The sequence below is a fragment of the Pseudomonas sp. URMO17WK12:I6 genome (assembly GCF_003253625.1).
Taxonomy (GTDB): domain Bacteria; phylum Pseudomonadota; class Gammaproteobacteria; order Pseudomonadales; family Pseudomonadaceae; genus Aquipseudomonas.
On record NZ_QKYZ01000009.1, the window covers coordinates 56,560 to 171,902 of the forward strand.

Here is a 115,343-nt window from a genome sequence, read left to right on the forward strand (position 1 = left end):
GTTGAACTGGTTGGCCGCCATGGAGATGACACGGGCGGCTCGGGAAGCAAAGGCGTTACGCTCTTGCTCGGACACATGCCGCTCACCGATCATCGGTGCCGAACCCACGAGAATGGCCGCAAAGTTGTACTGACGCATGCACCAGCTGAACGTAAAGAACGCATAGACAAACACTAGCGCCAGGCACAACAACTTGATCTCCGACATGCCTTGGGAAGCCTGTTGCACCATCGGGATATCCGCAAGCAACGACACGGCTCTTTCGGATGCACCCAACACCGTGAGAATACCGGCCAGGATAATCAACGTGCTGGAAGCGAAGAACGAGGCGTTGCGCTCCAGGTTACCGATCACGCTGGCATCGGCGATGCGGTTGTCGCGCAACAGCATGCGGCGCATCCAGTCTTCGCGGTACAGGTGCAGCACACTGGCCAGGCATGCGGTGTCACGGCCCTTCCATGTCGCGTAACGGGTGTAGCCACCCCAGCAGACGACAAACCAGAGCGCGGCGAGGATGTGGATCAGATTGGCGTGGATGAACGACATGCAGTTCCTTGTGATGTGTAGACGATAATGAAACCTGCGGATAGTGCTTCGACGTTAACCCAAGGAAAAAGACACTGCATCACACGCATAAAAAATGCCCCGTATCGATTGATACGGGGCATTTCCATTTGTAGCTCAAGCCCGCTTGTGGCGGGTCATGAAGCGGCTTAAGCCAGCGCTTCTTCGCGCTTGCCCAGCAGACGGTCGCAAACCACGGCAACCACCAGGGTCATGAACGACGGCACCAGCCACGCCAGACCCTGCTCGCTCAGCGGCAGGTGAGCCAGTTGAGTCGGCATCCAGTCGGCGAGACCGGCGCCCTTGAGGGCGTCGATCATGCCGAAAATGAACGACACCAGCATCACCGGACCGACGATGCGACCCTGCTCATGCCAGAAGTCCTTGCAGAAGCTCAGAGCCACCAGGGCGATGCACGGCGGGTAGATGGCGGTCAGTACCGGAATCGAGAACGCAATCAGCTTGGTGAGGCCCAGGTTGGACACCAGCAGGGAGAACGCGGCCAGGATAATCACCAGCGTCTTGTAGGACAGTGGCAGCACACGGCTGAAGTATTCGGCACAGGCGCAGGTCAGACCGACCGCAGTCACCAGGCAGGCCAGGGAGATCAGCACCGCGAGGAAACCGCTGCCGAGCGAACCGAAGGTGTGCTGCACGTAGGCGTGCAATACCGCCGCGCCGTTGGTGGCACCGGCGGCCACTTCATGGCTGCCCGAGCCGAGACGGAACAGGCTGACGTAAACCAGCGCCAGACCTACACCGGCAATCAGCCCGGCGATGATCGCGTAACGGGTGATCAACACCGGCGATTCCACGCCACGGGAGCGGATCGCATTGACGATGACAATGCCGAATACCAGCGCACCCAGGGTATCCATGGTCAGGTAACCATTGATGAAGCCCTGGGAGAACGGTGCCGCCACATATTCAGGGGTAGCCACGCCAATGTTACCGGCCGGCAACGCGAACGCTGCGATGCCGAGAACGGCCAGGGCGATGATTTTCAGCGGTGCGAGGAACCGTCCTACGGTGTCCAGCAGACGGCCCGGATAGAGCGAGATGAAGAACACCAGCAGGAAGTACACCGAGCTATAGAGAAACAGCGCCAGCGGGCTCTCGCCGGTCAGCGGCGCCAGACCCACTTCGAACGACACGGTCGCGGTGCGTGGTGTCGCGAACAACGGGCCGACAGCGAGGTAGCACGCGGCTGCCAGCAGGCCCCCGGCGATTTTACCGATCGGGCTGCTCAAGGCATCCATTGCACCACCGACCTTGGCCAGGGCGACCACGGTGATCACCGGCAGACCGACTGCGGTGATCAGAAAACCCAGCGCCGCCATCCAGACATTAGGCCCGGACTGCAAACCGACGATAGGCGGGAAGATGATGTTGCCAGCCCCGACGAACAGGGCAAATGTCATGAAGCCCAGTGCCAGGATGTCCTGGCCTTTCAACACTTTCATTAAGGAAATACCACACTACTGAATCGGAATTTAGAGAGGGATTTCCCTTATGGGTGAGGGAAATGCTGTCGATCCGTATAGGACTGACCCGTTTAGCGCGCCGCAGCCTTGTGGGCCGCAAACGCAAAATGGCGGCTAGCCTACCGAATTTGCCCACCAAACGCACTATTACGGGGCGAACTATCCGATACGCGACATTTCAGTGTCGTGTTTACATATCTAATTTTCACAACCTCCCTCGCCACAGAAAGCGCTGCGAATATCTCAAACCCCGGAAATGACAAAGGCCACCCGAAGGTGGCCTTTGTTTGGTGGAGCGTCAGTTAAGCGCGAGGCTTACTTGACGGCCCAACCGGTCAGCTCGGCCAGGGCCTTGCCGATGTCTGCCAGCGAACGCACGGTTTTAACGCCTGCGTCTTGCAGAGCAGCGAATTTCTCGTCTGCAGTGCCTTTGCCGCCAGAGATGATTGCGCCAGCATGGCCCATGCGCTTGCCCGGAGGAGCAGTCACACCAGCGATGTAGGAAACAACCGGCTTGGTCACGTGTGCCTTGATGTAGGCAGCCGCTTCTTCTTCAGCCGAACCGCCGATCTCGCCGATCATCACGATCGCTTCGGTCTTCGGGTCTTCCTGGAACAGCTTCAGGATGTCGATGAAGTTCGAACCCGGGATCGGGTCACCACCGATGCCGACGCAAGTCGACTGACCGAAACCGGCGTCAGTAGTCTGCTTCACAGCTTCGTAGGTCAGGGTGCCGGAACGGGAAACGATACCGACCTTGCCTGGCAAGTGAATGTGACCTGGCATGATGCCGATCTTGCATTCGCCTGGAGTGATCACGCCTGGGCAGTTAGGACCGATCAGGACTACGCCCAGCTCGTCGCACTTGACCTTGGCATCCAGCATGTCCAGGGTAGGAATGCCTTCAGTGATGCAAACGATCAGCTTGATGCCGCCGAAGGCTGCTTCCAGGATGGAGTCCTTGCAGAAAGGAGCTGGAACGTAGATCACGCTGGCGGTGGCGCCAGTAGCAGCTACAGCGTCTTTCACGGTGTTGAATACTGGCAGGCCCAGGTGCTCGGTGCCGCCTTTGCCTGGAGTTACGCCGCCAACCATCTTGGTGCCGTACTCGATGGCTTGCTGGGTGTGGAAACTACCTTGCGAACCGGTAATACCCTGGCAGATAACTTTGGTGTCTTTATTGATCAGGACGCTCATTATTTGCCCTCCGCAGCTTTGACAACTTGTTGAGCAGCGTCGGTCAGGCTGGTAGCAGCGATGATGTTCAAACCGCTTTCTGCCAGTACTTTAGCGCCCAGCTCAGCGTTGTTGCCTTCAAGGCGAACAACAACCGGGATTTTCACGCCGACTTCTTTCACAGCGCCGATGATGCCTTCGGCAATCATGTCGCAACGAACGATGCCGCCGAAGATGTTGACCAGTACTGCAGCGACGTTAGTGTCGGACAGGATGATCTTGAACGCTTCGGTTACGCGTTCTTTGGTAGCACCGCCGCCCACGTCGAGGAAGTTGGCTGGTTTGCCGCCATGCAGGTTGACGATGTCCATGGTACCCATGGCCAGGCCAGCACCGTTGACCATGCAACCGATGTTGCCTTCCAGTGCTACGTAGTTCAGTTCGAACTTGGCAGCGTGCGCTTCGCGCGGATCGTCTTGCGACGGATCGTGGAAAGTCTTCAGCTTAGGCTGACGGTACATGGCGTTGGCGTCGATGTTGATCTTGGCATCGAGGCAGTGCAGATCGCCGTCAGCCTTGATCACCAGCGGGTTCACTTCCAGCAGAGCCAGGTCGTGATCCTTGAACAGCTTGGCCAGACCTACGAAGATCTTGGCGAACTGAGCAACTTGCTTGCCTTCCAGACCCAGCTGGAATGCCAGCTCGCGACCCTGGAATGGCTGAGCGCCAACCAGTGGATCGATAGTGGCTTTCAGAATTTTTTCTGGAGTGTCGTGAGCAATTTTCTCGATGTCCACGCCACCTTCGGTGGAAGCCATGAACACGATGCGACGGCTCGAACGGTCAACGACAGCGCCCAGGTACAGCTCTTTAGCGATATCAGTGCACGATTCAACCAGGATTTTGGTGACTGGCTGACCATTGGCGTCAGTCTGGTAAGTCACCAGACGCTTGCCCAGCCACTGCTGTGCGAATGCTTTAGCGTCTTCTTTGCTGCGAACCAGCTTTACGCCGCCCGCTTTACCGCGACCACCGGCGTGAACCTGGGCTTTGACAACCCATTCGCTGCCGCCGATTTTGTCGCAAGCTTCTGCTGCTGCTTCCGGGGTGTCTACCGCGTAACCGGTGGATACTGGCAGGCCGTACTCAGCGAACAGCTGCTTACCCTGATACTCGTGAAGATTCATGCTTATTACCGTCTTCGTTAGGTACTGCGCATTCGGTGCTGCACTCATTCAAGTGCCGCACCACCTGTGACTGCTGCTTGCGTAACCTTTCCGGGTACCCGGTGCAGCTACGCAAGACTGCGTCCAGCGGACATTCCGCGGTGAGTCTTGCTCGCAAGGCTCACGACGGGCCGTACCGCCGTGGTTTCTTATTATCCGCTTAGCGTTTCTTGCGGTTGGCGATGTGGATGGCGCCGCCATTCACTGCCAACGCTGCTTCGTGCAAGGCTTCAGACAGGGTCGGATGGGAGAAAACCATCATGCCCAGGTCTTCAGCGCTGGTGCCGAATTCCATGCCGATCGCGCCCTGCTGAACCAGTTCTGCGGCGCTCGGGCCAATCACGTGGACGCCCAATACGCGGTCAGTCTTGGCATCAGCGATGACCTTGACGAAACCACCGGTATCGTTGGCGGCCATGGCACGGCCAGAGGCTGCGAACGGGAAGGTGCCGACGTTAACTTCTACGCCTTCAGCTTTCAAGGCCTGCTCGGTTTTACCGACCCACGCGATTTCCGGGTGAGTATAAATAACCGAAGGGATCAGGTCATAGTTCATCTGGGCTTTATGGCCCTTGATGCGCTCGACAACCATGATGCCCTCTTCCGAGGCTTTGTGAGCCAGCATCATGCCGCGAACCACGTCACCGATGGCGTAAACGCCCGGTACGGTGGTGGCGCAGTGATCGTCAACGTGCACGAAACCGCGCTCGTCCAGGGTCACGCCGCAATCGGCAGCCAGCAGATCAGTGGTCACCGGACGGCGACCAACGGCTACGATCAGCTTGTCGAAAGTGATGTTCTGTTCGCCGTTGGCATCGGTGTAGTTCACAACGACTTCGTCGCCGTTCACTTTGGAACCGGTCACGCGAGCGCCCAGCTTGATGTCCAGACCCTGTTTGGTCAGGGTTTTCAGCGCTTCCTTGGAAACAGCGGTGTCCGCTGCCATCAGGAAGGTATCCAGTGCTTCGAGAACGGTGACTTCAGCGCCCAGACGGGACCATACCGAACCCAGTTCCAGACCGATAACACCAGCGCCGATTACACCCAGGCGTTTTGGTACGGATTGGAATTCCAGAGCGCCAGTCGAATCGACGATCACATTCTGGTCGACCGGAGCCGGTGGAATGTCGATCGGACGCGAGCCCGGAGCCAGGATGACGTTTTCGGCTTCGATGACTTCAACCGAACCGTCAGGCTTGGTGACTTCGACTTTCTTGCCAGCCAGCAGTTTGCCGTGGCCCTGGATCGAAGTGACGCCGTTAGCCTTGAACAGCGTTGCAACGCCGGAGGTCAGGCCTTTGACGATGTTGGCTTTACGGCCGACCATTGCTGGCACGTCCATGGTCACGCCAGCGTGGTTGATACCGTGGATCGCGAAGCCGTCTTGCGCTTCGTGAAACTTCCAGGAGCTGTCCAGCAGCGCCTTGGATGGAATGCAGCCGACGTTCAGGCAAGTACCGCCGAGGGCCAGTTTGCCTTCCTTGTCGGTGTATTTCTCGATGCAGGCAGTGGTGAGGCCCAGTTGCGCTGCTTTAATGGCAGCCACGTAGCCGCCAGGACCCGCGCCAATCACTACCACGTCGAATTTCTGAGTCATGTGTCATTCCTTCTCGAATCAAACCGGACGGCCCCTTTTGAGGACCGTCGTGGGACGAAGCTGGTCATTACAGAAGGGCCGTCCATCATTGAACGGCCCGTGCAACGAAATCAGATATCCAGCAGCAAACGAGCCGGGTCTTCCAGCAGGTTCTTGATGGTCACCAGGAAGGTCACAGCTTCTTTGCCATCGATCAGACGGTGATCGTAGGACAGCGCCAGGTACATCATCGGACGGATAACGACTTGACCGTTGATCGCCATAGGACGCTGGATGATGTTGTGCATACCCAGAATCGCAGCCTGCGGCGGGTTGACGATCGGAGTCGACATCATCGAACCGAAAGTACCGCCGTTGGTGATGGTGAACGTGCCGCCGGTCATTTCTTCCATCGACAGTTTGCCGTCACGGGCTTTCTTGCCGAAGGTAGCGATGCCGCCTTCGATTTCAGCCAGGCTCATCAGTTCGGCGTTACGCAGAACCGGTACAACCAGACCGCGGTCGCTGGAAACAGCCACACCAACGTCGGCGTAGCCGTGGTAAACGATGTCGGCACCGTCGATCGACGCGTTGACAGCCGGGAAGCGTTTCAGCGCTTCGGTAGCCGCTTTCACGAAGAACGACATGAAGCCCAGGCGTACGCCGTTGTGGGACTTCTCGAACAGGTCCTTGTACTTCGAACGCAGGGCCATGACTTCGGTCATGTCGACTTCGTTGAAAGTGGTCAGCATGGCCATGTTCGATTGAGCTTCAACCAGACGCTCGGCAACCTTGGCACGCAGACGGGTCATCGGAACGCGTTTTTCTACGCGGTCGCCAGCAGCGAATACCGGAGCCGAAGCAGCCGGTGCAGCAGCCTTGGCAGGTGCAGCAGCCGGAGCGGCTTTCTTGGCGGCAACAGCTGCTACCACGTCTTCCTTGGTCACACGACCGCCTTTGCCAGTACCGGCAACGGAAGCGATGTTGATGCCGTTTTCTTCAGCCAGCTTGCGAGCAGCCGGTGCAGCAACAGGATCGTCTTCGCCCGCTTCGGCAGGAGCAGCGGCAGCAGCGGCAGGTGCAGCAGCGGCTGGAGCGGCGGCAGCACCGCCCTCACCGATGGAGCCCAGAACTTCGTCGGACAGAACGGTGTCGCCTTCGTTCTTGACGATCGCGCCCAGCACGCCATCAGCAGTGGCCAGAACTTCCAGTACGACTTTGTCGGTTTCGATGTCGACGATCAGTTCGTCACGCTTGACGGCGTCGCCCGGTTTTTTGTGCCAGGTGGCAACGGTGCCATCGGCAACCGATTCCGGGAAAGTGGGGGCTTTGATTTCGATAGCCATTATCTGTGGGTCCTTAAATTCGGTTTCAGGTGCGCGAAGGCGTTAAACAGTGAAAGCATCTTGCAGCAGTTGTTCCTGCTGCTCGGCGTGCATCGAAGCGTAACCGCAAGCAGGTGCGGCAGACGCCTCACGACCAGCGTATTCCAGGACCAGGCCTTGTTTATGGTTGGTCAGGCTGCGACGCATGTGATGCTGGCTGCTGTACCAGGCGCCCTGGTTCATCGGCTCTTCCTGGCACCAAACCACGTTTTCGAGGTTGGTGTAAGGGGCGAGAGCCTCCATCAGGTCGTCCTCAGGGAACGGATACAGCTGCTCGATACGCACGATGGCGATGTCTTCACGACCTTCGGCACGGCGTTTTTCCAGCAGGTCATAGTAGACCTTGCCGCTGCACAGGATCATGCGAGTGACCTTTTTCGGGTCAAGCGCATCGATTTCCGGGATCACGGTCTGGAACGAACCTTCGGCCAGATCTTCCAGGGTCGAGATGGCCAGCTTGTGACGCAGCAACGACTTCGGAGTCAGGACTACCAATGGTTTGCGCAGCGGGCGAATCACCTGACGACGCAGCAAGTGGTAGATCTGGGCCGGCGTAGTCGGCACGGCTACCTGAATGTTGTGCTCGGCGCACAGCTGCAGGTAACGCTCCAGACGAGCCGAGGAGTGCTCCGGACCCTGACCTTCATAACCGTGCGGCAACAGCATGGTCAGACCGCAGAGACGGCCCCACTTGTGCTCGCCACTGGTGATGAACTGGTCGATAACCACCTGGGCACCGTTGGCGAAGTCGCCGAACTGGGCTTCCCAGATAACCAGAGCGTTTGGCTCGGTGGTCGAATAACCGTATTCGAACGCCAGAACCGCTTCTTCGGACAGGAACGAATCGTACAGGTCGAAACGTGGCTGACCCTTGTACAGGTTTTGCAGCGGGATATAGGTACCCGCGTCTTTCTGGTTGTGCAAGACAGCGTGACGGTGCGAGAACGTACCGCGACCGATGTCCTGACCCGTCATGCGAATCGGGTGACCTTCGAACGCCAGGGTCGCGTACGCCATGGTTTCGGCGTAACCCCAGTTGATCGGCAGGCCGCCGGCTTGCATCTTCTGACGGTCTTCGTAGATTTTCGAGACCTGGCGCTGAACCACGAAGCCTTCCGGAATCTCCAGCAGCTTGGCGGACAGTTCCTGCAAGGTTTTCAGATCGAAGCGAGTATCGTGACGCGCGGTCCAGGCGTGGCCCAGATACGGACGCCAGTCCACGAACAACTCTTTGTTCGGCTCTTTGACCAGGCTTTTTACTACGTGCAGACCGTTGTCCAGCGCGTTGCGGTATTCGTCGACTTTCGCCTGAACACGCTCAGCGTCCAGCACCCCACTCTGGGTCAGACGATCGGCATACAGCTCACGGGTGGTGCGCTGCTTGGTGATCTGCTGATACATCAGAGGCTGGGTACCGCTTGGCTCGTCAGCCTCGTTGTGGCCGCGACGACGGTAGCAGACCAGATCGATCACCACGTCACGCTTGAACTGCATGCGGTAGTCGATGGCCAACTGGGTCACGAACAACACGGCTTCCGGATCATCACCATTCACATGGAGGATCGGCGCCTGGATCATCTTCGCAACGTCGGTCGCGTACTCAGTGGAGCGCGAGTCCAGCGGGTTGCTGATGGTGAAGCCGACCTGGTTGTTGATCACGATGTGCACGGTGCCGCCGGTCTTGAAACCGCGGGTCTGCGACATCTGGAAGGTTTCCATGACCACGCCTTGACCGGCGAATGCCGCGTCACCGTGGATGGAGATCGGCAGAACCTTTTCACCGGTAGGATCGTTACGACGATCCTGACGGGCACGGACCGAACCCTCGACCACTGGAGAAACGATTTCCAGGTGAGACGGGTTGAAAGCCATGGCCAGGTGAACTTCACCGCCGGTGGTCATGACGTTGGACGAGAAGCCCTGGTGATATTTAACGTCACCGGAACCCAGCTCGACCTTCTTCTTGCCTTCGAACTCGTCGAACAACTCGCGCGGGTTCTTGCCAAAGGTGTTGACCAGCACGTTCAGACGACCACGGTGGGCCATGCCGATGACGATTTCCTTGGTGCCGTAGGAGCCGGAACGCTGGATCAGTTCATCGAGCATCGGAATCAGGCTCTCGCCGCCTTCCAGACCGAAACGCTTGGTACCCGGATACTTGGTCCCAAGGTATTTTTCAAGACCTTCGCCGGCAGTGACGCGCTCGAGCAGGTGACTCTTGATGTCGGCGGAGTACGTCGGACGGCCGCGCACGCTTTCCAGACGCTGCTGGAACCACTGGCGCTGCTCGGAATCGGTGATGTGCGTAAATTCAGCGCCGATGGTGCGGCAATATGTCTGCTGCAACGCTTCGTGAATTTCGCGTAGGCTCGCCTCCTCTTTGCCGATGAACAGGTCGCCGGCACGGAAGGTCGTATCAAGATCGGCATTGGTCAAGCCGTAATGATTGATTGACAGGTCTGCAGGTGCAGGACGCTGCCACAGCCCCAGCGGGTCAAGCTGGGCTGCCTGGTGGCCACGCATACGGTAGGCCTGGATCAATCGCAGCACTTCAACTTGCTTCTTCTCGTGCTCACTGCTCACGCTGCCGGCGGAAACCGGTTGGGCGCGGCGCTGGTTCTTTGCCAGCAAGACGAAATGATCGCGAATTGTGGAGTGCGAAACATCGGTGGCAGTGTTGCCATCAGCAGGCAACTTCTGGAAGTAGGTGCGCCACTCTTCTGGCACAGCGTTAGGGTCGTGCAGGTAGAGCTCGTAGAGCTCTTCCACATAGGCAGCGTTACTACCGGAAAGGTAGGCGCTGTTCCACATGCGCTGCATCACGCTTTCTTGCATGCTTGGTCACCCTCGGTTAGGGGAACACCACCGGCGTCGACACCGAGCAAACTTGCAGAAGTCCGAATGCAGCGACTAAAACAAGCCACTTAGGATCACGCTGATAGTCCGGGTACCAGCCCGGATGCCCCTGCTTGTCTCATTTCTTCAAAATAAGAGCCGCAGCCTTATGGGCTGCTGCTCAGGTTAAAACTACGGCGCCGGTTGAAGCCTGCGCCGTAGCATCTACGGGTACAGCGGTTCTACGGGTACAGCAGCTGAATCACACGCCGCTTTGCAGCAGCATGTTACGGATGTGACCGATGGCCTTAGTCGGGTTCAGGCCTTTCGGACAAACGTTGACGCAGTTCATGATGCCCCGGCAGCGGAATACGCTGAACGGGTCATCCAGCGAAGCCAGACGCTCGGACGTCTTGGTGTCGCGGCTGTCTGCCAGGAAGCGGTACGCTTGCAGCAGGGCAGCCGGGCCCAGGAACTTGTCCGGGTTCCACCAGAAGGACGGGCACGAAGTCGAGCAGCAAGCGCACAGGATGCACTCGTACAGACCGTCGAGTTTTTCACGCTCTTCAGGGGACTGCAGACGCTCGATGGCCGGAGCCGGCGTGTCGTTCTGCAGGTATGGCTTAACCTTTTCGTATTGCTTGTAGAAGATGCTCATATCGACGACCAAGTCACGGATAACCGGCAAACCTGGCAGAGGACGAACGATCAGCTTGTTACCTTTTACGACGGCAGACAGCGGCGTGATGCACGCCAGACCGTTTTTGCCGTTGATGTTCATGCCGTCGGAACCGCAAACACCTTCACGGCAAGAGCGACGATAGGAGAAACCCTCGTCCTGCTCTTTGATCAGGGCCAGCACGTCCAGCACCATCAGGTCTTTACCACCGGTATCAACCTGGAATTCCTGCATGAACGGCGCAGCGTCCTGATCAGGGTTGTAACGATAAACACTGACTTGCAACATGGCGGCCACCCTTAATAAGTCCGAATCTTAGGTTCAAAAGTCGGAACAGTCTTCGGCGAGAAGTTCACTGCACGCTTGGCAACGCGCTTCTCACCCGGGAAGTACAGGGTGTGGCACAGCCAGTTTTCGTCGTCACGGTCTTCAAAGTCTTCACGGGCGTGAGCACCGCGGGACTCTTTACGTACTTCTGCAGCGATGGCGGTAGCTTCGGCCACTTCCAGCAGGTTCTGCAGCTCCAGCGCTTCGATACGCGCGGTGTTGAACGCCTGGCTCTTGTCGTTGATCTTGACGTTGGCGATACGGCCACGCAGATCAGCCAGTTGAGCAATACCCTTCTGCATGTATTCGCCAGTACGGAATACACCGAAGTAGTTCTGCATGCAGCTTTGCAGCTCGCGACGCAGGGTTGCCACGTCTTCACCATCGGTACGCTCGTTCAGAGCGGACAGACGCGACAGGGCCGCATTGATGTCGGCGTCGGTGGCGTCGTCGTATTCGATACCGTCGGTCAGCGCTTTTTCCAGGTGCAGACCGGCCGCACGACCGAAAACCACCAGATCGAGCAACGAGTTGCCGCCCAGACGGTTGGCACCGTGAACCGATACGCAAGCCACTTCACCAACCGCGAACAGGCCAGGAATGATGGTGTCCTTGCCTTCGGCGTCCTGAGTGATCGCCTGGCCATGAATGTTGGTGGCAACGCCGCCCATCATATAGTGGCAAGTCGGAACAACCGGAACCGGAGCGACGACCGGATCAACGTGCGCGAAAGTCTTGGACAGTTCGCAGATGCCTGGCAGACGGCTGTGCAGCACTTCCTCGCCCAGGTGGTCGAGCTTGAGCATTACGTGGTCGCCATTCGGACCGCAACCGTTGCCGGCGATGATTTCCTTAACCATCGAACGGGCAACCACGTCACGACCGGCAAGGTCTTTGGCGTTCGGAGCATAACGCTCCATGAAACGCTCGCCGTGCTTGTTGATCAGGTAACCACCTTCACCACGGCAACCTTCGGTTACCAGTACACCGGCGCCGGCGATGCCGGTCGGGTGGAACTGCCACATTTCGATGTCTTGTACCGGTACGCCGGCACGCAGCGCCATGCCAACGCCGTCACCGGTGTTGATCAGGGCGTTGGTGGTCGAAGCGTAGATACGACCTGCACCGCCGGTGGCCAGTACGGTGGCCTTGGCACGGATGTAGGTGGTTTCACCGGTTTCGATGCAGATCGCGATCACACCGACGAACTCGCCTTGACCGTTCTTTACCAGATCGACAGCGTAGTATTCGTTCAGGAACGTGGTGCCGGCTTTCAGGTTGCCCTGATAAAGGGTGTGCAGCAGCGCGTGACCGGTACGGTCGGACGCCGCGCAAGTACGTGCAGCCTGGCCGCCCTTGCCGTAGTCCTTGGACTGACCGCCGAACGGACGCTGGTAGATGCGACCGGTTTCGGTACGGGAGAACGGCAGGCCCATGTGGTCCAGTTCGAAAACTGCAGCCGGACCTTCCTGACACATGTATTCGATAGCGTCCTGGTCACCGATGTAGTCGGAACCCTTGACGGTATCGTACATGTGCCAGCGCCAGTCATCGTTCGGGTCCGCAGATGCAATGGCGCAAGTGATGCCGCCCTGGGCCGATACGGTGTGCGAACGAGTCGGGAAAACCTTGGTGATCACGGCAGTCTTGTGACCGCCTTGTGCCAGTTGCAGCGCTGCGCGCATGCCGGCACCGCCGCCACCAATAATGATGGCGTCGAAAGAAATCGTTGGAATGTTAGCCATGGATCAGATACCCCAGAGAATCTGCACACCCCAGACGAAGTAAGCGAACATCGCAACGCCGCATACCGCCTGGAAAAGGAAACGTACTGCAGTCGCGGACTTGCCCAGCGCCATCGGCGTCAGGTAGTCGGTCGCGATGGTCCACATGCCGACCCAGGCGTGAGCGCCCAGGGCCACAAGGGCCAGCAGACTGAAGATACGCATCCCGTTGTGGGCGAACAGGCCATGCCATTGGGCGTAGCCAATGCCAGGATTCGCAGCGAGGTATCCGATCAGGAAAATGAAATAAGCCGCGAGAACAACCGCAGACACACGTTGCGCCATCCAGTCATAGAGGCCCGAACGCGAAAGGTTCGTAACGCTGGTTACCATATCCAAACTCCTGCCAGAACGATCAACACCACGGAAACGGCGATGATAATTTTCGAGCCCAGGCGGCCGCCTTCCAGCGTCTCACCGATGCCCATGTCCATGATCAAGTGGCGCACACCGGCTACCAGGTGATACAGAAGAGCGGACAGGAGGCCCCATGCTACGAACTTGGCCAGCGGGCTGGTCAAGCATGCCTTCACCTCGGCAAAACCTTCCTCGGAACCCAGAGACTTGCCCAATGCATAAAGCATGAAGCCAAGGCCCAGGAAGAGGATGATGCCGGAAACACGGTGAAGAAACGACGTAACGCCGGTGATGGGGAGTTTGATGGTCCTTAGGTCTAGGTTTACAGGTCGTTGGCTTTTCACGGCTTTTTTTTCACACTGAAGAGCCCCTAACAATCAGGGCAAAGTTGTTGGGGAGTGCACTGGTCAGGTAACCACCACCCAGGGATGCGACCCCCAATAAAGCAGGCCCAAAAGCCCCTGGCGGTCGGTGGCCGAGTATAGACAGTTAGGCTACTAATGACAACGCGTTCACCTTCCCCTAATAGCGGATTGCACAAGTGACATAAAAGGCGTAAACGGCAGACAATTTCGAGAAAAAAGTGCGGTTAAAGCCTTCTGGAGCAAGACTTTAGGCAAATTGACATTCGAATTTATCTCACTATAGTGGTGCGGGCCCTGCGTGGGGGGTCTGTCTGATGATTTCAAGCATAAATAGGAGGCCACATGGCTGACAAAAAAGCGCAGTTGATCATCGAGGGCGCAGCCCCCGTCGAGCTGCCCATTTTAACCGGCACCGTTGGTCCCGATGTTATCGACGTTCGGGGCCTGACGGCCACGGGCCGTTTCACCTTTGACCCTGGTTTCATGTCGACCGCCTCTTGCGAGTCGAAGATCACCTACATCGACGGCGACAACGGTATTCTGCTGCACCGCGGCTACCCGATCGAACAGCTGGCTGAAAAGTCGGACTACCTGGAAACCTGCTACCTGCTGCTCAACGGCGAGCTGCCGACCGCAGAACAGAAGGCCCAGTTCGTCGGCACCGTGAAGAACCACACCATGGTCCACGAGCAGTTGAAGACCTTCTTCAACGGCTTCCGTCGCGACGCCCACCCGATGGCCGTCATGTGCGGTGTAGTTGGCGCCCTCTCGGCGTTCTACCACGACTCCCTCGACATCAATAACCCGCAGCATCGCGAAATTTCCGCGATCCGCCTGGTTGCCAAGATGCCGACCCTGGCTGCAATGGTTTACAAGTACTCCATGGGCCAACCCATGATGTACCCGCGCAACGACCTGTCGTACGCGGAAAACTTCCTGCACATGATGTTCAACACCCCGTGCGAGATCAAACCGATCAGCCCGGTACTCGCCAAGGCCATGGACCGGATCTTCATCCTCCATGCCGACCACGAACAGAACGCATCGACCTCCACCGTACGTCTGGCAGGTTCCTCGGGTGCCAACCCGTTCGCCTGTATCGCCGCCGGTATCGCTGCACTGTGGGGCCCTGCCCACGGCGGTGCGAACGAAGCCGTGTTGACCATGCTCGATGAAATTGGCGATGTCTCGAACATCGACAAGTACATCGCCAAGGCCAAAGACAAGAACGATCCGTTCAAACTGATGGGCTTCGGTCACCGGGTTTACAAAAACCGCGACCCACGCGCTACCGTCATGAAGCAGACCTGCGACGAAGTATTGAAGGAACTGGGCATCACCAACGATCCGCAACTCGAACTGGCCATGCGCCTGGAAGAGATCGCCCTGACCGACCCGTACTTCATCGAACGCTCGCTGTACCCGAACGTCGACTTCTACTCGGGGATCATCCTCAAGGCGATCGGCATTCCAACCAGTATGTTCACCGTGATCTTCGCCCTGGCGCGGACTGTCGGCTGGATCTCCCACTGGAAAGAAATGCTCTCCAGCCCGTACAAGATCGGCCGTCCGCGCCAGCTGTACACCGGCTACGAGTCGCGTGACATCACCCCGCTTGAAGACCGCAAATAAGAGCTGTCTTGCGATAACGTCTTAAGTTGCACCGAGAACGGCCTCTATGTAGATAGAGGCCGTTTTTGTTTGTGCTCTTTGGTTGTGTATATATCCGTTTCTTCGGTAACGGCGGCTCGGCCTCCGGGAAACGAGCAGACAGATCAAAAGCCAAAGCAACGGCAAGATCAAAAGATCGCAGCTTTCGGCAGTTCCTACGGGAGGAATATATCCCCACGTCCGATCAGGCCGGCCGGTCGGCCGCCTCGCTTTGGCTTTTGCATATAGCCTTCGCGGGCAAGCCTCGCCCCTACAAAGGGCGATAACCGCCCATAAAAGCCCAATAAAAATGCCCCGATCTCTCGACCGGGGCATTCGTGTCAGCGCAGCTTATATATAAGAAGCCTTAGTGCGAAACCGCCCCACTCGCCCCCAACCCCGTCTGCGAACGGACAAACTGCGGGAAGAACAGCGCCCGCTCATTGTCAGCCGCAGCAGATTTGTCAGTGATCGAGAAGAACCAGATCCCGATAAAGGCGATGATCATCGAGAACAGCGCAGGGTATTCATACGGGAAGATCGCCTTCTCGTGACCCATGATCTGCACCCAGATGGTTGGCCCCAGCACCATCAAGCCAACCGCACTGACCAGCCCCAACCAACCGCCGATCATCGCACCGCGAGTCGTCAGTTTCTTCCAGTACATGGAAAGCAGCAGCACCGGGAAGTTACAGCTCGCCGCGATGGAGAATGCCAGGCCCACCATGAACGCGATGTTCTGCTTCTCGAACAGAATGCCCAGGCCGATCGCCAGCACCGCCAGGGCGATGGTGGTGATTTTCGAGACGCGGATTTCGTCCTTCTCGTTGGCCTTGCCCTTCTTGATCACGCTGGCATACAGGTCATGGGACACTGCCGAAGCACCGGCCAGGGTCAGGCCGGCCACCACCGCCAGAATGGTCGCGAACGCCACCGCCGAGATGAAGCCCAGGAACACACTGCCACCCACCGCGTTGGCCAAATGCACCGCCGCCATGTTGTTGCCGCCCAATAGCGCACCTGCCGCATCTTTAAAGGCCGGGTTGGTGCTGACCAGCAGGATCGCGCCGAAACCGATGATGAAGGTCAGGATGTAGAAGTAACCAATGAAGCCGGTCGCATACAGCACGCTTTTACGCGCTTCTTTCGCGTCACTCACGGTGAAGAAGCGCATCAGGATGTGCGGCAGGCCAGCGGTACCGAACATCAGTGCCAGGCCGAGGGAGAACGCCGAGATCGGGTCTTTCACCAGGCCGCCCGGGCTCATGATTGCTTCACCTTTGGCGTGAACCTTGATCGCCTCGGAGAACAGCGTGTTGAAGTCGAAGTTGACGTGCTTCATCACCATCAGCGCCATGAACGAGGCACCGGACAGCAACAGCACCGCCTTGATGATCTGCACCCAAGTAGTCGCCAGCATGCCGCCGAACAGCACGTACAGGCACATCAGGATACCGACCAGGATCACCGCAACGTGGTAGTCCAGGCCGAACAGCAGCTGAATCAGCTTGCCGGCACCGACCATTTGCGCGATCAGGTAGAACGCCACCACCACCAGCGAACCGCACGCCGACAGCGAGCGGATCTGGGTTTGCCCCAGGCGATAGGACGCCACGTCGGCAAAGGTGTACTTGCCCAGGTTACGCAGGCGTTCGGCGATCAGGAACAGAATGATCGGCCAGCCCACCAGGAAGCCGATCGAGTAGATCAGGCCGTCGTAGCCGGAGGTGAACACCAGGGCGGAGATACCCAGGAAGGACGCCGCGGACATGTAGTCACCGGCAATCGCCAGACCGTTCTGGAAACCGGTGATCTTGCCACCCGCCGCATAATAGTCGGCGGCCGATTTGTTGCGCTTGGACGCCCAATAGGTGATGCACAAGGTTGCCCCGACGAACACCACGAACATCATGATCGCGGATACGTTGAGCGGTTGTTTCTGCACGGCACCCGTCAGGACCTCAGCCGCCCAGGCGCCCGGTGCAAAGGCTGCGATGCTCAAGAGAGCGATTAGACGCCGGATCATTGCTGAGCCTCCTTGAGAATCGCATTGTTCAAGTCGTCGAATTCGCCGTTGGCGCGTCGTACGTAGATGCCAGTTAGGACAAAGGCCGAAACAATCAGCCCGACACCGATCGGAATGCCCCAGGTAATCGAAGACTCGGGGCTGATTTTTGCGCCCAGAATATGCGGCCCGTAAGCAATCAAAAGGATGAATCCTGAGTACAGCCCAAGCATGATCGCTGAAAGAATCCAGGCGAATCGTTCTCTCTTGCTAACCAGCTCCTTGAAGCGCGGGCTGTTTTGAATCGAGAGGTAAATGCTGTCGTTCATTGTTTTTATCCTCGCAGCACAGATTTTAGTTGGAACGTTATCCACTCTATGCGGCTGCCGGAGAGGTTCCAGACGACCTTAGTATTAGAACGACATGACGGTTTCTCCCCCGCCGAATTCCCACAGAAAGCAAAAAGCCCCTTGGCATTTAAGCCAAGGGGCCTTGGGAGGTGCTGACCAGACGCTTCAGCTCAAATCATTTGGTCCATTCGGCAACGCGATCCGGGTGTTTAGCCACCCAATCTTTCGCTGCCGCTTCAGGCTTGGCACCGTCCTGAATCGCCAACATGACCTGGCCGATTTCGTCTTTCGACGCCCACTGGAAGTTCTTCAGGAACTTCGCGACTTCAGGCGCTTTGGTTGCCAGTTCTTTGCTGCCGATGCTGTTCACGGTTTCAGCTGCGCCGTAAACGCCTTTCGGGTCTTCCAGGAAGCGCAGTTTCCACTTGGCGAACATCCAGTGCGGCACCCAACCGGTGACGGCAATGGATTCGTTTTTCTTCTCGGCACGGGTCAGCTCGGCAATCATGCCGGCGCCGGAACTGGCCTTGAGGGTGTAATTGTCCAGACCGTAATCCTTGATGGCCTGATCGGTCTTGAGCATCACGCCTGAACCGGCGTCGATGCCGACGATACGGCCCTTGAAGCTGTCGTCGGTTTTCAGGTCCGCAATCGACTTGGCCTTGACGTACTCCGGCACTATCAGACCGATTTTCGCATCCTTGAAGTTCGGGCCGTAGTCGACGACCTGATCCTTGTTCTTCGCCCAGTATTCGCCGTGAGTCACAGGCAGCCACGCCGACAGCATGGCGTCGAGTTTGCCGGTGGCCACACCTTGCCACATGATCCCGGTGGCAACCGCTTGCAGTTTCACGTCATAACCGAGTTTCTGTTTGATCACTTCAGCAGCCACGTTGGTCGTGGCGACGCTGTCCGACCAGCCGTCCACATAACCGATCGTTACTGCCTTGCCTTCAGCGCTGGCTACGGTAGAACTGATTGCCAGCACCAAAGCGGCACCTGCGCCCAAGAGTCGTCGCATCTTCATCGTTACTTCCCCGAAAGTGCTGCACTCGACGGATGCCGAGTCGCTCAACGTATTTTTATGGTGCACAGCGCCCCCATCACGCCGACCGCAAACTCGCTCGATTATCAGTGGAGTACTGACGTGTCGATCATCAACCTGACGCCAACAGTGACCTGCTCTGCCAGCGACCTCAAGGCATCGAGAAACGACATCAGAAGGCCATTAATCGCGACCGCTAAAAATGCACAGGCCATCCCGCCTGAACTTTGCATGTCAAAACCAAGCAGCCCACCAAGCGTAGGCCAAATGCAGGTAACATGCCCGGCTTTGCTCCCAGACGGCCTGAACATGCCCGCGACATCACGCTTTCCTTTTTTGGCTTATCTTTTCGCTTGCCTGCTGGGGCTGTTTGCCCTCGGCGGCTTCTGGTACGGCCTCGGCAAACCGGTGATCCTGCCGGACGTGGTCAGCGCAACGCACAAGCTGCAATGCGCCTCCTACACCCCGTTCGACAAGGACCAATCGCCATTCGACGTGCCGTTCAAACTGCGCCCCGAGCGCATGGACGCCGACCTCGCCCTGTTGGCGACCCGATTCGAATGCATCCGCACCTATTCCATGACCGGCCTCCAGGATCTGCCCGACCTGGCGCGCAAGCACGGCCTGAAGCTGATGATCGGCGCCTGGGTCAACAGCAACCCGGTGGACACCGCCAAGGAAGTCGACCTGCTGATCGCCTCGGCCAATGCCAATCCGGATGTGGTGACCTCGGTCATCGTCGGCAACGAAGCCCTGCTGCGCAAGGAAGTCACCGGCGCGCAACTGGCAACGCTGATCAATAAAGTCAAAAGCCGGATCAAGCAACCAGTGACCTACGCCGACGTCTGGGAGTTCTGGCTCAAACACCCGGAAGTCGCCCCGGCAGTGGATTTCCTGACCATCCATTTATTGCCGTACTGGGAAGACGATCCGTCGAACATCGATGCTGCGCTGCAACATGTGGCAGAAGTGCGCCAGGTGTTCGGCAACAAGTTCGCGCCCAAGGACGTGATGATTGGCGAAACCGGCTGGCCGAGCGAAGGTCGTCAGCGCGAAACGGCGCTGCCGAGCCGGGTCAATGAAGCCAAGTTCATCCGCAGCTTTGTGATCATGGCCGAGCAGCAAGGCTGGCATTACAACCTGATCGAGGCGTTCGACCAGCCCTGGAAACGCGCCAGCGAAGGTGCGGTGGGCGGTTATTGGGGACTGTTCGATGCCGATCGCCAGGACAAGGGCGTGCTCGCCGGGCCGGTCTCGAACGTGCCGTACTGGTCGCAATGGCTGGCGGTGGGTGGCCTGATCTTCATCGGCACGCTGATCCTCGGCGGTCGGGTTCGCAGCACCCGCGCAGCGTTGGTGCTGCCACTGCTCGGTGCCCTGGCGGCCTGCTCGATTGGCGCCTGGGGCGACCTGGCTCGCGTCACCACCCGCTTTGCCAGTGAATGGTTGTGGGTAGCGTTGCTGACGGGGTTGAACCTGTTGGTGCTGGCCCATGCCGCGCTGACCTTGAGCGCCCGCACCGGTTGGCGTGGACGCGCCTTCAATGCACTCGAACGTCGAGCCGGCTGGTGGCTGGCAGCGACAGGTTTTGCCGCGGCGGTGATGATGCTGGAACTGGTGTTTGACCCGCGTTATCGCAGCTTCCCGAGTGTCGCCTTCATCCTGCCGGCGCTGGTGTACCTGTGCCGGCCGGTGAGCGTGCCTCGTCGGGAAATCGCCGTGCTGACCTTCATCATCGGCGCCGGCATTGCGCCGCAGCTGTTTCGTGAAGGTCTGCAGAATCAGCAGGCTTGGGGCTGGGCGCTGGTGAGTGTGTTGATGGTCGCGGCGTTGTGGCGCAGCTTGCGGGTTCGCAAAGGGTAATCAACACAGCAAGATCAAAAGATCGCAGCCTGCGGCAGCTCCTACAGGGAAACGCATATCCCCGTGTAGGAGCTGCCGCAGGCTGCGATCTTTTTTATGCCCGAACCAGACGCAAAGCAGCAATCACCACCGCAAACACCGCCAACGTGGTGGTGTACAACGCCAGCGCCGGAAACCCGAGCACCAGCGCCAGTACCGCCAGCCACCACCCTGCCCGCCCCGGCAGCACAAAACCGGTCACGGCTGCCGCCACTGCCGCCCAGCCCAACACCTTGAAATGAATCATCAAACCCAGGTTCGAGCGCACCAGGCATTCCCAGCGACTGGCCTCGTCAACGCAGATGCCGACCCATTGAGCATCCTCCATGAAGCCATAACGCGCGCCATAACTGGCGGCCAGCCACAATGGCAGAAGAACGAGCAGCAGAATCACGGGCAGACGGCGGGACATGAAGCACTCCAATAAACGAAATCGGTCGCCAGCTTAATCCCCCGCCCGTGGTAAGCAAATAACATCAATTAACTGTTCATGAAATAACTGCAAAGTGTATCGTCCCGCTACCGTTGCTCCGAAATCAGGCCTGTTTGCGGCCGATGCATGGCACTTTGGCCCAAATCCGATGGTCATAGCCTGCGAACTTCATTTGGCACCTTCCTCTAAGGGATCTAGTCATGCTCCGTTCCTTGCGCTTCGTCGCCCTGTTTGGCGGCTTGCTTTTAAGTGCGTCCGTACTGGCGGCCGATATTGACGCCGCCAGTTATGGCTACCCCCTGACCAACCCGTTCGAGGCGACCATCGCCACGACACCGCCCGACTTGCGCCCGGAATTGCCGCTGGATGAAGACATCAATCAGTCGGACCGCAGTGTCACGATGCGCCCGGAGCGTGAGTTCAATCTACCGGACAACTTCTGGCCGGTGAAAAAACTCACCTATCGCATCGCCACGCAGGATCATGCCGCACCGTTGATCTTCCTGATCTCCGGCACCGGTGCACGCTATGACAGCACCCTCAACGAATACCTGAAAAAACTCTATTACAAGGCCGGCTATCACGTGGTGCAGCTGTCGTCGCCCACCAGCTTCGACTTCATGAGCGCCGCCTCGCGCTTCGCCACCCCGGGCGTAACCAAGGAAGATGCCGAAGACATGTATCGGGTGATGCAGGCCGTGCGGGCGCAAAACCCGAAGCTGCCGGTCACCGATTATTTCCTGACCGGTTATAGCCTCGGCGCCCTGGATGCGGCTTTTGTTGCACACCTGGATGAAACCCGTCGCAGCTTCAACTTCAAGAAAGTCTTGCTGCTCAACCCGCCGGTCAACCTTTACACCTCGGTCACCAACCTGGACAAGCTGGTACAGACGGAGGTCAAGGGCATCAACAACACCACCACTTTCTATGAGCTGGTGCTGGGGAAACTGACCCGCTACTTCCAGCAAAAGGGCTACATCGACCTCAACGACGCCCTGCTCTACGACTTCCAGCAGTCCAAGCAACACCTGAGCAACGAGCAGATGGCGATGCTGATCGGCACTTCGTTCCGTTTCTCGGCGGCGGACATCGCCTTTACCTCGGACCTGATCAACCGTCGCGGCCTGATCACGCCACCGAAATTCCCGATCACCGAAGGCACCACCCTCACGCCGTTCCTTAAGCGCGCGCTGCAGTGCGACTTCGACTGCTACATCACCGAGCAGGTCATCCCGATGTGGCGCGCCCGCACCGATGGTGGCAGCCTGCTGCAACTGATCGATCAGGTCAGCCTGTATGCACTGAAGGACTACCTGCACGACAGCCCGAAAATCGCCGTCATGCACAACGCCGACGACGTGATCCTCGGCCCTGGTGACCTGGGCTTTCTGCGCCGCACCTTTGGCGACCGTTTGACTGTTTATCCATTGGGCGGCCATTGCGGCAACCTCAACTATCGCGTCAACAGCGACGCCATGCTGGAGTTTTTCCGTGGCTAAATACTTCCTGCTGATCGCAGCGTTACTCTGTGCAGGCGTCGCCAATGCCGACAACAGCAAAGCCAACGCCCCAGTGGTGATCGATAAAGACGGCTTCAAGGAACCGCTGAGCAAACTCAAATTCAACCCGGGGCTGGATCAGCGCGAGTTCGAACGCTCATCGCTCAACGCACTGAACGTCTATGACCCGCTGGAAGAGTGGAACCGCCGCGTCTACCACTTCAACTACCGGTTCGACGAATGGGTGTTCCTGCCCGTGGTCAACGGCTATCGCTACGTCACCCCAAGTTTCCTGCGCACCGGCGTCAGCAACTTCTTCAACAACCTCGGTGATGTGCCGAACCTTTTGAACAGCCTGCTGCAATTCAAGGGGCAACGCTCGCTGGACACCACCGCTCGTCTGCTGCTCAACACCACCATCGGTGTCGCCGGCCTGTGGGATCCGGCCACCGCCATGGGCCTGCCGCGCCGCAATGAAGACTTCGGCCAGACCCTGGGCTTCTACGGCGTACCGGGCGGCGCCTACCTGGTGCTGCCAATCCTCGGCCCGTCGAACCTGCGCGACACCGCGGGCCTGGCGGTCGACTACACCGGCGAATCGGCGATCAATTTCCTGAATGTGTCCGAAGTCAGTTCCAACCACCCGGAAATCTGGGTACTGCGCGGCATCGACAAGCGCTATCAGAACGGCTTCCGCTACGGGCAGATGAACACACCGTTCGAGTATGAAAAAGTGCGTTACGTGTATACCGAGGCGCGCAAGCTGCAGATCGCCGAGTAACTTCGTCGGCAACAAAAAAGGCCATTCGATTTGCGTCGAATGGCCTTTTTCATGCGCGTGTATCAAACACCACCAATCACTGTAGGAGCGAGGCTTGCCCGCGAAGAACGATAACGCGGTCATTCAGTTCAACCGACGCGCTCCATTCGCGGGCAAGCCTCGCTCCTACGGGACTGACCAGGTTTCAGGCTTTCACTGTCTTCCAAACCTTGCTGACAGCCATTACCCCAATCAGCACCGCCGCCCCTGCCACAATCCCGGCCACTGCATTGAGCAACGTCGGCACGATAAACCCGGCCCCACCAGACGCTGCGGTGACACTCTCGATCCAGTGATGCACCACCGGCACGCCATGGGTCAGAATCCCGCCGCCGACCAGAAACATCGCCGCCGTGCCGATCACCGACAGACTTTTCATCATGTACGGCGCCGCGCGCAGAATCCCGTCGCCGATGCTTTTAGCCATCTGGCCCGGCTTCTGGGTCAGCCACAGGCCAAGGTCGTCGAGCTTGACGATGCCGGCCACCAGGCCATAGACGCCGATAGTCATGACGATGGCAATACCCGAGAGCACGATCACTTGCTGGGTCAGTGAAGCGTCAGCCACCGTGCCTAACGTGATGGCGATGATTTCTGCCGACAAAATGAAATCGGTACGAATCGCCCCTTTGATCTTGTCCTTCTCGAACGCCACCAGATCGACTGCCGGATTGGCCACGGCCTCGACCAGCTCTGCGTGCTCAGCCTGATCTTCGGCTTTGCTGTGCAGGAATTTGTGGGCGAGTTTTTCGAAGCCTTCGAAGCACAGGTAAGCGCCACCGACCATCAGCAACGGTGTGACCAGCCACGGAATGAACGCACTGATGGCCAACGCCGACGGTACCAGGATCAGCTTGTTGAGAAACGAGCCCTTGGCGACCGCCCATACCACCGGGATTTCCCGTTCGGCACGCACGCCGGAAACCTGCTGGGCGTTGAGCGCCAGATCGTCGCCCAGTACACCGGCGGTCTTCTTCGCGGCCATTTTGGTCATCAACGCTACATCGTCCAGTACGGTGGCGATGTCGTCGATCAGCACCAGCAAACTGCTTCCTGCCATGAATCGGGTTTCCTTCTTGAATGAATGGTGCGCAGCATAACGCGACCCGAGGCCACACGGGGCATTCTTGAGCGTCGCGCGAGGCCGGTGCTACCATGCGCAACCGCCAGAACAGGCAAGGAACCCCTTGGTTTATGAGCACTATCCGCGAGCGCAACAAAGAACTGATCCTGCGTGCCGCCAGTGAAGAATTTGCCGACAAGGGCTTCGCTGCGACCAAAACCAGTGACATCGCGGCCAAGGCCGGGCTGCCCAAGCCTAACGTCTACTACTACTTCAAATCCAAGGAAAACCTCTACCGCGAGGTCCTGGAAAGCATCATCGAGCCCATCCTGCAAGCCTCGACGCCGTTCAACGCCGACGGCGTGCCCAGCGAAGTGCTCAGTGGCTACATCCGCTCGAAAATCCGCATCTCCCGCGACCTGCCCTTCGCCTCCAAGGTGTTTGCCAGCGAAATCATGCACGGCGCCCCGCATTTGAGCCCCGACCTGGTCGAGCAGCTCAACGGCCAGGCCAGGCACAACATCGACTGCATCCAGACCTGGATCGACCGCGGCCAGATCGCCCCGATCGACCCCAACCACCTGATGTTCAGCATTTGGGCCGCGACCCAGACCTACGCCGATTTCGACTGGCAGATTTCTGCAGTGACCGGCAAGGCCAAGCTGGATGAGGCTGATTATGAGGCGGCGGCACAGACGATTATCCGGTTGGTGCTCAAGGGGTGTGAGCCGGACTGATAGCAGCCCAGGATCAATGCCGACTCGGCAGTCCATGAAAACTGCCGGTCGGGATTGCGTGTTTGCGCCCTCTAAACCTTCGGCAGCGGATTCAACACCACGGCTGCCTTGGGTTTTCTGAAGAAGATCCAGTAGACGATCGTGAGGATCAGCAGGAAAGGCACACCGAATACCAAGGTCATTTTGAAGGCATCGGTGAAGTAGGTGGTGATCATCACCGCGCCCATCAGCAGCAGCCCCAACAGCGTGGTGTACGGGAACAGGCGCATGCGAAAGGACAGTTTCCGTTCACCGTTGCGCTCGTGGTAGCGACGGAAACAGTAGTGGGTCAGGAAGATCATGAACCAGGTGAAGATCGCGCCGAACATCGAGATCGCCATCATCAAGGTGAAGGAGCTTTCCGGGTACAGCACATTGAGCAACGTTGCCAGGGCAATGCCGGAACTCGACAGCAACAAGGCATTCAGCGGGATTCCGGTCTTGCTCAACACCCCCATGGACTTGGGTGCATAACCACCGCGGGACAGGCTGAACATCATGCGGGTGGTGATGTAGAGCTGACTGTTCATCGCCGATAACGCCGCAATCAGGATCACGAAATTCATCACGCCGGTTGCGCCGGGAATGCCGATGGTCTGCATGACGGTGACGAACGGGCTCTGCGCTTGACCGGCCTGGACCCACGGCACAATCGCCAGCATCAGGGCCAGGGTCAGCAGGTAGAACACCACCAGCCGCACGATGGTCGCACGAAAAGCCTTCTTCACCGCCCGCTCCGGGTCCTGCGCCTCGCCGGCGGCCACTGCGATCATTTCCACGCTCAGATAGCTGAAGATCGAGACGATCACCGCAATCCACATGCCTTGCAGACCATTGGGAAAGAAGCCGCCGTGGGCGGTGTAATTGTGCACGCCGTAATCCGCGTTGCCGGATCCGAACACCACATACACCGCGAGGATGATGAAGCCGACAATCGCACCGATCTTGATGGTCGAGAACCAGTACTCGAAGGTGCCGAAGGTTTTCACGCTGATGGCGTTGAGCACGATCAGCATGCTCGAGAACGAAACAATCCAGATCCATTCCGGCACGTTGGCGAACCAGTACTTCATGTACATCGCCACCGCCGTCACTTCCGTACCCACTGCCAGCACAATCGCCGCCCAATAGGCATAGCGCACCAGGAACCCGGCCAATGGGCTGACATAGAATTCGGCATAGGCGCCGAACGAGCCGGAGGTCGAATGGGCCACCGTCATTTCCGCCAGACAGCCCATCAACAGCAGGGTGATGATCGCGCCAATCGCATAGCTGAGCAGCACGCTCGGCCCGGCATAACCAATGGCGTAGGCACTGCCCATGAACAGCCCGGTGCCAATCGCACCGCCAATGGCGATCATGCTCATCTGACCCGAGGTGAGTTGGCGCCTGAGGCCCTGCTCACGCTTGGAGATGTTTTCAAAACCGGCGTTATCGGTCATTTTTCTTTCCTCTGAATATTGTCTTTCTTGAAGAGAGCAAATCGTTTGGGTTGCCGGTGGGGATCAGCCACGGATCAGAAAATATTCAGCGGATACTCGACGATCACCCGGACTTCGTTGTTGTCGGTGGTGTCCGCCCGGGCCACCTGGGCGGTGGAACGTATACTGGCCTGGCGCACACGTATCGACAGGTCCTTGGCCTTGCCCTCCTGCACCACGTAGCGCGCTTCAAGGTCGCGTTCCCAGCGCTTGCCGCCACTGCCGTAACGTCCATAGGCACCATTGGGGCCGCCGTCGTAGTGACTGTCGTCGATATGGTCACCGCTCACATAGCGCGACATGAAGCTCAGGCCCGGCACGCCAAAGGGCGCCATGTCCAGGTCATAACGCAGCTGCCAGGAGCGTTCATTGGGCGCGTTGAAATCGAGGATCTGTACCGAGTTGGCAAGGTATATCGAGGTGCCCGGCTGCTGATCGAAGCCGAGATAATCGAACGGTTCATCGCCATCGACCCGTTGGTAGGCCAGGGTCAAGCGGTGCGCACCGACCTTGTAAGCGGCGGCCAGCGACCAAGTGGTGTTGTCGATCTTGCCGGCCAGGCGTTGGCCATAGTCGTTGGTGCGATAGAGGTTGAAATCCAGGTTCAGCGACTGGTTTCCGCTCAGGGCATAGCTGTAGTTGGCGTTGGCGTAGTACTGCCGCCAGATATCAGCGAACTGCGAACCGTACAGGCTGACGCTCAATTGATCGCTCAGGGCATAACTGCCGCCCAGATAATCGACGCTACGGGTTTCCACCCCGGCATACAGCGCCTTGAGGGCGCCATCGTCGTTGGTCGACGCACTGTCATTGCCCGAGGTGAAGTGCCCGGCATCGAGTTGCAGTCCTTTCAACTCGTTGCTGGTCAGCTGGAAACCATTGGCGTAGGTGGTGAACAGGCGCGCCGAGCCGGTGCCGAACACCGGGTTGAGCGGTGTCAGATTGCCGTATTTGAGTTCGGTCTTCGAGATCCGCGCCTTGAGCGCGCCACCCGCTTCGGAATACTCATCCTCGGCGCGTCCATCGGCATCGACCGGCAACAAACCGGTGCCGGTACGCCCCCTGCCGCTGTCGAGCTTGAGACCCAACTGCGCGTAGGCGTCGACTCCGAAACCCACTGTGCCCTGGGTATAGCCGGAACGATAATCGAGCATAAGTCCGTGGGCCCACTCCTGCCGATAGTTCTGGCCGCCCGGGTTGTTGAGGTTGTTGCGGTAGAAATAGAAATTGCGATGGGTCAGGGTCAGGCTGCTGTCTTCAACGAATCCATTGTCGGGTGCGGCATGGGCCACTTGGCCGAGACAGCTGGTAATGGCGAGCGGCAAGGCGGGCCAAAGGGACAATTTCATTCTGCGTGTTCCTTATTATTGTGCTTTCACAGAAGTGCTTATCGGAGGCGACCGAAGCCCTGCTGCCGGGAAATTCGCGGCAGCAAGACAAAGGCGTCGGGGGGTATCAGGTGACGCTGTGGCGGATCTGGAATTGCTCTTGCGACCAGGTTTTCTGATCAAGTATTTCGCCGAGGATCTGCACCGCATCCCAGACCTCGGTGAAGCGGGTGTACAGCGGGGTGAAGCCGAACCGCATGATCCGCGGCTCGCGGTAATCGCCGATCACGCCACGGGCGATCAAGGCCTGGATCACCGCATAACCCTGGGGATGTTCGAAGCTGACATGGCTGCCACGCTTGGCGTGTTCGCGTGGAGTGACCAGGGTCAGCTCGTGAGCGGCGCAGCGCTGCTCGACCAACTGGATGAACAGGTCCGTCAGCGCCAGGGACTTGCTGCGCAGGCTGGCCATGTCGGTCTGGGCGAAGACATCCAGACCACACTCGATCATCGCCAATGAAGTGATGGGCTGGGTGCCGCACAGATAGCGGGCGATTCCGCTGCTCGGCTGGTAATGCGACTCCATGGCGAACTGCCGCGAATGACCGAACCAGCCGGACAGCGGTTGCGCCACCAGATCGCACAACTCAGGGGAAACCCAGACGAAAGCTTGCGAGCCCGGACCGCCATTGAGGTACTTGTAGGTGCAACCGATGGCGTAGTCGGCGCGCGCCTGATGCAGATCGACCGGCACCGCCCCGGCGGAATGCGCCAGGTCCCAGATGGCCAGCGCGCCGCATTCATGGGTCAGCGCGGTCAGGGCCTGCATGTCGTGCATGTAGCCGGTCTTGTAGTTGACGTGGGTGAGCATGACCACCGCGGTGTCCTGGTCAATCGCTTGCGGCAGCTCTTGCGGGCTGTCGACCAGACGCAGGCTGTAGCCCTGCTGCAGCATGTCCGCCAGACCTTCGGCGATATACAGGTCAGTCGGAAAGTTGCTGGTCTCGCTGACGATCACCCGCCGCGTCGGCGCCCGCGTGGCCTGCACGCGCAGGGCGGCGCTGAGCACCTTGAACAGGTTGATCGAGGTGGTGTCGGTCACCACCACTTCGCCGTCACCGGCGCCAATCAGCCCCGCCAGTCGATTGCCCAGACGCTCAGGCAAATCGCGCCAGCCAGCGCTGTTCCAACTGCGGATCAGGCCATTGCCCCATTCATCGGCGATCACGGCCTGAGCACGCGCCAGCGCTGCGACCGGGCGCGCGCCCAAGGAGTTGCCGTCGAGATAGATCACGCCTTCGGGGAGCGCAAACTGCTGACGCAGAGGGGCCAGAGCGTCCTGCGCATCAAGCGTCAGACAATCGTTTCTTGTAGTCATTGGGTGTCCTGCTTTTTGAAAGAAGTGCCGTCCGGGCAGATCGCGATAGTCGGGTGTGAGTGTCGTGTTTCAGGCGTTATTTGCGCCTTCACGGTGAAGAAATAATGAACGAAGCTTTAGAGAATTTTCGTGCAAAGTAAGCGGCCATCTAGTATTTATCTCGAAGAAAATTCGAATCCAACTCCAAATATCGCGGATTTATTCTAGTCATGACTCTCGACCCCACAGACCTGCGGATCCTGCACCTCTTGCAACGAGACGGCCGTATCAGCAACCACGAAATGGCAGAGAAGGTCGCACTGTCGCCATCGGCCTGCTTGCGCCGTTTACGCCTGCTGGAAAGTGAAGGAATCATCACTGGCTATCGCGCGATGCTGAACGCAGAGAAGCTGGGAGTCGAACTGGAAGCCATCGTCCATGTGTCATTGCGACAGGACGTCGAGGACTGGCACGAGACCTTCATCAAGAAGGTCCAGTTGTGGCCGGAAGTGGTCACCGCCTACGTGATTACCGGGGCGAGCAACTATGTGCTGCGGGTCCAGGCGCGCAACGTCAAACACTTCTCCGACTTCATCGTCAACCAACTGAACCGTACGGCGGGAGTGACTGATATCCGCTCGGAAATCGTGTTGCAGAAAATCAAGGAGCGGGAGACGTTGCTTGATTTGGTGGTGCGTAAGTGAGCGCCAGTTAATGGATATCGATGATCAGGTGATCAATTGTGGCGAGGGAGCTTGCTCCCGCTGGAGCGCGAAGCGGTCCTGAAATTCGCAACCGAGGTTTGTCAGAGATCCCCCATCCGCAGGCTTTAGGGCTGCTTCGCAGCCCAGCGGGAGCAAGCTCCCTCGCCACAAATAGAGCTTCATCAGGCTGCTGTCGCAGATCTGATTCAATTCTGGACACCGGGATATTCAGACCCCGCGCATGCGCCGGGCTTCGTTACGCTGCAAGGTCGTGCTGGGGGATTCGTCGAACAACTTGCGGTATTCGGCGGAAAAACGTCCCAGATGCGTAAAGCCCCAGCCCATGGCAATCGCGGAAATATTGCGCGCCGAGCCGTGTTCGAGGATTTCCTGGCGCACAGCGTTCAACCGGTATTTTTTCAGGTAGACCATCGGCGACAGGGCGAAGTGCTTCTTGAACGCCTCGCACAGCTTGAAACGCGAGACCCCGGCCGCGACCTCGATATCCTCCAGGTGCAAGGCTTCGCGAGCATTGTCGTGAATGTATTGCTTGGCCCTGATCAGGTAGTGCGGCAGTTTCACGCCAAGCACGTTGCGCAACTCTTCGGAGTAGTTGTTCGGCTGGGCGAGGATCAAGCCTTTGATCAATGAGCTTTCGATGTCCCGAGTGAAGACCACCTGTTCGTACAGTTCATTGCTGCGTTCCAGCTCCGCGATGAAATAACGCGCCATGCGCCACCACGAGGCCGACGCGCCGTCCACCGCATCCATCACCGGCTCGAAACGCAGCGGCGTATCCAGCGGTCGCTGCAGCAGGCCCTCCAGCGACTCGCTCATGGCGACGCGGGTGATCACCACCTGAACTTTGCGGCAGTCGCCGGAGATCGCCAGCATCTGGTTCTCATTTGGGGAAATAATCACCCCTTGATCGCGGTTGGATTTCGACACGCTGCCATTCTTGCTCAGCTCCTGCTCGCCCACCAAAGGCAAACTCAGGCTGTAACTGCTGAAGTGCTCGGCGTCTTCGATATCGATGGTGACATCGGTGCCGTATGAGAGCGTGCCCAGGGTCGTGGCCATCGACTTGAACACATTGGCGCTGTGATGAAAGCGGATCCGCTCGGGCGTCGAAGTCTGGAGGCGGTGCGGCCCGCAGATACCAGACATCCAGCTCCTTGCACCCTCGAGGTCATAGTGATCGATACGAATGTCGCGAAACTGCGGATCAGCGTTGCTACTCATCACGGCGCACCCACGGCAAAGGCTATTGAACTATCGGCAAGGCCCGATCCTTGGCCATACGCATCCGGTAAAAACCAAAGATGATCAACACCCACACCGGTATGGCGAAGACTGAAGCGCGTATCCCTGGAATCATCAACATGACGCAGACGATCATGGCCATGAAGGCCAGGCACAGGTAATTGCTGTAAGGGAACCAGAATGCCTTGAAGCCCGGCACGATACCTCGCTGGCCCATGATTTTGCGAAATTTCAGGTGCGTCAGGCTGATCATCGCCCAGTTGATCATCAGCGATGCGACCACCAGTGCAAAGAGCAACTCAAGCGCTTCATGCGGGGCGAGGTAGTTAACCAGCACGGACAGCATGGTGATCAACGCAGATACGCCCAGCGCCAGTAGAGGCACGCCCTGCTTGTTCAGTTTCATCAGCGCCTTGGGTGCGTCGCCCTGTTCGGCCAGGCCATAGAGCATGCGGCTGTTGCAGTAGACGCCACTGTTATAGACAGAGAGCGCTGCGGTGAGCACCACGAAATTGAGGATGTGCGCTGCGGTGTCGCTGCCGATCAAGGAGAAGATCTGCACGAACGGGCTGCCGCTATAGGCATCGCCCGAAGCGCCCAGTGTCTGTAGCAGTTGATCCCACGGATACAGCGACAACAACACGGTGAGTGCGCCGACGTAGAAGATCAGCACGCGATAAACCACCTGGTTGATCGCCTTGGGAATCACCTTACCCGGCTCGCTGGCTTCAGCGGCGGTGATACCGACCAGTTCCAGGCCGCCGAAGGAGAACATGATGAACGCCATGGACATCAGCAACCCAGTGGTGCCGTTGGGAAAGAAGCCGCCGTGACTCCACAGATTGCTGACCGAGGCCTGCGGGCCGCCCGTTCCGCTGAACAACATGTAGCAGCCCAGGACGATCATGCCAATGATCGCGACGACCTTGATGATTGCGAACCAGAACTCCATTTCGCCGAAGACTTTGACGTTCATCATATTGATCAAATTGACCAGGACGAAGAACACCGCCGCGCTGACCCAGGAGGGGACTTCCGGCCACCAGAACTGCACGTACTTGCCGACAGCCGTCAACTCGGCCATGCCCACCAGCACATACAGCACCCAGTAGTTCCAGCCGGACAGAAAGCCGGCATAGCCGCCCCAGTACTTGTGGGCAAAATGACTGAAGGAACCGGCCACCGGTTCCTCGACAATCATCTCGCCCAGCTGGCGCATGATCAGAAAGGCGATGAAGCCGGCAATCGCATAGCCGAGGATCATCGACGGCCCGGCCGATTTGAGTACTCCGGCAGAGCCGAGAAACAACCCGGTCCCTATCGCTCCGCCCAATGCGATCAGCTGAATATGACGATTTTTCAGCCCTCGCTTGAGCTCGCCTTGCCTCAAGATTTCATCCGCCATCTGGTTACCTTTTAATTGTTATGGTCAGGCATGGTTTGAATGCGTCAATTTACTCAATTGCCGCTCGGTTTAAGCGTTCAAACATCATTCTCGGTAAATTAAAGAGTTGAGCGCACTCGCCACAACTCCGGGAACAACACGGTATCGAGCATCTTGCGCAGATAACCGACACCTTCTGTGCCACCGGTCCCTGGTTGAAAGCCGATGATCCGCTCGACCGTGGTCACATGCCGGAAGCGCCATTGACGGAACGAGTCCTCAAGGTCGATGAGTTTCTCCGCCAGCTGATAGAGATCCCAATAACGCGAAGGGTCAGTGTAGACCTCGCGCCAGGCGGCTTCGACCGACGCGTCATGCGTCGTCGGACTGCTCGGATCGCGCTCGAAACGCTGTGGGTCGATGGTCAAGCCTGCGCTGGCCATCAAGCGAATCGCCTCGTCATACAGCGACGGTGTGGCGATCGCCTTTTCAAGCGCCTGCAACAGTTCCGGCCGATGCGCATGGGGGCGCAACAGGGTCGCGCTTTTGTTGCCCAGAATGAATTCGATCTCGCGGTACTGGAACGACTGAAAGCCCGATGACTGCCCCAGAAACGGCCGTATCGCGTGGTACTCGGTGGGTGTCATGGTGGCCAGCACCGTCCAGGCATGCACCAGTTGATCAAAAATCCGCGAGACCCGCGCCAGCATCTTGAACGCGGGCGGCAACTCTCCCTGTCGAATGTGTTCACGAGCGGCTTTGAGCTCGTGCAGCATCAGCTTCATCCACAGCTCTGACGTCTGATGCTGGATGATGAACAGCATCTCATTATGGTCCGGAGATAACGGGTGCTGTGCGCTGAGAATGCGCCCCAGATCCAGGTAGTCGCCGTAGCTCATGGAGTCGGAAAAGTTCAGCTCGGCGTTATGCCATTCTTCCGTCTGGTTTGCAGGTGAATAGGGGCATTGGCTCATTGAGTCGGCTCCTCAAGTTGCGGTTTATTCAGTGGACGCAAAATTGCCCTGACCGGACTGGCGTCCAGATGGGCAAAACGCAGCGGCAGCGCGATCAATTCATAGTCCCCTTCCGGGACGTCATCGAGCACGATGCCCTCGAGGATGGCCATGCCATGTCGGGCTACGGCATTGTGCGAATCCATGGTTTTGGATTGCTGAGGGTCCAGCGAAGGCGTATCGATACCGATCAAGCGCACACCGAGGTTCGCCAGCAGGTCGACGGTTTCTTTGGCGACGGCGGTGAAATCCGGATCCCAGGCGCTCAATGGCGCTTGTTGCCAGGTGCGCAGCAGCACCCGTTCAGGCAGGTCTTGCAAGCGACCTTCAAGCTGCTCGGGGTGTACCAGCCGGCCGCTATTCAGGCAATGCAGCACACGGCAGGGCCCCATATAGACATCGAGCGACACATCGCCAATGGCCACTCCATCAGCGCTGTAATGCAGCGGCGCGTCGACATGGGCCCCCGTGTGAGGCGACAGGGTGATACGCCCGACATTCACCGGACACTCGGGTCCGAACGTCCAAACGCGCTCTTCCTGGAAAGGTGTGTCACCCGGCCAGGTAGGTGTAGCGGTGCTCAGAGGCGGGCTGATATCCCACCACGACAGTGTTGTTTTCATTGTAAAGCTCTCGGCCTGTTCCGAGAGAATGATACGAGTGATACCTATGAATTTTCTTGCGAAAATATTCGGCAACAGCCAAATGTTTCGCACAAAATTCTAAAAAATCGGAATTTACCGGATGGAAATTTCAACGGAGAAAGCAGGCAGCTAAAAAGCTGTTTTCGTCCGCAAGACGCTTTCGCGAGCAAGCTCGCGAAAGCGGTAAATCAGGCTCCGAAGATCAACCAGCCACCCCCGCATCCGCCTTCAACCCCTGCCCCTCGATCGCGCGGATTGCACATTGCTCATCGACATCTGACAGATCCCCGCTGATGCCCACCGCTCCCAACACAGTCCCGTCCTGATCCCGAACCAACACGCCGCCCGGCACCGGGACGACGCTGCCCTGCCCCAGGCTATTCAGCGCGGCGAAGAAGGCCGGGCGTTGTTGGGCGTCCTGTGCCAGCAGGCGTGAGCCCTTGCCCAGGGCAATCGCGCCCCAGGCCTTGCCGATGGCGATCTGCGGACGCAGCAGGCTGGCGCCGTCTTCACGTTGCAGCGTAATCAGGTGCCCGCCGGCATCCAGTACTGCAACGGTCAATGGCGCGGCAGAGATCGCCCGCCCCGCGGTGATGGCCTGATCGGCCAGGTTGACTGCGACTTTCAAGGTTAAAGCGCTCATGGTGCCGTCCTCATTTTGTTATAGGGAAAGCCGTTGGACTGCTTTGTGTTGCGCAATCCGATGCAACAAATAGAACACAATGAATTATTTTTTTGTATACAATAATTTTCTAAAAGCGCGACATGCGACGAAAAGCCACAGTTATTTGGGCTTCCGACGAATGAAACAGCCGCTTGAGAAAATGGATTGACCTGCGCCGTCCGCCGTGAATACACTCTGCGCAAAGCCACTTGTATACAATTACAAAACGTAAGAGGCACAAAACCATGAGCAAAATGAGAGCAATCGAAGCCGCCGTTCTGGTGATGCGCCGCGAAGGGGTCGATACCGCTTTTGGCATCCCGGGCGCCGCGATCAACCCGCTGTACTCCGCCTTGCAGAAGGTCGGTGGCATCGATCACGTCCTCGCTCGCCACGTTGAAGGCGCCTCGCACATGGCCGAGGGTTACACCCGCACCAAGGCCGGCAACATCGGCGTGTGCATCGGCACATCGGGACCTGCCGGTACCGACATGGTCACCGGGCTCTACAGCGCCTCGGCCGACTCGATCCCGATCCTGTGCATCACCGGGCAAGCACCGCGGGCCCGTATGCACAAGGAAGACTTCCAGGCCGTCGACATCACCAGCATCGTCAAGCCGGTCACCAAGTGGGCGACCACGGTTCTGGAGCCGGGCCAGGTGCCTTACGCCTTCCAGAAAGCCTTCTATGAGATGCGCTCCGGCCGTCCGGGCCCAGTGCTGATCGACCTGCCGTTCGACGTGCAGATGGCCGAAATCGAATTCGACATCGACGCCTACCAGCCGCTGCCATTGGCCAAACCGAGCGCGACCCGCGTGCAGGTGGAAAAAGCCCTGGCCATGCTCGACCAGGCTGAACGCCCATTGCTGGTGGCCGGTGGCGGCATCATCAATGCCGACGCCAGCGAGTTGCTGGTGGAGTTCGCCGAGCTGACCGGTATTCCGGTCATCCCGACGCTGATGGGCTGGGGCACCATCCCGGACGATCACCCGCTGATGGTCGGCATGGTCGGCCTGCAAACCTCGCACCGTTATGGCAACGCCACGATGCTGAAGTCCGACGTGGTGCTGGGCGTCGGTAACCGTTGGGCCAACCGTCACACCGGGTCGGTCGATGTTTACACCGAAGGCCGCAAATTCATTCACGTCGACATCGAACCGACCCAGATCGGCCGCGTGTTCACCCCGGACCTGGGCATCGTGTCCGACGCCGCTGCCGCGTTGACCGTGTTCATCGAAGTCGCTCGCGAGTGGCAAGCCGCTGGCAAGCTGAAAAACCGCAGCGCCTGGCTGCAAGACTGTCAGCAGCGCAAAGCCAGCCTGCAGCGCAAGACTCACTTCGACAACGTGCCGGTCAAGCCGCAGCGCGTTTACGAAGAGATGAACCAGGTGTTCGGCAAGGACACCTGCTACGTCAGCACCATCGGTCTGTCGCAGATTGCCGGCGCGCAGTTCCTGCACGTCTACAAACCGCGTCACTGGATCAACTGCGGCCAGGCCGGCCCGTTGGGCTGGACCATTCCGGCCGCGCTCGGCGTGGTCAAGGCGGATCCGACCCGCAAGGTGGTGGCGCTCTCGGGCGACTACGACTTCCAGTTCATGATCGAAGAACTGGCGGTGGGCGCGCAGTTCAAGCTGCCGTACATCCACGTCGTGGTGAACAACTCGTACCTGGGGCTGATCCGTCAGGCGCAGCGCGGTTTCGACATGGACTACTGCGTGCAGCTGTCCTTCGACAACCTCAACGCTCCGGAACTCAACGGCTACGGTGTCGACCATGTCGCGGTCGCCGAAGGCCTGGGTTGCAAGGCCCTGCGAGTATTCGAACCGGGTCAGATCCAGCCTGCCCTGCGCAAGGCTCAGGAGATGATCGAGGAGTTCAAGGTGCCGGTAATCGTCGAGATCATTCTGGAGCGCGTGACCAACATTTCCATGGGCACCGAGATCAACGCCGTCAACGAATTCGAAGACCTGGCGCTGGTCGGCAACGATGCGCCAACGGCGATTTCGTTGCTCGATTAAGAATGACCTGACACCTGTAGCAGCTGCCGAGGCACGAGGCTGCGTTGCGTGTCCGCAGGACCGCCGTCGGGGGGCCGCTTCGCAGCCCAACGCAGCCTCGTGCCTCGGCAGCTGCTACAGGCACATATTTTTACAGGAGACCACCATGCCGCGTTTCGCAGCCAACCTGTCCATGTTGTTCACCGAGCAGGATTTTCTTGCCCGTTTCGACGCTGCCGCCAAGGCCGGCTTCAGTGGTGTCGAATACCTGTTCCCCTATGACTTCAGCTCTGCCGAAATCAAGGCCAGGCTCGATGCCAACGGTCTGACCCAGGTGCTGTTCAACCTGCCGGCCGGTGACTGGGCCAAGGGCGAACGCGGCATCGCGTGCCGGCCGGACCGGGTCGAAGAGTTCCGCGCCGGTGTCGATCTGGCCATTGCCTACGCCCAAGTGCTGGGCAACACCCAGGTCAACTGCCTGGCCGGTATTCGTCCACAAGGCGTCGACGAGGCCACCGTGGAAAAAACCTTCGTCGCCAACCTCAAGTACGCGGCCGACAAGCTGCAAGCGGCGGGCATCAAACTGGTGATGGAAGCGATCAACACCCGCGACATTCCGGGCTTCTACCTGAACAACACGGCGCAAGCCCTGTCAATTCGCGAACAGGTCGGCAGTGCCAACCTGTTCCTGCAATACGACATCTATCACATGCAAATCATGGAAGGCGACCTGGCCCGCACCATGGCCGCGCACCTGGACGAAATCAACCACGTGCAATTGGCGGACAACCCAGGGCGCAACGAACCGGGCACCGGTGAGATCAACTACCGCTTCCTGTTCGAACACCTGGACCGCATCGGTTATCAGGGCTGGGTCGGCTGTGAATACAAGCCGCTGACCACGACTGAAGCGGGTCTGGGCTGGTTGAAAACCCATAACGCTGTTTGATCCGGCATCGTGTCATCGTTCTTCGCGGGCAAGTCGGATCGCCGCACCGCTCGCTCCTACAGGGGCCTGGGTTGTCTGTAGGAGCGAGGCTTGCCCGCGAAGGCGTCCTCGCTGCCACCCCACGAATTTTGCGAATAGAGCAATAAAAACAAGAGGATTTTCTCATGGCTAAAATCGGATTTATCGGCACCGGCATCATGGGCCACCCAATGGCGTTGAACCTGCAGAAAGCCGGTCACAGCCTGTTCCTGTCGGCGCACCACGACGCCGCCCCTGCCGATCTGCTGGCTGCTGGCGCCGTTGCGCTGGCCAACCCGAAAGAAGTCGCCCAGGAAGCCGAATTCATCATCGTCATGGTGCCGGATACCCCGCAGGTCGATGACGTGCTGTTCCGCGCCGACGGTGTTGCGGCGGGTGTCAGCAAGGGCAAAGTCGTGATCGACATGAGCTCGATCTCGCCGACCGCCACCAAAACCTTCGCTGCCAAAATCAACGAGAAAGGCGCGCAATACCTCGACGCACCAGTTTCCGGCGGTGAAGTCGGCGCCAAGGCTGCGACCCTGAGCATCATGGTCGGTGGTGAGGCCGATGCCTTCGAACGCGCCCTTCCGCTGTTCCAGGCCATGGGCAAGAACATTACCCTGGTCGGTGGCAACGGCGATGGGCAAACCGCGAAAGTGGCGAACCAGATCATCGTCGCGCTGAACATCCAGGCCGTGGCCGAAGCGCTGCTGTTCGCCTCGAAAAACGGTGCCGACCCAGCGAAAGTGCGTGAAGCGCTGATGGGTGGTTTCGCCTCGTCGAAGATCCTTGAAGTTCACGGCGAGCGCATGATCAAGGGCACCTTCGACCCGGGCTTCCGCATCAGCCTGCACCAGAAGGACCTGAACCTGGCCCTGGCCGGTGCGCGCGAGCTGAACATCAACCTGCCGAACACCGCCAATACCCAACAGGTGTTCAGCACCTGTGCGGCCATCGGTGGCAGCAACTGGGATCACTCGGCGCTGATCAAAGGCTTGGAACACATGGCGAACTTCTCGATTCGCGACAAGAAGTAAGCCCTGCCCCAAACCGCATCAAACCTGCAGGAGCGAGCCTGTGGCGAGGGGGCTTGCCCCCGTTTGAGTGCGCAGCACTCACAAGATCTTCAGTGCATCACAGATTTTGGGGCTGCTTCGCAACCCAACGGGGGCAAGCCCCCTCGCCACAGAGTCGCTCCCACAGGGTCCGCGACAAACCCAATAACAAGAATTCCGGGAGCCCGCCATGTCGGTCAATCCGCAACAATTGCTGCGCGAGCTGTTTGCCACAGCCATCGACGCGGCCCATCCGCAGCATGTCCTTGAAGCCCATTTGCCAACCGACCGCAGCGGTCGGGTGATCGTCATCGGCGCCGGTAAAGCCGCCGCAGCCATGGCCCAGGTGGTCGAACGCTGCTGGCAGGGTGAAGTGTCTGGCCTGGTGGTGACCCGCTACGGCCACGGCGCCCCGTGCGAAAAAATCGAAGTGGTCGAAGCCGCGCACCCTGTGCCGGACGCTGCCGGTCTGGCCGTCGCGAAACGGGTTCTGGAACTGGTCAGCAACCTGAGCGAAGACGACCGTGTGATCTTCCTGCTCTCGGGCGGTGGCTCTGCCCTGCTCGCCTTGCCCGCCGCCGGCATCACCCTCGCCGACAAGCAATCGATCAACAAAGCGCTGCTCAAATCCGGCGCGACCATCGGCGAGATGAACTGCGTGCGCAAGCACCTCTCGGCGATCAAGGGTGGGCGTCTGGGCAAAGCCTGCTGGCCCGCCACGGTTTACACCTATGCGATTTCCGATGTGCCAGGCGATCTCGCCACCGTCATCGCCTCCGGCCCCACCGTGGCCGACCCGAGCACCTCGGCTGAAGCGTTGGCGATCCTCAAGCGTTATGCCATCGAAGTCCCGGCCTCGGTGCGCACCTGGCTGCAAAGTCCCGAGTCGGAGACGGTCAAACCCGGCGATCCGAGCCTGGCCCGCAGTCATTTCCAATTGATCGCCCGCCCACAGCAGTCACTGGAAGCGGCGGCGGTGAAAGCCCGTCAGGCGGGTTTCAGCCCGTTGATTCTCGGCGACCTGGAAGGTGAATCCCGGGAAGTGGCGAAGGTCCACGCCGGCATTGCGCGGCAGATCGTCCAGCACGGCCAGCCGCTGGCGGCGCCGTGCGTGATTCTGTCCGGCGGCGAAACCACCGTCACCGTGCGCGGCAATGGCCGTGGCGGGCGCAACGCCGAATTCCTGCTGAGCCTGACCGACAGCCTCAAAGGCCTGCCCGGCGTCTACGCCCTGGCCGGTGACACCGACGGCATCGACGGCTCCGAAGACAACGCCGGCGCCATCATGACTCCGGACAGCTATGCCCGTGCCGCCGCCCTCGGCCTCACTGCCTGCGATGAGCTGGACAATAACAATGGCTATGGCTACTTCGCGGCGCTCGATGCACTGATCGTCACCGAGCCGACCCGTACCAACGTCAACGACTTCCGCGCCATTCTGATTCTCGAGAGCCCTAATCATGACGCCTGACAAGAAGGTCAAAATCCTCGCCACCCTCGGCCCGGCCACCGACGGGATCGACGATATCCGTGAACTGGTGCGCGCCGGGGTCAATATCTTTCGCCTGAACTTCAGCCACGGCGATCACGCCGACCACGCGCAGCGCTATCAGTGGATTCGTGAAGTCGAGCGCCAGCTGAATTATCCGCTGGGGATTCTGATGGACCTGCAAGGCCCGAAACTGCGGGTCGGCAAATTCGCCCAGGGCAAAGTGCAGCTGTATCGCGGCCAGGCGCTGCGCCTGGATCTGGATGCAACGCCGGGGGACGAGCGCCGGGTCAACCTGCCCCACCCGGAAATCATCGCCGCGCTGGAGCCCGGCATGGACCTGCTGCTGGATGACGGTAAGTTGCGTCTGCGAGTGGTGACCAAGTACGCCGACGCCATCGACACCACGGTGCTCAACGGCGGCGAGCTGTCGGACCGCAAAGGCGTCAACGTGCCGCAAGCGGTGCTCGACCTGAGCCCGCTGACCGCCAAGGACCGCCGTGATTTGAACTTCGGTCTGGAGCTGGGGGTGGACTGGGTCGCGCTGTCGTTCGTGCAACGCCCGGAAGACATCCGCGAAGCCCGCGCGCTGATTGGCGACAAGGCGTTCTTGATGGCGAAGATCGAGAAGCCATCGGCCGTGACTCAGCTGCAGGAAATCGCTGAATTGAGCGATGCGATCATGGTCGCTCGCGGTGATTTGGGCGTGGAAGTGCCGGCCGAAAGCGTGCCGCAGATTCAGAAAAACATCATCGGCACCTGCCGCCAACTCGGCAAACCGGTGGTGGTGGCGACGCAGATGCTGGAGTCGATGCGCTTCTCCCCGGCCCCGACCCGTGCCGAAGTCACCGACGTCGCCAATGCGGTGGCCGAAGGCGCGGACGCGGTGATGCTGTCGGCAGAAACCGCGTCTGGCGAGTACCCGCTGGAAGCCGTGCAGATGATGAGCAAGATCATCCGTCAGGTGGAAAACGGCCCGGACTATCAAACCCAACTGGACGTGAGCCGGCCAAAAGCCGAGGCCACGGTGTCGGACGCGATCAGCTGCGCGATCCGCCGCATCAGCAACGTGCTGCCGGTGGCGGTGCTGGTGAACTACAGCGAGTCCGGCACCTCGAGCCTGCGGGCGGCGCGGGAACGGCCGACGGTGCCGATCCTCAACCTGACGCCAAACCTGCAAACCGCCCGGCGATTGACGGTGGCGTGGGGCGTGCACTCGGTGGTCAACGATCGACTGCGACAGGTGGATGAAGTGTGCTCGACGGCGCTGGAAATCGCCCAGGCTCAGGGGATGGCTCAGCGCGGGGATACGCTGCTGATTACCGCGGGCGTGCCCTTTGGGCAGCCGGGGTCAACCAATTCGTTGCGCATCGAGACATTGCTCTAAAGAACTCCCCCTGTAAGAGCTACCCCGGTAAGAACTACCCCTGTGGCGAGGGAGCTCGCTCCCGCTCGGCTGCGAAGCAGTCGTCGCTTTGGCATGACGGTTTCAACAGAAAGACCGCATTGCTGATTTCAGGGCTGCTCCGCAGCCCAGCGGGAGCAAGCTCCCTCGCCACAGGTTTGTGCAAGACCCTGGATTTTCCTCTGCCCTAGACCCCACCCATGCCTGCCAACCACTTCAACACCCACTGCCCCGACTGGGCGACCGCCCTGCTTAACGGCTTCAGCCAGATCTTTCTCCAGCGCCATCCGCTGAGCGGGCTGTTGTGTCTGTTAGCGATTCTTTTCACCGCGCCCGCTCTGCTCGGCGGTGCGCTGCTGGGCGGTGTCGCCGGGTTGCTTACCGCGCAACGTCGCGGGTATGCCAAGGCGGATCGTCAGGCCGGGCTGTTCAGTTACAACGGTATTTTGCTCGGCCTGCTGCTGAGCCTGTATTTCCCATGGTCAGCACTGTTGCCACCGCTGATCATCGCCTGCGGCGGCCTGAGTGCGATGCTCACTCAGCAATGGCTCAAAGGTGCTCGCGATCATCAATGTCTACCGGCGTACACCGCACCCTTCGTTGGGTTGAGCTGGTTATTGCTCGGCTTTGCCGCACCACAGCAACCCGCGCCGCTGATCGAACTGAACACCCTCAACCTGCTCGCTGCCGAATTGAAAGGCCTGGGGCAAGTCATGTTTCTCGGCCATCCACTGGCCGGCGCGCTGATTGCCGCCGGATTACTGATCGCCGATCGCCACGCCTTTGTCTGGGCGCTGCTGGGCTCCGCTGCCGGCCTCGGATTTGCCCTTCTGCATGGCGAAACTTCAAATGCCTTGCAGGGTTTGAGCGGTTACAACGCGGTACTCGCCGCCCTCGCCTTCAGCCCGCAACGCCGCCAACCCTGGCTGCCGCTGCTCGGCATTCTGCTCGCGGTATTGCTCACGCCGGGGTTCGCCGCACTGGGCCTGGCAACGCTGACCGCGCCGTTCATTCTTGCCTGCTGGCTGATTCGCGCTGGCATTCGGGTGTTGCGTCAGTCCGCCATGGACAGCGCACCTTGCGCTAGCGGGGAGAATCACCCTAGGCTGCGCTGATTCTCGATTCAGGCGTTATCCATGGACAGCAGCAAAAACTGGCGTGAAGAGCTTTACGTCATGATCTTCCAGACCGACACCCGGGCCGGTCGGCGCTTCGACAGCATCTTGCTGTTGATCATCCTCGCCAGCCTGGTGATCGTGGTTCTGGACAGTATCGACAGCGTTCACCAGAACTACGCCGACGTGCTGGCGTACATCGAATGGGGCTTCACCGTCATTTTCGTCATCGAATACGGCCTGCGCCTGTATTGCTCGCCCAAGCCGCTGCGCTACGCGTTCAGCTTCTATGGACTGGTGGATTTGCTCGCGATCGTGCCGGGTATCCTCGCGCTGTATTACAGCGATGCGCAGTACCTGCTGATCATCCGGATCATACGAATGCTGCGGATTTTCCGCGTGCTCAAGCTCAGCCCGTATCTGAAACAAGCCAACTATTTGATGTCGGCGTTGCGCGGCAGCAAGCAGAAAATCGTCGTATTTCTGCTCAGCGTCAGCACCCTGGTGACGGTGTTCGGCACCTTGATGTACGTGATCGAAGGCCCGGAGCACGGCTTCACCAGCATCCCCAAAGGGATCTATTGGGCTATCGTGACGCTGACCACCGTGGGTTTTGGCGACATCGTGCCCAAGACGCCGCTGGGCCAGGTGATTTCATCCCTGGTGATGATCACCGGTTACTCGATCATCGCTGTGCCGACGGGGATCTTTACCGCGGAACTGGCCAACGCCATGCGCGGTGATCAACTGCAACACGATTGCCCGGTCTGCAAGAAAAACAGCCACGAGCACAGCGCGGCGTTCTGCTCTCGTTGTGGCAATGCGTTGTTCAAGAAAATGGAATAAGCAAAGTGTTTTTTAATCTTTAAGCGACTATGCGAGTCCGGCTATAGTCGCTGGCAAATTGCCAATAATCTCCATCGAACACGTTTGATAAAACAAGGAATGCGCAGTGAAAAAACTCTTTGGCGCCTCACTTCTGGCCGCTGGCCTGGCCTTGAGCGGCCTGGCTCAGGCCGCACCGACCCTGCTTAACGTTTCCTACGACGTGATGCGAGATTTCTACAAGGACTACAACGCTGCCTTCCAGAAACACTGGCAAGCCGAGCACAACGAAAACATCACGCTGCAGATGTCCTTCGGCGGCTCCAGCAAACAGGCGCGCTCGGTGATCGATGGCCTGCCGGCTGACGTCATCACCATGAACATGGCCACCGACATCAACGCCCTGGCGGACAACGGCAAACTGGTTCCGGACAACTGGGTTACACGCCTGCCGAACAACAGCGCGCCGTTCACTTCGGCCACCGTATTCATCGTGCGCAAAGGCAACCCGAAAGCCCTGAAAGACTGGCCGGACCTGCTCAAGGACGGCGTGCAGGTGATCGTCCCCAACCCGAAAACCTCGGGCAACGGCCGCTACACCTACCTCTCGGCCTGGGGCTATGTGCTGAAAAATGGCGGTGACGAAAACAAGGCAAAAGCCTTCGTCGGCAAACTGTTCAAACAAGCGCCGGTGCTGGATACCGGTGGCCGCGCGGCCACGACTACGTTCATGACCAACCAGATCGGCGACGTGCTGGTGACCTTCGAAAACGAAGCGGAAATGATTGCTCGCGAGTTTGGTCGTGATCAGTTCGAAGTGATTTACCCGAGTGTTTCCGCCGAAGCCGAGCCGCCGGTGTCGGTGGTCGACAGAACCGTCGACAAGAAAGGCACTCGCGCGGTTGCCGAGGAATATCTGAAGTACCTGTGGTCGCCGGAAGGTCAGGAAATTGCGGCTGCCAACTACCTGCGTCCGCGTGACCCGGCGGTGTTGGCGAAATACACCGATCGCTTCCCGAAAGTGGATTTCCTGTCGGTGGAGAAGACCTTTGGTGACTGGCGCACCGTGCAGAAGACTCACTTCAACGATGGTGGGGTTTTCGACCAGATTTACAACGGCCAGTAATCACTGAGCTCAATGAAATAGGCGACCTGTGAAGGTCGCCTTTTTTGTGGGATACCGTTACATCGGCGGCGTCACACCGTCCTTGCCGGCCGAGATGGATTGAGCGGTCAATGTCCCGTCGGCACTCTGGGTCACAAACGTCACGATCTTCACGCCCACCTTCAGCAAGCTGCGATCCCCCGGCACCAGATTGACGATCGGCACATCCTCCGGCACCAGAATCGTCTGTTGGCCGCCCTTGTAATTGACGGTCAGAACCCGGCCGTTGCTGACCACCAGATCACCCACGCTGCCGTTGGTCATGCTGCTGCCCTTGACCAGATCAAAAGGCCGATGGCCGTCGCCGCTGCCGGCCAGTTCCGGCGGGAAGACGTGGACTTCCAGCGCCTTGAGCGTGCCATCCTCCTGCGGCACGGCAGCCGAGCCGATGTAGCTGCCGGGCTTGATGTCTTCGATATTGGCCAGGGTGACAGCGCGGATTTTGGTGTCCTTGGTCAGGTTGATCACCACGTTTTCGCCGCTGTTGACATGGACCTTCATGACGTCGGCGCTGATGCCGGTGATCTCGCCGCGCACGCCAATGCGCATTCCCGGCGCCACATCGGCGGCCTGGGCAAGACCTGCCGTGAACAAACTGATCAAGGTAACAACGCAAGCGCCGCGAATCAGGTGACGGAACATCGCATTCATATCGAAGTACCTTCCGGTTTATGGAGCGCAGGACAACATAAGCACGCTATCGAAGAGGATGTCAGTGAATGTATCATCGGATCCCACTGTTCGGACGCATGGTTCATCGGCAGACAGCGCATACCGGCGTCAATCATTCCGCAAAGGAATGATTACTATCAATCCAAACCCTCTTCCGCCGCTCTAGCCAGCCGCTTAGCCTCTGCGCATTCCTTCTTGTTCAGCGAGCCATGTTATGAATCCAGCGACTCAGGCGCCCCACGGTGCCGCGACAATGACCCGGGGCATGGTGCTGCTTTTCGCCTTCTGCTGCGGCGCGATCGTCGCCAACATCTACTACGCCCAGCCGATCATCGGCCTGATCGCGCCGGACATCGGCCTGACCGACACCATGGCCAGCCTGATCGTTTCGCTGACGCAGATTGGTTATGCGCTGGGCCTGTTCTTCCTGGTACCGCTGGGTGATCTGCTGGAGAACCGTCGCTTGATGATCATCACCACCGTGGTGGCGATTGCCAGTTTGCTGGGCGCGGCGTTCACCGATCAGCCGAACGTGTTTCTGCTGATTTCGTTGCTGGTGGGTTTCAGCTCGGTGTCGGTACAGATCCTGATTCCGCTGGCCGCCCACCTGACGCCGGAAGCGTCGCGCGGCCGTGTGGTTGGCGGGATCATGGGCGGTCTGCTGTTGGGGATTCTGCTGGCACGGCCGGTGTCCAGCGTAGTGGCTGACCACTTCGGCTGGCGCGCGATGTTCGTCATTGCCGCAGTTTTGATGGCTGCAATCAGCATCGTACTGGCCCTGACGGTGCCCAAGCGCCAGCCTGATCACAGCGCCTCTTATGGCCAGTTACTGGGCTCGCTCTGGACGCTGCTGCGCCAGCAACCGGTGTTGCGTCAACGGGCGTTTTATCAGGGTTGCATGTTCGCTACGTTCAGCCTGTTCTGGACCGCCGTGCCGCTGGAACTGGCGCGCAATCACGGTCTGTCGCAAACCCAGATCGCGATCTTCGCCCTGGTCGGAGCCATCGGCGCGATTGCCGCGCCCATCGCCGGTCGACTGGCCGATGCCGGCCACTCCCGCCTCGCCTCGCTGCTGGCGATGCTGTTCGCCAGCCTGAGCTTCCTGCCGGCCTTCATCCACCCGGCCTACAGCGTCATCGGCCTGGCCGTGACCGGCGTGGTGCTGGATTTCTGTGTGCAGATGAACATGGTCCTCGGCCAGCGCGCGGTCTACACCCTCGACGCCAAGAGCCGCGGCCGTCTGAATGCGCTGTACATGACCAGCATCTTCATCGGCGGCGCGTTCGGCTCATCGGTGGCCAGTGCGGTGTACGAACACGGTGGTTGGTTGTGGATCGTGATTGTCGGCAGCGTGTTTCCGCTGCTGGCGTTGTTGCGGTTTTTGAGTGCTTCGGAGAAGCCGGCACTGGCGACGGCGTAACAACGTTAGAAGCATCGTGAAAAAAAGCTCAACCAAGATCAAAAGATCGCCAAAAAGCAAAACGGCGATCCTCAGATCGCCGTTTCCATTTACTGCCCGAACTGTCTGCCCAACCCACCCGGCACTCCATGGATATCCGTCTCTTCCCACGGCCCGTTCGGGCTGATCGAGCGGCTCCAGCCGTTGTCCCAGCGGTAGTAGGTGCGCTGGCGATAGAAGGTGTTGGTTTGATTGTCGAGGACGTAAACACCGAGTTTCGCATCCCAATGGCTGTTGCCCCCCGGTGGCGGGGCGAAGCTGGCGGAGGTGCGTGGCACCGGCTTCGATGGTTTGCTCGGCGTGACCGGTTTGCTCGGTGTGGTCGGTTTGGTGCTCGGCTGCGAGGGCGGAATCGGCGGCAGCCGTTCGGGCTCCTGCTCCTGGACCGCACAAGCGCTTAGCCCCAAAACCATCATGCTGAGGAGAGTGATACGAGCGAAGGCGGTCATGGTGGCGTTTCCTGTTATTTATCCGGGCTGTCGATGGTCAGTTTTTGTGGCGCGGTGGTGCTGGTGGCCAAAGGTTGGCTACGACCGATCCATTCGCCGGCAGTCGGTTGGCCGGCGCGGGAGATGCGCGCAACCAGTTGGACTTCGGGGAAGTTCGACAGTTTCAACTGGGGCATCATTGCATCCGCATCGCCCAGCTCGACGGTCGCTGGCAGGTCGGCAACGGTCAGACGCTTGGCCGCCAATGGTGCGGGCGGGCCTGCGGTGGCGCGGGCGAAGATGAACACGCTGTCGCCGGGCTGGACCTTGGCTTTCAAGTCCGGTGCAAGATCGACACGCACCTTGAGCAGTGCTGCAACCTTCACTGCCGGAGCCTGAACCTGAGCCACCTTGCCACCGCTGGCTTCAAGCTTCTCGGCGGCCTTGGCGATGCCGCCTTGCAGCGCGACACGGGACTGGTCATCCGGCGGCAGTTGCACCAACAGACGATTCCAGTAGTCGATGGCTTCCTGGTAACGCTCGCCTTCGAAGGCCGCGATGCCCAGCAGACCGAGGCTGGTGACCTCCTTCGGATCCGCTTTCAGTGCTTCGTCAGTCAGGGCCTGGACCTTGTCCGACCACTTCTTGCCATCGGCGAAGTATTGGGCCTGAGCCCACTGCCCGAGCAGTTCCGGCTGGCGACCGGCCAGGTTCACGGTACGCTCGAAGATCTTCGCCGCATCGCCGGGGCGGTCCTGAGCCATGTAAGTGCGGCCGAGGAAGTACAGGCCTTCGGCCGAATCCGGTTGCGCCGCAACCGCACGCTCCAGGCGACGGGTCATGTCTTCCATCGACTGCGGCGCCTGGGCGAACTCGCGGGTCAGCTCGACTTTGTCGCTGGCACCGAAATGCAGGTACAGCCCAAGGCCCAGCACAGGCACCAGAATTGCCGCCAGCAATGGCCATGGCTTGCCCAGGCGCGACACTCGCGGTGCCTCGACGCCTTCGGTATCGGCAAGCAGTTCACGGGCGGCTTCGGCGCGGCCGGCATTCATTTGCTCGGCGTTGAGTACGCCTTCTTCTTGCTGAGTCTGCAACTCAGCCACGCGCTCCTGATACAGCGCGACGTTAAGCGCCGTACGATCCTCTTCAAGCTGGGCGCGACGACCGCGCAGAACGGGGATCAGCAAAAAACTCAGGGCTACCAGAAGCAGCAGGCCTGCAGCGAGCCAGAAATCAATCATGCTTGGTTTTATCCAACAGGTGGTCGAGGCGCTCGCGCTCATCAAAAGAAAGCGTGTCCGGGCTGTCAGCGCGTTGCACGCGACGACGGCGGACGATCACGGCGATGATCACAAAACCGCCCAGCAGCAGGCCGGCCGGGCCGAACCAGAGCAATGCGGTCTTGGCATTCAGAGCAGGTTTATAACGGACGAAATCACCGTAGCGGTCGACCATGAAGTCGATGATCTGCTGATTGTCCTTGCCCTCGCCGAGCATGCGGAAAATCTCTTTGCGCAGGTCGGCGGCGATCGGTGCGTTGGAATCGGCAATGTCCTGATTCTGGCACTTGGGGCAACGCAGCTCTTTGGTCAGCTCGCGAAAACGCTCGCGATCGCCTTCTTTGGCGAACTCATAGGTATCGATGGCGGCATGGGCCACGCCGGCCATGCTCAACCCCAGAACGGCGGCGGCAATCCAGCGTTTCATGGCTTGGCCTCGTCGACCAGCGCCTGATACTTGGCCGCCAGTTTTTCGCGCCAGACCTGTTCGTCGATCACCCCGACGAATTTGTCGCGGATGATGCCCTTGGCGTCGATGAAGAAGGTTTCCGGTGCGCCATACACACCGAGGTTCAGGCCCAGGGTGCCTTCATCGTCACGGACGTCCAGTTGATACGGGTTGTGGAACTCGGCCAGCCACTTCAAGGCGTCTGCATTGGTGTCCTTGTAGTTGATGCCGTAGATCGCCACGCCCTTCTCGGCCAGTTTGTTCAACACCGGGTGCTCGACCCGGCAGGAAATGCACCAAGTGCCCCAGACGTTAACCAGCGCCGGTTTACCCAGAATGTCCGCTTTGGTCAGGGTTTTGTCGCCCTGCACCGAGAGCAGGGAAAACTCCGGGAACGGCTTGCCGATCATCGCCGAGGGCAACTCGGCCGGGTTCAGGTACAGCCCCCGATACAGAAAAACAGCAACCACCAGAAAAATCGCCAGCGGCAACAGCATCAACCAACGTCTCATGCGGTGGCTCCCGTCATGCCGAGCGCTTCACGCACGCGGCTTTTTACCTTGACTCGATAACGGCGATCCAGCGCCGCCAGCAACCCGCCTACACCTGTGAGCAGCCCACCGAACCAGATCCAGCGCACGAACGGTTTGACGTGCACGCGAACCGCCCAGGCGCCCTCGCCCAACGGCTCGCCCAGTGCGACGTACAGGTCACGGGTGAAACCGGCGTCGATCCCGGCCTCGGTCATCATCGAGTTCTGCACCGTGTACAGGCGTTTTTCCGGGTGCAGCACGCTGACTTCCTTACCGTCGCGGATCACCCGTACGGTGCCCTTGTCGGACGTGAAGTTCGGGCCTTCGAAGTGCTTGGCGCCTTCGAACACAAACTGGTAACCGGCCAGGCTCATGGACTCACCCGGTGCCAGGCGCAGATCACGCTCGGCGCTGTTCTGGCTCGACAACACGACACCCAGCGCGCACACGGCGATACCCAAATGCGCGAGTTGCATGCCCCAATAACTGCGGGTCAGGGTCGGCAGTCCTTTGATCAAGCCTTTGTGGCGAGTCTTGTCGAAAATGTCCCGCACACCGGCCAGCAACACCCACGCAGCCAACATGAAGGTTGCCAGCACCGCCCAGTTGAAATCGCCGTAAGCAACACCCGCCACGACGGCCAGCGCGGCGCTGCCGAGTAATACCGGGGTCAGCATGCTCACCAGCCATTTGACCGGGGTGTCTTTCCAGCGCACCACCACGCCGACCGCCATCACTATCATCAGGATCGCCATCAACGGAATGAACAGCGCGTTGAAGTACGGCGGGCCGACCGACAGCTTGGCACCGGTCATCGCGTCAAGGATCAGCGGATACAGGGTGCCCAGCAGAATCATCGAAGCAGCCACCACCAGCACCAGGTTGTTGCCCAGAAGCAGGGTTTCCCGGGACCAGAGGTTGAAGCCGACATGGCTCTTGACCACCGGCGCGCGCAGGGCGAACAGCGTCAATGAACCACCGACCACAAACAGCAGGAAGACCAGAATGAACACGCCACGCTCAGGGTCGGAGGCAAAGGCGTGAACCGAGGTCAGCACGCCGGAACGCACCAGGAAGGTCCCGAGCAGACTCAACGAGAATGCGGCAATGGCCAACAGCACGGTCCAGCTCTTGAACACACCACGTTTTTCCGTGACCGCCAACGAGTGAATCAGCGCCGTGCCCACCAGCCAAGGCATGAAGGACGCGTTTTCCACCGGGTCCCAGAACCACCAGCCGCCCCAGCCGAGTTCGTAGTAGGCCCACCAGGAACCCAACGTGATACCGATGCCAAGGAAGGCCCAGGCGACGATGGTCCACGGACGGGACCAGCGCGCCCACGCCGCATCGAGACGACCGCCCAACAGCGCGGCGATGGCGAAGGCGAAGGCCACGGAGAAACCGACATACCCCATGTACAGCATCGGCGGATGAACAATCAGGCCGATGTCTTGCAGCAGAGGATTAAGATCGCGCCCGTCCGCCGGCATCTGCGGCAAGATCCGGGCGAACGGGTTGGACGTCAGGATCAGGAACAGCAGGAAACCCGTGCTGATCATGCCCATCACCGCCAGCACCCGGGCCAGCATCACTTGCGGCAACTGTCGGGAGAACACCGACACCGCGAAGGTCCAGCCGCCGAGAATCAACGCCCACAGCAGCAACGACCCTTCGTGAGCGCCCCACACGGCGCTGAACTTGTAGTACCACGGCAGCGCGCTGTTGGAGTTGCTGGCCACGTAGGCGACGGAGAAGTCGTCCGTCATGAACGCATAGGTCAGGCAACCGAAGGCGAACAGCAAAAACGCGAACTGCCCCCACGCGGCCGGCTGGGCCAGGCTCATCCACAAACGGTCGCCGCGCCAGGCACCGAGCAACGGCACCACGGCCTGCACCAACGCAAAACACAACGCCAGGATCATGGCCAGATGGCCGAGTTCGGGGATGAACAGCCCCGAGCTGTAAAGTGCGGAAGTCATCCGTTAGCCCTCCTTGGCTGGCGTAGGTGCCGATTGACCACTGTCTTTCAACGCCTTGGTCACTTCCGGCGGCATGTACTTCTCGTCGTGCTTGGCCAGCACTTCGTCGGCCACCACCACGCCATCAGCGTTGAGCTTGCCGAGGGCAACGATGCCCTGCCCTTCGCGGAACAGGTCCGGGAGGATGCCGCGATAGCTGATGGTCACGGATTTGTTGAAGTCGGTGACGATGAATTTCACGTCCAGGGAATCGCCGGAACGTTGCAGCGAGCCTTTTTCGACCATGCCGCCCGCACGGATGCGCGTGTCTTGCGGCGCTTCGCCATTGGCGATCTGGGTCGGGGTGTAAAACAGATTGATGTTCTGCTGCAGGGCGCTCAGGGCCAGGCCGACGGCAGCGCCGACACCGACCAGGATCGCGAGAATGATGACAAGACGCTTTTTACGCAGCGGATTCACTGGCCGTTCTCCCGGCGCAAACGACGCGCCTCTTGTTGCAGATACCGCTTGCGGGCCAGGATCGGCGCCGCCACGTTGAGGGCCAGCACCGCCAGGCAAATGCCATAGGCTGACCAGACATACAGGCCGTGATGGCCCATGGCGAGAAAGTCGCCGAATGAAGCGAAACTCATCGAGCGGCCTCCAGACTGTTCTGCACTTCGGATTTCACCCAGCTCGCCCGGGCTTCGCGCTTGAGCACTTCAAGGCGCATGCGCAGCAACAGCACCGCGCCGAAGAAACAGTAGAACCCCAGCACCGTCAGCAGCAGTGGCAGCCACATCTCGGCAGGCATCGCCGGTTTTTCGGTGAGGGTGAACGTCGCGCCCTGGTGCAGGGTGTTCCACCACTCCACCGAGTATTTGATGATCGGGATGTTGATCACGCCGACAATCGCCAGCACCGCGCAGGCCTTGGCCGCGCTGTCACGATTGCTGATGGCGTTGCCCAGCGCAATAAGACCGAAGTACAGAAACAGCAGAATCAACATGGACGTAAGTCGCGCATCCCAGACCCACCACGAACCCCAGGTCGGTTTGCCCCAGATCGCTCCGGTAACCAGCGCCACGGCGGTCATCCAGGCACCGATCGGGGCGGCGCATTGCAGGGCGACGTCGGCCAGTTTCATTTTCCACACCAGCCCGACAACGCCGCACACGGCCAGCATCACGTAGATCGACTGCGCCAGCATGGCGGCGGGAACGTGGATATAGATGATTCGAAAGCTGTTGCCTTGCTGGTAGTCCGGCGGTGCGAAGGCCAGGCCCCAGACCACGCCGACGCTAATCAGCAGCAACGCCGCGACGCTCAGCCAGGGCAGCAATTTGCCACTGATGCCGTAAAACCATTTGGGCGAGCCGAGCTTATGAAACCAGGTCCAGTTCATTGCTGTTTCCATCACGGTTGCTGTTCGTTATCACGAAACAGCCAAAGGGTCTTTACTGGTTAAATTTTAACCAGACCTCATTATTCGCCGACACTGATCTTCAGGCCAGCAGCTATTGCAAAAGGTGCCAGGGTTATCGCCAGGGCGGTCAGGCTACCAAGCCACAAGAGATAACCAGTCGCCGGCATGCCCTGCAATGCCGCCTGCAAGGCGCCACTGCCGAGAATCAACACCGGGATATACAGCGGTAGAATTAGCAGCGCCAGCAACAGGCCACCACGCTTCAATCCTACCGTCAGCGCCGCGCCCACCGCACCGAGCAGGCTCAACACCGGTGTACCGAGCAATAAAGAAAGCAGCAACACCGGCAGACAAGCGGCAGGCAAACCGAGCATCAGCGCCAGCAATGGCGCGAGCAAAACCAGTGCCAGGCCGGAAAAGGCCCAGTGTGCCAGCACCTTGGCCAGCACCAGAAGAGGCAGGGGGTGCGACGAAAGGACCCACTGTTCAAGGGATCCGTCTTCGAAATCACTGCGGAAGAGCCCGTCCAGCGAGAGTAAAACCGATAAAAGCGCCGCCACCCAGACCAGCCCCGGAGACAAGGTTTGCAACAATTGAGTCTCGGGACCAACCGCCAGCGGGAACAAGGAGACGACGATGGCGAAAAATACCAACGGGTTCGCCAATTCGGCGGGACGGCGGAACAGCAAACGAGCCTCACGGGCGACCAACAGGCCGAAAACACTCATACGGCCCAATTCCCCAAATCAATGTCGCGATAACCGGCCGGCATCCGGCTCAGCGTGTGGTGAGTGGTCAGCACCACCATGCCGCCGCGCTCGCAGTGCGCGGCCAGGTGTTCTTCGAGTTGCGCCACGCCTTGTTTGTCGAGCGCGGTGAATGGCTCGTCGAGGATCCACAGCGGCGGGCTGTCCAGGTACAACCGCGCCAACGCCACACGACGTTGCTGGCCGGCAGACAGGGTGTGACAGGGAACATCCTCGAAACCGCGCAGCCCCACCGCCGCCAGTGCTTGCCAGATCGCCTCATGGGAGGCCGGTTGATGCAAGGCGCAGAGCCAGCTGAGGTTTTCTTCGGGGGTCAGCAGGTCCTTGATGCCGGCGGCATGGCCGATCCACAGCAGGTTGCGCGCCAGTTCGCTGCGTTGTTCGTTCAGTGGCTGGCCGTTGAGCAATACTTGACCGGCGGTCGGGTGCATCAAGCCACAAAGCAGACGTAACAGGCTGGTCTTGCCACTGCCGTTGGGGCCGCTGATCTGTAACATTTCGCCACTGGCCAGTCGCAATTCGAGATTTTCGAAAAGCAGCCGAAGGTCTCGCTCACAGGCAAGGGCAACGGTTTGCAGGACAGGACTGGTCAAGGGTTCACGGGCCTTATGCGGTTCAAGTCGGCTCTGGCGCGGCCGTTAAAGAGATGCAGCATAGATGCTATGACGGCTTGTTCTAGAGAGCTGCGTCAATCAATTGCAATGTTTTCGCCACTCAGCGAAAGACGGGCGGCATTATACATGGCGTTCCCTACTCTCAAGAGTGCAATTTCCTCAGGTTGTGTCCGCGTATGACAGGCGAAATGAACATCCTCCCGCTCCCGCCAACCAACCCGGCGACTTCGCGTCCATTGGTGATCAGCGGCGAGTTGCTCAAGCTGCTGACGCCGATGGAGGGCCTGATCACGGCCGGTCAGACCGCCAAGGCTGAAGTGCTGTCGCTCAAGCAGGCGGATCAGACCTTTCAACTGTTGCTCAAGGTCACCCTCGACAGCGGTCGCCAGACCACTGTCCAGGCCACCAGCACTCAGCCATTGCCCCAGGGTACCAGCCTGTCGATCACCCAGCCGTCGGCGGGCAATCTGGCAGTCACGGTGCAACAGGCCATCGCCTCCAGCGTCGCCACCCTTACCCGTATCGACACGGCGCAACTGCCGGTCGGCACCCTGCTGCAAGGCAAAGTGCTGACCTCTCAGGTGATGCCGCAGGTGCCGGGCCAGCCGACGGTGTTTCGCTCGATGGTGAGCCTGCTTAACACCGCGCTGAGCGGCAGCACGCTGAGCATCGACAGCCCGACGCCGCTGCGCATCGGCAGCTTGCTGAGCGCCTTGGTGCAGGACACCCAGACACTCAAATTCGTGCCGCTGAGCAGCCGTCAGGAACAGTTGGCGGTGACGCAACAATTGGTCAGCCAGCAAAGTCGCCAGGGTTCTCTGGATGGCTTGATCAAGGTCCTGCAAAACCTGCCGCCGTCGGATCAAACCTCCAGCGACCTGCGCGCTGCCGTGGACAAATTGCTCGCCGGCCTGCCGGACGTCCAACAATTGAGTACGCCCAAAGGCCTGGCCCAGGCGCTGGCCAACAGTGGCCTGTTCCTCGAAGCCAAATTGCTGACCGGACAAAACCCGACGCTGGTGCCAGACATGAAAGGCGACCTGCTCAAGCTGATCGCCCAACTGACGCCGGGCCTGCCGGCCAACACCAATCTCAACGCAATCATCGCCGCCAACACCCTGGCCCAGGCCATGCCGAGTTTTGTGCGCAATGCCCTCGGCATGCTCGGGCAAGTCAGTGCCAAACCGTCGCCAACCAGCTTCCCACTGCCCGAGCGCCTGTTGCAAAGCGCGGAAGGCGAAGATGATCTCGAGCACCTGCTGCGCCTGGCTGCGGCGGCGGTTTCACGTTTGCAAAGTCATCAGCTGTCGAGCCTTGAGCAGACTGGCGTCACCAGTGACGGGCGGTTGATGAGCACCTGGCAACTGGAAATCCCCATGCGCAACCTGCAGGACATCGTGCCGTTGCAGGTCAAATTCCAGCGCGAAGAAGCCCCCGAAAAAGAACAACCGCGCGAACGCCGCGACGAACGCGAACCCAAGCAACCGCTATGGCGCGTCGAGCTGGCATTCGACATGGAACCGTTGGGGCCGTTGCAGATTCAGGCCCAACTGATCAAAGGCAGCCTCTCCAGTCAGCTGTGGGCCGAACGGCCGTACACCGCGAGCCTGATCGAAAGCAATCTGGCCGCGCTGCGCCAGCGCCTGCTGGATTCCGGGCTGAACGTCGGCGATCTGGATTGCCACCTCGGCACACCGCCACAAGGCCCTCAAACCCGTCTCGAACAACGCTGGGTCGACGAAACCGCATGAACGAATCCACCGCACCGCGCCAGGCCATCGCCCTCAAATACGACGGCAGCCACGCCCCTACCCTTACGGCCAAAGGTGACGAAGAACTGGCTGAAGAAATTCTACGGATTGCCCGTGACTACGAAGTGCCGATTTACGAGAACGCCGAACTGGTGAAACTGCTGGCGCGGATGGAATTGGGCGAGAGTATTCCCGAGGAGTTGTACCGCACGATTGCCGAGATCATTGCGTTTGCCTGGAATCTGAAAGGCAAGTTTCCGGCGGGGCATGATCCGCATGCGGTGACGGTGGAGAAGGACGTCACCGAACGCGGGGATGATTATTGAATCTTTGTTGAATGTAAAAAGATCGCAGCGCCGTTTCACTCGACAGCTCCTACAGGGCTTACACCATCCCAATGCAGGAGCTGTCGAGTGAAACGAGGCTGCGATCTTTTGCTCTTCTCAGTTTCTGTGCAACTTGCTCATCAACTCCGCCTCAGCCTGGGTCAAGCCGCAAGACTGAGTCAGCTCATCGACGCTGGCCCCCATCCCCACCAGGCGCGCGGCCTGGGCGAATGAAAGGCTCGACGGATCACGCTGCTCCAACTGCGCCAGCTTGTCCGGCAACGGCCCGACCACCGCGCGCAGTTCGTGCAGGTCTTCACCCATGCGCACGTTGCCGTTCTGGTAGTCGTCGACGCGCTTGGCCAGGTCCTTGATGCGCTGATCGCGCAGCGCATCGCCCTGAGCCTGTTGTGCGGCGACCTGCCTTTGAGCGCGGATGTACGCCAGGAACATCGCCAGCGTGCCTGCCCACAAGAGGAACAGGACAATCACAGCCACCTCAAGAATCAATCAGATACTCTCCAGTTCCGACCATTCTTCTTCGCTCATCATCTTGTCCAGCTCGACCAGGATCAGCAGTTCATTGTTCTTGTTGCACACGCCTTGAATGAACTTGGCGGACTCTTCGTTACCGACGTTCGGTGCGGTCTCGATTTCCGACTGACGCAGATAAACCACTTCAGCCACGCTGTCGACCATGATCCCGACCACTTGCTTGTCGGCTTCGATGATGACGATGCGGGTGTTGTCGCTAACGTCGACCGTGCCCAGGCCGAAACGCTGACGGGTGTCGATCACGGTGACCACGTTGCCGCGCAGGTTGATGATACCCAGCACGTAGCTCGGGGCACCCGGTACCGGAGCGATTTCGGTGTAGCGCAGGACTTCCTGAACGCGCATCACGTTGATGCCGTAGGTTTCATTGTCCAGCTTGAAGGTGACCCATTGCAGGATCGGATCTTCGGAACCTTTTGCCGCCGTCGCCTTGTCATTCATACCCTGACCCCTCGAAAAACCGCCCTAGCGGTGTGTATTCAGTGCACCGGCACTTGAATGCCGATGCGTGTTTTTTATGTCGGTTTGTGGTTCGGCTTACTGCCGCCCATGTGCTTCGCCCCGCCGCTGGCGATCAATTCGGCCAGTGCGGCGACATCGAGCAAAGCGCACATGTGTTCAATCACCGTGCCGGCGAGCCATGGCCGCTGCCCCCGGTGACTTCTCCATTTGATTTCATTCGGGTCCAGGCGCAACGAGCGGCTGACCTGATGCACCGCTAGCCCCCACTCATAGCCCTGAACTGAAATAACGTATTGCAGGCCCTGGCGGAAATCGTCGCGGTAGCGGTCCGGCATGACCCAGCGTGCGGTATCCAGCACCTTCAGGTTGCCGGCCTGGCTTGGCAGGATCCCGAGGAACCATTCCGGCTGACCGAACAACGGCGTCAGCTCGTGGCCGGCCAGGGAATAAATCGAACCCAGGCACACCAGCGGCACCGCGAGGGTCAACCCGGCGACATCGAACAACAGGCATTCGAACGGCTCGGCCGCCCAGGCCGGACGATCGTCATTTTCCACCGGAGGCGGCGTGTTGCTCGGCGGCAGATGAACTTCCACCACCGGCGGCACCAACGCTTGCAGCAACGGCGCAATCGTCGACACGGACGCCAGAATCGGTGCCGGCGCTTCGATCACGGCCACCGGTGCCTTCGCCACTGGCGCAACAACGGGGGCCGCGACCACTGCCGGCTTCTGCGCATCGCGCGCCTGCTCTTCGAGCACCGCCGCCTGGAACTCGTCCAGGGCAGCTTCAGCCTCGACAACCTCAGGCAGCGCCTCGACTTCAGGCAACAGCTCTTCGGTCGCGTCCTGCAGCAAGCCATCCAGATAAGACTGAAGGGCCAATTGCGGGCGCGAGGTGATCTTCACCGGCCGGGTCATGCGAATACCATCGTAGGAATCAGGCTCATCTCAAGCCACCTGCGGAACAAGTTGCTGGGCCAACAGATGCTTGAGCAGTGCGCGGTAGGCGAGAACGCCGCGACTCTTGCCATCGAATTGCGACGGCGTCAGCCCTGCCCGGCTCGCGTCACGCAAGCGGGTGTCGATCGGGATGTAGCCTTGCCAGATTTCTTCCGGGTACTTGTCGCGCAGCACGCGCAGAGTGCCAAGCGAAGCCTGGGTGCGGCGGTCGAACAGGGTCGGCACGATGTTGAACGGCAACGCCAGTTTGCGCGAGCGGTTGATCATCGCCAGCGTGTTGACCATGCGTTCCAGGCCTTTGACCGCCAGGTGCTCGGTCTGCACCGGAATCACCAACTGCTGGCTGGCCGCCAAGGCATTGACCATCAGCACGCCGAGCAACGGCGGGCTGTCGATCACGGCGTAATCGAAGTCTTGCCACAACTGCGCCAGACTCTTGGCGATCACCAGGCCCAAACCGCTCTGGCCCGGCGACTGGCGCTCAAGGGTGGCCAGCGCGGTGCTCGATGGCAACAGGGAAATGCGTTCGTCGCTGGTGGGCATCAACAACTGACCGGGCAAGCCTTGCGGCACGTTGCCCTTGTGCAGAAACAGGTCGTAGCTGCTGTGCTCCAGGCTGTCGGGGTCGTAACCGAAGTAGCTGGTCATGGAGCCGTGGGGGTCGAGATCGACCACAACCACGCGCTTGCCCGCCTCCGCCAGTAAACCGGCTAAAGCAATGGAGGAAGTGGTTTTACCGACACCACCCTTTTGATTGGCAACTGCCCAGACTCTCATTCGGATTGTTCCTCCCGGTCGAAAACGTCGACCGAGAAATAGCTCAACGTATTAATGCGGGTGACGGAGAATTGACGGCACTCTCGCGTCCCGGCGACTTGACCGGGGTCGGTGCAGTTTGTGTGCCAGCCCGCTTCAATGCGGCATCCGGTTGTGCATGAGCCGTTCCGGTACCGGTGAGGCTACGGCGTACATCAAGATTGCGTGACACCACCAGCACCACCCGACGGTTGCGCGCACGGCCTTCGGCGGTGGCGTTGTTGGCCACTGGCTGGAATTCGCCATAACCCACCGATGCCAGGCGACCAGGGTTCACGCCCTGCATCGCCAGCATCCGCACGATGCTCGCCGAACGGGCCGAGGACAGTTCCCAGTTGGTTGGGTATTGCGCGGTGCGGATCGGTTGATCGTCGGTGAAACCTTCGACGTGGATCGGGTTGTCGAACGGCCGGAGGATCGCAGCGACCTTGTCGATGATGTTGAACGCAATGTCGCTGGGCATGGCGTCGCCGCTGCCGAACAACAGGCTGGAGTTGAGTTCGATCTCGACCCACAACTCGTTGCCGCGCACGGTCATCTGGTTGGAACTGATCAAGTCGCCGAACGCCGCGCTGATGTCATCGGCGATGCTTTTGAGTGGATCGTTGGCGGCCTGGGCGATGCCGGCGTCGATCTGCTCGCTGTCCTTGACCAGCGGTTTGGCCGGGGTCACGGTCTTCGGTCTCTCTTCGCCGATGGGAATCGGCTTGAGGGCGCGGTCAGAGTCGGTAAACACCCCGATCAACGCCTCGGAAATGATCTTGTACTTGCCTTCGTTGATCGACGAGATCGAGTACATCACCACGAAGAACGCGAACAGCAAGGTGATGAAGTCGGCGTAGGAAACCAGCCAACGTTCATGGTTCACATGTTCTTCATGTTGCCTGCGACGAGCCATGATCCATTACCCCCATCAATCCATGAAGCCCTGAAGCTTCAACTCAATAGAGCGAGGGTTTTCACCTTCGGCGATCGACAGGATCCCTTCCAGCAACATTTCGCGATAGCGCGACTGCCGTAACGCGATGGACTTGAGCTTGGCGGCAATCGGCAACAGCACCAGGTTGGCACTGGCCACGCCGTAGATGGTAGCGACGAAGGCGACGGCGATGCCACTGCCCAGTTGCGATGGGTCGCCCAGGTTGCCCATGACGTGGATCAGGCCCATCACCGCACCGATGATACCGATGGTCGGCGCGTAGCCGCCCATGCTTTCAAAGACTTTGGCGGCTTCGATGTCGCGGCTTTCCTGGGTGTAGAAATCCACTTCCAGAATGCTGCGGATCGCTTCCGGCTCGGCACCGTCGACCAGCAATTGCAGGCCTTTACGCGAGTAGCTGTCAGGTTCGGCGTCGGCCACCCCTTCCAGCCCGAGCAAACCTTCCTTGCGAGCGGTCAGGCTCCAGTTCACCACGCGATCAATGCCGCCGGCCAGGTCCACGCGAGGCGGAAACAGAATCCAGGCGAGAATCTGGATGGCACGCTTGAAGGCACTCATCGGCGATTGCAGCAGCGCGGCACCGATGGTGCCACCGAGTACGATCAACGCCGCCGGGCCGTTGGCCAGTGCGCCGAGGTGACCGCCTTCAAGGTAGTTGCCGCCGATGATGGCGACGAACGCCATGATGATCCCGATAAGGCTGAGCACATCCATCAGATGCAAGCCTCAACCAGGTGCCGACCGATGTCGTCGAGGCTGTACACCGCGTCCGCGAGTTCGGCTTTGACGATGGCCATTGGCATGCCGTAGATCACACAACTGGCTTCATCCTGGGCCCAGATCGCACTGCCACCCTGCTTGAGCAGACGCGCGCCTTCGCGACCGTCGGCGCCCATGCCGGTCAGTACCACCGCCAGAACTTTGTCGCCGTAGGACTTGGCCGCGGAACCGAAGGTAATGTCCACGCACGGCTTGTAGTTCAGACGCTCGTCGCCCGGCAGGATTTTCACCGCGCCACGGCCGTCGATCATCATCTGCTTGCCACCGGGTGCGAGCAGCGCCAGGCCCGGACGCAGGATGTCGCCATCCTCGGCTTCCTTGACACTGATGCGGCACAGCTTGTCCAGGCGCTCGGCGAAGGCCTTGGTGAAGGCTGCCGGCATGTGCTGGATCAACACGATGGGTGCCGGGAAGTTGGCCGGCAACTGTGTCAGAACCCGTTGCAGCGCAACCGGGCCACCGGTGGAGGTACCGATGGCGACCAATTTGTAGGCTTTGCGTTTCGGCGCGGGAGATGACGGAGCCGCTGCATGGGGGCGCGCCGCAATCGGTGCCGGTGCCGGACGCGCAGGCGCGCTGCTGCCGTAGCTGCCGACGCTCGAAGGCGCAGGCGTCGGGGCTGGCGCAGCGACCGGTGCCGGAGGGGTGTAGGCGCTGACACGACGGTTACTGCGCGAGATGCTGAGAATCTTCTCGCACAGCAGTTGCTTGACCTTCTCCGGGTTACGGGAGATGTCTTCGAAATTCTTCGGCAGGAAGTCCACCGCGCCGGCGTCCAGCGCATCGAGGGTGACCCGGGCGCCTTCGTGGGTCAGCGAGGAGAACATCAACACCGGGGTCGGGCAGCGCTGCATGATGTGCCGCACCGCCGTGATGCCATCCATCATTGGCATCTCGTAGTCCATGGTGATCACGTCTGGCTTGAGGGCCAGTGCCTGATCGATCGCCTCTTTTCCGTTGGTCGCCGTACCGACGACCTGGATGTTTGAATCCGCTGCAAGAATTTCCGAGACGCGGCGGCGGAAAAACCCCGAATCGTCCACCACCAGGACTTTGACTACCATAAACACTCCGTTAGACGGGGCGAGGCTCTGACGCCCCGCTCCCCCAGAATCAAATACGCCGTGCGGCGTAACGCTTGAGCATGCTCGGAACATCGAGAATCAGAGCAATGCGGCCGTCACCGGTGATGGTGGCACCGGACATGCCCGGGGTTCCCTGGAGCATTTTGCCCAATGGCTTGATGACCACTTCTTCCTGGCCCACCAACTGATCGACGACGAAGCCGATCCGTTGAGTGCCCACCGAAAGGATCACCACATGGCCCTCGCGCTGCTCTTCGTGAGCGGCGGAGCTGACCAGCCAGCGCTTGAGGTAGAACAAGGGCAGCGCCTTGTCCCGCACGATCACCACTTCCTGGCCGTCCACCACGTTGGTGCGCGACAGGTCGAGGTGGAAGATCTCGTTGACGTTCACCAGCGGGAACGCGAACGCCTGGTTGCCGAGCATGACCATCAGCGTCGGCATGATCGCCAGGGTCAACGGGACCTTGATGACGATCTTCGAGCCTTTGCCCTTGGTCGAGTAGATATTGATGGTGCCGTTAAGTTGAGCGATCTTGGTTTTCACCACGTCCATGCCCACGCCACGACCGGACACGTCGGAGATCTCGGTCTTGGTCGAGAAGCCCGGCGCGAAGATCAGGTTGAAGCAATCGGACTCGCTGAGACGGTCCGCCGCATCCTTGTCCATCAAACCTTTTTTCACGGCGATACCGCGCAAAACGTCAGCGTCCATGCCCTTGCCGTCATCGGAGATGGACAGCAGGATGTGGTCGCCTTCCTGTTCAGCGGACAGAATCACTTTGCCGCTGCGAGGCTTGCCCATCGCTTCGCGATCAGCCGGCTCTTCGATACCGTGGTCGACCGAGTTGCGCACCAAGTGGACCAACGGGTCGGCCAGGGCCTCGACGAGGTTCTTGTCGAGGTCGGTTTCTTCGCCGACCAGTTCCAGGTTGATCTCTTTCTTGAGCTGGCGAGCCAGGTCGCGAACCAGACGCGGGAAGCGCCCGAAGACCTTCTTGATCGGTTGCATCCGGGTCTTCATGACCGCGGTTTGCAGGTCAGCCGTGACCACATCGAGGTTCGACACGGCCTTGGACATGGCTTCGTCGCCGCTGTTGAGGCCCAGACGAACCAGGCGGTTACGAACCAGTACCAGCTCGCCGACCATGTTCATGATTTCGTCGAGACGCGCGGTGTCGACCCGCACGGTGGTCTCGGCTTCGCTGGTTGGCTTTTCCGCGGGCGGCGCGGCCGGGGCACGAGCAGGAGCCGGCGCTGCGGCGGCAGCAGGCTTCGGTGCTTCTGCTTTGGGCTCGGGGGCTTTTGGCTCGGGTGCCTTGGCCACAGGTGCTGGTGCCTTGGCAACCGGAGTCGCTACCGAAGCAACAGCAGACGCAGTGCCCACTTCAGTGAACTTGCCCTTGCCATGCAATTCGTCGAGCAGCGATTCGAATTCATGATCGGAGATCAGATCGCTACCGGCCGCAGCGGCGGTTGGCGCAGCCGGGGCTGGCGCCGAAGCGATTGCCGATTCCAGCGCATCGACCGCAAAGTTGCCTTTGCCGTGCAACTGGTCGAGCAGAGCTTCGAACTCGTCGTCGGTGATGTCGGAGCTGTCGCCGGCGGCTTTCGGAGCAGCCGGAGCAGCAGGCGCAGCGGCTACTGCATCGGCGGCGAACTGGCCTTTGCCGTGCAATTGATCGAGCAACGACTCGAACTCGGCATCGGTGATTTCGTCACTGGCGGCTGCATCGGCGGCAGGCTGCGAAACAGGCTGCGCAGCCGCTACGGGCGCCTCGGCCTGGGCCTTGGCGGCGTTCAGCGAGTCCAGCAGTTGTTCGAATTCGTTATCGGTAATGTCGCCCGATTCGCTTTCGGCGACCGGTGCTTCAACCACTTCAGCGACCGGCGCCGGTGCAGCTTCCATTTGCGGCTCGGCCAGACGGGCCAGCGCCGCGAGTAATTCAGGCGTGGCAGCCGTGATCGGGCTGCGTTCGCGGACTTCGCTGAACATGCTGTTCACCGCGTCCAGCGCTTCGAGAACCACGTCCATCAGTTCCGAGTCGACGCGACGCTCACCCTTGCGCAGGATGTCGAACACGTTCTCGGCGATGTGACAGCACTCCACCAGCTCGTTGAGCTGGAGGAAGCCGGCGCCCCCTTTTACAGTGTGAAAACCGCGAAAAATTGCATTGAGCAAGTCCGCATCATCAGGTCGGCTTTCCAGCTCGACCAGCTGCTCGGACAGTTGCTCTAGAATCTCGCCGGCCTCAACCAGGAAATCCTGAAGGATCTCTTCATCGGCGCCGAAGCTCATTAAGGGGGTGCTCCTACAGGTCTAAAAACCCAGAAAACTAAAATCCAAGACTGGATAACAAATCGTCCACATCGTCCTGACCGGACACAACGTCTTCTCTTTTATCGGCATGAATCTGCGGACCTTCACCCTGAGAGAGATGTTTTTGTGGATCTTTTTCAGCAAGCATCGCCTCACGGTCGTGTTCGATACCCGCAAAGCGGTCTACGTGACTGGCCATGAGCACGAGCTTGAGCAGATTGCTTTCAACTTCGGTGACCAATTGGGTCACACGCTTGATCACCTGACCGGTGAGGTCCTGGTAATCCTGGGCCAGCAGAATGTCGTTGAGGTTGCTCGACACGACGCGGTTGTCTTCACTGCTGCGTGTCAGGAAACCATCGACCCGCCGGGCCAGTTCGCGGAACTCTTCAGCCCCGACTTCGCGACGCATGAACCGTCCCCAATCCGTGCTCAGCGCCTGGGCTTCATCGCTCAGGCTGTTGATCAGCGGCGTGGCGTTTTCCACCAGGTCCATGGTGCGGTTGGCCGCGGCCTCGGTCAGCTTGACCACATAGGACAGGCGCTCGGTGGCATCCGTGATCTGAGACACTTCCTCGGCTTGCGGCATGTGCGGGTCAATCTGGAAATTGACGATCGCGCTATGCAGCTCGCGGGTGAGCTTGCCCACTTCCTGATACAGGCCGCGGTCACGGGTCTGGTTGAGCTCATGGATCAGTTGCACAGCGTCGCCAAACTTGCCTTTTTCAAGGCTGTCGACCAGTTCGACCGCGTGTTTTTTCAGGGTCGACTCAAAATCGCCCTGTGAAGATTCGTTATGCTCCATAGCTCCCCCGTGCGCAGTACATCAGCCGATGCGTTCGAAAATCTTCTCGATTTTTTCTTTCAACGCCTGGGCTGTGAAGGGTTTGACCACATAGCCGTTAACACCGGCCTGGGCCGCTTCGATGATTTGCTCGCGCTTGGCTTCGGCGGTCACCATCAGCACCGGCAGGTGCTTGAGCCTTTCATCGGCGCGCACCGCACGAAGCAGGTCGATGCCGGTCATACCGGGCATGTTCCAGTCGGTAACCAGAAAATCGAAGTTACCGCTTTGCAGCATCGGCAACCCGGTCAGCCCGTCATCGGCTTCGGCGGTGTTGGTGAACCCAAGGTCACGCAACAGGTTTTTTATGATCCGCCGCATCGTTGAGAAGTCATCAACGATGAGGATTTTCATGTTCTTGTCCAATTCGACCTCCAAGCAGTCTTAAACGCGCCCAGCACCTGGACGCGCCATTTCAATCAATCCGGCAAAGCACTCAATGACTGTCTGGAGCACAACAGATCGAGACCGGTACGGTTCAACACCACACCAGCTCCATTCGCAGTGTCCCCACACTGCCTTCAGCGCGCTCGCCACTCCCCCAAACGCCCCCGCAAACGGGCCGCGCACTGGCTGTGTAACTGGCTGACCCGCGACTCGCTGACCCCCAGGACCTCACCGATTTCCTTGAGATTCAACTCTTCGTCGTAGTACAGCGCCAACACCAGTCGCTCACGCTCCGGCAAATTGGCAATCGCGTCCGCCAGCGCCGCCTGGAAGCGTTCATCTTCCAGATCGCGTGACGGCTCGAGATGAGCACTCGCGCCATCCTCATGCAGCCCTTCGTGTTCGCCGTCCTGCAACAGATCGTCGAAACTGAATAACCGGCTGCCCAGGGTGTCGTTCAAAATCCCGTAATAATCGTCGAGACTCAATTGGAGTTCGGCCGCAACTTCGTGATCTTTAGCGTCACGGCCGGTTTTAGCTTCAATCGAGCGAATCGCGTCGCTGACCATGCGGGTATTGCGGTGGACCGAACGTGGCGCCCAGTCCCCCTTGCGCACTTCATCGAGCATCGCGCCGCGGATTCGAATGCCCGCGTACGTCTCGAAACTCGCGCCTTTGCTGGCGTCGTATTTGGTTGATACTTCAAGCAGGCCGATCATCCCGGCCTGGATCAGGTCTTCGACCTGGACACTGGCCGGCAGACGCGCCAACAAGTGGTAGGCAATGCGTTTGACCAGTGGCGCGTAACGCTCGATCAGCTCGTACTGCGCGTCACGTGCCGACTGCTTGTAGAGGTTGTAACCGCTGGCTGTCATAGCACGGGTCCTGCCGTTTGTTGCACGAGGCGCTCGACGAAAAACTCCAGATGTCCACGAGGGTTGGCCGGCAGTGGCCAGGTATCGACTTTCTGCGCAATGGCCTTGAACGCCAGGGCGCACTTGGAACGCGGAAAGGCTTCATACACCGCGCGTTGCTTCTGCACGGCCTTGCGTACGCTTTCGTCGTAAGGCACTGCGCCGACGTATTGTAAGGCGACGTCGAGGAAGCGATCCGTGACCTTGGTCAACTTGGCGAACAGGTTGCGGCCTTCCTGCGGGCTCTGCGCCATGTTGGCCAGGACGCGGAAGCGGTTCATGCCGTAGTCGCGGTTAAGCAGTTTGATCAGCGCGTAGGCGTCGGTGATCGAGGTCGGTTCGTCGCACACCACCAGCAAGACTTCCTGCGCGGCGCGCACGAAGCTGACTACCGAGTCACCAATGCCCGCAGCGGTGTCGATCACCAATACGTCGAGGTTGTCGCCGATATCACTGAACGCCTGGATCAGGCCGGCATGCTGGGCCGGGCTCAGATGAACCATGCTCTGGGTGCCGGAGGCGGCCGGGACGATGCGGATACCGCCAGGCCCTTGCAACAGCACGTCGCGCAGCTCACAGCGGCCTTCGATCACGTCGGCCAGCGTGCGTTTGGGTGTCAGTCCCAACAGAACGTCGACGTTCGCCAGCCCCAGATCGGCATCCAGCAGCATGACGCGCCGGCCGAGCTCAGCTAGAGCCAGGGACAAGTTCACTGACACGTTAGTCTTCCCGACGCCACCTTTGCCGCCGGTCACCGCGATCACCTGTACGGGATGCATGCTGCCCATGTTATTTCTTTACCTTGTCTTACTTAGACGGAGGCCACATTACTGGCTGCGCGTTCACCATCGGAACAATGCATGGCAGACCATCGATGTAGGTACAAAAAATGTTCATTAACACCTCAGCCAACCTGCTTGGTCGGGCTGTGGTAAATATCAGCGAACATGTCAGCCATGGCTTCTTCGCTGGGTTCTTCCTGCATTTGTACGCTAACGGCGCGGCTGACCAACTGATGACGACGTGGCAGATGCAAATCATCCGGAATCCGTGGACCATCGGTCAGGTAAGCCACCGGCAACTCATGACTGATCGCCAGGCTCAACACCTCGCCCAGACTTGCCGTTTCATCCAGTTTAGTCAGGATGCAGCCGGCGAGGCCGCAGCGTTTGTAACTGTGATAAGCGGCAGTTAGAACCTGTTTCTGGCTGGTGGTTGCCAGGACCAGATAATTTTTTGATTTGATGCCGCGCCCGGCCAGGCTTTCGAGCTGCATCCGCAGTGCCGGATCGCTGGCCTGAAGGCCGGCGGTATCGATCAGCACCACGCGTTTGCGCAGCAAGGGCTCCAGCGCCTGCACCAGGGATTGACCCGGATCGACGTGGGTCACCGACACGTTAAGGATCCGGCCCAGCGTCTTGAGCTGTTCCTGGGCACCAATGCGATAGCTGTCCATGCTCACCAGCGCGATGTTCTGCGCGCCGTACTTGAGCACGTAACGGGCCGCAAGCTTGGCCAGCGTGGTGGTCTTGCCCATGCCGGCCGGACCGACCATGGCAATCACACCGCCCTCTTCCAGTGGCTCGACTTCCGGGGTGGCGATCATCCGCGCCAGGTGCGCGAGCAACATGCGCCAGGCCTGACGAGGCTCTTCAATGTCGGTAATCAGTGCCAGCAGATCGCGCGACAACGGGCCGGACAGGCCGATGCGTTGCAGGCGACGCCAGAGGTTGGCCTGGGCCGGACGGCTGCCTTGCAGCTGATTCCAGGCCAGCGAGCCAAGCTGCACTTCCATCAGCTCACGCAGGCTGTTGAGCTCGAAACGCATCGAATCGAATGCGCGCGGATCGACACCGGTCGCCGCAGCAGGCGCGGGGGCCGGACGCCGAGGTTCGGCGAGCGCCGGTTCGATCAGCGGTTCGGCGGCGGTCAACGGCAGGCCGGCAAACAACTGGCGATTGGTGGTCTTGTCGCTCTCGCCATCGCCGCGCAGGCTCAGTTCGGCCTGGGCGGTGACGATCCGCGACTGGGTCTTGCGCAGCTCATCCTCGAGTTCCATGTTCGGAACACGCGGGGCCAGCGCCGACAATTTGTAATCCAGGGCAGCCGTCAGCTCGACACCGCCGGCGATCCGGCGATTGCCAATGATGGCGGCATCAGCGCCCAGCTCATCACGAACCAGTTTCATGGCCTGACGCATATCGGCGGCGAAAAAACGCTTAACTTGCATAAACCACTACCTCAGCCGTTGGGCCCTACTGTCGCAACGATGGTCACTTGCTTGTTGTCAGGAATTTCCTGGTAAGCCAACACGTGCAAACCCGGCACTGCCAGCCGACCGAATCGCGAGAGCATCGCGCGAACCGGACCGGCCACCAGCAGAATCACCGGCTGACCTTGCATTTCCTGACGCTGCGCCGCATCGATCAACGAGCGTTGCAGTTTTTCCGCCATGCTTGGCTCCAGCAGAACACCCTCTTCCGAGCCTTGTCCTGCCTTCTGAAGACTATTGAGCAATATTTGTTCCAACCTTGGTTCCAAGGTGATCACAGGCAGCTCCGACTCAGTGCCTACAATGCTTTGCACGATTGCACGGGATACGCCGACGCGCACTGCGGCCACCAAAGCGGCGGTATCTTGACTCTTGGCGGCGTTGTTCGCGATGGCTTCGGCGATGCTGCGGATGTCCCGCACCGGCACCTGTTCGGCCAGCAACGCCTGCAAGACTTTGAGCAGTTGCGACAGCGAAACCACCCCCGGCACCAGCTCTTCGGCCAGCTTCGGTGAGCTTTTGGCCAGCAATTGCATGAGTTGCTGGACTTCTTCGTGGCCGATCAGCTCGCTGGAGTGCTTGTACAGAATCTGGTTCAAGTGGGTCGCCACCACCGTACTGGCATCGACCACGGTGTAACCGAGGGATTGCGCCTGGGCACGCTGGCTGATTTCGATCCACACCGCTTCCAGGCCAAAAGCCGGATCTTTGGCGGTGATGCCATTGAGCGTGCCGTAGACCTGACCCGGGTTGATCGCCAGTTCGCGCTCCGGGTAAATCTCCGCTTCAGCCAGGATCACGCCCATCAGGGTCAGGCGATAGGCGCTAGGCGCCAGGTCGAGGTTGTCACGGATATGCACAGTCGGCATCAGGAAGCCCAGGTCCTGGGAGAGCTTTTTACGCACCCCCTTGATCCGCGCCAGCAACTGCCCACCCTGGTTGCGATCCACCAGCGGAATCAGGCGGTAGCCCACTTCCAGGCCAATCATGTCGATCGGCGTCACGTCATCCCAGCCAAGCTCCTTGGTTTCCTGAGCCCGGGCCGGTGACGGCAGCAACTCCTGCTGACGCTTGACCTCTTGCAGGGCCTGAACCTTGACCGCGTTCTGCTTCTTCCAGAACAGGTAAGCGCCACCGGCCGCCAGGGCTGCCATGGACAGAAAGGAGACGTGTGGCATGCCGGGCACCAGGCCCATCACCGCCATCAAGCCTGCGGCCACCGCCAAGGCTTTCGGCGAGGCGAACATCTGACGATTGATTTGTTTACCCATGTCTTCCGAGCCGGAAGCACGGGTCACCATGATCGCGGCAGCGGTCGACAACAGCAGTGATGGCAATTGCGCCACCAAACCGTCACCGATGGTCAACAGCGCATAAACCTTGCCGGCATCACCAAAGCTCATGCCGTGCTGGAAGATACCCACCGCCATGCCGCCGATCAGGTTGATGAACAGAATCAGCAGACCAGCGATGGCGTCACCGCGCACGAACTTGCTGGCACCGTCCATGGAACCGTAGAACTCGGCCTCCTGGGCGACTTCCATCCGGCGCAGTTTCGCCTGGTTCTGATCGATCAGGCCGGCGTTCAAGTCGGCGTCGATCGCCATCTGTTTACCGGGCATCGCGTCGAGGGTGAAACGCGCGCTCACCTCGGAAATCCGCCCGGCGCCCTTGGTTACCACGACGAAGTTGATGATCATCAAAATCGCGAAGACCACGATACCGACCACGTAGTTACCGCCGATCACCACTTCACCGAAGGCCTGGATCACCTTACCGGCGGCGGCATGGCCGTCCTGACCGTGGAGCATCACCACCCGCGTGGAGGCCACGTTCAGCGCCAGTCGCAGCAATGTCGCCACCAGCAGAATGGTCGGGAACACCGCAAAATCCAGCGGCCGCAAGGCGTACACGCAGACCAGCAACACGACGATGGACAAGGCAATGTTGAAGGTGAAAAACACGTCCAGCAGGAACGGCGGCACCGGCAACATCATCATGGCCAGCATGACCAGCAGCAACAGCGGCACGCCCAGATTGCCCCGACTGAGGTCGGCGACGTTTGTGCGGGCACTGTTGATTAACTGAGAGCGATCCACCGGTTTTCCCCGTTCCTTTAAAGCAAACTTTTGACGCCTGAAGCAGGCGCAGGGCGGCTATTGCAAGAAGCCTTCCAACTTTTGCCAAGGAGGGAAATAGATAGATTTGTTGAGCCCGGGGTAGCAGCTGCCGAGCTGCGCGAGGCTGCGTTCGGCTGCGCAGCAGTCGCAAATCCTGTGCGAGGACTGCGTCCTCGAACGCAGCCTCGCAAGCTCGGCAGCTGCTACGAACAAGGTGGATCAGAGGCGGGACATGACATCGCTCAAGTTCACTGCCCCACCATTCGTCCAAAGACCTGCACAGCCGTAAGTTTTGATAGTAGCCAAAACGGCCTTATGGGTATTGGATGGTGATCATCAGCGTTGGTAATACCAAGCGCCGGAGCAGCGATCATGCCCAAGAAAGCGGTCAAGTCATTCAACGATGCCAAAGGCTTCGATCTGGTTGCGCCCAAGCAACAGGACGACAGAAAGAAACAGGAAAACAGTATCGCGAAAGAGCCCGGCAATGAAAAAGCCAAGAGGCGGCATCAGCGCCCGTAGGCGCTGTCGAAGGCGGCGATCTTTTTGATTTCAGAACCGTAGACCCGATCAGGAATCGCGTCGCAGATCCGGCGGAATCGGCAAATCATCTTTCAGCGGATCCGGACGTTTGCCCTTGCCCGCGCGGTACTGGCGGATCTGGTAGACGTACGCCAATACCTGAGCCACCGCCAGATACAGCCCGCCTGGAATTTCCTGATCCAGTTCCGTGGAGTAGTAAATCGAACGCGCCAGGGCGGGCGATTCGAGTAACTGCACTTGGTTGGCCACGGCGATTTCGCGGATCTTCAAGGCCAGGAAGTCGCTACCCTTGGCGATCAGCATCGGCGCACCACCCTTCTCCGGATCGTACTTGAGCGCCACGGCGTAGTGGGTCGGGTTGGTGATGACCACGTCGGCGTCGGGGATCGCGGCCATCATTCGCCGCTGCGACATCTCGCGCTGCAACTGGCGAATGCGCTGTTTGACCTCCGGCCGCCCCTCCTGATCCTTGTGCTCGTCACGCACTTCCTGCTTGGTCATCAGCAGCTTATTGTGGCTTTCCCAGAGCTGCACCGGCACGTCGACCGCCGCGATGATGATCAGCCCGCAAGCCATCCACAAGGTGCTCCAGCCGACCACTTGCAGGCTGTGAATGATCGCCATGTCCAACGGCTCATGAGCGATGCGCAGCAGATCGTCGATGTCCGACGACAAGACCGCCAACGCCACGAACAACACGATGAAAAACTTCGCCAGAGCCTTGAGCAGCTCCACCAGCGCCTTGGCCGAGAACATTCGTTTCAGCCCTGCGGCTGGATTCATGCGACTGAACTTGGGCGCCATAGAGCCAGCCGCAAACAGCCAGCCCCCCAGGGAAATCGGGCCGATCAGCGCGGCCAGCAGCAAGGTGATCATCACCGGCTGAATCGCGAACAAGGCGATCTGTCCCGAATGCAGCAGATAAGTCGCCATGGAGCGCTGATCCAGAATCACCTCTCGCGAGAGCGAGAAGTTCATGCGCATCAGCTCCATCAAATCCTGGGCCAGGGCGCCACCAAAAATCAGCAGCCCACCGGCGCCGGCGAGCATGACCGCCAGGGTGTTGAGCTCCTTGGAGCGCGCAATCTCACCCTTCTCACGGGAGTCCTTTTTGCGTTTCTCCGTGGGGTCTTCTGTTTTGTCCTGACCGCTTTCGCTCTCAGCCATGACTCAGCGCGCCTGTGCCAGTTCGCGTAACAACTGCAAGGCCTCGGCGGCCAGCGGTTGATACTGATTGAGAATGTCCGCCAGGCCGACCCAGACGATGAACAGTCCAAGTACCAGGGTCAGCGGGAAACCGATCGAGAAGATGTTCAGCTGCGGCGCCGCCCGGGTCATCACGCCAAATGCAATATTGACCACCAGCAACGCGGTGATCGCCGGCAGCACCAGCAACAGCGCCGCACCAAGCACCCAGCCGAGCTTGCCGGCCAGTTCCCAGAAATGATTGACCATCAACCCGCCACCGACCGGCAGCGTGGTGAAGCTTTCAGTGAGGACTTCGAACACCACCAAGTGGCCGTTCATCGACAGGAACAACAGCGTCACCAGCATGGTGAAAAACTGCCCGATCACCGCCACTGACACGCCGTTCGTAGGGTCGACCATCGAAGCGAAGCCCATGCCCATCTGGATCGCGACAATTTGCCCGGCGACCACGAATGCCTGGAAAAACAGCTGCAAGGAAAAGCCCAACACCGCGCCGATGATGATTTGCTCGGCGATCAGCAGCATCGCGCTCAGGTCCAGCGCGTTGACCGCGGGCATGGGCGGCAGACCCGGTGCGATGACCACAGTGATCGCCAGCGCGAAGTACAAACGCACGCGTTTGGGCACCAGCGTCGTGCCGAAAATCGGCATGACCATCAGCAACGAGCCGATGCGAAACAGCGGCAACATGAACGTCGCCACCCAGGTGCTGATCTGGGTATCGGTCAGTTGCAGCAGCGACATGGCTTAACCGATGACCTGAGGAATGCTGTGGTACAGCTGAAGAATGTATTCCATGAAAGTCTGCACCAGCCATGGGCCGGCAACGATCAGCGTCACCAGCATCACCAGCAGACGCGGCAGGAAGCTCAGGGTCTGTTCGTTGATCTGCGTGGCCGCCTGGAACATCGCCACCAACAGCCCCACCAGCAAGCTCGGAATCACCAGCACGGCGACCATCATGGTGGTCAGCCACAGCGCTTCGCGAAAGATGTCCACGGCAACTTCGGGCGTCATGGTGAAACACCGCCGAAGCTGCTGGCCAACGTGCCGATGATCAACGCCCAGCCATCCACCAGCACGAACAGCATGATTTTGAACGGCAGGGAAATGATCAGTGGCGAGAGCATCATCATACCCATCGCCATCAGCACACTGGCCACCACCAGGTCGATGATCAGGAACGGAATGAAGATCATGAAGCCAATCTGGAACGCGGTTTTCAGTTCCGAGGTCACGAACGCCGGCACCAGAATCGTCAGCGGCGCCTGATCCGGCGTAGCAATATCAGTGCGCTTGGACAGGCGCATGAACAGCTCCAGATCGCTGCTGCGAGTCTGGGCCAGCATGAAGTCCTTGATCGGCACCTGAGCCTTGGCGACAGCATCCTGAGCGGTGAGTTTCTCCGCCAGATACGGCTGCAAGGCATCCTGATTCACCCGATCGAACACCGGCGCCATGATAAACATGGTGAGGAACAGCGCCATGCCGGTGAGGATCTGGTTCGACGGTGTCTGCTGCAAGCCCAGGGCCTGACGCAGGATCGAGAACACGATGATGATCCGGGTAAAACTGGTCATCAGCATGACGAACGCCGGGATGAAACTCAGCGCCGTCATGATCAGCAGGATTTGCAGGCTGACCGAGTATTCCTGGGCGCCATTGGCATTGGTGCCCAGGGTGATCGCCGGGATCGACAACGGATCGGCGGCGAACGCCAGTGGCGCAGCCAGCATCAGGGCCAGCGTCAAGACGATGCGTAACGCACCCATTACTTCTTATCCTTCTGATCCTTGCCAAGCATCTCCAACAGACGCTGGGCAAACTCCGGAGTCGCTTTCTCGGTTGCGCCCGGCACTTGTACCGGCTCCTTGAGCACATGCAACGCGGTGATGGTGCCGGGGCTCAGGCCGAGCAGAATCTGTTCGTTGCCGACCTGTACCAGCATCAAGCGGTCACGGGGGCCGAGGGCTCGGGAACCGATCAACTCGATCACTTGCCCCTTGCCCGCCGGGCCGGCCTGCTGAACCCGGCGCAGCAGCCAGGCGAGGAAGAAGATCAACCCCAGCACCAGCAGCAAGCCGAACACCAATTGCGTCAATTGCCCGGCCACACCACTGCTGACAGCTGGCGCGGCGGCCGCTGTCGCAGCAGTCGTCACCGACTCGGCCGCCAGCACGCTGGATGGCAAGGCCAACAGAACCGCAAGAACCTTGTTCACTCAGCGCAGCTTCTTGATGCGTTCGCTTGGGCTGATCACGTCGGTCAGGCGGATGCCGAACTTTTCGTTGACCACTACCACTTCGCCGTGGGCGATGAGCGTGCCGTTGACCAGCACGTCCAGCGGCTCGCCGGCCAGGCGATCGAGCTCGATCACCGAACCCTGGTTGAGTTGCAGCAGGTTGCGGATGTTGATGTCGGTGCTGCCGACTTCCATGGAAATCGACACCGGGATATCAAGGATCACGTCCAGGTTCGGACCGTCCAGCGTCACTGGATCGTTGTTCTTCGGCACGCTGCCGAACTCTTCCATCGGCAGACGGTTGGAGCCCGACGTACCGGCATCGGCCGCCAGCAGCGCATCAATGTCAGCCTGCCCGGCGTCACCGGTCTCTTCCAGGGCCGCAGCCCATTCGTCGGCCAGTGCCTGGTCGTCCTGGGCGTTCATATCGTCGTTCATCATTTGTCCTCGGCGGGCAACAATTCAGTTAAATGCGTAGGGGGGGTACGAGCGCCGGTCAGCGGCGCTCGATCGGCTCGATCACTTGCAACGCGAGGTTGCCTTTGTGCGAGCCCATCTTGACCTTGAAGGCCGGCACGCCGTTGGCGCGCATGATCATTTCTTCCGGCATCTCGACCGGGATCACGTCGCCGGGCTGCATGTGCAGGATGTCGCGAAGGCGCAGCTGGCGGCGGGCAACGGTGGCACCGATCGGTACGTCGACGTCCAGCACGTCCTGGCGCAAGGCGTTGATCCAGCGCTCGTCCTGATCGTCGAGGTCCGACTGGAAGCCGGCATCGAGCATCTCGCGCACCGGCTCGATCATCGAGTACGGCATGGTCACGTGCAGGTCGCCGCCACCGCCATCGAGTTCGATGTGGAACGTCGACACCACAATGGCTTCGCTCGGCCCGACGATGTTGGCCATGGCCGGGTTCACTTCCGAGTTGATGTACTCGAAGTTCACTTCCATGATCGCCTGCCAGGCTTCTTTCAAATCGACGAAAGCCTGCTCCAGCACCATGCGCACCACACGCAGTTCGGTGGGGGTGAATTCACGCCCTTCGATCTTCGCGTGACGGCCGTCGCCGCCGAAGAAGTTGTCCACCAGCTTGAACACCAGTTTGGCGTCGAGGATGAACAGCGCGGTGCCGCGCAGCGGCTTGATCTTGACCAGGTTGAGGCTGGTCGGCACGTACAGCGAGTGCACGTATTCACCGAACTTCATCACCTGCACGCCACCGACGGCAACGTCCGCCGAGCGGCGCAGCATGTTGAACATGCTGATGCGGGTGTAGCGGGCGAAACGCTCGTTGATCATTTCCAGCGTCGGCATGCGTCCACGGACGATGCGATCCTGGCTGGTCAGGTCGTAGCTTTTGACACTGCCGGGTTCGGCAGCGTTATCGGTCTGTACCAGACCATCGTCGACGCCATGCAACAGCGCATCGATCTCATCCTGGGACAGCAGGTCCTGCACGGCCATGTCGTGTTCCTACTGCAGTACGAAATTAGTGAAAAGCAACTGTTCGATCACCACTTTGCCCAGCTCTTTCTGCGCCACTTCCTGAACGCTGGCCGTGGCTTTCTGACGCAACATCTCCTGGCCGACCGGGGTCGCCAGCGTGGCGAAATCCTGACCGGAAAACAGCATGACCAGGTTATTGCGGATCACTGGCATGTGGACTTTGAGCGCCTCCAGATCAGCCTGATTACGCCCCTGCATGGTGATGCTCACCTGCATGTAGCGCTGACGGCCGTTCTGGGTGTAGTTGGCCACGAAGGCTGGAGCCATTGGCTCGAAGATCGCCGGCTGCTTGCCGACCACAGCGGTTTCAGCCGCGGCGGCAGGCTTGCTCTGGGCGCCGTGCATGAAGAACCAGGTCGCCCCCACGGACAAGCCGATCGCCAGCAGCAGGGCCACGACGATCACAATGATCAGCTTGATTTTGCCTTTGGTTGCGGGGTCTTTTACTACTGCTTCACTCTTCGCCATGCCAATAATCCGTCACTATTCGGGTTTTCACAGTCGCACGGCAAGGCAAGAGCAAGTGTTATGCCAGAAGTGTCTGGGGCTATGTGGAGGCGGCAGGCAGGCAACGGAAATCAAAAGATCGCAGCCTTCGGCGGCTCCTGCATTTGGATGGTGTACACCCGTAGATACAAGGAGCTGCCGAAGGCTGCGATCTTTTGAGGGGGCGTCCTGATTTATCAGGCGTAATAATCGACCGCGCTGGTGCCGATCACGCTGGTGGTGTTAGCGGCCACGTCAGCGACCGTCGCAGGAAGCTCCTCATCGATGGAATCGAGGCGACCGCCACTGGCATTGGTGCGCCCGCCCTGCCCCTGTTGAGCCTGTTCCTGCCCTTGGCCCTGCCAGCCACGGGACTGATCGGAAACGTTGACGTCGACCTGGCCCATGCCCTGCTGCGCGAACATGTCTCGCAGGCGATGCATTTGCCCGTCGAGTGCTTCGCGAACGCTTGGGTGAGCGCTCATGAAGGTCACTTGGGTCTGCTGATCCGGAACCATGTTCACCCGAATATCGAGGCGTCCCAGTTCGGCCGGTTGCAACTGGATATCCGCCGCCTTGAGATTGGCGCTGGACAGGTACATGACCCGGTTGACCACCTCTTCGGTCCAACCGCTCTGATGCATGGCGATCGGTTGGTTCACCGGCAATGCATTGGCAGTCTTGGGTGTTGCCGCTTGGGTCAGAGCCGCCAGACGATTGGCGAAGTCATCGACACGGGTGTCGCTGCTGGCGGACTTGAGATCCTTGAGGCCGTCATCGATCAGGCCACTGAACGCCTTCTCGCCGCCCTGGCTGGTGCTGTCCTGATCGGCCTGCACGTCGAGCATGCTCGCCATGCCTGCAGCAAAGTTCTGTGCCGAGGTCAGCTCGCCGTCGACGTGAGCCTGAGTCGGCGCCGCTTTTGGCTGAGCCTGGCTGGCGGCCGAAACGTGCCCGCTCTGCTCCAACGCCATACGCACGGCCGGCAGTGCATCAAGAGGATCGGCTTCGGGATCGAAATCAGGATCGGTGGTCGCAGCGGCCGGCGTCGCTGTTGCGGTAACGGCGGCCGCGACGGGTGCTTGTACGGTTGACTGCACAGCGGCGACAACCGGTGGGGTTTCCGGCACAGGGGCTGGCAGCACCGGCTGCACCACTTGCATCAACGCCGGATCGAGGGCTGGATCGACAGGCGCGGTATCGACTACCGGCGTCGTCGGCTCAGCGGTATCCGGCGCGTCATCGCTGGCGGTCTTGTCATCGGCCTGCGCCGGTTTATCGGCGGGCAAGGATTTGCCGCTATCGGCAACCGTCGGTTCCTGGGCGGCAGACGAGTCGTTGCCCACGTCCTTTTTGCCAGTGTTGTCCGAGGCTTTGTCACGTACAGGTTTAGCCGATCCGTCCGCCGTAGCCGAAGGCTTGTTCTGGGCTTGATTGGCGTAGACCTCAGCGAAGCTGGACGCCTTGTCCCCGGGCTCAACCGTCGACGCCGGTGTATTGGCGGACGCGGCTTGAGTCTTGGCCGCAGCAGCGGCCTGAATAAGAATGTTGGGGGTAACGGGCATGGAACGGTCTCCGCTGCACTGGGATCGTAGGTACAGTTGAGTGAGTTGACTGCAAGGGTCGAGCCAGCTTTGTTCGCTGGCCGCCAAAAGCGCTGGATGGTTGTCTTATTCAGCCAGGGAACGTTGGCGCTCTGCCTCAAAAAGCGGTCGAACAATCGCGAATTCGCCGTCGATCTCTCCAACCAGCGCTTCTATGCCTTCGAGTTTTTTCTCTTTGGCTCGCTGCTCCAGCTCATGGCACAGCTCAGCCAACCGAGTCGCGCCCATGTTGCTGCTGCTGCCCTTGAAACTGTGCGCCGTGGCACCTAACCGATCGGCATCGTCAGCCTTGCGCAGCAAGCTCAATCGCTCTTCGGAATCGCTGAGAAAGGTATCGAGCAATTCTGGATACCCATCCTCCATAACTTCCTGCAACGCGCTCAGCACGTCACGATCCAGATGTGTGTTGTCCACTTGTTCACTCCTTTGATCAAGAATGCCCGGGATTATGCCTGAGCCTCCCAGAAAAACTCCACGCGAGCACTGCGCCCATTATCGGACCAGCTCGCATGATGACTCAACTGTCGGATCAAACTGACTCCACGTCCCGACAAACGGACATCATCGACGGGACGCTCCATCACCCGCACCACATCGAAGCCCTTGCCACTGTCTTCGACTCGAACAGTCAGGCAACCACCTTCGCCTTTTGGCGTCACCTGCAAATGTACCCGCACATAGCCGTCCTGCAATTCGTCCAGGCGCGCACTGCGCTGCTGATAATAACGCGCAAAACCCGAAGCATCGCGCTTGAGACTCGAATCCAGACCTAGCACGCCATGCTCCAGGGCGTTGGAGTAAAGCTCTGCCAGCACACTGTAGAGCGCACCACTTTGAGCGCGCAGGCCGTGCACCTCAAACAGCAATTGCAACAGGTACGGCAGCGGGTTGAAGCGTTTGAGGGTGGCGGCGCGAAATTCGAAACTCACCGACCAGTCCAGCGGGCAGGACTGACCGCTGTCGGAATATACCGGTGCTGGCGGGCTCAGTTGCGCCGCATCCAACAGGCTGACCTCAACCATGCTCACGTCATCGCGAGCCTCGCCGCGAAAATCCCGCAGGGCCTGCTCGATTTCTTCGAACAGCGCATCGGGCTGACGATTGGCTGCAAACACCTGCTCCAATCGCTCTACGCCAAATAACTGTTCATTGGCATCGCAAGTATCGATCACTCCATCAGACAACAGGAACACCCGATCCCCGACAGCCATCGGGAACACCTCGGTGCGGTCATCGAAGGTTTGCGGGCTCAGCACACCCAGCGGCAAGTGCCGTGCCGCGAGTGCTGTACGCTCGCCACTGGTGGCGTTGTGCAAATAGCCGTCCGGCATCCCGCCGTTCCAGACCTCCACCGACCCTCGCTGAAAGCTCAGGCGCAGCAGGGTCGCGCAGCAGAACATGTCGACCGGCAGGATACGTTTGAGTTTGGCGTTCATCTCGCGCAGGGTTTCGGACAAGCCATAACCCTTGGCGGTCATGCCATAGAAAACTTCGGCCAACGGCATGGCACCGACAGCGGCCGGCAAACCATGGCCGGTGAAATCACCGAGTAACACATGCATGTCGCCGACCGGGGTAAACGCGGCCAGCAACAGATCGCCGTTGAACAGCGCATAGGGCGATTGCAGATAACGGATGTTCGGCGCATTCAGGCAACCGGAGTGGGCCACCTTGTCGAACACGGCTTTGGCCACTCGCTGCTCGTTGAGCAGGTAATCATGGTGCCTGGCGATCAGGTCGCGCTGCTCCAGCACCGTGGCCTGCAAACGCCGCAAGCGGTCCATTGCCTTGATCTTGGCCGCGAGGATCACCTGGTTGTAAGGCTTTGCCAGAAAGTCGTCGCCCCCGGCCTCCAGACAACGAGCCAAGGCTTCGCTTTCGGTCAGCGACGTCAGAAAGATGATCGGCACCAGGGTTTCGCCGGCCAGCGCCTTGATCTGCTGCGCGGCCTCGAAGCCATCCATCACCGGCATCATGGCGTCCATCAGCACCAGGTGCGGCCGCTGTGAGCGAAACGCCTCGACCGCCTCGGCGCCATTACTGGCTGTCAGCACTTCATGACCCTGACGACGGACGATAGTCGACAGCAGCATACGATCGGCCGCACTGTCTTCGGCGATCAGAATCGTCAGCGGCTCGAGCGGCTGCATGACAGTCAACTGATGTCGAACAGCTTGTCGAAGTTGGAGATGGCGAGGATTTTCTTCACATCGCTACTGCTGTTGACGACACGAATATCGGAGTTGTCGCCACCGGCGTGATCGCGCAGCAAAAGCAACATGCCCAGCGCCGAGCTATCGAGATAAGTGGCTTTCTTCAGGTCCACCACAATGGACTCGGGTTTACTGTTGAGTCGCTCGTAGGACTCGCGAAACTCCTGATGCCGACCGAAATCGAATCGTCCCTCGATCGAAATCGTCAGCTTTTTCCCATCCGAGGATACTTCTGTAACGACTGACATTTCACGGCTTCCTTGTCATTGACGAACGTACGTGTAGAAGGTTTAGCACCTGATGGGGGCTGGAGCAAGGCTGAAAAAATTGTACGGTTTGTGAAATCGCCTTCGCGGGCTACCTGATTCAATACGAATCCTGACGCGGCAACCGCTGGGACAATTCATCCAGCAACTTCTGCTCGCGCTTGTCTTCCAGTTGCCGTGCCTCATCCATGTAGCGCTGAACCAGTTTGCGCAAGCCCTCGACCCGGGCAAATGCCTGTTGCCAGGCTTCTCGGGCCTTGTTCAGGTTGTTTTGATGCCAGTTCAGGCTCTGGCGCTGCTGGTCGATGGCCGTGCCCAATTGCGCGAGAAAACCCTGATAGCCCAGCAGCCACTGACCCGAAACGCCGCCACTGCCGCGCACGATCCATTGTTCCTGGTAGTCGAGACGGAAGGCTTCGAGGTCGGCGAGTTTGCTTTCCGCCAAACGAACCTGGCCCTGGAAGTGCCCCAGGCGCTGGACGGCGGTTTTCTCGGCCTTTTCAGCCATGTCCACCACAGGCGCCAGGCGTGCCGCGCGACTCGAGGCCATGACCGGTTAACCGCCTGGCGCTGGCGCGAAGACCGAAGCAAGATGGTTTTCGCTGGCGCCCATGCTGATGTTGTCGTTCAAGCCCTGGCGCAGGTACAGGGACATGGCCGGTTGCAGATTGATCGCTGTGTCGGTTTCCCGGTCACCGCCGGGCACGTAGGCGCCGACACTGATCAGGTCGCGGCTCTGTTGATAGCGCGACCAGTATTGCTTGAACATCTGCGCGTGGTTCAGGTGTTTGATACCGACCACCGACGGCATGACCCGACTGATGGACGCTTCGATGTCGATGGCCGGGTAATGCCCTTCCTCGGCCAGACGCCGGGACAGCACGATGTGCCCGTCAAGCACGCCCCGCGCCGAGTCGGCGATCGGGTCCTGTTGGTCATCGCCTTCAGACAATACCGTGTAGAACGCGGTGATCGAGCCGCCGCCCTTTTCGGCGTTACCGGCCCGCTCCACCAGTTTCGGCAACTTGGCAAACACCGACGGCGGATAGCCCTTGGTCGCCGGCGGTTCGCCGATGGCCAGGGCGATTTCCCGCTGGGCCTGGGCGAAACGGGTCAGGGAATCCATCAGCAACAGGACATTCTTGCCCTTGTCGCGGAAATACTCGGCGATCCGCGTGCAGTACATGGCCGCGCGCAAACGCATCAGCGGCGCATCGTCCGCCGGCGAAGCCACCACCACCGAACGCTTGAGCCCTTCTTCACCGAGGATGTGCTCGATGAACTCTTTAACTTCACGACCCCGCTCACCGATCAGCCCGACCACGATAATGTCGGCCTCGGTGAAACGGGTCATCATGCCCAACAGCACACTCTTGCCGACGCCGGTACCGGCGAACAGCCCGAGGCGCTGACCGCGACCGACCGTCAACAAACCGTTGATGCAGCGAATGCCCACGTCCAGCGGTTGACTGATCGGGTCACGCTTGAGCGGGTTGATGGTCGGGCCGTCCATTGGCACCCAGTCTTCAGCCTTCATCCCGCCCTTGCCATCCAGCGCACGACCGGCGCCATCAAGCACCCGCCCGAGCATGCTCATGCCCATCGGCAAGCGACCGTTGTCCGCCAGGGGAACCACCCGTGCGCCAGGCGCAATGCCAGCGACGCTGCCGACCGGCATCAGAAACACTTTGCTGCCGGAGAAGCCCATGACTTCGGCTTCGACCTGCACCGGGTGATAGCTGTCATCGTTGATGACCATGCAGCGGCTGCCCATGGCGGCGCGCAAGCCTTCGGCTTCGAGGGTCAGGCCGACCATACGCAACAGGCGACCTTCGAGGATTGGCGCGCCAGCCAGCTCCGTGGCCTCGGCGTAGCTGCCGAGGCGCTTGGCGAAGCTGGTGCGATCAAGGCGCATCGGGATGGTCCAGTTCCGGTTCGACCGGGGTGACGGCAGGCTTCTTGTCGATCGGCAATTCCAGGCTGAGGTCCGGCGCGGCCGGGTGCAACGCCTGATCGTGCAATTGGTCGAACAGCTTGGCCATGACCTGGGTCACACGGGTTTCGATAGTCGCATCGATACGGCTGTGTTCGGTCTCGACCCGGCAACCGCCCGGCAACAAGGACTCGTCCTCGACGATGCGCCAGGTTTCTTCATGGCGCTCGCGCAGGGCTTTGACCTGTTCGAAATCCTGCGGGTTGACGTACAACCGCACATTGCCCACGCCCAATGGCAAGAGCTTGAGCGCTTCACGCATGACGTGTTCGATCTGCGTCGAGTCGATGGCCAGCTCGCGCTGAATAACCTGTTTGGTGATGTGCTGTACAAGGTCGACCAGCGACTTTTCGATCTGGGTGTCCTGCTCGGCAATGGGCTCGAACAGGTTGGCCATCAACTGTTCCAGGTGCGCGATCTTGGCCGTCAGGGCCACTTCGGCTTCCTGACGGACCTTGAGCGTGGTGCTATGGAAACCTTCTTTCTCGCCAACCGCGAAGCCTTCGTTGTAGGCCTCCTGGCGAATGCTTTCGAGCTCTTCGAGGGTCAGTGGCTGGACTTCTTCCAGCGGCACTTCTTCCATTTCCGGCGGTTCGGGTTCCGGTTCCGGCTCGGGTTCCGGCACAAACGGGTCGAAGCTGGGCAGCGCCCAGACATCGAAACCTGCGACGTTCTTGCCACGGATCAGGTCGGTCTGGGACTCATCATGTTTGGACGACATAGTGACCTTAGATCATCTCTTCGCCGCCCTTCCCGCCGAGAACGATTTCTCCGGCTTCGGCCATACGGCGGGCAATGGTGAGGATTTCTTTCTGCGCCGTTTCCACGTCGCTGACACGCACCGGGCCTTTGGCCTCGAGGTCGTCGCGCAACAGTTCGGCCGCTCGTTTGGACATGTTCTTGAAGATCTTTTCCTTGACGCCTTCGTCCGAGCCTTTGAGGGCCAGCACCAGGACGTCCGAGGACACCTCGCGCAACAGCGCCTGAATACCGCGGTCGTCGACATCGGACAGGTTATTGAACACGAACATGAGGTCTTCGATCTGACCGGACAGGTCTTCGTCGACTTCGCGGATCGAGTCCATCAACTGACCTTCGATCGAGCTGTCGAGGAAGTTCATGATGTCTGCCGCGCGCTTGATGCCACCCAGGGTGGTGCGCGAGGCATTCGAGTTGCCGGAGAACTGCTTCTCGAGAATCTGGTTGAGCTCTTTCAGGGCCGCCGGCTGCACGGTGTTCAGCGAAGACACCCGCAGGATGATGTCCAGCCGCACCTTATGGTCGAAGTTGCCCAGCACTTCACCGGCCTGGTCCGGATCGAGGTACGCCACCACGATCGCCTGGATCTGCGGGTGCTCGTAGCGGATCACGTCGGCGACGGCGCGCGGTTCCATCCACTTCAGACTGTCGAGGCCACTGGTGTTGCCGCCCAGCAGGATCCGGTCGATCAGGCCGTTGGCCTTGTCTTCGCCCAAGGCCTGGGTGAGCATTTTGCGCACGTAGTCATCGGAGCCGACGCCCAGGCTGGTCTGGTCGCCGACGATATCGACGAACTCGCTCATGACCTGTTCGACCTGCTCGCGGTGCACGTTACCCATCTGGGCCATGGCCACGCCCACACGCTGGACCTCTTTGGGCCCCATGTGGCGCAGCACTTGTGCGGCATCCGTAGAACCCAGGGACAGCAGCAGGATCGCGGCTTTATCAACCCGGGACAGTTTGGCGACAGCGGCTCGGTTATCACTCATCTGCGTTAATCCACTCTTTCACGACCTGGGCCACGCGACCCGGATCTTCTGCCACCAGACTCTTGATTGCGTTCAACTGTGCGTCATAGCCTTCGCTCGGGCTCGGCAGCAGGATGCTGGTCGGGCCACCGAGGCTGACGCGGTCGTTGGCCAGTTCGCCGTCCATGCCGCCCATGCCGCCGAGTTCCACGTCGCTGCCAAAGGCCGCGAGTTGCTTGTCTTTGCCCCCGCCGGTGATGTTGTTGAGCACCGGACGCAACACACCGAACACCAGCACCAGGATGAACAACACCCCCAGCACTTGCTTGACGATGTCCCAGAACCACGGCTGGGAGTAGAACGGAATCTCGGCGATCACTTCACCGCGCTCAGCAGAGAACGGCATGTTGATCACGCTGACGCTGTCGCCACGGCTGGCGTCGAAACCGACCGCGTCCTGCACCAGGCGAGTGAAGCGCGCCAATTCATCGGCGCTCCACGGCGCACGGGTGGTTTCGCCATTGGCTGCGTTGACCTTGACTTGATCATCCACCACCACCGACACCGACAGGCGATTCAAACGGCCCTGCTGTTGTTTGGTGTGGCTGATGGAACGGTCGAGCTCGAAGTTCTTGGTGGATTGTTGACGCTTGTCGGCCGGGTACGGCGCCAGCATCGGCTGACCAGTGGCCGGATCCATGATCTGCTGACCGTTGGCATCAAGCAGTGGCTGGCCTGGCTGCACCATGCCGGCCGACGCAGTGGCGCCACCAGTGGTTTGCGGCGCCGAGGCAGGCGACGGCGGCTGGTTGCTCAAGGCACCCGGCACACCTTGCGGGCCATTGCTGGCGGTACGTTGTTCGTTGACCGACTGCTCGCTGCGCAACGCCGGTTGATCCGGGTTGAACTGCTCGGAAGTCGATTCGACGGCGCTGAAATCCACATCGGCCGAGACTTCGGCTTTATAGCGGTCGTTGCCCAGCACCGGTTGCAGGATGTTATGCACGCGCTGAGTCAGCATGCTTTCCATGCGACGGCTGTAATCGAACTGCTTGCCGGCCATGGTCAGCTCGGAGTTTTCCGCCTGATCCGACAGCAGGTTGCCCTTCTGGTCGACAACGGTGATCTGCGATTTGCTCAGTTCGGGAACGCTGGTCGCCACCAAATTGATGATGGCGACGACCTGGCCCGGCTCCAGCGAGCGACCGGAATACAGTTCAACCAGAACCGAAGCGCTTGGCTTGCGCTCGTCACGCACGAACACCGAACTTTTCGGAATCGCCAGGTGCACGCGGGCACCCTTGACGTTGTTCAGGCTGGAGATGGTCCGGGCCAGTTCGCCTTCGAGGCCGCGACGATAGCGGGTCGCCTCCATGAACTGACTGGTACCCAGCCCCTGCTCCTTGTCGAGAATCTCGAAACCGATATTGCCGTCGCTGGGAGTGACACCAGCGGCCGCGAGCTTGAGCCGCGCACGGGACAGGTCATCGGCCTTGACCAGCAAGGCACCGGAATTCGGTTCGACGGTATAGGGAATGTCGGCGGCGGCCAGGGTTTCCATGACCTGTTTGGCGTCCATGCCGGCAAGGCTGCCGTATAGAGGCCGGTAGTCCGGCTGCTGGGACCACAACACCACGGCAAAACCAATCGCCACGCTCGCAGCCAGGCCGACCAACAGGCCCACCTGACGCAACATGGTCATCTCGGAGAGGTTTTCCAGGAAAGACAACCCGAACAGCGGCGGTTTGCCGTCTATTGGAGTGGCCTTGGCCGGAACATTATCGGCGATTGCTTCTGCCATGACTCAATCTCGTCCTTAAACCGGCATCTGCATGATGTCTTGGTAAGCCTGAACCAGCTTGTTACGCACTTGGGTCAGTGCCTGAAAAGACACGCTGGCCTTCTGTGAGGAAATCATCACGTCCGTCAGGTCGACGCCGCTTTTACCGATCTCGAAGGCACTGGCCAACTGATTGGACGCCTGCTGGGTGTCGTTCACTTTATTGACGGCCTGACCGAGCATGTCGGCAAAGCTGCTGCCACCCACTTCAGGGACTGCGGCAGTCGATTTCGGCGCAGACATGGCATCCATTTGCATGGCGCGCATATCCAGCATCAACCGGTTGAATTCAATACCTTGGCTCATGGTCTGCTCTCTTTGGCTACTCGCAATTTTTTGACACTCACTCGGCGAGTAGTGAGGTGTTAGCAACAAGGGTGCCAGCTCCGTGGCCGCTCTAAACAAAAGCTCTCCTGTGCTTTTGTTTGCCGACCGTTACGTGGCGAACAAATACGCTTCCACATCCATTCCGGCATCGCGCATCTGCGCCAGCTTGTAGCGCAAGGTGCGCGGGCTGATGCCCAGTCGCTCGGCGGCTTCTTTGCGGCGGCCGCGCTCGGCGCGCAAGGTGTCGATGATCATTTGGAACTCACGGCGCCGCAGGTCATCGCCGAGGGCGCCCGCCGATTCGGCTTCGACTTCCACTGCTCGTGCAGGCGCCGGCGCCAATGCTGGCAATGGCGCACACGCCACGGGCCCGGCCAGACAAAAATCCTGCGGCTGGATCAAACCGCCCTGCTGCAGAATCAAGGCCCGCTGGATCGCGTTATCCAGTTCACGCACGTTGCCCGGCCACGGATAGCCGATCAGGCAGGCCTGCGCCTCGGGCGAAAGCTTTGCCGCGGCATGCTTCATTTTATTGACGTGTTTGGCCAGCAGGCGCTCGGCCAGCGGCAGGATGTCGGCGGTGCGCTCACGCAACGGACGCCAGGCCAACGGGAACACCGACAGGCGATAGTAAAGATCTTCGCGGAAACGCCCCGCCGCCACTTCACCGGCCAGGTCACGGTTAGTGGTAGCGACCACTCGAATATCCAGCGTGATCGGCTTGCGTGCGCCGACTCGTTCGACTTCGCGCTCCTGCAATACGCGCAGTAACTTGGCCTGCAGGCCGAGGGGCATTTCAGAAATTTCATCGAGCAGGATCGTCCCGCCATCGGCCTGCTCGAACTTGCCGGCCTGCGCCGCGATGGCGCCGGTGAACGAACCTTTTTCGTGACCGAACAAAGTGGCTTCAAGCATGTTGTCCGGGATCGCTGCGCAGTTGATCGCAATGAATGGCTGACTGGCGCGATGGGAGTGCTGATGGATGTAACGCGCCAGCACTTCCTTGCCGGTCCCGGACTCACCGGAGATCAACACCGTGGAATCACTGCGCGCCACGCGCGCGGCCAATTCCAGCAATTGCGCACTGGCCGGCTCGAACGCTACAGGCCCCTCGCTCTCGCTCGCGCCGAGATTGCCCAAGGCGTGACGCGCCACCAGGTCGAGCAAGGCTTTGGGCTCGAACGGCTTGACCAGGTAATCCGCCGCACCCTGACGCATGGCGTCGACCGCACGTTCGACCGCACCGTGAGCGGTCATCAACAACACCGGCAGTTGCGGCTGACGAGCCCGCAGCAATCCAAGCAGCTGATGACCGTCCATGCCCGGCATGTTGACGTCACTGACCACCAGGCTAAATGCCTCGGCGCCCACTGCAGCCAGCGCCTCTTCCGCCGAACCGACCGCCTTGTAATCGTGTCCGGCAAGCACCAGCGTATCGGCCAGTGCTTCCCGTAGCGCGCGATCGTCCTCGACCAGTAAAACCTTGATGGTCATATCCTTCACTTCACTCCCTGAGCGCTGGACTGCTCACCCGCGAAAAGCGGCAGGATCACCTGCGCGCAAGTGCCGCGACCCGGCCGCGAACGCAACTGCAATTCTCCCTGATGAGCACGGGCCACTGCCTTGACCACGGTCAGCCCCAGACCGGTGCCGGTGGTTTTGGTGGTGAAAAACGGCTCGCCCAAACGTGCCAATACCTTCGTGTCGATACCACTGCCGCTGTCGCTGACCGATACGCGCAGGTTGTTGTCGCGGGTATACAGATGAACTTTCAAACGGACGTCGCCGGCGCTGGCCTGAATGGCGTTTTCGATTAGATTGAGGATCGCCCCGACCAGCGTGTCGCGATTGCACAGCAACTCACCGGCATGACTGTCGCATTGCCAGCGCACCGGCAGATCCTGAACAAGAGTCAGCGCCGCCGCTTGCAGCGACTGCATCAGCATTTTTGGAGTGACACGATCGGTCAACGGCAGCTCACCGCGAGCGAACACCAGCATGTCGCGCACTTGGTGTTCCAGCTCATGCAGTCGCTCTTTCAGGCGGCCGGCAAAACGCTGCTGCGTGGCGACCGGTAGTTCCTGCTCAGTCAAATGACTGGCATAGAGCAACGCGGCGGACAACGGCGTACGAATCTGATGGGCCAACGAGGCGACCATCCGCCCCAGAGACGACAGGCGTTCGTGGCGGGCGAGTTGATCTTGCAGATGACGGGTTTCAGTCAGGTCGTTGAGCAACACCAACTGACCGGGTTCGGCATCCAGCGAGCGGGTAGCGATCGACAGGCGCCGACCGTCCTTGAGGGAGATTTCGTGACCGTCGTCTTCGCGCGGCGCAAAGCATCGCGCAATGACCTGGCGCCACAGCTCGCCTTCGAGCGGCAAGCCGAGCAACTCACGCGCGGCGGGATTGGCTTCACGCACGATGCCTTGGGCGTCGATGACAATGACGCCGCCGGGCAATAGATCGAGGAGGTTTTGCAGCCGGTTGGCCAGACGCTCTTTTTCCGCCAGCTCCTGCATGCGCTGGGCGCTGACCACCGCCAGCTCACCCTTGAGCTCGGTGACCCGGGCTTCGAGCATGCTGTAGGAATCGGTCAATTGGCTCGACATCTGGTTGAACAGCGCAAACGCCTGCTCAAGGCCAAGCCGGCTTGCCTGCTCTACGGACGACGGTTGCCCCGAAACATCAAGGACAGGAGACATCTGGGCGGCTTGGGGCATTGTGCTCTCTCGCGTGGTGACCGTCAGTTAAACGGAACGTTGCGAGGGACGTAGCAATACCCGTGCCTAAAAAAAACTGCCTATAAATGAAGGGGTTGAAAAACAGGCGTCAATCATCCGCCTGTTCATCACCATCTCGACGACTCATGCCGTACTTGCGCATCTTCTCCACCAGGGTCGTGCGACGAATACGCAGCCGTTCGGCCGCCCGCGCCACAATGCCGTTGGCGTCATCCAGCGCCTGCTGAATCAACCCTTGCTCCAGACCGCCGAGGTAGTCTTTCAGGTCCAGGCCTTCCGGCGGCAGCAGCGCATTGGCGGTGAAGTCCGGGGTATGACCGTTGATGGCCACCCGCTCTTCGAGATCACTGCGCAGGCTGTCGACCAACTGCTCGTCTTCGTCATCGACGTAGCGGAATTTCTTCGGCAACTCGACCACGCCGATCACCCCGTACGGGTGCATGATCGCCATGCGCTCCACCAGGTTGGCCAGCTCGCGAACGTTGCCCGGCCAGCCGTGACGGCACAGCGACATGATCGCCGCCGAGTTGAACCGGATCGACCCGCGCTTCTCGTGCTCCATGCGCGAGATCAGCTCGTTCATCAGCAACGGGATGTCTTCGACGCGCTCACGCAACGGCGCCATCTCGATCGGGAACACGTTCAGGCGATAGTAGAGGTCTTCGCGGAACGTGCCGATCTCGATCATGCTTTCGAGATTCTTGTGGGTTGCCGCGATGATCCGCACATCGACGCTTTGGGTCTTGTTGCTGCCCACGCGCTCGAACGTGCGCTCCTGCAAGACGCGCAACAGCTTGACCTGCATCGGCAACGGCATGTCGCCAATTTCGTCGAGGAACAGCGTACCGCCGTTGGCCAGCTCGAAACGCCCGGCACGGCTGGTGATCGCCCCGGTGAAGGCACCCTTCTCGTGACCGAACAATTCGCTTTCCAGCAACTCGGCCGGAATCGCCCCGCAGTTGACCGGAACGAACGGCGCTTCACGACGCTTGGAATGGTAGTGCAGATTGCGCGCGACCACTTCCTTGCCAGTGCCGGACTCACCGAGGATCAGCACGCTGGCGTCGGTGTCGGCGACTTGCTGCATCATCTGACGGACGTGTTGAATCGCCCGGCTGGTGCCGACAAGGCTGCGGAAAAGATTCGGTTCACGGTGACGACCGCGCTCACGGGCCTGGTCATACATCTCGCGATAGACCTGGGCACGGTGCAGCGAATCGAGCAGTTTGCTGTAGCTGGGCGGCATTTCGAGCGTCGAAAGCACTCGGCGACGCTGGTCTTCCGGCAAGTCAATGGAAGAATTATCGCCCATTAACAAAACTGGAAGGAACTCATCCCAGGTTGAGAGTGTCTTTAACAGGCCCAAAAGTGCACCAGGAGCATTTACCGTCCCGATGAGGACACAGATTACTTCACGACTTGATGACAGAGAGCCGACCGCCTGCTGCCAGTCATGGCTGCCACAGGGTAAATTTTCTTCGCCGAGAAAATTTAAAATCACCGCCAAATCGCGGCGGCGGACGCTATCGTCATCAATCAGCAGAATTTTGGTTTCACGCCACATGCAATAGCAACTTCCCTAGTCAACTCAATGCCCAAAATGAGGGGCAAGCTAGACGCTTGCAGACACGTTGTGCCTGTAGACGCCTGAAATCTGGAACCAGCCACTAGTTAAGTCAAAAAACCGTGCACAGTCAAATTTATGGCGCACTATGTTTGGATTAACTGAGGGTTAATTAACCAAACAGATGGTAAACCTTTGCCGCGTTCTGTGCTTGGTGGATCTGCGACATCTCGTCGACTATCGCTTGTCGCTCCCCCGTCGCCGCTTCCAGGAGCTGTTTATACACCCCCAGCAACTCCTCCAGGTTTTCGCGCAACGCGGTCTCGTCCACCGTAGCTTCACTCAAGACGTCTTCCATGCAGGAACGGCAAGCCAGGTCCAATTCACCGATGGCTTCCCAGTTACGCTCGGCCAATGCCTCGACCAGGGCGTCCCGGGTATGCTCGATTCGCTGCAATACAAGACTCATGGTGATCTCCTTAAAACTGGGGAGCAGGTGCGCCAATGGCATCCCAACCGTCTTTGACCGTACGAAGCAGGTCGGCGACTTCGTCGAGGATTTTTGGATCGGTCCTGAGGTTGGCTTCCGCCAGACGCTTCATCATGTAAGCGTAGAGACTATCCAGCTCACTGACGGACTCCGCCTGTTTCTCCAGGTCCAGCCCCTCTCGCAAACCACCGATAATGCCGATGGCCTTGCCGATAAAAACACCCTTATTGGCGACATCCTTGCGCTCCATGGCACCTTTGGCCTGAGCGATGCGATCCAGACCGCCTTCCATGAGCATTTGCACCAGACGATGAGGACTGGCCTCGGAAGTCTGGGCTTGCGCGCCAATCTTCTGGTACTGCCGAAGGGCTAACATCGGGTTCATGTTTACCTCATCCAAAACTCTGTGATTCGTATAATCAAGCTATCGACATAGCGTCAAAAATCTTTAATCCGAAACTAAAAAAGCCCGACAAGCGGAATCCGCTGCCGGGCTTTTGGCGTTTAGGCGCTATGAAGCGTTCTTCTGTGCGTTCATCGCATCGAACATCGAAGTAATATTGCTCGCCGTTGCCTTCAGCTTGCCGACAAGGGAATCCATATCGTTGTACTTCTTGGTCAACACCGCCGTCAGCGTCTCGACCCGACGATCCAGGGCTGCCTGCTGGCTGGCCAGATTCGTCTTGGCCTTGGCCAGGTTGGTCGAACGGGTGTCCAGGATCCCATCACTGCCAGTGACCGTGTAAGGCGTGATTGCATCGTTCATGCGCGTCAACAGACCCATGGAGGCATCGCCAGTCGCCGTCGGATCGCCCAGGAACAGCTTCTGAACTTCACCACCGAGCTTCTGGGTATCCATCGCGGTCGAGAACTTGGTGCTATCGAAATCCAGCGCACCGGTTTTCTGATTGGTGGTGATACCCAATTGCGACAGAACAGTGAGTTTGTCACCCGCCCCCGTTGTGACCAACGGCGTACGAATCGATGCCAGAACGCTGCGCGCCAACGGGTCACCGGTCAGTGCAGCAGCAACGGTCGGCTTGCCATTGCTATCCAGGGAAGGCTTGGTCAGCGTATTGACATTGGTCACAACCTGGTTATAAGCATCAACGAAAGCTTGGATGGATTTTTTCAGGCCATCACTGTTCGGGCCAACCGTCACCGTCGTGGTACCACCGGCGACCAAATTCAGGGTCAAGCCGGAAATAGCCGAGTCAACCTTGTTGCTTTTGCTAGTCAGCGCGAGCCCGTCCACGGTGAAACTGGCGTCCACCGCGAAATCGCCGATGGCACCCGCCGAAGTCGCTGTCGGTGCTGCACCCATTTGCTGGCCGGCATTGATCTCCAGACCCGCGATACCGCTGAGGGTGATGTCGGAGCCCGCACCGGTCGCCGTGGACCCCATCACCAGACGTGAGCCAAACGAGTCGGTCACGATGTTGGCGCTGAAACCGTTCGCGCCCTGCTGGGTGTTGATCGCATCGCGAACCGACTGCAACGTCGCGCCGGCCGGAATGGTGACAGAACTGGATACGCCATTTTGCGTGATATTGAGCGTGCCGCTCGCAACGGCGCTGCTGGCACCGCCGGCAAAGGCCGCGGTGGCCACTTTGGACGAGGTCGCAAGGTTATTGACCTTGACCACGTAGGAACCGTTGACAGCCGTGTTGCTGGCCACAGCGGTCAATACTTTCGCGTCGGCGGACGTGGCGTTGTAACCCAGGAACTGCGGAGCTTGCGTATCTTGCAGCTTCTTGATTGCAGCCTGGAAGTTCGCCAGGACACTTTTGAGAGTACCAATACCGGAAATCTGCGCAGTATTGGTGGTCGTCTGACGATCGATCTGATTCTGCTTGGCCGCCTTGTCGGCGTTGACCAGAGCCTTGACGATATCACCGGTATTAATACCGGAGCCTAAGCCCGTGCCCGGTAGAATTGGACTTGCCATGTGGAACTCCCTTCAGTGTGTCGCCGGCCTTTTGACCACTACAACGCCCAAAAGAACATAGCAACAAAATTCGTGCCAGTTGTCAGACTTTTGCGCTGAACAACAGACTGCTTGCATCATTCAAACTGTTCGCCAGCTTAAGGACTTCTTCGTTGGGGATTTGACGAATCACCTCACCGGAGTCACTGGCAATCACTTTGACCACAACTTTGCCTGAAGGCTCGTCAATCGAGAACTCCAGGTTACGCTTGACCGACTGAACGAACTTTTCGATTTCCTGAACGGCCATCTTCAGTTTTTCCTGCTCGGTCTGGTCTTTTTTACCTTCTTCCTTGACGGCAACCACTGGCGCAGTTTCCGCTCGAGGCTTTTCCGCAGGCTTATCGGCAACAGTCGTCGCCTGCTGGGCCGCAGGATAAGACAAGTTCAGCTTGACGCTCATATCCATGTCCATCACCTCTTAAAGTAAAAAGCGAGAGAGCGCGACAAGCGCACTCCCCCGCTAAAACTCATCAGCTATTACTGAAGCAGTTTCAGTACAGCGGATGGCAGTTGGTTGGCCTGAGCCAGAACTGCGGTGGAAGCTTGTTGCAGAGTTTGTTGCTTGGTCAGCTGTGCAGTTTCAGCAGCGAAGTCGGTATCTTGTACGCGGCTCAGTGCAGCACTGGCGTTTTCGTTGATGTTTTGCAGGTTGGAGATGGTGCTGGAGAAACGGTTTTGTGCAGCACCCAGGTCAGCACGAGTGCTGTTGATTCGCGACAGAGCGGCGTCGATAGCCGAGATAGCCGACGCTACAGCAGAGTGGTTGGCTGCGTTGGAGGTACCGGAAATGGTAGTACCGGTCATGCCCAGGGCGCTGGAGTCGAAGCTCGAAGCCAGGGTCAGAGTGATCTGGTTGTCGGAGGTGGTGTTGGAACCAACCTGGAACTCCATCGCACCAGCGGTACCGTCCAGCAGCGCCTTGCCGTTCAGGTTAGTCGACTGAGCGATACGAGTCAGTTCAGCAACCGACTGTTGGTATTCTTTGTCCAGAGCGGTACGGTCAGCAGTGCCGTTGGAGTCGTTACGCGACTGAACTGCGATTTCACGCATACGCTGCAGGATGTTGGTCGATTCTTGCAGAGCGCCTTCAGCGGTCTGAGCGATCGAAACACCGTCGTTGGCGTTTTTGATAGCCATGGTCTGACCACGGATCTGCGAGGTCATACGGGTAGCGATCTGCAGGCCGGCGGCGTCGTCTTTGGCGCTGTTGATTTTCAGGCCGGAAGACAAGCGAGTCATCGAAGTCGACAGTGCGTCGGAAGCACGGTTCAGGTTCTTCTGAACACCCAGAGATGTAGTGTTGGTGTTTACTGTTAAAGCCATGACGAATTCCTCGTTGGTTGGGTACTACGGCTTCCGGCCCTGGCAACCGCCCGGTATGGCCTAGAGAACCTTCGTAATAGTTATCGTCGCGAATGCAGGTTGCTTGAGGGGATTTTTGAAATTTTTTGCCATCACACTGCCACCCCCTGTAAAACCAAGCCATAGCGACGATCCAGCCACCAAAAAATGACGCCAGAGAACTGCCACAACCCTTCCTTACGCCCCGCTTGCGTTGACCTGCCACGGCATTACGCGGAATTGACAGCCATCAGTAAATCAACCAGTTCGTATTCAAGGTAATCCGCGAGCGCCAGCCAGTCCTGTCGCTCCTGGCTATCCAGCATACCTGTCAGCAATGCCATCCACCGGGCCGCGATCTGGCTGTCTGCTCCGCCGACCCGCGACTGCACCTGCTCCGCTACCTCGACCATGACCAGCGCCGCCTCGACATCCCTTCCCAGACGAAACAACGCTGAACATTGCCGGACCTGATCAACGAGTAGCTCTTCGCTCATCGACTGAACTCCGGATGAAATGTCGTGCCGACAATCATGGCCCCAGCTCGACTGCTGTTGTAGAAGACGACGTGTGGATGCGCAGCGATATAGCGCTCCAGCTCACACAGGTAACTACGGAAATTGAGCTGGGTCTTGACCCGCTGCCCATGCCCATCCAACACCCAATGACGAGCCGCGACCAATTGCGGGCCAAGGTCGCCGTCATCCCAACCGGCATGGGTTTTGTTGTTGGGGAACGCGAAGTCCGCCCCGAACAGCGTGATCTGACTGGCACCCATTTTCACCGCCAGGTCCACCGCCGGATGAATCACGCTGCCGCCTGCAAACAACCCTGCCCGTGGGAGCTGCTTGCGCAGATCGCGAAAGACCGGGCTTGCCGAGTAGGCGACATAGCGTTTGCCTTGCCAGGCCTGCAAGACCGCAGGAGCCACCAGCGGCATGTAGACCAGCGTAATGTCTGCGCTGTCCTCGGGCGGCAGATGGCGCTGCGAGATACGCTGGTCGATCGTGACGACGACATCCGGTTTGATACCGTTCTCGATGAGCGGCCGGTAAGCGGTATCGACACAAACGAACAGCGGTCGCTGGGTCTGGCCGCGAATTGATCGCAAGGTTACGAAATGCTGTTCCAGGCTCGGCCCGGTGGCGATGACGAACATCGGCTGGCCAGCGTGTGTGGCGAACAATTGTGCGGCGTCGCTATCGACGCGGATCTGTTCGACACTTTCCAGCAAGCGCGCGGCGATTTCCGGATTGTCCGGATCAAACTCACAGTTGTTGAACGTCAGATGGGTTTCGCTGACCAAGCGGTCACGGATCTTCGCGTTGAAGTCATCGGCCAGCACCAGCTCTGAAGGCAGGGCAAAGAACGGCAAACAAATTTCAGCCAAATCACCGGCGTAGTGCAGCTCGATCCGCGAATCGCTGAGCCACGGCTGCTGATCGAGTAATTGCAACACCAGCGCAAACACTGCGCCGTTAAGGATATGTACGTGTAACTGAATCAGCCCCGAACGCTGCAGCAGCTCCAGCTGCAGATCACCCAGCCCTGTGCCATAAACGTGCAACACCGGACTGTCGACCGGCAGCCTTGCGGCTTGAAGCTGCGCTTCGCGGGTACGGTCATGGCGACTGGTCAACTGGATGCCGTTGATGCTCAGGGTCGAGCCGAGCCCTTCCACCAGATCGGCCTGCAACGGGCCCGGATCTTCAGACAGCAGACGCTCAGCCACGGCCGGCCAGCGACGCTGAATGAGTTCGGCGTTGGGTTGAAAAAACTCGCTCATGGCGCCTCGCTGTGATTCGGGCAAAAAAATAGCGCTCAAGGTTACACCTTGAGCGCTTTTTTTGTGTCCGGCTTTTAGAAGATCAAGGGCGATAGATGATCGCCGACCCCCAGGACAAACCAACACCAAAACCGCTGAGTGCCACACGCTTCCACTTGGAGTCGAGCACGTGCTTTTCCAGCAGCAATGGAATGCTCGACGACACGGTGTTACCGGTCTCGACCATGTCCTTGAGGAACTTCTCGGGCTCGCCTTCGAAGCGTCGCGCCACGGCATCGACAATCGCCGCACTGCCCTGGTGAATGCAGAAGGCATCGATATCGTCGGCCGTCAGACCCGAGTCGCCCAGCAGCTCGTGCAAATGCGCAGGGACTTTGAGCAGCGCGAAGTTGAAGACCTGACGGCCATTCATGAAGAACACGCCATCGGTGACCTTCAGGTGCGGCGCACCGGAACCGTCGGTGCCGAACTTGGCCTTGCCCAACTGCCATGGAGCGTCTTCGCCCATCCAGGTGGCGGTGGCGGCATCGCCGAACAACATGGTGGTGTTGCGGTCTTCCGGGTCGACGATCTTCGAATACGGATCGGCGGTCACCAGCAAGCCATTCTTCAGGCCTGCGGCTTCCATGAAGCCCTTGATGGCGTAGATGCCGTAGACGTAACCGGAGCAGCCCAGGGAGATATCGAACGCGGCCACGGTCGTCGGCAGGCCCAGCTTGTCCTGAACGATGGCGGCGGTGTGCGGCAGGCCTTCTTCGTCGCCGTTCTGGGTCACGACGATCAGCACGTCGATGGCTTCACGCTTCAATTCAGGGTTGTTGGCGAACAGTGCGTTGACTGCTTCGACACACAGGTCCGAAGTTTCTTGCCCGGCGTCTTTGCGCGGCAGGAAGGCCGAACCGATCTTGCCCAGGATGAATTCTTCATCCTTCTCGAATTTTGCACCTTGTGCGTAATTGTCCACGCCGGCTACAGGAACGTAGCTCGCAATGCTCTTTATGCCAATCATTACGGCTTCCCAATAATAAACAGCCCAATACCACCGCTCGCAAGGAATCGAGGGGCGCCGACAAACAACGAATAACGTCGCCCTCAACGAGGTGACAGCGGGAAGAGTAAAAGGCCATCACTGAGCCAAAAGCAGGCCAGGCGCCCTCTTCCCTATTTATACAATACAGTGAAGATGCGCGTAATGACTCGCAGGTCACGCTATTTTGCCGAATCAGCCCCACAAGCGGTTATTCGACCAGCGACCAGTCCAGCGGCGTTCCGCGCTTGATGGCCTGGCGGGCACGGCGGCCCAGAAGGGTTTCAGCGTGTTTCGGGGCCAGCCCCAGGCCCGGACGGATGGCCCGCAGATTGGCGGCGGTAAATGGCTCACCGGCGGTCATGTCCTGGGTGACATACAGCGACCGGCGGTACACCAGGGACTTGCGCTCGGCGTCAGTCACGCCGTAATGCACCCGGCCCATGGCCTGCCAGGCGCGCTCGGTTTCGACCACCAGGCTGGCGAGTTCGGCCGGTTCCAGGGAGAAACTGGCATCCACGCCTCCGGCGGCACGGTCGAGGGTGAAGTGTTTTTCCACCACCGTCGCCCCCAGCGCTACGGCGGCGACAGACACCCCGACACCCATCGAATGGTCGGACAAACCGACTTCACAGCCAAACAACTCACGCAGATGAGGAATCGTGCGCACGTTGCTGTTGGCGGGCGTCGCCGGGTAAGTGCTGGTGCACTTGAGCAACACCAGATCCTTGCAACCGGCCTCACGGGCGGCACGCACGGTTTCATCGAGCTCGGCGATGCTGGCCATGCCGGTGGAAATGATCAGCGGCTTGCCGGTGGCCGCAACCCGACGAATCAACGGCAGATCAGTGTTCTCGAAGCTGGCGATCTTGTAGGCCGGCACATCGAGGCTTTCGAGGAAGTCCACCGCGGTGTCATCGAACGGTGTGGAAAACGCCAGCATGCCCAGCTCTTTGGCCCGGGCGAAAATCGGCGCGTGCCATTCCCACGGCGTGTGGGCCTTTTCGTACAGCGCATACAGCGAAGAACCGGCCCACAAGCTGTTGGGGTCCTTGATGAAGAACTCGCCTTCGGACAAGTCCAGAGTCATGGTCTCGGCGGTGTAGGTTTGCAGCTTCAAGGCATGGGCGCCGGCCTTGGCTGCGGCTTCGACGATTTTTATCGCCATGTCCAGCGACTGGTTATGGTTGCCGCTCATCTCGGCAATGATGAACGGTGGCGCATCGGCACCGATCGAGCGATTACCGATCTTGAAACTGGTCATTGTTCTGGATCCTTCAATACGCGCGTGAACGCGCAAGCACTCTGAGTAAAACCACCCTCGCGGAAAACCTTCAGCGATGGCTGATTGGCCGGCAGCACCTGAGCGGTGATGGCCTCAAGTTGTGGCCAATGCGCCGTGACGAACGCTTCGCCCCGCGCCAGCAGCGCCCTGCCCCAGCCCAGGCCGAATCGGCCTTCGAACAAATAGATCGAGACTTCGGCCCGCGTACCGTCAAGGTCATAGCGCAGCATACCGACCGGGCCGTCATCCGCCTCGGCAATCAACAGCAGTCGCTGAGGGTTGTTCAGGCTCGCAGCCAGCCAGACCTGATGCCGCTGCCAATCGATGGCGTGGGTGTCCAGCGACCAGCGCCGTACCGCCTCGGCATTACGTCCCTCGAACAACAATTGCGCATCGTCCGGATCGGCTCGACGCACCTGCAGTACCGCTCCCGCCAGTGCTGCCGCCACCCGCTGCGCGCCACGGCCATCGACCAACTGCCGTGAGCGTTCGGCCATACTTTGACGAAAACCTTGATTGCCTACGACAAAACCGATGGCTTGGCGCAACTGCTCGACGCTGACATGCTCGCGGTTGCCCAGGAACACATGAGCGCCCGAGGTCGCCATCACCTCGCCGTTGGCCTGCTGATTATTCGAGACCGCAATGCAAATCGTCGGCAGCCCCATGGCCGCCCGCTCCCAACTGGTGCCGCCACCGGCACCGATAAACAGGTCAGCCTCGGTCATCAGCCGATAGAAATCGCTGACAAAACTGTGCAGGCGCCAGTTCGGACGATACGCCGCCAGCGCCTGCATCTGCTCCCAGGCCGGGTTGTCGGCCCCCGCCACGAAATCGACCTCCAGCTCATGAAGGTCCGCCAGCGCCAACATCGCGTGGTGGGTCTGCATGGCCGCATCGAAGCCGCCGAAGTTCACCAATACTCGCCTGGCCCGAGGCTTGATCTCGACCGCCGGGCAGCAGAACTCATCGCGCAACATCGCAAAACGTGGACCGAGCAAGGTCTGGCAGTCGGGCGTCAGCAGCGAGGCATAAGCCTCTGGGGTGCCCGACAGATTTTGATTGAGCAGCAGATCGACGCGGTATTGCCGAGTGGCCAGGTCATCCACCGCCGCGATCCTCGGTGCCCAGCGGCGGGCCGCGGTCTGCCAGTGATGATCGAGGCCATAATGGTCGACGATGATCCAGTCGAAAGCCGGATGGCTTTCCAGGGCTTGCGCCAGCGCGGCGATGTCCGCCTGCCAGGGCAGCATCGATTCGATGGCCTGCTGCGGATCTTCATCGGGGTAGCGTGCCGGCAGCGCGAAGGTCTCGAAGCCCTCGCTGGCCAGGCTGTCCAGTCGATGCCCCGGCAGCAGGCGACAGGCGAAGGCAACGTGCGTGCCCTGCTTTCGCAACACCCTGGCCAGGGTCAGGCAGCGGGCAATGTGGCCGCTGCCGATGGTCGGCGACGCGTCAGCGCGGATCAACACCCTCATTGCAACTCACCTCCGGCCTTCAAGGCGGCGTAAAGGTATTCGGCGCGTTTCCAGTCTTCGAGGGTGTCGATGTCCTGTACCAGGTAGCGCGGCAGAATCACCGGCAGGCTCGCCGGCGAGAACAGCGCATCACCACGCAACCAGGCCTCGCTGCGTCCCCAGTAGAACTGGCCGGCGTCTTGAAAGGCTTCGGGCAAGTCCTGGGAACGGGTGTCGCGAAACTCCGGATAGAGCGAGGTCAGGGCGCCCTGCGCGTCGAGGGTCAAGGCCCGCTGCACCGGAAAACCAAAACCGGTGACTGAAAACGCGAAAGACTTGTCCGGGTGCTGCACCAGCAACTCATGCCCCTGACGCAAATAACGCGCTTGCAACAACGGCGCCGTCGCATAGATGCAGCAGGCATGGTCGAACGGTGGCAATTGATTCAAGGCATGCACGATCACCGCCGCAGTCCCGGTGAAATCGTCAGCCAGTGCCGAAGGCCGCATGAACGGCACCTGAGCGCCATTGGCTCGTGCGACGTCGGCGATTTCCTCATCGTCGGTACTGACGATCACCTGGTCGAACAGGCGCGACTCCAACGCCGTGCGAATCGAACGGACGATCATCGGCACGCCGTCGAACGGCTTGAGGTTCTTGCGCGGGATTCGCTTGCTGCCACCACGGGCCGGAATGATCGCAACACAGCTCAAGAGTCACTACTCCTCAAGGATCAGTCGTCGCAATTGCTCGACCACATAGTCCTGTTGTTCATCGCTCAGCAGAGGAAACAGCGGCAGGCTGATGGCCTCGGCGTAATAACGTTCGGCCTGGGGGAAATCACCCTCGGCAAAACCCAGGTCGCGATAGTACGGCTGCAAGTGCACGGGAATATAGTGCAGATTCACCCCGACACCGGCCGCTCGCAAGCCTTCGAACACCTGTCGATGACTGAGGTTGATCCGCTCCGTCTGCAAGCGCACCACGTACAGATGCCACGCCGATTCGGCTTCAGGCTGCGTGCTGGGCAAGGTCAGCGGCAAGTACGCCAGCAACCGGTCGTAACGCGCCGCCAGTTCACGGCGGCGTTCGATAAAGCCATCAAGCTTGTTCAGCTGTGACAGACCGAGGGCCGCTTGCAGGTCGGTGATCCGGTAATTGAAGCCCAGTTCCACTTGCTGGTAGTACCAGGGGCCGTGGCTGGGCTCGGTCATCTGCTCCGGGTCACGGGTCATGCCGTGGCTGCGCAGGCGTTGCAAGCGCTCGGCCAGTTCCGGGCGATTGGTCAGCACCATGCCGCCTTCGGCACTGGTGATGATCTTCACCGGGTGGAAACTGAACACGGTCATTGCCGCGAATTCACCGCAACCCACCGGGCGCCCGGCATAGGACGCGCCGACCGCGTGGGAGGCATCCTCGATCACCGTGAAACCGTAACGTTCAGCCAGTTCGGCGATCATGCGCATATCGCAGCTCTGCCCGGAGAACGCTACCGCCACCAGCACTTTCGGCAGCTTGCCGTCGCGCTCGGCGATTTCCAACTTCGACGCCAAGGCGTAGGCATCGAGGTTCCAGGTCAGCGGGTCAATGTCGACAAAATCGACATCGGCGCCGCAGTAGCGACCGCAGTTGGCCGAGGCCAGAAAGGTGTTCGGCGAGGTCCATAACCGATCGCCCGGCCCTAGGCCCGCCGCGAGGCAGGCAATGTGCAACGCCGCCGTGGCATTGCACACCGCCACCGCGAAATCGGCCTGGCACCGCTCGGCCATCGCCTGTTCGAAACGCTCGATGGTCGGCCCTTGGGTCAGCCAGTCAGACTGCAACACGGCGACCACCGCATCGATGTCCGCCTGATCGAGGCTTTGCCGACCGTAGGGAATCATGCCGACAGTTCCGCGTGCAGGTCGGCGATCTGGCCGACTGACAGGAAGTGCGGGTTGGTATCGGAACGGTACTCGAAATCTTCGCCCACCGGCCGGCCCTGCTCGCCCAGTTTGTCGACGGCAAAATCCACGTCGACGCTGGTGAAACGGATCGACGGCTGAATGGTGTAGTGATCGTCGAACTCCAGGGTCATGCGCGCGTCGTCCAGCGGTACCATCAGCTCATGGAGTTTTTCCCCCGGACGAATGCCGACGTGTTTGTGCGGCAAATGTTCAGCCATGCCCTGTGCCAGATCGACGATGCGAATCGACGGGATCTTCGGTACAAACACTTCACCACCGTGCATGCGGGCGAAGCTGTCGAGCACAAACTTCACGCCGTGATCGAGGGTGATCCAGAACCGCGTCATGCGCTCATCGGTGATCGGCAGCTCTTTGGCGCCCTCGGCGATCAGTTTGCTGAAGAACGGCACCACCGAACCCCGTGAGCCAGCGACGTTGCCATAGCGCACCACGGCAAACCGGGTTTGTTGCTCGCCGGCAATGTTGTTGGCAGCCACGAACAATTTGTCCGACAGCAGCTTGGTCGCGCCGTACAAGTTGATCGGGCTGGCAGCCTTGTCGGTGGACAGCGCGACAACTTTTTTCACGCCGTTGTCGATGGCCGCGGCGATGATGTTTTCCGCGCCGTTGACGTTGGTGCGGATGCATTCGGTGGGGTTGTATTCCGCCGCCGGTACTTGCTTCAGCGCCGCGGCGTGCACCACGTAATCGATACCGCGCATGGCCTGACGCAAACGGTCGGCGTCGCGCACATCACCGATGAAGTAACGCATGCACGGCGCGTTGAACGTCTGCTGCATCTCGTACTGCTTGAGCTCATCGCGGGAAAACACCACCACCCGCTTGGGCTGGTATTGCTCCAGCAAGCGGCGGATGAAGTTGCGCCCGAACGAACCGGTGCCGCCAGAGATGAAAATCGATTTACCGTTGAACATGCCTTGAGTCCTTTTACCTGTCAGCCAGGCTTATGCGAGCAACTGCGCCCAGTCAATGCTGGTCGGTTCGCCGAGGGTAAAGCCCTTGCCAGTCAAGGCCAGGTTCTGGTTGTAGGCTGAGTCCTGCTCGAAACGGGCGGGCCACTTGTCACGCAGGGCAGCTGCCGCCTGCGGATTGTCCGGCAAAGTCCCGGGGTGCGTAATCTGCACTTGTGGTGTCCAGACCGTCAGCAAACCTGCGTCGGCAACTTTCAGGCACAGATCGACATCGGCGTAAGCCTCGTCGAAATGCTCTTGGTCCAATCCACCGACGTCATCAAACACTTGCTTGCGAATCATCAGACAAGCACCAGAGACAGCCTGATAGTTCTGTTCGACGACCAAGCGACGCATGTAGCCCTGGGCATCTTTTTTCTCGCCTGCGAAAGGTGAAGCGACCCCGCCATTGAGGCCCAGAATCAAACCGGCCCCCGTCACATTGCCATTGGCATCCACCAGTTTGGCCCCGACCACTCCTACCTCAGGACGCTGCGCCTGGTTAAGCAGTGCCTCGATCCAGTTGGCGTTAACGACCTCGGCGTCCGCCGCCAGCAGCACCAGGTATTCGCCCTGAGCCTGTTCTACAGCCAGGTTAAGTAGTGCCGAAGTGCTCAGACGCTGCTCTGCCCTGACCAGACGAACCCGGCCACGACCGTTCTGCTCCAGGCTTTCCAGCCAGGCGAGCAGTTCGGCGGACTGGCTGTGATTGTCGACGATCACGATCTCATTGTTCTGATAGCGCGTGCGTTGCAACACGCTGACCAGGCAGCGCTGCAAACACTCCAGGTTGTCCTGGCTGTGAACGATGATCGAAACCTTCGGACGATCGGCGTGACGGTAGTCGATACGGTAGCCTCCCGACGCTTCGGCACTGACCTGGGCCTGATATCCGCGGGTCGCCAGATGACGAACCAGAGTCTGGCGTTCGTGTTCAATAGGCCCCGGCAGCGGTGCCTGGGTGATCAGCAAAGGCTCTGCCAGATGCGCGAGCCCGGCCAGGCCGCCGGCTTCGATCAGGCGCAGCAACAGGTCGAACTCGAGCGCCGAAGTGAACTCACGAGCAAAACCGCCGACCTCCACCAACACCTCACGCCGGATCAGCCAATGCCGCGCAGTCAGCGCCGGCAGGCTCTGCAACAAATCGAGGTTGAAGGCGGGACGGAAGACATCGACCAGCGTGCCATTGGCCTGACGATGAATCTCGTCCACCGCCACCGCACGGCAACCCTCGGCGTTCTGCAACTCCAGGCTGGCACGCAACAGACCCGCGGCGGTGAACTCGTCGCCCGCCTCGGCCAGCAGCAACCAGTCCGAGGTCGACTGGCGAGCAATCTGGTTCAGCTTATCGACATAGTTGCTGGTGGTGACCTTGACGAAATGCAGGGTGTTTTGTTCGGTGGTGACTGCCGGCAGATCGCCGGTGGTGAAGACCACCACTTTGAAGGCCCGGAACGCGCTCTCCATCAGACTATCGAAGCTGGCCTGAAGCTTGTCCATGTCTGCGTCCAGGTCCAGCAACAAAATGCCGAACTGAGGTCCACCGTCATTGGCTGCCAGATGCTGGTTGATTTTCCTCACCGCAGTCTCATTTGGCTCCCGTGCCTGCAACCAGTTGAGCAGACGTCCCGACGGCATCGTGTCGAGCAACTGACGACTATCGTGGGTCGGCACACTGTCCAGGCGCTGCACCCAATCGGCCAACACTTGGGCATCAGCCGTTTCCCCCATGTCCACCAGTTGCTGAGCGAGCTTTTGCACGACTCGACGGTTGAAGGCGCCGAGTTCCACGGCTTGAAGCAGGCGCGTCTGGATCGTCGCCGGACTGTCATTGGAGTAAGTACGCTGCAGTGTCTGCTGCTTGAGCAATGTCCCTTCCATTTCCTCAAGTTGCAAACGGCCGGCCGGCATTGCATGGAGCAGAAACTCGCACTCCGCCAGTTGCTCGAAGAAGGCGCTGTTGTAGAACGGCATCTCGACGTATTGCTCCGGGCCGAAGACACGCTTCGGGCCGACCGTCGGATCGGTCCAGTAAGACTCGAATATCGGTTCGATGGTCAGCGCGTTGCGGGCAGTCAGGCTGTCGGCCAAAGCGGCGAAGCTTTGCAGGGCCAACTGGGCGGTCTGCTGTTGGTCGAGACCGGTGATACCCGTCGGCAGCGATGACAGGAACCCGGCAAAGCGCTCGCGCTCGGCGACAGAGCGGGCGTCCTTGAAACTCAAGGTCGTCATGATTTCGGTGTTGTGATCCGAACGCCCGTAATTGACTTCACGTACCACATAGGGTGCCGGGAGAATTCGCGCCTTGGCCCGTGCCAGCATGTAGTACACGTGGCCGATTTCCTGCCACTGGAAGATCGTGCCTTCCGGCATCGCTTCGTACCAGTCACGCAACAACGAGGTCCGATGCACGGCATAGAACGGCGGAATGTACTGCCCCATGTAATCGAGTACACGGTCCTGGCCTTGTTCGGCGTTGTAATCCTCCTGCACCTTCTTGTCGCGACGGTAGTACTGCACATAATTGGCGTGGGTCAGGTACATCAGGCAATAGCCGTGGCACAAACCGTAGTCGGGGTTGGCTTCGAGGAAGTTCACCGATTCGGTGAGAGCACCGTGCAACAGGAAATCATCGTCGGAGGCGAACACCATGTACGGCGTGGTGACCTGTTCGACACCGTATACCAGCTTGGCCTGGATGCCCCAATAGCCGAACTGCGGCAAATGCCGATAGTCGATGGTGTCTGCAACCGTCGCCGCGCCATCCAGAGCAACGGCTGACGAATCAAGGACCAGAATCCTGCAAGGCAGCGTGCTGTAGAACTGCAACGCCCTGCGCAAAAACGCCGGACGATTGTGCGTAATCAGCACCAGAGTGAACAGCTCACTCAGGGGCAACGTGTTTTCAGAACCGTAAATGCCTTGCATATCCTTCCCCGCCACAGACCTATTGCCTGATGAACACTTGAATGAAGTTGTCGTTTAACGCACCCGGCGCAGGTAGCCATCCGGCGCGACGGTGATCAGCAGTTTGCTGTGAATCGCCTGATCGATCTCGAAATCCCGGTTTTCTTCCAGGTACGCCCAAACGGCGGTTTTAGGGTTATCACCCTTGCCCCATGGACGGTCCGGAAAGGCGTCTTCCGGCATGTCTTCGACGACCGTGTCCATGACCACGCAGTAGCTGCCGACCGAGACCATCGGTGCATACAGGCGCAACTCTTCCAGCACGTGTTGATGGGTGTGATTGGAGTCCAGCACCACCAGCACTTTCTTGCCCTGAATGCGCTCGCGCACCTGATCGACGATCGCGGTGTCGATGCTCGAACCCTGAATCATCTGGATTCGTTTGCTCATCGGATGGGCTTCGATCGCTTCGCGGTTGTGCTGGCGAATATCGATGTCGACACCCAGTACTTCACCATGGCCGATCAGCTCCAGCATCGAGGCGTAAAACACCAACGACCCGCCGTGGGCAATCCCGGTTTCCACGATCACATCCGGGCGCAAGTTCCAGATGATTTCCTGCATGGCCACCATGTCCTGAGGGAACTGAATGATCGGGCGGCCCATCCAGCTGAAGTTGTAGGTGTACTTGTGTTTGGCCGTGGTGCCGACCCAGTCCAGGGACTCGGCCTGCAGCGCTTTGTCTTTCTTCAAACCTTCGATGTTGCCTTTTACTTCTTCACGAAACTGCTCATGGGGATTCATCGCAACTCTCCAAAAAAAAAGGGAAACGGCTTACTTGAATACCTTACCGTCGGGGTAAGGCACCGCGTTGGTCTTGATGATCCTGGCGGGATTGCCCGCCACGACCGAATAATCCGGAACATCTTTGGTGACAACGGCGCCGGCGCCGATGGTGACCCAGCGACCGATGCGCAGGCGCGGCAGGATGGTGGCGTTGGTACCGATAAATGTCCCGTCGCCGATTTCCACGCAACCGGCGATACACACCCCAGGTGCCATGAAAACCGAGTGGCCGATCCGTCCTTCATGCCCCACCACGCTGCCGGCACTGATACTGGTGTTGTCGCCCAGCGTTACTTCGGCCTGCATGAGCACGCCTTCCTGTAGATAACTGCCCTGCCCCATGCGAATCATGGTCAGGTCGATACCCGGGTGAACGAATTGGCCCAGGGTGGCGCCGGCCTCGACCAGTTGGCGGGTGGTCTCGTAGCGCAGCCGGGTACTGCCGGTGATCAGGTTCACGAAGCGCGCCTGAGGCCCTTTGAGTTCGCTCACCCGATCCGAGCCGCCGATCACCGGTACCCCATAAAACAGCGTGCCCTGCTTACTCGGGTCGTTATCCAGAAAGGCGAATTCGACATTGGGGGTGCTGCGCTTCACCGCGTGAAGCATGCGCACCGCTTCGGGGTTGGCCGCGCCCAGCAAATAAATCTTCACGACAGCTGCCTTTTTGCGAGCAGGGCACGCACGACATCCACCACTCGTTGCTGATCGGCGTCGGTCATATCGTGATAACTCGGCAGGTTGAATGCGCGCTCCGGCAAGGCGAAAGCCACCGGTGTGTCGACAGAGTGTTCGCTGAACATCGGCAACGACGACAACGGCCAGAAGAACACCCTGGCATCGATATCGGCAGCCTGGAAAGCGGCGATCAACTCATCCCGGCAAATCCCGGTCTCCGCATCGAACACCACTGTCGGCATCCAGTAGCCGTTACGCGAGTGCTCAGGCTCAGGGTTCAGGGAAACACCCGGCAGTAATGTCAGGGCGCGGGCGTAATTGGCGAAAATCTCACGCTTGCGACTGATCAGCTCATCGATACGCTCGACCTGAGCGCAACCGACGGCGGCCTGCAGGTTGCTCATCTTGTATTTGAAGCCGATGAACTCCGGCCAGAACTGTTTGGTGCTGCCAGCGACCCGGCCATGGTTGGATAAGGTCAGGACGCGCTCGTACAAGGCTTTGTCCGAGGTGACGAAAATCCCGCCCTCGCCGGTGGTCATGGTCTTGGTGCCATGAAACGAGAACGCACCGAATGCACCTAGAGAACCGGCCGCCCGACCACGCCATTGCGAGCCGATGGCCTCAGCGGCGTCTTCGATCACCGGAATATTGTGTTCCCGACCGATCGCCAGCAAGGCGTCCATATCACACAGGTTACCGTAGAGGTGCACTGCGAGAATGGCTTTGGTTCGCGGGGTAATTGCACGCCTGACCTGCTCCGGGTCCAGGCACCAGCTATCCGCCAGAACATCGACGAATACCGGCGTGGCACCCAGGTAGGTAATGGGCGCCGCCGACGCGATCCAGTTAGTGTTGCCCAGGATCACCTCATCGCCAGCACCAATGTCCAACGCCGCCATCCCCATGTGCAAGGCGCCAGTACAGCTGGAGGTCGCGATGGCGTAGGTGGCGCCAAGATGCTCGGCAAAACCATGCTCGAAACGCGTCAGATATTCGTAGCAACGTGCGCCCCAACCGTTCTGAACGGCGTCCAGGGCATACCGGGCTTCCAACTCGCCCACGCTCGGCTTGGTGTAATGAATTCTGCTCATTGAATGCTCAACTCCGGAACGGCGACAACAAACCGCGCGCCCCACACTTTGACCGAGGCGAATTGTTGGGTGATTTCAGTCAACAGGTTCCAGGGCAAAACCAGGATGTAGTCGGGTTTTTCAAGATCGATGCGGTCGGGCGAAACCACCGGGATTCGACTGCCCGGCAAGTACTTGCCCTGCTTGTGCGGGTTGGCATCGGCCACCCAGGCCAACAGGTCCGGTTTGACCCCGGCGTAGTTGAGCAAGGTGTTGCCCTTGGCTGCCGCACCATAACCGACCACGCGCTTGCCGTCGGCCTTGGCCTGCAACAGGAAACGCAGCAATTGGTGCTTGATGCCCTCGGCCGCTGGCGCCAGGGTCGCGTAGTACTCGGGGGTTTTCACTCCCGCTGCCAGTTCAGCCTGCAACTGCTGTTGAACGGCTGGCTGCACCTCACGGCGAACACCGTCGGCCCGCTGGACGAACACCCGCAACGAACCGCCATGGGTCGACAACTGGCTGACGTCGAACACTTCCAGGCCATTGCGCTCGCACAAGGTCTGCACGGCAGTCAGGGACAGGTAGGAATAGTGCTCGTGATACAGCGTGTCGAATTGCTGCCCGGCCATCAACGTCAACAGTTGCGGAAATTCGAACGTCGCCACACCGGTCGGCTTGAGCAAGGTGGAGAAACCACCGAGGAAATCATTAATGTCCGGCACATGCGCCAACACGTTGTTGGCGGCCATCAGGTCGGCGGCCCAGCCTTCGCTTTTCAGCTGCGCGGCGGTGTCGCGACCGAAGAACAGTTCGCGAATCTCCAGGCCTTTTTCCCGCGCCGCTTGCGCGGTGCTGCGGGTTGGCTCAACGCCCAGGCAGGGGATGCCGCGCCCGGCAACGTACTGCAACAGGTAACCGTCGTTGGCGGCGATTTCCACCACGCGACTGTCGGCAGTCAGGCCGAAGCGTTCGACCATCTCGGCGACATAGCGCTCGGCATGGGCCAGCCAGGTACTGGAGAACGAACTGAAATACGCATACTCGGCATCGAACAGGCTGTCGGCGCTGGTGTAATCCTCGGTTTGCACCAACCAGCACTGCTGACACACCGCGACCTTCAATGGTACCCATTGCTCGGCTTGTTCCAGGCGATCGGCGTGCACATAGGCGTTGGATGGCGGCGAGGTGCCGAGATCGATCAGCGGCAAGGCCAGAGGAGTACCGCAACCACGGCAGTTCATAGACGCACTCCAGCGAAGTGTTCATCGATCAAGGGATGGCTGGAATCCCTGGCCGACAGATTATTGACAGGCAACGGCCAGGCAATCGCCAGCCGTGGATCGTTCACCGACAACCCGCCCTCGTGCGCAGGCGTGTAATCAGCGCTGTGCAGGTAGAGCAATTCGGCGTCATCGGTCAGCGTCTGGAAGCCATGGGCGAACCCGGCCGGGATCAGCAAGCTGCGACCATCACCGGCCTTCAGGTGCTCGGCGTGCCAGTGCAGAAAGGTTTCGGAATCGGGGCGCAAGTCCACCGCCACATCCCAGACTTCGCCGCGCAGGCAGGTAATCAACTTGGCTTCCGGCGCATTGGAATTTTGAAAATGCAGACCGCGCACACTGCCCCGCTCACGGGTGCAGGAGTGGTTGATCTGGCGGATATGAAACGGCTGGCCGAAAGCGCTCAGGCTGCCTTCACAAAACAGCCGGGCGAAGTGCCCGCGATCATCTTCGAAGCGTTTGTGCTGCACGCTGAACAGACCGGCCAGCGGTAAGGCTTTCAACAAGAACTCGCTCACAACGCGCCTCGGTACAGGTTCAACTGGTTCAGGGTGACTTCACGCATGTCATCACCGTTCTGCCACGCCAGGTGCCAATCGAGGGTTTGGGTCAGGCACTGCTGCAACGACCAGCGCGGTTGCCAGGCCAACCGTTGACGGGCGCGACTGCTGTCCAGGCGCAGCAGACCGGCCTCATGCAAATCACTCGGTTCGATGCGCAATCCGCGTGCTTGCGGCCAGCGGCTGGCAAGCAACTCGACCACTTCGCCGACGCTGCACATGTCCGCTTCGCTCGGACCGAAGTTCCACGCGCCGGCAAACTGTGGGCCTTGTTCGTAGAGACCGGCAGCCAATTGCAGGTAACCTGCCAAAGGCTCAAGAGCGTGCTGCCAGGGGCGCACGGCCTGCGGGTAGCGCAGGGTCACCGGCTGGTCGGCCGACCAGGCCTTGAGCACATCGGGAATCAGGCGTTCCGGCGCGAAGTCGCCACCGCCCAACACGTTGCCGGCCCGCGCGGTGGCCAACGCCAAGCCATGCTCGGCGTACTTGTCAGCCGGGAAAAACGAGGCAGCGTAAGACTGCGCCAACAATTCGCAGCAAGCCTTGCTGCTGCTGTAAGGATCGTGACCGCCCAGGGCTTCGTCTTCGCGGTACGGCCACAGCCATTCCTTGTTGGCATAGACCTTGTCGGTGGTTACCAGCACACAGGCACGCACGCCGCCGACCTGGCGGATCGCTTCAAGCAGGTTGAGGGTGCCCATGACGTTGCTGGAATAGGTGCCAAGCGGATCGCGATAGCCTTCGCGCACCAGCGGTTGGGCCGCCAGGTGCAGGACGATTTGCGGCTGGGTTTCGACGATCAGTTCCAGCAAGGCGCCCAGATCACGCAGATCACCACGCTGATCGTTGATGCCCTCATGTACCCGCGCCAGTTCGAACAGGCTCGGCTCGGTGGACGGATCGAGCGAAAACCCGCTGACCTCGGCCCCGAGGCTTTGCAGCCACAACGTTAACCAACTGCCCTTGAAACCGGTGTGGCCGGTCAGCAGCACCCGTTTGCCACGCCAGAACTCCGGACTCAGGCCCATTGCTTCCATGGGGCCTCCCCGCTCTGCCACAGCGCTTCGAGGTGGTTCTTGTCGCGCAGGGTATCCATCGGATGCCAAAAGCCGTCGTGCTGGAAAGCAGCAAGCTGGCCATCGCTGGCCAGGCCGGTCAAAGGTTCGGACTCCCAAACCGTCTCATCCGCGGTAATCAGCGGCAGCACCTTAGGCGACAGCACAAAGAAACCACCATTGATCCAGCCACCGTCCCCACGAGGTTTTTCAGTGAAACCGCGAACCAGATAACCTTCGCGCTCCAGGGCGCCATAACGACCGGGCGGCTGGACCGCCGTGACCGTGGCAAGCTTGCCGTGGGAAAGGTGAAAATCCACCAGGGCGCTGATGTTCAAGTCAGACACGCCGTCGCCGTAGGTAAAGCAGAACGCTTCTTCGTTTTCCAGATAGCGGCCGGCCCGTCGCAAACGACCACCAGTCATGGTTTCCTCACCGGTGTCGATCAGCGTGACGCGCCACGGCTCACTGTAATTCTGGTGAACGTCCATACGGTTGTTGCACATGTCGAAGGTGACGTCGGAGGTGTGCAGGAAGTAGTTGGCGAAGAAGTCCTTGATCGCATAGCCCTTGTAGCCAAGGCAGATCACGAAGTCATGAATCCCGTGGGCGGAGTACTGTTTCATGATGTGCCAAAGAATTGGCTTGCCACCGATCTCGATCATCGGCTTGGGCTTCAGGTGCGATTCTTCGCTGATGCGCGTGCCCAGGCCACCCGCCAGAATTACTGCCTTCATCGTCTCCCCTCTTGTTCTTCACAGAGCTCGGCCAAGCTGTTTCAAGCTTTTGCGGGCTGTCTGGCTAAAACGTTCTGCCATGTCAGACGCTGGCGTACCGGCCGCAAGCGCTCGTTTTATGGCGATATCAGGGGGACTTGCAGGAAACGCGCCAGCTCATGAATCCAAATGGCAGGCACAAAAAAGGGACGAATCCGGATCATGCAGACCGGGTTCGTCCCCAAGCATAAAAGCGAGCCCAAGGCCGCTTGCGGGTGTACATCCAGGTTCAATCAGTTCGGTAACCAACCCTCGGCCCAGTAGTTGAGGTTGTTGCCCTTGAGCATGTAATCGCGCAGCACTTCCTCACGCAGCGCATCGCCCATGCGATAGCTCGCATCAGGGTCGGACAGGTGCATGCGGATTGCCTCAAGCCATTCCTCGGTGCTGTTGCTCACGACCTTGGTGCAGGGCAGATAGCCGCGATAGGCTTCTGTGTCGGTGCAAATCACCGGGTAACCGCAGGCGCCGTACTCCAGCAGACGCAAGTTGCTCTTACAGTCGTTGAAGATGTGGAACTCCAGAGGAGCCAGTGCCAGGTCGAGGTTCAGGCTGGCCAGTTTGGCGGGGTAAGCCTCAAGACCGACGCCCGTGTGAAACTCATGCACAAATGGTCGTAGCGCCTCGGGGCACATTCCGAAAAACACCCATTCGACTTCATTGGCAAGCAGACGCACCACGTCGGCAATAATTGCCAGGTCACCGTCATGACTGGTGCCGCCGCCCCAGCCTACGCGGGGTTTGCGCGAGGTACGTCGATGACTGGTGAGGCCCGTCCACAGATGTGGTGCAAGCATGTTCGGCACCACCCGAATATCGTGATGCATGTCACGCAATGCATCCGCCAGCGGCTGAGTCGATACCACGACCCGATCACACAATCCGACACCACGCCGCACCAGTTTGTCGACACCCACTTCGGCCTTGCGGATGTGCGCATTCTTTTTCGGCACATCGATCACGTAATCGTCGAGCTCAAAAATCCGGAAGGCTTGCGAACAGTTTTTGATTCGCTCGACCTCATCGACAGCCCCTTGGCTGTAGCGCCCCTGCAGGATGATCACGTCGGGCGAGCACCGCTCAAGTTCAATGTCCGTCGGCGTATGGTAGGTCATATGCCCTACCACTCGCCCCGCCGCCTCCAGCTCGAGGAACGGCTGGCTGACCCGATAATGCCCCACCGCCGTGGCGTTGATCGGAATCGCCAGGATCTTGGGCAGGGGCTGACGGGTGAAGGGATCCCACCCGTCCTTGAACCCCGGCTCCAGACTGAAATTGCTGGTGCCCAGACTCAGGTTCCGGTTATACGCCGGATCCCTGGCAACCACAGGCAACCAGTTCCGGTAGAAGTGTTTCTGCTCAGCTTGCAGCACTTTAGGTGCAGGCCCGACAGTGGAAGCCGGGATCGCCTGCACCAGCTCCGCGTATGGCGTCCATACCACCAGGTAGCCGGCCTGCCGCACACGCAGACAAAAATCAGGACCATTAAGCGCCTGGGCCAAATGTTGTTCGTCCAACCCCTGCAACTCGTCGAAAACCTGCTTGCGTACCAGGAGACAATCGACGCCGACCGCACTGAAGTTCTGTACAGTTTGCTGACGCTGCATGTAGCCAGGGGCGTTGAGCAACTCTCCGCGATTGGGGACACCAATGGCCCCCCGCAACCCCAGAACCAGTGCCGAACCCTCGATCCGGCCCTGCGGACTCAGCATCCGCCCGCCAACTACACCGACCTCAGGGCGCAGGCCGTGATTCAGCAACTCGTCCAGCCAATCGGCATTGACGATGATGTTATGGGGGCTGAGCAACAGCAGATAGTCGCCCCGCGCCTGGGCCGCGGCGAAGTTATGCACCGCTGCCTGGTTGTCGCCATAGTCACAGCGCAGCACTCGCAGTTTGTCGCTGCCCATTTGCTCCATGGCCGCCAGCCAGCTACAGGCATCTGCGGCAATGCTGGCGTTATCGGCAATCAAAATCTCGTAACGCGAATAGGCCGTTTTTTCCAACAGACTTTCAACACAGCGCTGCAAAGAACCGATCTGGTCCCTGGTGGAGATGATGATCGATACAAGAGGCTGCTGGTCATGGAGGTAGTCAACACGATTGATCAGCGCCAGACTGCCGCTACGGACGCGGTGTGGCGCCTCAATACGCTGTAGATGCGCGGCAAGTACCCGAGGATTCTGCTCGATGACCTGGGGTTGCGAGAGCCACTGAGACAGGCGCAAGGCAGACTCCACGAGCACTTCGCTCACATGGCCGATGGCGTGCGGGCCATTGCTCTCCACCAGACGCCAGACCAGATCGTGAACACCGAGCTCATCG

Annotated in this window: 110 protein-coding genes (2 of these 110 only partly in view); 18 read left to right on the forward strand and 92 right to left on the reverse strand. The window is 59.7% G+C overall.

Annotated features, from left to right (window positions below; all coding sequences use genetic code 11):
• The 11 genes from F475_RS17550 to sdhC form a co-directional block, all read right to left on the reverse strand.
• On the reverse strand, positions 1–546 hold the 5' portion of the coding sequence (locus tag F475_RS17550; protein ID WP_018925112.1) for a DUF599 domain-containing protein. It extends 192 nt beyond the left edge of the window; the window shows 546 of its 738 coding nt (coding positions 1–546); the start codon lies at positions 544–546; the stop codon falls past the left edge of the window.
• Positions 547–713: 167 nt separating this feature from the next.
• Positions 714–2,027: a branched-chain amino acid transport system II carrier protein gene (gene brnQ, locus F475_RS17555; RefSeq protein ID WP_111454375.1), complete on the reverse strand. Its 1,314-nt coding sequence runs from the start codon at positions 2,025–2,027 to the stop codon at positions 714–716.
• A gap of 336 nt (positions 2,028–2,363) precedes the next feature.
• Entirely contained in the window at positions 2,364–3,245 is an 882-nt protein-coding gene (gene sucD, locus F475_RS17560; RefSeq protein ID WP_007919877.1) for a succinate--CoA ligase subunit alpha, read from the reverse strand.
• Positions 3,245–4,411: an ADP-forming succinate--CoA ligase subunit beta gene (gene sucC / locus F475_RS17565; RefSeq protein ID WP_007919879.1), complete on the reverse strand. Its 1,167-nt coding sequence runs from the start codon at positions 4,409–4,411 to the stop codon at positions 3,245–3,247. Before sucC ends, sucD begins: the two co-directional genes overlap by 1 nt.
• 199 nt (positions 4,412–4,610) lie before the next feature.
• A complete protein-coding gene (gene lpdA, locus F475_RS17570; protein ID WP_018925110.1) occupies positions 4,611–6,047 on the reverse strand; it encodes a dihydrolipoyl dehydrogenase in 1,437 nt (478 codons plus the stop codon).
• A 110-nt stretch (positions 6,048–6,157) separates the two neighbouring features.
• Positions 6,158–7,372, reverse strand: a complete 1,215-nt coding sequence (gene odhB, locus F475_RS17575) for a 2-oxoglutarate dehydrogenase complex dihydrolipoyllysine-residue succinyltransferase (RefSeq protein ID WP_018925109.1) — start codon at positions 7,370–7,372, stop codon at positions 6,158–6,160.
• Positions 7,373–7,414: 42 nt separating this feature from the next.
• Positions 7,415–10,246 (reverse strand): 2-oxoglutarate dehydrogenase E1 component, encoded by a 2,832-nt coding sequence (locus tag F475_RS17580; RefSeq protein WP_018925108.1) that lies wholly within the window; start codon positions 10,244–10,246, stop codon positions 7,415–7,417.
• A gap of 262 nt (positions 10,247–10,508) precedes the next feature.
• Complete coding sequence (locus F475_RS17585) at positions 10,509–11,213, reverse strand: succinate dehydrogenase iron-sulfur subunit (protein ID WP_018925107.1); 705 nt, start codon at positions 11,211–11,213, stop codon at positions 10,509–10,511.
• 11 nt (positions 11,214–11,224) lie between these two features.
• Positions 11,225–12,997: a succinate dehydrogenase flavoprotein subunit gene (gene sdhA / locus F475_RS17590; protein ID WP_018925106.1), complete on the reverse strand. Its 1,773-nt coding sequence runs from the start codon at positions 12,995–12,997 to the stop codon at positions 11,225–11,227.
• 3 nt (positions 12,998–13,000) lie between these two features.
• Positions 13,001–13,369 carry a succinate dehydrogenase, hydrophobic membrane anchor protein gene (gene sdhD / locus F475_RS17595; RefSeq protein ID WP_003210573.1) on the reverse strand — a complete coding sequence of 123 codons (369 nt, stop codon included), beginning with the start codon at positions 13,367–13,369 and terminating at the stop codon, positions 13,001–13,003.
• Entirely contained in the window at positions 13,363–13,737 is a 375-nt protein-coding gene (gene sdhC, locus F475_RS17600) for a succinate dehydrogenase, cytochrome b556 subunit (RefSeq protein ID WP_015096190.1), read from the reverse strand. Before sdhC ends, sdhD begins: the two co-directional genes overlap by 7 nt.
• A gap of 363 nt (positions 13,738–14,100) precedes the next feature.
• Between sdhC and gltA the strand changes: the two genes are divergently transcribed.
• Positions 14,101–15,390 carry a citrate synthase gene (gltA, locus tag F475_RS17605; protein ID WP_018925105.1) on the forward strand — a complete coding sequence of 430 codons (1,290 nt, stop codon included), beginning with the start codon at positions 14,101–14,103 and terminating at the stop codon, positions 15,388–15,390.
• 385 nt (positions 15,391–15,775) lie between these two features.
• On the opposite strand, the gene F475_RS17610 is transcribed toward gltA, so the two are convergent.
• The 3 genes from F475_RS17610 to F475_RS17620 form a co-directional block, all read right to left on the reverse strand.
• Entirely contained in the window at positions 15,776–17,434 is a 1,659-nt protein-coding gene (locus F475_RS17610) for a cation acetate symporter (RefSeq protein ID WP_111454376.1), read from the reverse strand.
• A complete protein-coding gene (locus F475_RS17615) occupies positions 17,431–17,742 on the reverse strand; it encodes a DUF485 domain-containing protein (RefSeq protein WP_007939152.1) in 312 nt (103 codons plus the stop codon). The genes F475_RS17610 and F475_RS17615 overlap by 4 nt, the downstream gene beginning before the upstream one ends.
• Positions 17,743–17,938: 196 nt before the next feature.
• Positions 17,939–18,790 carry a glycine betaine ABC transporter substrate-binding protein gene (locus F475_RS17620; RefSeq protein ID WP_111454377.1) on the reverse strand — a complete coding sequence of 284 codons (852 nt, stop codon included), beginning with the start codon at positions 18,788–18,790 and terminating at the stop codon, positions 17,939–17,941.
• Positions 18,791–19,075: 285 nt separating this feature from the next.
• On the opposite strand from F475_RS17620, the gene F475_RS17630 reads away from it, so the two are divergent.
• Positions 19,076–20,671, forward strand: coding sequence for a beta (1-6) glucans synthase (locus F475_RS17630; RefSeq protein WP_086945841.1), 1,596 nt, complete (start codon positions 19,076–19,078; stop codon positions 20,669–20,671).
• A gap of 94 nt (positions 20,672–20,765) precedes the next feature.
• On the opposite strand, the gene F475_RS17635 is transcribed toward F475_RS17630, so the two are convergent.
• Entirely contained in the window at positions 20,766–21,122 is a 357-nt protein-coding gene (locus tag F475_RS17635) for a hypothetical protein (RefSeq protein WP_018925100.1), read from the reverse strand.
• Positions 21,123–21,343: 221 nt separating this feature from the next.
• Here F475_RS17635 and F475_RS17640 point away from each other — a divergent pair, with 221 nt between their 5' ends.
• Both F475_RS17640 and F475_RS17645 read left to right on the forward strand, forming a co-directional pair.
• Positions 21,344–22,642 carry a serine protein kinase PrkA gene (locus F475_RS17640; RefSeq protein ID WP_018925099.1) on the forward strand — a complete coding sequence of 433 codons (1,299 nt, stop codon included), beginning with the start codon at positions 21,344–21,346 and terminating at the stop codon, positions 22,640–22,642.
• The gene (locus tag F475_RS17645; protein ID WP_086945842.1) at positions 22,635–23,423 is read left to right on the forward strand and encodes a VacJ family lipoprotein; all 789 of its coding nucleotides are present in this window, start codon (positions 22,635–22,637) and stop codon (positions 23,421–23,423) included. Before F475_RS17640 ends, F475_RS17645 begins: the two co-directional genes overlap by 8 nt.
• A 184-nt stretch (positions 23,424–23,607) precedes the next feature.
• Here F475_RS17645 and F475_RS17650 read toward each other — a convergent pair whose 3' ends face one another.
• Entirely contained in the window at positions 23,608–24,522 is a 915-nt protein-coding gene (locus F475_RS17650; RefSeq protein WP_111454379.1) for a DUF808 domain-containing protein, read from the reverse strand.
• Positions 24,523–24,656: 134 nt separating this feature from the next.
• Here F475_RS17650 and F475_RS17655 point away from each other — a divergent pair, with 134 nt between their 5' ends.
• The gene (locus F475_RS17655) at positions 24,657–25,262 is read left to right on the forward strand and encodes a TetR/AcrR family transcriptional regulator (protein ID WP_007939160.1); all 606 of its coding nucleotides are present in this window, start codon (positions 24,657–24,659) and stop codon (positions 25,260–25,262) included.
• A gap of 71 nt (positions 25,263–25,333) precedes the next feature.
• Here the strand turns inward: F475_RS17655 and F475_RS17660 are convergent, their stop codons facing one another.
• The 3 genes from F475_RS17660 to kynU form a co-directional block, all read right to left on the reverse strand.
• Positions 25,334–26,743 (reverse strand): amino acid permease, encoded by a 1,410-nt coding sequence (locus tag F475_RS17660; protein WP_064619401.1) that lies wholly within the window; start codon positions 26,741–26,743, stop codon positions 25,334–25,336.
• A gap of 74 nt (positions 26,744–26,817) precedes the next feature.
• Positions 26,818–28,131, reverse strand: a complete 1,314-nt coding sequence (locus tag F475_RS17665) for an OprD family porin (RefSeq protein ID WP_111454380.1) — start codon at positions 28,129–28,131, stop codon at positions 26,818–26,820.
• A gap of 106 nt (positions 28,132–28,237) precedes the next feature.
• A complete protein-coding gene (kynU, locus tag F475_RS17670) occupies positions 28,238–29,488 on the reverse strand; it encodes a kynureninase (RefSeq protein WP_111454381.1) in 1,251 nt (416 codons plus the stop codon).
• A gap of 209 nt (positions 29,489–29,697) precedes the next feature.
• Between kynU and F475_RS17675 the strand changes: the two genes are divergently transcribed.
• Positions 29,698–30,171, forward strand: a complete 474-nt coding sequence (locus F475_RS17675) for an Lrp/AsnC family transcriptional regulator (RefSeq protein ID WP_007939165.1) — start codon at positions 29,698–29,700, stop codon at positions 30,169–30,171.
• 228 nt (positions 30,172–30,399) lie between these two features.
• On the opposite strand, the gene F475_RS17680 is transcribed toward F475_RS17675, so the two are convergent.
• From F475_RS17680 to F475_RS17700, 5 genes are all read right to left on the reverse strand, one after another.
• Positions 30,400–31,413 (reverse strand): AraC family transcriptional regulator, encoded by a 1,014-nt coding sequence (locus tag F475_RS17680; protein ID WP_111454382.1) that lies wholly within the window; start codon positions 31,411–31,413, stop codon positions 30,400–30,402.
• Positions 31,414–31,435: 22 nt separating this feature from the next.
• Positions 31,436–32,839: an amino acid permease gene (locus tag F475_RS17685; RefSeq protein WP_019579611.1), complete on the reverse strand. Its 1,404-nt coding sequence runs from the start codon at positions 32,837–32,839 to the stop codon at positions 31,436–31,438.
• 98 nt (positions 32,840–32,937) lie between these two features.
• Complete coding sequence (gene kynA, locus F475_RS17690; protein WP_111454383.1) at positions 32,938–33,792, reverse strand: tryptophan 2,3-dioxygenase; 855 nt, start codon at positions 33,790–33,792, stop codon at positions 32,938–32,940.
• Positions 33,789–34,454, reverse strand: a complete 666-nt coding sequence (gene kynB, locus F475_RS17695; RefSeq protein ID WP_026286331.1) for an arylformamidase — start codon at positions 34,452–34,454, stop codon at positions 33,789–33,791. The genes kynA and kynB overlap by 4 nt, the downstream gene beginning before the upstream one ends.
• A 223-nt stretch (positions 34,455–34,677) precedes the next feature.
• Positions 34,678–35,118: a heme-binding protein gene (locus F475_RS17700; protein WP_007939170.1), complete on the reverse strand. Its 441-nt coding sequence runs from the start codon at positions 35,116–35,118 to the stop codon at positions 34,678–34,680.
• 266 nt (positions 35,119–35,384) lie between these two features.
• On the opposite strand from F475_RS17700, the gene gcl reads away from it, so the two are divergent.
• The 8 genes from gcl (at position 35,385) to F475_RS17740 (ending at position 45,124) form a co-directional block, all read left to right on the forward strand.
• Positions 35,385–37,160, forward strand: a complete 1,776-nt coding sequence (gcl, locus tag F475_RS17705) for a glyoxylate carboligase (RefSeq protein WP_018925088.1) — start codon at positions 35,385–35,387, stop codon at positions 37,158–37,160.
• A gap of 145 nt (positions 37,161–37,305) precedes the next feature.
• Positions 37,306–38,088, forward strand: a complete 783-nt coding sequence (gene hyi / locus F475_RS17710; protein ID WP_111454384.1) for a hydroxypyruvate isomerase — start codon at positions 37,306–37,308, stop codon at positions 38,086–38,088.
• Between the two features lie 164 nt (positions 38,089–38,252).
• On the forward strand, positions 38,253–39,146 hold the full coding sequence (locus F475_RS17715; protein WP_018925086.1) for a 2-hydroxy-3-oxopropionate reductase: 894 nt from the start codon (positions 38,253–38,255) through the stop codon (positions 39,144–39,146).
• 208 nt (positions 39,147–39,354) lie between these two features.
• A complete protein-coding gene (locus F475_RS17720; RefSeq protein ID WP_111454385.1) occupies positions 39,355–40,635 on the forward strand; it encodes a glycerate kinase in 1,281 nt (426 codons plus the stop codon).
• Positions 40,625–42,040 (forward strand): pyruvate kinase, encoded by a 1,416-nt coding sequence (pyk, locus tag F475_RS17725; protein WP_111454386.1) that lies wholly within the window; start codon positions 40,625–40,627, stop codon positions 42,038–42,040. Before F475_RS17720 ends, pyk begins: the two co-directional genes overlap by 11 nt.
• Positions 42,041–42,258: 218 nt before the next feature.
• Positions 42,259–43,173 (forward strand): urea transporter, encoded by a 915-nt coding sequence (locus F475_RS17730; protein WP_111454387.1) that lies wholly within the window; start codon positions 42,259–42,261, stop codon positions 43,171–43,173.
• 21 nt (positions 43,174–43,194) lie between these two features.
• Positions 43,195–44,019: an ion transporter gene (locus F475_RS17735; protein ID WP_064619420.1), complete on the forward strand. Its 825-nt coding sequence runs from the start codon at positions 43,195–43,197 to the stop codon at positions 44,017–44,019.
• A 106-nt stretch (positions 44,020–44,125) separates the two neighbouring features.
• Positions 44,126–45,124, forward strand: coding sequence for a sulfate ABC transporter substrate-binding protein (locus F475_RS17740; RefSeq protein WP_064619423.1), 999 nt, complete (start codon positions 44,126–44,128; stop codon positions 45,122–45,124).
• A 57-nt stretch (positions 45,125–45,181) separates the two neighbouring features.
• On the opposite strand, the gene F475_RS17745 is transcribed toward F475_RS17740, so the two are convergent.
• Positions 45,182–45,814, reverse strand: coding sequence for a hypothetical protein (locus tag F475_RS17745; protein WP_064619425.1), 633 nt, complete (start codon positions 45,812–45,814; stop codon positions 45,182–45,184).
• Between the two features lie 235 nt (positions 45,815–46,049).
• Between F475_RS17745 and F475_RS17750 the strand changes: the two genes are divergently transcribed.
• On the forward strand, positions 46,050–47,255 hold the full coding sequence (locus tag F475_RS17750) for an MFS transporter (protein ID WP_111454388.1): 1,206 nt from the start codon (positions 46,050–46,052) through the stop codon (positions 47,253–47,255).
• An 89-nt stretch (positions 47,256–47,344) separates the two neighbouring features.
• Here the strand turns inward: F475_RS17750 and F475_RS17755 are convergent, their stop codons facing one another.
• From F475_RS17755 to ccmA, 10 genes are all read right to left on the reverse strand, one after another.
• Positions 47,345–47,743 carry a hypothetical protein gene (locus tag F475_RS17755; protein WP_111454389.1) on the reverse strand — a complete coding sequence of 133 codons (399 nt, stop codon included), beginning with the start codon at positions 47,741–47,743 and terminating at the stop codon, positions 47,345–47,347.
• A 14-nt stretch (positions 47,744–47,757) separates the two neighbouring features.
• A complete protein-coding gene (ccmI, locus tag F475_RS17760; RefSeq protein ID WP_111454390.1) occupies positions 47,758–48,966 on the reverse strand; it encodes a c-type cytochrome biogenesis protein CcmI in 1,209 nt (402 codons plus the stop codon).
• On the reverse strand, positions 48,959–49,432 hold the full coding sequence (locus F475_RS17765; RefSeq protein WP_018925074.1) for a cytochrome c-type biogenesis protein: 474 nt from the start codon (positions 49,430–49,432) through the stop codon (positions 48,959–48,961). The genes ccmI and F475_RS17765 overlap by 8 nt, the downstream gene beginning before the upstream one ends.
• The gene (locus F475_RS17770) at positions 49,429–49,965 is read right to left on the reverse strand and encodes a DsbE family thiol:disulfide interchange protein (RefSeq protein WP_019648124.1); all 537 of its coding nucleotides are present in this window, start codon (positions 49,963–49,965) and stop codon (positions 49,429–49,431) included. Before F475_RS17770 ends, F475_RS17765 begins: the two co-directional genes overlap by 4 nt.
• A complete protein-coding gene (locus F475_RS17775) occupies positions 49,962–51,965 on the reverse strand; it encodes a heme lyase CcmF/NrfE family subunit (protein ID WP_018925072.1) in 2,004 nt (667 codons plus the stop codon). The genes F475_RS17770 and F475_RS17775 overlap by 4 nt, the downstream gene beginning before the upstream one ends.
• 3 nt (positions 51,966–51,968) lie before the next feature.
• A complete protein-coding gene (gene ccmE, locus F475_RS17780) occupies positions 51,969–52,424 on the reverse strand; it encodes a cytochrome c maturation protein CcmE (protein ID WP_007939191.1) in 456 nt (151 codons plus the stop codon).
• Complete coding sequence (gene ccmD, locus F475_RS17785) at positions 52,421–52,597, reverse strand: heme exporter protein CcmD (RefSeq protein ID WP_007939192.1); 177 nt, start codon at positions 52,595–52,597, stop codon at positions 52,421–52,423. The genes ccmE and ccmD overlap by 4 nt, the downstream gene beginning before the upstream one ends.
• The gene (locus tag F475_RS17790; RefSeq protein ID WP_007939194.1) at positions 52,594–53,349 is read right to left on the reverse strand and encodes a heme ABC transporter permease; all 756 of its coding nucleotides are present in this window, start codon (positions 53,347–53,349) and stop codon (positions 52,594–52,596) included. Before F475_RS17790 ends, ccmD begins: the two co-directional genes overlap by 4 nt.
• An 80-nt stretch (positions 53,350–53,429) precedes the next feature.
• Positions 53,430–54,098 (reverse strand): heme exporter protein CcmB, encoded by a 669-nt coding sequence (gene ccmB / locus F475_RS17795; RefSeq protein WP_007939195.1) that lies wholly within the window; start codon positions 54,096–54,098, stop codon positions 53,430–53,432.
• The gene (gene ccmA / locus F475_RS17800) at positions 54,095–54,730 is read right to left on the reverse strand and encodes a cytochrome c biogenesis heme-transporting ATPase CcmA (RefSeq protein ID WP_007939196.1); all 636 of its coding nucleotides are present in this window, start codon (positions 54,728–54,730) and stop codon (positions 54,095–54,097) included. Before ccmA ends, ccmB begins: the two co-directional genes overlap by 4 nt.
• A gap of 197 nt (positions 54,731–54,927) precedes the next feature.
• Between ccmA and F475_RS17805 the strand changes: the two genes are divergently transcribed.
• Both F475_RS17805 and F475_RS17810 read left to right on the forward strand, forming a co-directional pair.
• Positions 54,928–56,502: a flagellar hook-length control protein FliK gene (locus F475_RS17805; protein WP_111454391.1), complete on the forward strand. Its 1,575-nt coding sequence runs from the start codon at positions 54,928–54,930 to the stop codon at positions 56,500–56,502.
• Positions 56,499–56,828 (forward strand): EscU/YscU/HrcU family type III secretion system export apparatus switch protein, encoded by a 330-nt coding sequence (locus F475_RS17810; protein ID WP_018925069.1) that lies wholly within the window; start codon positions 56,499–56,501, stop codon positions 56,826–56,828. Before F475_RS17805 ends, F475_RS17810 begins: the two co-directional genes overlap by 4 nt.
• A 117-nt stretch (positions 56,829–56,945) precedes the next feature.
• Here the strand turns inward: F475_RS17810 and F475_RS17815 are convergent, their stop codons facing one another.
• From F475_RS17815 to flhA, 14 genes are all read right to left on the reverse strand, one after another.
• Positions 56,946–57,338, reverse strand: a complete 393-nt coding sequence (locus tag F475_RS17815) for a DUF2802 domain-containing protein (protein ID WP_018925068.1) — start codon at positions 57,336–57,338, stop codon at positions 56,946–56,948.
• Entirely contained in the window at positions 57,339–57,824 is a 486-nt protein-coding gene (locus F475_RS17820; RefSeq protein WP_007938663.1) for a chemotaxis protein CheW, read from the reverse strand. It abuts the gene before it with no gap.
• Positions 57,825–57,898: 74 nt separating this feature from the next.
• Positions 57,899–58,765, reverse strand: a complete 867-nt coding sequence (locus tag F475_RS17825) for a CheW domain-containing protein (protein ID WP_064619453.1) — start codon at positions 58,763–58,765, stop codon at positions 57,899–57,901.
• A gap of 30 nt (positions 58,766–58,795) precedes the next feature.
• Complete coding sequence (locus F475_RS17830) at positions 58,796–59,584, reverse strand: ParA family protein (RefSeq protein WP_018925066.1); 789 nt, start codon at positions 59,582–59,584, stop codon at positions 58,796–58,798.
• Between the two features lie 43 nt (positions 59,585–59,627).
• Positions 59,628–60,521, reverse strand: coding sequence for a flagellar motor protein MotD (gene motD / locus F475_RS17835; RefSeq protein WP_018925065.1), 894 nt, complete (start codon positions 60,519–60,521; stop codon positions 59,628–59,630).
• A gap of 15 nt (positions 60,522–60,536) precedes the next feature.
• On the reverse strand, positions 60,537–61,277 hold the full coding sequence (locus tag F475_RS17840; protein WP_018925064.1) for a flagellar motor protein: 741 nt from the start codon (positions 61,275–61,277) through the stop codon (positions 60,537–60,539).
• Positions 61,277–62,407, reverse strand: coding sequence for a chemotaxis response regulator protein-glutamate methylesterase (locus F475_RS17845; protein WP_018925063.1), 1,131 nt, complete (start codon positions 62,405–62,407; stop codon positions 61,277–61,279). The genes F475_RS17840 and F475_RS17845 overlap by 1 nt, the downstream gene beginning before the upstream one ends.
• 49 nt (positions 62,408–62,456) lie before the next feature.
• On the reverse strand, positions 62,457–64,724 hold the full coding sequence (locus F475_RS17850; protein ID WP_111454392.1) for a chemotaxis protein CheA: 2,268 nt from the start codon (positions 64,722–64,724) through the stop codon (positions 62,457–62,459).
• Positions 64,725–64,761: 37 nt separating this feature from the next.
• On the reverse strand, positions 64,762–65,550 hold the full coding sequence (locus F475_RS17855; protein WP_018925061.1) for a protein phosphatase CheZ: 789 nt from the start codon (positions 65,548–65,550) through the stop codon (positions 64,762–64,764).
• Between the two features lie 21 nt (positions 65,551–65,571).
• Positions 65,572–65,943 (reverse strand): chemotaxis response regulator CheY, encoded by a 372-nt coding sequence (locus tag F475_RS17860; protein ID WP_167331167.1) that lies wholly within the window; start codon positions 65,941–65,943, stop codon positions 65,572–65,574.
• A 167-nt stretch (positions 65,944–66,110) separates the two neighbouring features.
• Positions 66,111–66,851 (reverse strand): RNA polymerase sigma factor FliA, encoded by a 741-nt coding sequence (fliA, locus tag F475_RS17865; RefSeq protein WP_018925059.1) that lies wholly within the window; start codon positions 66,849–66,851, stop codon positions 66,111–66,113.
• Positions 66,848–67,678 carry a flagellar synthesis regulator FleN gene (gene fleN / locus F475_RS17870; protein ID WP_003222917.1) on the reverse strand — a complete coding sequence of 277 codons (831 nt, stop codon included), beginning with the start codon at positions 67,676–67,678 and terminating at the stop codon, positions 66,848–66,850. The genes fliA and fleN overlap by 4 nt, the downstream gene beginning before the upstream one ends.
• 116 nt (positions 67,679–67,794) lie before the next feature.
• Positions 67,795–69,120 carry a flagellar biosynthesis protein FlhF gene (flhF, locus tag F475_RS17875; protein ID WP_018925058.1) on the reverse strand — a complete coding sequence of 442 codons (1,326 nt, stop codon included), beginning with the start codon at positions 69,118–69,120 and terminating at the stop codon, positions 67,795–67,797.
• An 11-nt stretch (positions 69,121–69,131) separates the two neighbouring features.
• The gene (gene flhA / locus F475_RS17880) at positions 69,132–71,261 is read right to left on the reverse strand and encodes a flagellar biosynthesis protein FlhA (RefSeq protein ID WP_007938653.1); all 2,130 of its coding nucleotides are present in this window, start codon (positions 71,259–71,261) and stop codon (positions 69,132–69,134) included.
• A gap of 393 nt (positions 71,262–71,654) precedes the next feature.
• Here flhA and F475_RS30480 point away from each other — a divergent pair, with 393 nt between their 5' ends.
• Positions 71,655–71,804, forward strand: coding sequence for a hypothetical protein (locus tag F475_RS30480; protein ID WP_018925056.1), 150 nt, complete (start codon positions 71,655–71,657; stop codon positions 71,802–71,804).
• 48 nt (positions 71,805–71,852) lie between these two features.
• Here F475_RS30480 and flhB read toward each other — a convergent pair whose 3' ends face one another.
• The 43 genes from flhB to F475_RS18100 form a co-directional block, all read right to left on the reverse strand.
• On the reverse strand, positions 71,853–72,992 hold the full coding sequence (flhB, locus tag F475_RS17890) for a flagellar biosynthesis protein FlhB (RefSeq protein ID WP_018925055.1): 1,140 nt from the start codon (positions 72,990–72,992) through the stop codon (positions 71,853–71,855).
• Positions 72,993–72,995: 3 nt separating this feature from the next.
• On the reverse strand, positions 72,996–73,778 hold the full coding sequence (gene fliR / locus F475_RS17895) for a flagellar biosynthetic protein FliR (RefSeq protein ID WP_018925054.1): 783 nt from the start codon (positions 73,776–73,778) through the stop codon (positions 72,996–72,998).
• A 3-nt stretch (positions 73,779–73,781) separates the two neighbouring features.
• Positions 73,782–74,051, reverse strand: a complete 270-nt coding sequence (gene fliQ, locus F475_RS17900) for a flagellar biosynthesis protein FliQ (RefSeq protein ID WP_007938648.1) — start codon at positions 74,049–74,051, stop codon at positions 73,782–73,784.
• On the reverse strand, positions 74,048–74,806 hold the full coding sequence (gene fliP / locus F475_RS17905) for a flagellar type III secretion system pore protein FliP (RefSeq protein WP_007938646.1): 759 nt from the start codon (positions 74,804–74,806) through the stop codon (positions 74,048–74,050). The genes fliQ and fliP overlap by 4 nt, the downstream gene beginning before the upstream one ends.
• Positions 74,806–75,255, reverse strand: a complete 450-nt coding sequence (fliO, locus tag F475_RS17910; protein ID WP_018925053.1) for a flagellar biosynthetic protein FliO — start codon at positions 75,253–75,255, stop codon at positions 74,806–74,808. Before fliO ends, fliP begins: the two co-directional genes overlap by 1 nt.
• Complete coding sequence (fliN, locus tag F475_RS17915; protein WP_007938642.1) at positions 75,256–75,714, reverse strand: flagellar motor switch protein FliN; 459 nt, start codon at positions 75,712–75,714, stop codon at positions 75,256–75,258.
• Between the two features lie 58 nt (positions 75,715–75,772).
• A complete protein-coding gene (gene fliM / locus F475_RS17920) occupies positions 75,773–76,741 on the reverse strand; it encodes a flagellar motor switch protein FliM (protein WP_007938639.1) in 969 nt (322 codons plus the stop codon).
• 9 nt (positions 76,742–76,750) lie between these two features.
• Complete coding sequence (fliL, locus tag F475_RS17925) at positions 76,751–77,251, reverse strand: flagellar basal body-associated protein FliL (RefSeq protein ID WP_019648109.1); 501 nt, start codon at positions 77,249–77,251, stop codon at positions 76,751–76,753.
• A gap of 215 nt (positions 77,252–77,466) precedes the next feature.
• Complete coding sequence (locus tag F475_RS17930; RefSeq protein WP_111454393.1) at positions 77,467–78,834, reverse strand: flagellar hook-length control protein FliK; 1,368 nt, start codon at positions 78,832–78,834, stop codon at positions 77,467–77,469.
• Between the two features lie 105 nt (positions 78,835–78,939).
• Positions 78,940–79,287 carry an Hpt domain-containing protein gene (locus F475_RS17935; protein WP_018925049.1) on the reverse strand — a complete coding sequence of 116 codons (348 nt, stop codon included), beginning with the start codon at positions 79,285–79,287 and terminating at the stop codon, positions 78,940–78,942.
• 32 nt (positions 79,288–79,319) lie between these two features.
• Positions 79,320–81,023 carry a fused response regulator/phosphatase gene (locus tag F475_RS17940; RefSeq protein WP_111454394.1) on the reverse strand — a complete coding sequence of 568 codons (1,704 nt, stop codon included), beginning with the start codon at positions 81,021–81,023 and terminating at the stop codon, positions 79,320–79,322.
• Between the two features lie 5 nt (positions 81,024–81,028).
• Entirely contained in the window at positions 81,029–81,334 is a 306-nt protein-coding gene (locus tag F475_RS17945; protein WP_111454395.1) for an STAS domain-containing protein, read from the reverse strand.
• Between the two features lie 118 nt (positions 81,335–81,452).
• Entirely contained in the window at positions 81,453–81,902 is a 450-nt protein-coding gene (gene fliJ, locus F475_RS17950) for a flagellar export protein FliJ (RefSeq protein WP_018925046.1), read from the reverse strand.
• Between the two features lie 6 nt (positions 81,903–81,908).
• A complete protein-coding gene (gene fliI, locus F475_RS17955) occupies positions 81,909–83,267 on the reverse strand; it encodes a flagellar protein export ATPase FliI (RefSeq protein WP_018925045.1) in 1,359 nt (452 codons plus the stop codon).
• Positions 83,257–84,066, reverse strand: coding sequence for a flagellar assembly protein FliH (gene fliH / locus F475_RS17960; protein WP_111454396.1), 810 nt, complete (start codon positions 84,064–84,066; stop codon positions 83,257–83,259). The genes fliI and fliH overlap by 11 nt, the downstream gene beginning before the upstream one ends.
• 7 nt (positions 84,067–84,073) lie before the next feature.
• Complete coding sequence (fliG, locus tag F475_RS17965) at positions 84,074–85,093, reverse strand: flagellar motor switch protein FliG (RefSeq protein ID WP_003184041.1); 1,020 nt, start codon at positions 85,091–85,093, stop codon at positions 84,074–84,076.
• On the reverse strand, positions 85,086–86,873 hold the full coding sequence (gene fliF, locus F475_RS17970) for a flagellar basal-body MS-ring/collar protein FliF (RefSeq protein ID WP_111454397.1): 1,788 nt from the start codon (positions 86,871–86,873) through the stop codon (positions 85,086–85,088). The genes fliG and fliF overlap by 8 nt, the downstream gene beginning before the upstream one ends.
• A 15-nt stretch (positions 86,874–86,888) precedes the next feature.
• The gene (gene fliE, locus F475_RS17975) at positions 86,889–87,218 is read right to left on the reverse strand and encodes a flagellar hook-basal body complex protein FliE (RefSeq protein ID WP_018925042.1); all 330 of its coding nucleotides are present in this window, start codon (positions 87,216–87,218) and stop codon (positions 86,889–86,891) included.
• 129 nt (positions 87,219–87,347) lie between these two features.
• Positions 87,348–88,733 (reverse strand): sigma-54-dependent response regulator transcription factor FleR, encoded by a 1,386-nt coding sequence (gene fleR / locus F475_RS17980; protein WP_111454398.1) that lies wholly within the window; start codon positions 88,731–88,733, stop codon positions 87,348–87,350.
• Between the two features lie 5 nt (positions 88,734–88,738).
• Entirely contained in the window at positions 88,739–89,962 is a 1,224-nt protein-coding gene (locus F475_RS17985; RefSeq protein WP_111454399.1) for a PAS domain-containing sensor histidine kinase, read from the reverse strand.
• Between the two features lie 109 nt (positions 89,963–90,071).
• Positions 90,072–91,547, reverse strand: coding sequence for a sigma-54 dependent transcriptional regulator (locus tag F475_RS17990; RefSeq protein WP_026345697.1), 1,476 nt, complete (start codon positions 91,545–91,547; stop codon positions 90,072–90,074).
• A gap of 172 nt (positions 91,548–91,719) precedes the next feature.
• Positions 91,720–92,016: a hypothetical protein gene (locus tag F475_RS17995; protein ID WP_018925038.1), complete on the reverse strand. Its 297-nt coding sequence runs from the start codon at positions 92,014–92,016 to the stop codon at positions 91,720–91,722.
• Between the two features lie 10 nt (positions 92,017–92,026).
• The gene (gene fliS / locus F475_RS18000) at positions 92,027–92,422 is read right to left on the reverse strand and encodes a flagellar export chaperone FliS (RefSeq protein ID WP_018925037.1); all 396 of its coding nucleotides are present in this window, start codon (positions 92,420–92,422) and stop codon (positions 92,027–92,029) included.
• Between the two features lie 126 nt (positions 92,423–92,548).
• On the reverse strand, positions 92,549–93,985 hold the full coding sequence (gene fliD, locus F475_RS18005) for a flagellar filament capping protein FliD (RefSeq protein ID WP_018925036.1): 1,437 nt from the start codon (positions 93,983–93,985) through the stop codon (positions 92,549–92,551).
• Positions 93,986–94,067: 82 nt separating this feature from the next.
• Positions 94,068–94,433 (reverse strand): flagellar protein FlaG, encoded by a 366-nt coding sequence (locus F475_RS18010; RefSeq protein ID WP_026286326.1) that lies wholly within the window; start codon positions 94,431–94,433, stop codon positions 94,068–94,070.
• Positions 94,434–94,504: 71 nt separating this feature from the next.
• Positions 94,505–95,350 carry a flagellin domain-containing protein gene (locus F475_RS18015; RefSeq protein ID WP_018925034.1) on the reverse strand — a complete coding sequence of 282 codons (846 nt, stop codon included), beginning with the start codon at positions 95,348–95,350 and terminating at the stop codon, positions 94,505–94,507.
• Positions 95,351–95,598: 248 nt separating this feature from the next.
• Positions 95,599–95,865 carry a hypothetical protein gene (locus F475_RS18020; RefSeq protein ID WP_018925033.1) on the reverse strand — a complete coding sequence of 89 codons (267 nt, stop codon included), beginning with the start codon at positions 95,863–95,865 and terminating at the stop codon, positions 95,599–95,601.
• Positions 95,862–97,154 carry a motility associated factor glycosyltransferase family protein gene (locus F475_RS18025; protein ID WP_111454400.1) on the reverse strand — a complete coding sequence of 431 codons (1,293 nt, stop codon included), beginning with the start codon at positions 97,152–97,154 and terminating at the stop codon, positions 95,862–95,864. Before F475_RS18025 ends, F475_RS18020 begins: the two co-directional genes overlap by 4 nt.
• An 82-nt stretch (positions 97,155–97,236) precedes the next feature.
• A complete protein-coding gene (locus F475_RS18030) occupies positions 97,237–98,163 on the reverse strand; it encodes a ketoacyl-ACP synthase III (protein ID WP_018925031.1) in 927 nt (308 codons plus the stop codon).
• Positions 98,164–98,392: 229 nt separating this feature from the next.
• Positions 98,393–99,445: a pseudaminic acid synthase gene (gene pseI, locus F475_RS18035; RefSeq protein ID WP_111454401.1), complete on the reverse strand. Its 1,053-nt coding sequence runs from the start codon at positions 99,443–99,445 to the stop codon at positions 98,393–98,395.
• Positions 99,442–100,944: a UDP-2,4-diacetamido-2,4,6-trideoxy-beta-L-altropyranose hydrolase gene (pseG, locus tag F475_RS18040; protein ID WP_111454402.1), complete on the reverse strand. Its 1,503-nt coding sequence runs from the start codon at positions 100,942–100,944 to the stop codon at positions 99,442–99,444. Before pseG ends, pseI begins: the two co-directional genes overlap by 4 nt.
• Positions 100,941–101,636, reverse strand: coding sequence for a pseudaminic acid cytidylyltransferase (gene pseF, locus F475_RS18045; protein WP_064619514.1), 696 nt, complete (start codon positions 101,634–101,636; stop codon positions 100,941–100,943). Before pseF ends, pseG begins: the two co-directional genes overlap by 4 nt.
• A 6-nt stretch (positions 101,637–101,642) precedes the next feature.
• Positions 101,643–102,806 carry a UDP-4-amino-4,6-dideoxy-N-acetyl-beta-L-altrosamine transaminase gene (gene pseC / locus F475_RS18050; RefSeq protein WP_111454403.1) on the reverse strand — a complete coding sequence of 388 codons (1,164 nt, stop codon included), beginning with the start codon at positions 102,804–102,806 and terminating at the stop codon, positions 101,643–101,645.
• Positions 102,803–103,804: a UDP-N-acetylglucosamine 4,6-dehydratase (inverting) gene (pseB, locus tag F475_RS18055; RefSeq protein ID WP_019579558.1), complete on the reverse strand. Its 1,002-nt coding sequence runs from the start codon at positions 103,802–103,804 to the stop codon at positions 102,803–102,805. Before pseB ends, pseC begins: the two co-directional genes overlap by 4 nt.
• A gap of 30 nt (positions 103,805–103,834) precedes the next feature.
• The gene (locus F475_RS18060) at positions 103,835–106,768 is read right to left on the reverse strand and encodes a TIGR00180 family glycosyltransferase (RefSeq protein WP_111454404.1); all 2,934 of its coding nucleotides are present in this window, start codon (positions 106,766–106,768) and stop codon (positions 103,835–103,837) included.
• A gap of 54 nt (positions 106,769–106,822) precedes the next feature.
• Positions 106,823–107,551: a cephalosporin hydroxylase family protein gene (locus F475_RS18065; RefSeq protein ID WP_018925024.1), complete on the reverse strand. Its 729-nt coding sequence runs from the start codon at positions 107,549–107,551 to the stop codon at positions 106,823–106,825.
• Between the two features lie 30 nt (positions 107,552–107,581).
• Entirely contained in the window at positions 107,582–108,247 is a 666-nt protein-coding gene (locus F475_RS18070; RefSeq protein WP_018925023.1) for an acetyltransferase, read from the reverse strand.
• Positions 108,244–109,365: a DegT/DnrJ/EryC1/StrS aminotransferase family protein gene (locus tag F475_RS18075; protein ID WP_111454405.1), complete on the reverse strand. Its 1,122-nt coding sequence runs from the start codon at positions 109,363–109,365 to the stop codon at positions 108,244–108,246. Before F475_RS18075 ends, F475_RS18070 begins: the two co-directional genes overlap by 4 nt.
• Positions 109,362–110,588, reverse strand: a complete 1,227-nt coding sequence (locus F475_RS18080; RefSeq protein ID WP_111454406.1) for a class I SAM-dependent methyltransferase — start codon at positions 110,586–110,588, stop codon at positions 109,362–109,364. Before F475_RS18080 ends, F475_RS18075 begins: the two co-directional genes overlap by 4 nt.
• On the reverse strand, positions 110,585–111,145 hold the full coding sequence (locus F475_RS18085; RefSeq protein WP_111454407.1) for a dTDP-4-dehydrorhamnose 3,5-epimerase family protein: 561 nt from the start codon (positions 111,143–111,145) through the stop codon (positions 110,585–110,587). Before F475_RS18085 ends, F475_RS18080 begins: the two co-directional genes overlap by 4 nt.
• Positions 111,142–112,224 carry a CDP-glucose 4,6-dehydratase gene (gene rfbG, locus F475_RS18090; protein ID WP_026286325.1) on the reverse strand — a complete coding sequence of 361 codons (1,083 nt, stop codon included), beginning with the start codon at positions 112,222–112,224 and terminating at the stop codon, positions 111,142–111,144. The genes F475_RS18085 and rfbG overlap by 4 nt, the downstream gene beginning before the upstream one ends.
• Positions 112,206–112,979, reverse strand: a complete 774-nt coding sequence (rfbF, locus tag F475_RS18095; RefSeq protein ID WP_018925018.1) for a glucose-1-phosphate cytidylyltransferase — start codon at positions 112,977–112,979, stop codon at positions 112,206–112,208. The genes rfbG and rfbF overlap by 19 nt, the downstream gene beginning before the upstream one ends.
• Before the next feature lie 272 nt (positions 112,980–113,251).
• Positions 113,252–115,343, reverse strand: the 3' portion of a protein-coding gene (locus F475_RS18100) for a glycosyltransferase (protein ID WP_111454408.1). 1,481 nt of this gene lie beyond the right edge of the window; 2,092 of the gene's 3,573 nt are visible here — the last part of the coding sequence; its start codon lies beyond the right edge, outside the window; the stop codon is at positions 113,252–113,254.

Coding starts and splice junctions, on each gene's coding strand:
- F475_RS17855 (WP_018925061.1), bottom strand. CDS start 65,550: ATGGAGCATAACGAATCTTCACAGGGCGATTTTGAGTCGACCCTGAAA.
- F475_RS17945 (WP_111454395.1), bottom strand. CDS start 81,334: ATGTCAGTCGTTACAGAAGTATCCTCGGATGGGAAAAAGCTGACGATT.
- F475_RS17940 (WP_111454394.1), bottom strand. CDS start 81,023: ATGCAGCCGCTCGAGCCGCTGACGATTCTGATCGCCGAAGACAGTGCG.
- F475_RS17990 (WP_026345697.1), bottom strand. CDS start 91,547: ATGTGGCGTGAAACCAAAATTCTGCTGATTGATGACGATAGCGTCCGC.
- F475_RS17615 (WP_007939152.1), bottom strand. CDS start 17,742: ATGAACGACAGCATTTACCTCTCGATTCAAAACAGCCCGCGCTTCAAG.
- F475_RS17685 (WP_019579611.1), bottom strand. CDS start 32,839: ATGGCGGATGAAATCTTGAGGCAAGGCGAGCTCAAGCGAGGGCTGAAA.
- ccmB (WP_007939195.1), bottom strand. CDS start 54,098: ATGAGTGTTTTCGGCCTGTTGGTCGCCCGTGAGGCTCGTTTGCTGTTC.
- F475_RS17805 (WP_111454391.1), top strand. CDS start 54,928: ATGACAGGCGAAATGAACATCCTCCCGCTCCCGCCAACCAACCCGGCG.
- F475_RS17640 (WP_018925099.1), top strand. CDS start 21,344: ATGCTCCGTTCCTTGCGCTTCGTCGCCCTGTTTGGCGGCTTGCTTTTA.
- F475_RS17860 (WP_167331167.1), bottom strand. CDS start 65,943: ATGAAAATCCTCATCGTTGATGACTTCTCAACGATGCGGCGGATCATA.
- F475_RS17755 (WP_111454389.1), bottom strand. CDS start 47,743: ATGACCGCCTTCGCTCGTATCACTCTCCTCAGCATGATGGTTTTGGGG.
- F475_RS17720 (WP_111454385.1), top strand. CDS start 39,355: ATGTCGGTCAATCCGCAACAATTGCTGCGCGAGCTGTTTGCCACAGCC.
- F475_RS17660 (WP_064619401.1), bottom strand. CDS start 26,743: ATGACCGATAACGCCGGTTTTGAAAACATCTCCAAGCGTGAGCAGGGC.
- F475_RS17830 (WP_018925066.1), bottom strand. CDS start 59,584: ATGAGAGTCTGGGCAGTTGCCAATCAAAAGGGTGGTGTCGGTAAAACC.
- F475_RS17750 (WP_111454388.1), top strand. CDS start 46,050: ATGAATCCAGCGACTCAGGCGCCCCACGGTGCCGCGACAATGACCCGG.
- pseI (WP_111454401.1), bottom strand. CDS start 99,445: ATGACCAGTTTCAAGATCGGTAATCGCTCGATCGGTGCCGATGCGCCA.
- kynB (WP_026286331.1), bottom strand. CDS start 34,454: ATGAAAACAACACTGTCGTGGTGGGATATCAGCCCGCCTCTGAGCACC.
- F475_RS18015 (WP_018925034.1), bottom strand. CDS start 95,350: ATGGCTTTAACAGTAAACACCAACACTACATCTCTGGGTGTTCAGAAG.
- F475_RS17635 (WP_018925100.1), bottom strand. CDS start 21,122: ATGTCCCGCCGTCTGCCCGTGATTCTGCTGCTCGTTCTTCTGCCATTG.
- F475_RS17580 (WP_018925108.1), bottom strand. CDS start 10,246: ATGCAAGAAAGCGTGATGCAGCGCATGTGGAACAGCGCCTACCTTTCC.
- fliN (WP_007938642.1), bottom strand. CDS start 75,714: ATGAACGACGATATGAACGCCCAGGACGACCAGGCACTGGCCGACGAA.
- fliH (WP_111454396.1), bottom strand. CDS start 84,066: ATGTCGTCCAAACATGATGAGTCCCAGACCGACCTGATCCGTGGCAAG.
- F475_RS17810 (WP_018925069.1), top strand. CDS start 56,499: ATGAACGAATCCACCGCACCGCGCCAGGCCATCGCCCTCAAATACGAC.
- hyi (WP_111454384.1), top strand. CDS start 37,306: ATGCCGCGTTTCGCAGCCAACCTGTCCATGTTGTTCACCGAGCAGGAT.
- F475_RS17735 (WP_064619420.1), top strand. CDS start 43,195: ATGGACAGCAGCAAAAACTGGCGTGAAGAGCTTTACGTCATGATCTTC.
- F475_RS17610 (WP_111454376.1), bottom strand. CDS start 17,434: ATGATCCGGCGTCTAATCGCTCTCTTGAGCATCGCAGCCTTTGCACCG.
- F475_RS17620 (WP_111454377.1), bottom strand. CDS start 18,790: ATGAAGATGCGACGACTCTTGGGCGCAGGTGCCGCTTTGGTGCTGGCA.
- F475_RS18025 (WP_111454400.1), bottom strand. CDS start 97,154: ATGAGCGAGTTTTTTCAACCCAACGCCGAACTCATTCAGCGTCGCTGG.
- pseC (WP_111454403.1), bottom strand. CDS start 102,806: ATGATTCCCTACGGTCGGCAAAGCCTCGATCAGGCGGACATCGATGCG.
- pseG (WP_111454402.1), bottom strand. CDS start 100,944: ATGAGGGTGTTGATCCGCGCTGACGCGTCGCCGACCATCGGCAGCGGC.
- F475_RS17630 (WP_086945841.1), top strand. CDS start 19,076: ATGCAGGTAACATGCCCGGCTTTGCTCCCAGACGGCCTGAACATGCCC.
- fliJ (WP_018925046.1), bottom strand. CDS start 81,902: ATGGCCTCGAGTCGCGCGGCACGCCTGGCGCCTGTGGTGGACATGGCT.
- flhF (WP_018925058.1), bottom strand. CDS start 69,120: ATGCAAGTTAAGCGTTTTTTCGCCGCCGATATGCGTCAGGCCATGAAA.
- sucC (WP_007919879.1), bottom strand. CDS start 4,411: ATGAATCTTCACGAGTATCAGGGTAAGCAGCTGTTCGCTGAGTACGGC.
- pyk (WP_111454386.1), top strand. CDS start 40,625: ATGACGCCTGACAAGAAGGTCAAAATCCTCGCCACCCTCGGCCCGGCC.
- F475_RS17650 (WP_111454379.1), bottom strand. CDS start 24,522: ATGGCAGGAAGCAGTTTGCTGGTGCTGATCGACGACATCGCCACCGTA.
- sucD (WP_007919877.1), bottom strand. CDS start 3,245: ATGAGCGTCCTGATCAATAAAGACACCAAAGTTATCTGCCAGGGTATT.
- F475_RS17845 (WP_018925063.1), bottom strand. CDS start 62,407: ATGGTAGTCAAAGTCCTGGTGGTGGACGATTCGGGGTTTTTCCGCCGC.
- fliP (WP_007938646.1), bottom strand. CDS start 74,806: ATGGGTGCGTTACGCATCGTCTTGACGCTGGCCCTGATGCTGGCTGCG.
- F475_RS17765 (WP_018925074.1), bottom strand. CDS start 49,432: ATGAAACGCTGGATTGCCGCCGCCGTTCTGGGGTTGAGCATGGCCGGC.
- F475_RS18020 (WP_018925033.1), bottom strand. CDS start 95,865: ATGAGCGAAGAGCTACTCGTTGATCAGGTCCGGCAATGTTCAGCGTTG.
- F475_RS17715 (WP_018925086.1), top strand. CDS start 38,253: ATGGCTAAAATCGGATTTATCGGCACCGGCATCATGGGCCACCCAATG.
- flhB (WP_018925055.1), bottom strand. CDS start 72,992: ATGGCTGAGAGCGAAAGCGGTCAGGACAAAACAGAAGACCCCACGGAG.
- F475_RS17995 (WP_018925038.1), bottom strand. CDS start 92,016: ATGAGTCTTGTATTGCAGCGAATCGAGCATACCCGGGACGCCCTGGTC.
- sdhA (WP_018925106.1), bottom strand. CDS start 12,997: ATGGCTAACATTCCAACGATTTCTTTCGACGCCATCATTATTGGTGGC.
- fleN (WP_003222917.1), bottom strand. CDS start 67,678: ATGGGCAGCATGCATCCCGTACAGGTGATCGCGGTGACCGGCGGCAAA.
- fliR (WP_018925054.1), bottom strand. CDS start 73,778: ATGTCGCTGCTGCAACTGACCGATACCCAGATCAGCACCTGGGTGGCG.
- F475_RS18075 (WP_111454405.1), bottom strand. CDS start 109,365: ATGAGCAGAATTCATTACACCAAGCCGAGCGTGGGCGAGTTGGAAGCC.
- rfbG (WP_026286325.1), bottom strand. CDS start 112,224: ATGGAAGCAATGGGCCTGAGTCCGGAGTTCTGGCGTGGCAAACGGGTG.
- fliE (WP_018925042.1), bottom strand. CDS start 87,218: ATGAGCCAAGGTATTGAATTCAACCGGTTGATGCTGGATATGCGCGCC.
- F475_RS17985 (WP_111454399.1), bottom strand. CDS start 89,962: ATGCCCCAAGCCGCCCAGATGTCTCCTGTCCTTGATGTTTCGGGGCAA.
- F475_RS18065 (WP_018925024.1), bottom strand. CDS start 107,551: ATGAATCCCCATGAGCAGTTTCGTGAAGAAGTAAAAGGCAACATCGAA.
- sdhD (WP_003210573.1), bottom strand. CDS start 13,369: ATGGTAACCAGCGTTACGAACCTTTCGCGTTCGGGCCTCTATGACTGG.
- fliA (WP_018925059.1), bottom strand. CDS start 66,851: ATGACAGCCAGCGGTTACAACCTCTACAAGCAGTCGGCACGTGACGCG.
- rfbF (WP_018925018.1), bottom strand. CDS start 112,979: ATGAAGGCAGTAATTCTGGCGGGTGGCCTGGGCACGCGCATCAGCGAA.
- F475_RS17820 (WP_007938663.1), bottom strand. CDS start 57,824: ATGAATGACAAGGCGACGGCGGCAAAAGGTTCCGAAGATCCGATCCTG.
- F475_RS30480 (WP_018925056.1), top strand. CDS start 71,655: ATGCCCAAGAAAGCGGTCAAGTCATTCAACGATGCCAAAGGCTTCGAT.
- F475_RS17790 (WP_007939194.1), bottom strand. CDS start 53,349: ATGAACTGGACCTGGTTTCATAAGCTCGGCTCGCCCAAATGGTTTTAC.
- lpdA (WP_018925110.1), bottom strand. CDS start 6,047: ATGACTCAGAAATTCGACGTGGTAGTGATTGGCGCGGGTCCTGGCGGC.
- F475_RS18010 (WP_026286326.1), bottom strand. CDS start 94,433: ATGGATATGAGCGTCAAGCTGAACTTGTCTTATCCTGCGGCCCAGCAG.
- F475_RS17675 (WP_007939165.1), top strand. CDS start 29,698: ATGACTCTCGACCCCACAGACCTGCGGATCCTGCACCTCTTGCAACGA.
- odhB (WP_018925109.1), bottom strand. CDS start 7,372: ATGGCTATCGAAATCAAAGCCCCCACTTTCCCGGAATCGGTTGCCGAT.
- pseB (WP_019579558.1), bottom strand. CDS start 103,804: ATGTTCAACGGTAAATCGATTTTCATCTCTGGCGGCACCGGTTCGTTC.
- F475_RS17680 (WP_111454382.1), bottom strand. CDS start 31,413: ATGAGTAGCAACGCTGATCCGCAGTTTCGCGACATTCGTATCGATCAC.
- fliF (WP_111454397.1), bottom strand. CDS start 86,873: ATGGCAGAAGCAATCGCCGATAATGTTCCGGCCAAGGCCACTCCAATA.
- F475_RS17665 (WP_111454380.1), bottom strand. CDS start 28,131: ATGAAATTGTCCCTTTGGCCCGCCTTGCCGCTCGCCATTACCAGCTGT.
- F475_RS17700 (WP_007939170.1), bottom strand. CDS start 35,118: ATGAGCGCTTTAACCTTGAAAGTCGCAGTCAACCTGGCCGATCAGGCC.
- F475_RS17840 (WP_018925064.1), bottom strand. CDS start 61,277: ATGGATGTGCTCAGCCTTATCGGGATCATCATGGCGTTCGTCGCCATC.
- F475_RS17655 (WP_007939160.1), top strand. CDS start 24,657: ATGAGCACTATCCGCGAGCGCAACAAAGAACTGATCCTGCGTGCCGCC.
- F475_RS18030 (WP_018925031.1), bottom strand. CDS start 98,163: ATGATTGGCATAAAGAGCATTGCGAGCTACGTTCCTGTAGCCGGCGTG.
- brnQ (WP_111454375.1), bottom strand. CDS start 2,027: ATGAAAGTGTTGAAAGGCCAGGACATCCTGGCACTGGGCTTCATGACA.
- F475_RS17770 (WP_019648124.1), bottom strand. CDS start 49,965: ATGAGACGTTGGTTGATGCTGTTGCCGCTGGCGATTTTTCTGGTGGTT.
- F475_RS17745 (WP_064619425.1), bottom strand. CDS start 45,814: ATGAATGCGATGTTCCGTCACCTGATTCGCGGCGCTTGCGTTGTTACC.
- motD (WP_018925065.1), bottom strand. CDS start 60,521: ATGGCTCGTCGCAGGCAACATGAAGAACATGTGAACCATGAACGTTGG.
- kynA (WP_111454383.1), bottom strand. CDS start 33,792: ATGAGCCAATGCCCCTATTCACCTGCAAACCAGACGGAAGAATGGCAT.
- F475_RS17775 (WP_018925072.1), bottom strand. CDS start 51,965: ATGACTTCCGCACTTTACAGCTCGGGGCTGTTCATCCCCGAACTCGGC.
- F475_RS17930 (WP_111454393.1), bottom strand. CDS start 78,834: ATGCCCGTTACCCCCAACATTCTTATTCAGGCCGCTGCTGCGGCCAAG.
- fleR (WP_111454398.1), bottom strand. CDS start 88,733: ATGACCATCAAGGTTTTACTGGTCGAGGACGATCGCGCGCTACGGGAA.
- F475_RS17825 (WP_064619453.1), bottom strand. CDS start 58,765: ATGACCCGGCCGGTGAAGATCACCTCGCGCCCGCAATTGGCCCTTCAG.
- fliM (WP_007938639.1), bottom strand. CDS start 76,741: ATGGCCGTGCAGGACCTGCTGTCCCAGGATGAGATCGATGCGCTGTTG.
- fliI (WP_018925045.1), bottom strand. CDS start 83,267: ATGCGCCTTGATCGCACCAGCTTCGCCAAGCGCCTCGGCAGCTACGCC.
- fliQ (WP_007938648.1), bottom strand. CDS start 74,051: ATGACGCCCGAAGTTGCCGTGGACATCTTTCGCGAAGCGCTGTGGCTG.
- F475_RS17585 (WP_018925107.1), bottom strand. CDS start 11,213: ATGTTGCAAGTCAGTGTTTATCGTTACAACCCTGATCAGGACGCTGCG.
- F475_RS18060 (WP_111454404.1), bottom strand. CDS start 106,768: ATGCAAGGCATTTACGGTTCTGAAAACACGTTGCCCCTGAGTGAGCTG.
- F475_RS18080 (WP_111454406.1), bottom strand. CDS start 110,588: ATGAACTGCCGTGGTTGCGGTACTCCTCTGGCCTTGCCGCTGATCGAT.
- fliS (WP_018925037.1), bottom strand. CDS start 92,422: ATGAACCCGATGTTAGCCCTTCGGCAGTACCAGAAGATTGGCGCGCAA.
- F475_RS17850 (WP_111454392.1), bottom strand. CDS start 64,724: ATGAGCTTCGGCGCCGATGAAGAGATCCTTCAGGATTTCCTGGTTGAG.
- fliD (WP_018925036.1), bottom strand. CDS start 93,985: ATGGCAAGTCCAATTCTACCGGGCACGGGCTTAGGCTCCGGTATTAAT.
- fliG (WP_003184041.1), bottom strand. CDS start 85,093: ATGAGTGATAACCGAGCCGCTGTCGCCAAACTGTCCCGGGTTGATAAA.
- gcl (WP_018925088.1), top strand. CDS start 35,385: ATGAGCAAAATGAGAGCAATCGAAGCCGCCGTTCTGGTGATGCGCCGC.
- ccmI (WP_111454390.1), bottom strand. CDS start 48,966: ATGATTGATTTCTGGCTCGCTGCAGGCCTGCTGCTTCTGGTAGCCCTG.
- fliL (WP_019648109.1), bottom strand. CDS start 77,251: ATGGCGAAGAGTGAAGCAGTAGTAAAAGACCCCGCAACCAAAGGCAAA.
- gltA (WP_018925105.1), top strand. CDS start 14,101: ATGGCTGACAAAAAAGCGCAGTTGATCATCGAGGGCGCAGCCCCCGTC.
- ccmD (WP_007939192.1), bottom strand. CDS start 52,597: ATGAGTTTCGCTTCATTCGGCGACTTTCTCGCCATGGGCCATCACGGC.
- F475_RS17730 (WP_111454387.1), top strand. CDS start 42,259: ATGCCTGCCAACCACTTCAACACCCACTGCCCCGACTGGGCGACCGCC.
- kynU (WP_111454381.1), bottom strand. CDS start 29,488: ATGACTACAAGAAACGATTGTCTGACGCTTGATGCGCAGGACGCTCTG.